The 115,343-nt window shown below is 45.3% G+C and carries 100 protein-coding genes, 2 tRNA genes and 1 riboswitch (1 of these 103 running past the window's edge); of the genes, 33 read left to right on the forward strand and 69 right to left on the reverse strand.

Features of this window, described 5'->3' with window-relative positions:
- The first annotated feature begins 76 nt into the window (after positions 1–76).
- Entirely contained in the window at positions 77–1,201 is a 1,125-nt protein-coding gene (gene ald, locus AACQ42_RS09765) for an alanine dehydrogenase (RefSeq protein ID WP_017041996.1), read from the forward strand.
- Positions 1,202–1,260: 59 nt separating this feature from the next.
- Here the strand turns inward: ald and AACQ42_RS09770 are convergent, their stop codons facing one another.
- Complete coding sequence (locus AACQ42_RS09770) at positions 1,261–2,457, reverse strand: methyltransferase (RefSeq protein WP_094165701.1); 1,197 nt, start codon at positions 2,455–2,457, stop codon at positions 1,261–1,263.
- A 79-nt stretch (positions 2,458–2,536) separates the two neighbouring features.
- On the reverse strand, positions 2,537–3,511 hold the full coding sequence (cysB, locus tag AACQ42_RS09775) for an HTH-type transcriptional regulator CysB (protein WP_010317444.1): 975 nt from the start codon (positions 3,509–3,511) through the stop codon (positions 2,537–2,539).
- A 299-nt stretch (positions 3,512–3,810) separates the two neighbouring features.
- Between cysB and AACQ42_RS09780 the strand changes: the two genes are divergently transcribed.
- Positions 3,811–4,575 carry a hypothetical protein gene (locus AACQ42_RS09780; RefSeq protein ID WP_013857174.1) on the forward strand — a complete coding sequence of 255 codons (765 nt, stop codon included), beginning with the start codon at positions 3,811–3,813 and terminating at the stop codon, positions 4,573–4,575.
- Between the two features lie 80 nt (positions 4,576–4,655).
- Here the strand turns inward: AACQ42_RS09780 and pyrF are convergent, their stop codons facing one another.
- The 13 genes from pyrF to tig form a co-directional block, all read right to left on the reverse strand.
- Positions 4,656–5,351: an orotidine-5'-phosphate decarboxylase gene (pyrF, locus tag AACQ42_RS09785; RefSeq protein WP_094165702.1), complete on the reverse strand. Its 696-nt coding sequence runs from the start codon at positions 5,349–5,351 to the stop codon at positions 4,656–4,658.
- Between the two features lie 87 nt (positions 5,352–5,438).
- Positions 5,439–6,608 (reverse strand): lipopolysaccharide assembly protein LapB, encoded by a 1,170-nt coding sequence (gene lapB / locus AACQ42_RS09790; RefSeq protein WP_026028046.1) that lies wholly within the window; start codon positions 6,606–6,608, stop codon positions 5,439–5,441.
- A gap of 19 nt (positions 6,609–6,627) precedes the next feature.
- Complete coding sequence (locus tag AACQ42_RS09795) at positions 6,628–6,903, reverse strand: LapA family protein (RefSeq protein WP_017044598.1); 276 nt, start codon at positions 6,901–6,903, stop codon at positions 6,628–6,630.
- Between the two features lie 141 nt (positions 6,904–7,044).
- The gene (gene ihfB, locus AACQ42_RS09800) at positions 7,045–7,329 is read right to left on the reverse strand and encodes an integration host factor subunit beta (protein WP_010317449.1); all 285 of its coding nucleotides are present in this window, start codon (positions 7,327–7,329) and stop codon (positions 7,045–7,047) included.
- Between the two features lie 76 nt (positions 7,330–7,405).
- The gene (rpsA, locus tag AACQ42_RS09805) at positions 7,406–9,076 is read right to left on the reverse strand and encodes a 30S ribosomal protein S1 (RefSeq protein ID WP_013857179.1); all 1,671 of its coding nucleotides are present in this window, start codon (positions 9,074–9,076) and stop codon (positions 7,406–7,408) included.
- Between the two features lie 103 nt (positions 9,077–9,179).
- Positions 9,180–9,860, reverse strand: coding sequence for a (d)CMP kinase (cmk, locus tag AACQ42_RS09810; protein ID WP_013857180.1), 681 nt, complete (start codon positions 9,858–9,860; stop codon positions 9,180–9,182).
- A 163-nt stretch (positions 9,861–10,023) separates the two neighbouring features.
- Positions 10,024–10,323 carry a ComEA family DNA-binding protein gene (locus AACQ42_RS09815; RefSeq protein ID WP_017044597.1) on the reverse strand — a complete coding sequence of 100 codons (300 nt, stop codon included), beginning with the start codon at positions 10,321–10,323 and terminating at the stop codon, positions 10,024–10,026.
- A 136-nt stretch (positions 10,324–10,459) separates the two neighbouring features.
- Positions 10,460–12,319, reverse strand: coding sequence for a peptidylprolyl isomerase (ppiD, locus tag AACQ42_RS09820; RefSeq protein WP_094165703.1), 1,860 nt, complete (start codon positions 12,317–12,319; stop codon positions 10,460–10,462).
- Between the two features lie 158 nt (positions 12,320–12,477).
- Positions 12,478–12,750 carry an HU family DNA-binding protein gene (locus tag AACQ42_RS09825; RefSeq protein WP_026027116.1) on the reverse strand — a complete coding sequence of 91 codons (273 nt, stop codon included), beginning with the start codon at positions 12,748–12,750 and terminating at the stop codon, positions 12,478–12,480.
- A gap of 195 nt (positions 12,751–12,945) precedes the next feature.
- Positions 12,946–15,297 (reverse strand): endopeptidase La, encoded by a 2,352-nt coding sequence (gene lon / locus AACQ42_RS09830; protein WP_013857184.1) that lies wholly within the window; start codon positions 15,295–15,297, stop codon positions 12,946–12,948.
- Between the two features lie 120 nt (positions 15,298–15,417).
- A complete protein-coding gene (clpX, locus tag AACQ42_RS09835) occupies positions 15,418–16,698 on the reverse strand; it encodes an ATP-dependent protease ATP-binding subunit ClpX (protein WP_013857185.1) in 1,281 nt (426 codons plus the stop codon).
- Positions 16,699–16,781: 83 nt separating this feature from the next.
- Entirely contained in the window at positions 16,782–17,408 is a 627-nt protein-coding gene (clpP, locus tag AACQ42_RS09840) for an ATP-dependent Clp endopeptidase proteolytic subunit ClpP (RefSeq protein ID WP_010317461.1), read from the reverse strand.
- Positions 17,409–17,513: 105 nt separating this feature from the next.
- Positions 17,514–18,815, reverse strand: a complete 1,302-nt coding sequence (gene tig, locus AACQ42_RS09845; protein WP_013857186.1) for a trigger factor — start codon at positions 18,813–18,815, stop codon at positions 17,514–17,516.
- Positions 18,816–19,396: 581 nt separating this feature from the next.
- Between tig and AACQ42_RS09850 the strand changes: the two genes are divergently transcribed.
- Both AACQ42_RS09850 and AACQ42_RS09855 read left to right on the forward strand, forming a co-directional pair.
- Positions 19,397–21,184: a sensor histidine kinase gene (locus AACQ42_RS09850; protein WP_094165704.1), complete on the forward strand. Its 1,788-nt coding sequence runs from the start codon at positions 19,397–19,399 to the stop codon at positions 21,182–21,184.
- Positions 21,185–21,233: 49 nt separating this feature from the next.
- Positions 21,234–22,574, forward strand: a complete 1,341-nt coding sequence (locus AACQ42_RS09855; protein WP_094165705.1) for a sigma-54-dependent transcriptional regulator — start codon at positions 21,234–21,236, stop codon at positions 22,572–22,574.
- Positions 22,575–22,623: 49 nt separating this feature from the next.
- On the opposite strand, the gene AACQ42_RS09860 is transcribed toward AACQ42_RS09855, so the two are convergent.
- The 7 genes from AACQ42_RS09860 to AACQ42_RS09890 form a co-directional block, all read right to left on the reverse strand.
- Positions 22,624–23,985: a TRAP transporter large permease gene (locus tag AACQ42_RS09860; RefSeq protein WP_013857190.1), complete on the reverse strand. Its 1,362-nt coding sequence runs from the start codon at positions 23,983–23,985 to the stop codon at positions 22,624–22,626.
- 3 nt (positions 23,986–23,988) lie between these two features.
- The gene (locus tag AACQ42_RS09865) at positions 23,989–24,675 is read right to left on the reverse strand and encodes a TRAP transporter small permease (RefSeq protein WP_094165740.1); all 687 of its coding nucleotides are present in this window, start codon (positions 24,673–24,675) and stop codon (positions 23,989–23,991) included.
- A 133-nt stretch (positions 24,676–24,808) separates the two neighbouring features.
- On the reverse strand, positions 24,809–25,804 hold the full coding sequence (locus AACQ42_RS09870) for a TRAP transporter substrate-binding protein (protein WP_017044592.1): 996 nt from the start codon (positions 25,802–25,804) through the stop codon (positions 24,809–24,811).
- Between the two features lie 458 nt (positions 25,805–26,262).
- Positions 26,263–27,516: an ABC transporter substrate-binding protein gene (locus AACQ42_RS09875; protein WP_026027514.1), complete on the reverse strand. Its 1,254-nt coding sequence runs from the start codon at positions 27,514–27,516 to the stop codon at positions 26,263–26,265.
- 147 nt (positions 27,517–27,663) lie between these two features.
- Complete coding sequence (locus AACQ42_RS09880; RefSeq protein WP_017044591.1) at positions 27,664–29,118, reverse strand: ATP-binding protein; 1,455 nt, start codon at positions 29,116–29,118, stop codon at positions 27,664–27,666.
- Between the two features lie 2 nt (positions 29,119–29,120).
- The gene (locus AACQ42_RS09885) at positions 29,121–29,849 is read right to left on the reverse strand and encodes a response regulator (protein ID WP_026028047.1); all 729 of its coding nucleotides are present in this window, start codon (positions 29,847–29,849) and stop codon (positions 29,121–29,123) included.
- Between the two features lie 117 nt (positions 29,850–29,966).
- The gene (locus AACQ42_RS09890; RefSeq protein WP_094165706.1) at positions 29,967–31,436 is read right to left on the reverse strand and encodes a protein adenylyltransferase SelO; all 1,470 of its coding nucleotides are present in this window, start codon (positions 31,434–31,436) and stop codon (positions 29,967–29,969) included.
- Positions 31,437–31,559: 123 nt separating this feature from the next.
- Here AACQ42_RS09890 and AACQ42_RS09895 point away from each other — a divergent pair, with 123 nt between their 5' ends.
- Positions 31,560–32,927 (forward strand): L-serine ammonia-lyase, encoded by a 1,368-nt coding sequence (locus tag AACQ42_RS09895; RefSeq protein ID WP_094133680.1) that lies wholly within the window; start codon positions 31,560–31,562, stop codon positions 32,925–32,927.
- A gap of 47 nt (positions 32,928–32,974) precedes the next feature.
- Here the strand turns inward: AACQ42_RS09895 and AACQ42_RS09900 are convergent, their stop codons facing one another.
- On the reverse strand, positions 32,975–33,748 hold the full coding sequence (locus tag AACQ42_RS09900) for a hypothetical protein (protein WP_094165707.1): 774 nt from the start codon (positions 33,746–33,748) through the stop codon (positions 32,975–32,977).
- A gap of 324 nt (positions 33,749–34,072) precedes the next feature.
- Between AACQ42_RS09900 and AACQ42_RS09905 the strand changes: the two genes are divergently transcribed.
- Together AACQ42_RS09905 and AACQ42_RS09910 are read left to right on the forward strand one after the other, a co-directional pair.
- Positions 34,073–35,311 (forward strand): DEAD/DEAH box helicase, encoded by a 1,239-nt coding sequence (locus AACQ42_RS09905; protein ID WP_026028635.1) that lies wholly within the window; start codon positions 34,073–34,075, stop codon positions 35,309–35,311.
- 197 nt (positions 35,312–35,508) lie between these two features.
- Positions 35,509–37,290: an alpha-amylase family protein gene (locus AACQ42_RS09910; protein ID WP_094165708.1), complete on the forward strand. Its 1,782-nt coding sequence runs from the start codon at positions 35,509–35,511 to the stop codon at positions 37,288–37,290.
- A 97-nt stretch (positions 37,291–37,387) separates the two neighbouring features.
- Here the strand turns inward: AACQ42_RS09910 and AACQ42_RS09915 are convergent, their stop codons facing one another.
- The 3 genes from AACQ42_RS09915 to AACQ42_RS09925 form a co-directional block, all read right to left on the reverse strand.
- A complete protein-coding gene (locus AACQ42_RS09915; protein WP_094165709.1) occupies positions 37,388–38,920 on the reverse strand; it encodes a BCCT family transporter in 1,533 nt (510 codons plus the stop codon).
- Positions 38,907–39,806, reverse strand: coding sequence for a homocysteine S-methyltransferase family protein (locus tag AACQ42_RS09920; RefSeq protein WP_017047789.1), 900 nt, complete (start codon positions 39,804–39,806; stop codon positions 38,907–38,909). Before AACQ42_RS09920 ends, AACQ42_RS09915 begins: the two co-directional genes overlap by 14 nt.
- Before the next feature lie 214 nt (positions 39,807–40,020).
- On the reverse strand, positions 40,021–41,352 hold the full coding sequence (locus tag AACQ42_RS09925) for a ferredoxin reductase family protein (protein WP_176429675.1): 1,332 nt from the start codon (positions 41,350–41,352) through the stop codon (positions 40,021–40,023).
- Between the two features lie 331 nt (positions 41,353–41,683).
- Here AACQ42_RS09925 and AACQ42_RS09930 point away from each other — a divergent pair, with 331 nt between their 5' ends.
- Entirely contained in the window at positions 41,684–42,097 is a 414-nt protein-coding gene (locus tag AACQ42_RS09930; RefSeq protein ID WP_013857204.1) for a VF530 family protein, read from the forward strand.
- Positions 42,098–42,213: 116 nt separating this feature from the next.
- On the opposite strand, the gene AACQ42_RS09935 is transcribed toward AACQ42_RS09930, so the two are convergent.
- The gene (locus AACQ42_RS09935) at positions 42,214–43,320 is read right to left on the reverse strand and encodes a M23 family metallopeptidase (protein WP_094165711.1); all 1,107 of its coding nucleotides are present in this window, start codon (positions 43,318–43,320) and stop codon (positions 42,214–42,216) included.
- Between the two features lie 233 nt (positions 43,321–43,553).
- Positions 43,554–43,630 (reverse strand) — tRNA-Arg (locus AACQ42_RS09940).
- A gap of 201 nt (positions 43,631–43,831) precedes the next feature.
- On the opposite strand from AACQ42_RS09940, the gene folD reads away from it, so the two are divergent.
- Positions 43,832–44,692 carry a bifunctional methylenetetrahydrofolate dehydrogenase/methenyltetrahydrofolate cyclohydrolase FolD gene (gene folD, locus AACQ42_RS09945; protein WP_010317168.1) on the forward strand — a complete coding sequence of 287 codons (861 nt, stop codon included), beginning with the start codon at positions 43,832–43,834 and terminating at the stop codon, positions 44,690–44,692.
- 103 nt (positions 44,693–44,795) lie between these two features.
- On the opposite strand, the gene AACQ42_RS09950 is transcribed toward folD, so the two are convergent.
- The 5 genes from AACQ42_RS09950 to AACQ42_RS09970 form a co-directional block, all read right to left on the reverse strand.
- Positions 44,796–47,336 carry an Ig-like domain-containing protein gene (locus AACQ42_RS09950; RefSeq protein WP_094165712.1) on the reverse strand — a complete coding sequence of 847 codons (2,541 nt, stop codon included), beginning with the start codon at positions 47,334–47,336 and terminating at the stop codon, positions 44,796–44,798.
- 378 nt (positions 47,337–47,714) lie between these two features.
- A complete protein-coding gene (locus AACQ42_RS09955) occupies positions 47,715–48,920 on the reverse strand; it encodes a NupC/NupG family nucleoside CNT transporter (RefSeq protein WP_013857209.1) in 1,206 nt (401 codons plus the stop codon).
- A 218-nt stretch (positions 48,921–49,138) separates the two neighbouring features.
- Positions 49,139–50,086, reverse strand: a complete 948-nt coding sequence (locus AACQ42_RS09960) for a LysR family transcriptional regulator (protein WP_094124456.1) — start codon at positions 50,084–50,086, stop codon at positions 49,139–49,141.
- Between the two features lie 61 nt (positions 50,087–50,147).
- The gene (locus AACQ42_RS09965) at positions 50,148–51,116 is read right to left on the reverse strand and encodes a lytic murein transglycosylase (protein WP_013857211.1); all 969 of its coding nucleotides are present in this window, start codon (positions 51,114–51,116) and stop codon (positions 50,148–50,150) included.
- Positions 51,117–51,139: 23 nt separating this feature from the next.
- Complete coding sequence (locus AACQ42_RS09970) at positions 51,140–51,421, reverse strand: YcgL domain-containing protein (RefSeq protein ID WP_094129503.1); 282 nt, start codon at positions 51,419–51,421, stop codon at positions 51,140–51,142.
- A 199-nt stretch (positions 51,422–51,620) separates the two neighbouring features.
- On the opposite strand from AACQ42_RS09970, the gene minC reads away from it, so the two are divergent.
- Genes minC through minE form a run of 3 tightly spaced genes read left to right on the forward strand, consistent with a single transcriptional unit; the run spans position 51,621 to position 53,386 of the window.
- The gene (gene minC, locus AACQ42_RS09975; protein WP_013857213.1) at positions 51,621–52,283 is read left to right on the forward strand and encodes a septum site-determining protein MinC; all 663 of its coding nucleotides are present in this window, start codon (positions 51,621–51,623) and stop codon (positions 52,281–52,283) included.
- A 19-nt stretch (positions 52,284–52,302) separates the two neighbouring features.
- Positions 52,303–53,115 carry a septum site-determining protein MinD gene (gene minD, locus AACQ42_RS09980; protein WP_094165713.1) on the forward strand — a complete coding sequence of 271 codons (813 nt, stop codon included), beginning with the start codon at positions 52,303–52,305 and terminating at the stop codon, positions 53,113–53,115.
- A 4-nt stretch (positions 53,116–53,119) separates the two neighbouring features.
- Entirely contained in the window at positions 53,120–53,386 is a 267-nt protein-coding gene (minE, locus tag AACQ42_RS09985) for a cell division topological specificity factor MinE (protein ID WP_010317176.1), read from the forward strand.
- Between the two features lie 56 nt (positions 53,387–53,442).
- Here minE and rnd read toward each other — a convergent pair whose 3' ends face one another.
- From rnd to AACQ42_RS10025, 8 genes are all read right to left on the reverse strand, one after another.
- Complete coding sequence (gene rnd, locus AACQ42_RS09990; protein ID WP_017044578.1) at positions 53,443–54,561, reverse strand: ribonuclease D; 1,119 nt, start codon at positions 54,559–54,561, stop codon at positions 53,443–53,445.
- Positions 54,562–54,658: 97 nt separating this feature from the next.
- Positions 54,659–56,353, reverse strand: a complete 1,695-nt coding sequence (fadD, locus tag AACQ42_RS09995) for a long-chain-fatty-acid--CoA ligase FadD (protein WP_026028639.1) — start codon at positions 56,351–56,353, stop codon at positions 54,659–54,661.
- A 102-nt stretch (positions 56,354–56,455) separates the two neighbouring features.
- Positions 56,456–57,310, reverse strand: a complete 855-nt coding sequence (locus AACQ42_RS10000; RefSeq protein WP_017044576.1) for an alpha/beta fold hydrolase — start codon at positions 57,308–57,310, stop codon at positions 56,456–56,458.
- A 2-nt stretch (positions 57,311–57,312) separates the two neighbouring features.
- Positions 57,313–57,876 (reverse strand): Slp family lipoprotein, encoded by a 564-nt coding sequence (locus tag AACQ42_RS10005; RefSeq protein ID WP_017047796.1) that lies wholly within the window; start codon positions 57,874–57,876, stop codon positions 57,313–57,315.
- Between the two features lie 15 nt (positions 57,877–57,891).
- Positions 57,892–58,197 (reverse strand): hypothetical protein, encoded by a 306-nt coding sequence (locus AACQ42_RS10010; protein ID WP_026028052.1) that lies wholly within the window; start codon positions 58,195–58,197, stop codon positions 57,892–57,894.
- Positions 58,198–58,250: 53 nt separating this feature from the next.
- The gene (tsaB, locus tag AACQ42_RS10015; RefSeq protein ID WP_017047797.1) at positions 58,251–58,952 is read right to left on the reverse strand and encodes a tRNA (adenosine(37)-N6)-threonylcarbamoyltransferase complex dimerization subunit type 1 TsaB; all 702 of its coding nucleotides are present in this window, start codon (positions 58,950–58,952) and stop codon (positions 58,251–58,253) included.
- 8 nt (positions 58,953–58,960) lie between these two features.
- Complete coding sequence (locus AACQ42_RS10020; RefSeq protein WP_038148369.1) at positions 58,961–60,904, reverse strand: ATP-dependent DNA helicase; 1,944 nt, start codon at positions 60,902–60,904, stop codon at positions 58,961–58,963.
- 94 nt (positions 60,905–60,998) lie between these two features.
- A complete protein-coding gene (locus AACQ42_RS10025; RefSeq protein ID WP_013857222.1) occupies positions 60,999–61,199 on the reverse strand; it encodes a hypothetical protein in 201 nt (66 codons plus the stop codon).
- Positions 61,200–61,386: 187 nt separating this feature from the next.
- Here AACQ42_RS10025 and purU point away from each other — a divergent pair, with 187 nt between their 5' ends.
- Entirely contained in the window at positions 61,387–62,220 is an 834-nt protein-coding gene (gene purU, locus AACQ42_RS10030) for a formyltetrahydrofolate deformylase (RefSeq protein WP_010317194.1), read from the forward strand.
- Between the two features lie 125 nt (positions 62,221–62,345).
- On the opposite strand, the gene AACQ42_RS10035 is transcribed toward purU, so the two are convergent.
- Complete coding sequence (locus AACQ42_RS10035; protein ID WP_094165714.1) at positions 62,346–64,349, reverse strand: NADPH-dependent 2,4-dienoyl-CoA reductase; 2,004 nt, start codon at positions 64,347–64,349, stop codon at positions 62,346–62,348.
- A 212-nt stretch (positions 64,350–64,561) separates the two neighbouring features.
- On the opposite strand from AACQ42_RS10035, the gene sppA reads away from it, so the two are divergent.
- Together sppA and ansA are read left to right on the forward strand one after the other, a co-directional pair.
- Complete coding sequence (gene sppA / locus AACQ42_RS10040; protein WP_094165715.1) at positions 64,562–66,412, forward strand: signal peptide peptidase SppA; 1,851 nt, start codon at positions 64,562–64,564, stop codon at positions 66,410–66,412.
- Positions 66,413–66,532: 120 nt separating this feature from the next.
- Complete coding sequence (gene ansA, locus AACQ42_RS10045) at positions 66,533–67,546, forward strand: asparaginase (protein WP_017044568.1); 1,014 nt, start codon at positions 66,533–66,535, stop codon at positions 67,544–67,546.
- 92 nt (positions 67,547–67,638) lie between these two features.
- Here ansA and AACQ42_RS10050 read toward each other — a convergent pair whose 3' ends face one another.
- The gene (locus AACQ42_RS10050; protein WP_013857226.1) at positions 67,639–67,923 is read right to left on the reverse strand and encodes a YeaC family protein; all 285 of its coding nucleotides are present in this window, start codon (positions 67,921–67,923) and stop codon (positions 67,639–67,641) included.
- Between the two features lie 101 nt (positions 67,924–68,024).
- Here AACQ42_RS10050 and AACQ42_RS10055 point away from each other — a divergent pair, with 101 nt between their 5' ends.
- A complete protein-coding gene (locus AACQ42_RS10055) occupies positions 68,025–68,849 on the forward strand; it encodes a DUF2989 domain-containing protein (RefSeq protein ID WP_013857227.1) in 825 nt (274 codons plus the stop codon).
- Positions 68,850–68,896: 47 nt separating this feature from the next.
- Here AACQ42_RS10055 and msrB read toward each other — a convergent pair whose 3' ends face one another.
- Positions 68,897–69,301, reverse strand: coding sequence for a peptide-methionine (R)-S-oxide reductase MsrB (gene msrB / locus AACQ42_RS10060; protein WP_094163341.1), 405 nt, complete (start codon positions 69,299–69,301; stop codon positions 68,897–68,899).
- 337 nt (positions 69,302–69,638) lie between these two features.
- On the opposite strand from msrB, the gene gap reads away from it, so the two are divergent.
- The 5 genes from gap (at position 69,639) to AACQ42_RS10085 (ending at position 74,110) form a co-directional block, all read left to right on the forward strand.
- Positions 69,639–70,634, forward strand: coding sequence for a type I glyceraldehyde-3-phosphate dehydrogenase (gap, locus tag AACQ42_RS10065; protein WP_010317219.1), 996 nt, complete (start codon positions 69,639–69,641; stop codon positions 70,632–70,634).
- Positions 70,635–70,789: 155 nt separating this feature from the next.
- Entirely contained in the window at positions 70,790–71,674 is an 885-nt protein-coding gene (locus tag AACQ42_RS10070) for a D-hexose-6-phosphate mutarotase (protein ID WP_094125885.1), read from the forward strand.
- A 119-nt stretch (positions 71,675–71,793) separates the two neighbouring features.
- Complete coding sequence (gene rlmA, locus AACQ42_RS10075; RefSeq protein ID WP_094165716.1) at positions 71,794–72,615, forward strand: 23S rRNA (guanine(745)-N(1))-methyltransferase; 822 nt, start codon at positions 71,794–71,796, stop codon at positions 72,613–72,615.
- A gap of 70 nt (positions 72,616–72,685) precedes the next feature.
- Complete coding sequence (locus AACQ42_RS10080; RefSeq protein ID WP_217898842.1) at positions 72,686–73,609, forward strand: ChaN family lipoprotein; 924 nt, start codon at positions 72,686–72,688, stop codon at positions 73,607–73,609.
- A 150-nt stretch (positions 73,610–73,759) separates the two neighbouring features.
- Positions 73,760–74,110, forward strand: coding sequence for a hypothetical protein (locus AACQ42_RS10085; RefSeq protein ID WP_017044563.1), 351 nt, complete (start codon positions 73,760–73,762; stop codon positions 74,108–74,110).
- A 22-nt stretch (positions 74,111–74,132) separates the two neighbouring features.
- On the opposite strand, the gene AACQ42_RS10090 is transcribed toward AACQ42_RS10085, so the two are convergent.
- Positions 74,133–74,573 carry a YcgN family cysteine cluster protein gene (locus AACQ42_RS10090; RefSeq protein WP_017047805.1) on the reverse strand — a complete coding sequence of 147 codons (441 nt, stop codon included), beginning with the start codon at positions 74,571–74,573 and terminating at the stop codon, positions 74,133–74,135.
- 158 nt (positions 74,574–74,731) lie between these two features.
- Between AACQ42_RS10090 and AACQ42_RS10095 the strand changes: the two genes are divergently transcribed.
- The gene (locus AACQ42_RS10095) at positions 74,732–74,980 is read left to right on the forward strand and encodes a YkgJ family cysteine cluster protein (protein ID WP_013857235.1); all 249 of its coding nucleotides are present in this window, start codon (positions 74,732–74,734) and stop codon (positions 74,978–74,980) included.
- 78 nt (positions 74,981–75,058) lie between these two features.
- On the opposite strand, the gene recR is transcribed toward AACQ42_RS10095, so the two are convergent.
- The 6 genes from recR to AACQ42_RS10125 all read right to left on the reverse strand — a co-directional run bounded on the left by recR (position 75,059) and on the right by AACQ42_RS10125 (position 80,790).
- The gene (recR, locus tag AACQ42_RS10100; protein ID WP_013857236.1) at positions 75,059–75,658 is read right to left on the reverse strand and encodes a recombination mediator RecR; all 600 of its coding nucleotides are present in this window, start codon (positions 75,656–75,658) and stop codon (positions 75,059–75,061) included.
- A 35-nt stretch (positions 75,659–75,693) separates the two neighbouring features.
- A complete protein-coding gene (locus tag AACQ42_RS10105; protein ID WP_013857237.1) occupies positions 75,694–76,023 on the reverse strand; it encodes a YbaB/EbfC family nucleoid-associated protein in 330 nt (109 codons plus the stop codon).
- Between the two features lie 82 nt (positions 76,024–76,105).
- Positions 76,106–78,250 (reverse strand): DNA polymerase III subunit gamma/tau, encoded by a 2,145-nt coding sequence (gene dnaX, locus AACQ42_RS10110; RefSeq protein WP_094165717.1) that lies wholly within the window; start codon positions 78,248–78,250, stop codon positions 76,106–76,108.
- Positions 78,251–78,271: 21 nt separating this feature from the next.
- Positions 78,272–78,817 (reverse strand): adenine phosphoribosyltransferase, encoded by a 546-nt coding sequence (apt, locus tag AACQ42_RS10115; protein ID WP_013857239.1) that lies wholly within the window; start codon positions 78,815–78,817, stop codon positions 78,272–78,274.
- 157 nt (positions 78,818–78,974) lie between these two features.
- Complete coding sequence (locus AACQ42_RS10120; protein WP_017044101.1) at positions 78,975–79,340, reverse strand: YbaN family protein; 366 nt, start codon at positions 79,338–79,340, stop codon at positions 78,975–78,977.
- A 331-nt stretch (positions 79,341–79,671) separates the two neighbouring features.
- Positions 79,672–80,790, reverse strand: a complete 1,119-nt coding sequence (locus AACQ42_RS10125; protein WP_017044561.1) for a response regulator — start codon at positions 80,788–80,790, stop codon at positions 79,672–79,674.
- A 256-nt stretch (positions 80,791–81,046) separates the two neighbouring features.
- On the opposite strand from AACQ42_RS10125, the gene AACQ42_RS10130 reads away from it, so the two are divergent.
- The gene (locus AACQ42_RS10130; RefSeq protein WP_026027659.1) at positions 81,047–81,922 is read left to right on the forward strand and encodes a LysR family transcriptional regulator; all 876 of its coding nucleotides are present in this window, start codon (positions 81,047–81,049) and stop codon (positions 81,920–81,922) included.
- 61 nt (positions 81,923–81,983) lie between these two features.
- Here AACQ42_RS10130 and AACQ42_RS10135 read toward each other — a convergent pair whose 3' ends face one another.
- The 3 genes from AACQ42_RS10135 to fadI all read right to left on the reverse strand — a co-directional run bounded on the left by AACQ42_RS10135 (position 81,984) and on the right by fadI (position 86,114).
- Positions 81,984–82,532 (reverse strand): NAD(P)H nitroreductase, encoded by a 549-nt coding sequence (locus tag AACQ42_RS10135; RefSeq protein WP_013857243.1) that lies wholly within the window; start codon positions 82,530–82,532, stop codon positions 81,984–81,986.
- Between the two features lie 151 nt (positions 82,533–82,683).
- Entirely contained in the window at positions 82,684–84,807 is a 2,124-nt protein-coding gene (gene fadJ, locus AACQ42_RS10140; RefSeq protein WP_094165718.1) for a fatty acid oxidation complex subunit alpha FadJ, read from the reverse strand.
- Positions 84,807–86,114, reverse strand: a complete 1,308-nt coding sequence (fadI, locus tag AACQ42_RS10145; protein ID WP_017044558.1) for an acetyl-CoA C-acyltransferase FadI — start codon at positions 86,112–86,114, stop codon at positions 84,807–84,809. The genes fadJ and fadI overlap by 1 nt, the downstream gene beginning before the upstream one ends.
- Positions 86,115–86,803: 689 nt before the next feature.
- On the opposite strand from fadI, the gene AACQ42_RS10150 reads away from it, so the two are divergent.
- The 5 genes from AACQ42_RS10150 (at position 86,804) to cobO (ending at position 91,910) form a co-directional block, all read left to right on the forward strand.
- Positions 86,804–87,352, forward strand: coding sequence for a sigma-70 family RNA polymerase sigma factor (locus AACQ42_RS10150; protein ID WP_088717986.1), 549 nt, complete (start codon positions 86,804–86,806; stop codon positions 87,350–87,352).
- Positions 87,345–88,070, forward strand: coding sequence for a DUF3379 domain-containing protein (locus tag AACQ42_RS10155; protein ID WP_094165720.1), 726 nt, complete (start codon positions 87,345–87,347; stop codon positions 88,068–88,070). The genes AACQ42_RS10150 and AACQ42_RS10155 overlap by 8 nt, the downstream gene beginning before the upstream one ends.
- A gap of 245 nt (positions 88,071–88,315) precedes the next feature.
- On the forward strand, positions 88,316–89,599 hold the full coding sequence (locus AACQ42_RS10160; protein WP_026027727.1) for an outer membrane protein transport protein: 1,284 nt from the start codon (positions 88,316–88,318) through the stop codon (positions 89,597–89,599).
- A gap of 301 nt (positions 89,600–89,900) precedes the next feature.
- Positions 89,901–91,175 carry an outer membrane protein transport protein gene (locus AACQ42_RS10165; RefSeq protein ID WP_094165721.1) on the forward strand — a complete coding sequence of 425 codons (1,275 nt, stop codon included), beginning with the start codon at positions 89,901–89,903 and terminating at the stop codon, positions 91,173–91,175.
- 129 nt (positions 91,176–91,304) lie between these two features.
- Positions 91,305–91,910 (forward strand): cob(I)yrinic acid a,c-diamide adenosyltransferase, encoded by a 606-nt coding sequence (cobO, locus tag AACQ42_RS10170; RefSeq protein WP_088728742.1) that lies wholly within the window; start codon positions 91,305–91,307, stop codon positions 91,908–91,910.
- A 61-nt stretch (positions 91,911–91,971) separates the two neighbouring features.
- On the opposite strand, the gene AACQ42_RS10175 is transcribed toward cobO, so the two are convergent.
- The 3 genes from AACQ42_RS10175 to apbC all read right to left on the reverse strand — a co-directional run bounded on the left by AACQ42_RS10175 (position 91,972) and on the right by apbC (position 96,090).
- Positions 91,972–94,098, reverse strand: a complete 2,127-nt coding sequence (locus AACQ42_RS10175) for an AsmA family protein (RefSeq protein WP_094165722.1) — start codon at positions 94,096–94,098, stop codon at positions 91,972–91,974.
- A gap of 81 nt (positions 94,099–94,179) precedes the next feature.
- On the reverse strand, positions 94,180–94,821 hold the full coding sequence (gene udk, locus AACQ42_RS10180; RefSeq protein WP_010320672.1) for a uridine kinase: 642 nt from the start codon (positions 94,819–94,821) through the stop codon (positions 94,180–94,182).
- Between the two features lie 192 nt (positions 94,822–95,013).
- Positions 95,014–96,090, reverse strand: a complete 1,077-nt coding sequence (gene apbC / locus AACQ42_RS10185; RefSeq protein WP_094165723.1) for an iron-sulfur cluster carrier protein ApbC — start codon at positions 96,088–96,090, stop codon at positions 95,014–95,016.
- Between the two features lie 155 nt (positions 96,091–96,245).
- Here apbC and metG point away from each other — a divergent pair, with 155 nt between their 5' ends.
- Together metG and AACQ42_RS10195 are read left to right on the forward strand one after the other, a co-directional pair.
- Positions 96,246–98,312, forward strand: a complete 2,067-nt coding sequence (gene metG, locus AACQ42_RS10190) for a methionine--tRNA ligase (RefSeq protein WP_013857253.1) — start codon at positions 96,246–96,248, stop codon at positions 98,310–98,312.
- A gap of 216 nt (positions 98,313–98,528) precedes the next feature.
- The gene (locus AACQ42_RS10195) at positions 98,529–99,341 is read left to right on the forward strand and encodes a hypothetical protein (RefSeq protein WP_017044551.1); all 813 of its coding nucleotides are present in this window, start codon (positions 98,529–98,531) and stop codon (positions 99,339–99,341) included.
- 127 nt (positions 99,342–99,468) lie between these two features.
- On the opposite strand, the gene udp is transcribed toward AACQ42_RS10195, so the two are convergent.
- The 3 genes from udp to AACQ42_RS10210 form a co-directional block, all read right to left on the reverse strand.
- On the reverse strand, positions 99,469–100,227 hold the full coding sequence (gene udp, locus AACQ42_RS10200; protein WP_010320675.1) for a uridine phosphorylase: 759 nt from the start codon (positions 100,225–100,227) through the stop codon (positions 99,469–99,471).
- Between the two features lie 334 nt (positions 100,228–100,561).
- Positions 100,562–102,856 (reverse strand): zinc/cadmium/mercury/lead-transporting ATPase, encoded by a 2,295-nt coding sequence (locus AACQ42_RS10205; RefSeq protein ID WP_141195654.1) that lies wholly within the window; start codon positions 102,854–102,856, stop codon positions 100,562–100,564.
- 286 nt (positions 102,857–103,142) lie between these two features.
- Positions 103,143–103,559, reverse strand: a complete 417-nt coding sequence (locus AACQ42_RS10210; protein ID WP_013857256.1) for a CBS domain-containing protein — start codon at positions 103,557–103,559, stop codon at positions 103,143–103,145.
- A 274-nt stretch (positions 103,560–103,833) separates the two neighbouring features.
- Here AACQ42_RS10210 and AACQ42_RS10215 point away from each other — a divergent pair, with 274 nt between their 5' ends.
- Positions 103,834–104,799: a sensor domain-containing diguanylate cyclase gene (locus AACQ42_RS10215; protein WP_013857257.1), complete on the forward strand. Its 966-nt coding sequence runs from the start codon at positions 103,834–103,836 to the stop codon at positions 104,797–104,799.
- Here AACQ42_RS10215 and moaE read toward each other — a convergent pair.
- From moaE to moaA, 5 genes are all read right to left on the reverse strand, one after another.
- The gene (moaE, locus tag AACQ42_RS10220) at positions 104,796–105,266 is read right to left on the reverse strand and encodes a molybdopterin synthase catalytic subunit MoaE (RefSeq protein ID WP_176429676.1); all 471 of its coding nucleotides are present in this window, start codon (positions 105,264–105,266) and stop codon (positions 104,796–104,798) included. The two genes, AACQ42_RS10215 and moaE, sit on opposite strands and share 4 nt — an antisense overlap.
- Positions 105,267–105,268: 2 nt before the next feature.
- A complete protein-coding gene (moaD, locus tag AACQ42_RS10225) occupies positions 105,269–105,514 on the reverse strand; it encodes a molybdopterin synthase sulfur carrier subunit (RefSeq protein WP_010320680.1) in 246 nt (81 codons plus the stop codon).
- Positions 105,507–106,007 (reverse strand): cyclic pyranopterin monophosphate synthase MoaC, encoded by a 501-nt coding sequence (gene moaC, locus AACQ42_RS10230; RefSeq protein ID WP_010320681.1) that lies wholly within the window; start codon positions 106,005–106,007, stop codon positions 105,507–105,509. The genes moaD and moaC overlap by 8 nt, the downstream gene beginning before the upstream one ends.
- A gap of 10 nt (positions 106,008–106,017) precedes the next feature.
- Positions 106,018–106,530: a molybdenum cofactor biosynthesis protein B gene (gene moaB, locus AACQ42_RS10235; RefSeq protein WP_010320682.1), complete on the reverse strand. Its 513-nt coding sequence runs from the start codon at positions 106,528–106,530 to the stop codon at positions 106,018–106,020.
- Between the two features lie 67 nt (positions 106,531–106,597).
- Positions 106,598–107,587, reverse strand: a complete 990-nt coding sequence (gene moaA, locus AACQ42_RS10240) for a GTP 3',8-cyclase MoaA (protein WP_026028246.1) — start codon at positions 107,585–107,587, stop codon at positions 106,598–106,600.
- Positions 107,576–107,719, reverse strand: a riboswitch (molybdenum cofactor riboswitch). (Overlaps the previous gene by 12 nt.)
- 179 nt (positions 107,720–107,898) lie before the next feature.
- On the opposite strand from moaA, the gene AACQ42_RS10245 reads away from it, so the two are divergent.
- A complete protein-coding gene (locus tag AACQ42_RS10245) occupies positions 107,899–108,789 on the forward strand; it encodes a YvcK family protein (RefSeq protein ID WP_094165726.1) in 891 nt (296 codons plus the stop codon).
- Here the strand turns inward: AACQ42_RS10245 and luxU are convergent.
- The 3 genes from luxU to uvrB form a co-directional block, all read right to left on the reverse strand.
- Positions 108,786–109,124, reverse strand: a complete 339-nt coding sequence (gene luxU / locus AACQ42_RS10250) for a quorum-sensing phosphorelay protein LuxU (protein ID WP_017048414.1) — start codon at positions 109,122–109,124, stop codon at positions 108,786–108,788. The two genes, AACQ42_RS10245 and luxU, sit on opposite strands and share 4 nt — an antisense overlap.
- 4 nt (positions 109,125–109,128) lie before the next feature.
- Positions 109,129–110,535 (reverse strand): quorum-sensing sigma-54 dependent transcriptional regulator LuxO, encoded by a 1,407-nt coding sequence (luxO, locus tag AACQ42_RS10255; RefSeq protein WP_026028245.1) that lies wholly within the window; start codon positions 110,533–110,535, stop codon positions 109,129–109,131.
- Positions 110,536–110,777: 242 nt separating this feature from the next.
- Positions 110,778–112,808, reverse strand: a complete 2,031-nt coding sequence (gene uvrB, locus AACQ42_RS10260; protein WP_094165741.1) for an excinuclease ABC subunit UvrB — start codon at positions 112,806–112,808, stop codon at positions 110,778–110,780.
- Positions 112,809–113,355: 547 nt separating this feature from the next.
- Between uvrB and AACQ42_RS10265 the strand changes: the two genes are divergently transcribed.
- Positions 113,356–113,431 (forward strand) — tRNA-Asn (locus AACQ42_RS10265).
- Between the two features lie 99 nt (positions 113,432–113,530).
- Here AACQ42_RS10265 and AACQ42_RS10270 read toward each other — a convergent pair.
- A protein-coding gene (locus AACQ42_RS10270; RefSeq protein ID WP_094165727.1) for a glycoside hydrolase family 9 protein crosses the window boundary here: on the reverse strand, positions 113,531–115,343 show its 3' portion. It continues 473 nt past the right edge of the window; 1,813 of the gene's 2,286 nt are visible here — the last part of the coding sequence; the start codon falls outside the window, past its right edge; the stop codon is at positions 113,531–113,533.

A 115,343-nucleotide genomic window follows, 5' to 3' on the forward strand; every position in this document is an offset into this window, starting at 1 on the left:
CATCTATACTAGTCACAAATTCGAAACAACAACCCTACATATAGTTATAACAACCAAAAAAACCTAAGGAGTCAGGATGATCATTGGAGTTCCTAAAGAAATCAAAAACCACGAATATCGTGTGGGCATGATTCCCGCAAGCGTGCGCGAACTTGTCTCACACGGTCACCAAGTTTATGTTGAAACAAATGCCGGTTCCGGCATCGGCTTTTCAGACGATGATTACATCGCTGTAGGCGCATCCATTCTTCCTACTGCTTCTAACATTTTTGCGAAAGCAGAAATGATTGTTAAGGTCAAAGAACCTCAGGCTGCTGAACGAGCAATGCTCCGCGAAGGCCAAATTTTATTTACCTATTTACATCTAGCTCCAGATTTTCCACAAACTGAGGAGCTAATCAAGAGCAAAGCTGTCTGTATAGCCTACGAGACTGTAACAGATAATATGGGTCGCTTGCCACTATTAGCACCAATGTCTGAAGTCGCTGGTCGAATGTCTATTCAATCAGGTGCGCAGTGTTTAGAAAAATCACACGCGGGCTGTGGTTTGTTACTGGGTGGTGTACCCGGAGTCGCACCAGCAAAAGTGGTGGTGATTGGTGGCGGTGTAGTCGGTGCCAACGCAGCCAGAATTGCTGTCGGAATGCGTGCTGATGTGACGATTCTCGACCGAAGTGTTGATATGCTGCGTAAACTCGATGAAGAATTCCAAGGTCACGCTAAAGTCGTGTATTCAACAAAGGATGCGATTGAAAAATACGTCCTCGAAGCCGATTTAGTAATAGGCGCAGTACTGATCCCCGGAGCAGCAGCTCCTAAACTCGTAACTAAAGATCTGATTTCTAGAATGAAACCTGGCTCTGCGGTCGTTGATGTGGCAATTGACCAAGGCGGCTGCTTTGAAACCTCACATGCTACCACTCATGATGACCCGACCTATATCGTTGATGACGTCGTTCATTACTGCGTCGCAAACATGCCAGGCGCTGTGGCTCGCACATCAACTTTCGCCTTGAATAACGCTACGTTGCCTTACATTGTTAAACTGGCCAATAAAGGTTATCAACGTGCATTATTAGAGGATAAAGGATTCCTAGAAGGTTTAAACGTGATACACGGTAAAGTCACCTGTAAAGAGGTCGCCGAGAGTTTCAACCTTGAATATCTTGACCCATCTGAAGCTATCGCTCTGTTTAACTAACGATAACAATTTGCGGTAAAGCTCTCAATTCTTAGCCAAGTGCGTCATGCGCTTGGCTTTCATTTTTTAAAAGCGTGAACCAATATATTGCGTGGCGTTACTTTCCTAGCGCAAAACTGCTCAATCTGCACCTCATAGCCTTGCTCTTGAAGATAAAGTGCCTTATCCAATACCAACCAAAGCTCAATCATGCGGCGAAATGCCTGTTGTACTAAGCCTATCCTTTCCATCTGCCAAAAACGCTGCTCGCCTTTACGTTCATAAGCAGGCCAATCCACTTCTGGTAATGCGATGCCTTTTTGTGCCGCCGCCCAATAACAAAAAGCTAAAAATCCTTCGGCTAGTTGTGATTTTTTGAGGCTCGGAATTGGGCAATATTGATGATGCCCAAGCTCAGATCTTAGCAACAAATCAAAACCCAAACGAAACGTCATTTCTTGCAAACGATGACGGCGAACCCGCTCTCCCCCCGTAACGGTTTCTTGTAGCGGAATACGCAGCTCTTCTTTGGACAAGGCAAGAGAAGAAGTACGACCGTAGCTGGACATGGGTTGGTAGCTATCGGCTTTGATTAAATGGTAGCAACATGGTGAAAACGTAATCGCAGGCAAGCGATGAGCAACGGAATATTCGAGTAGGCGAACATGGAGATCACCACAGGCATGTAAAGCGACGGCATGCTGATTGGTATTGAAAACGCCAAACGCTTGCGGCTCAAAAGCGTCCCCTTGAATAAATTGCATCGGAAGATCATGTTCATCGGCGCATGCTTGTCCTGCATGGCAGAGCTGCGACTGATATTCAAAACTAGTGACTTTTTGTTTTGACTGCGCTGCGATAATTCGACCTAAAAAGCCTTTACCCGCGCACCACTCTAGCCATTCCGTTCCTGAATGCCTAGAGAGGAGTGATTCGCTCATTAAACGAATTTGTTCTAGCTTTCTGCCAGGGATCCCCTGCTCTAAGTAAGGGCTGAGTGCTTGCTGAGTATTACGAGGGGCATCTTGAAGCCTAATCATGATATCCGCTTCTTTTAACCCCTCGATATACGGATGAAGTTGCTCAATGAGCACTTGCGGCGATGACTTTAAGCTATCGATACTGTCCAAAGATAGCGTTTGCAACCACTGATCCAGCCTATGGTCTGAATGTTTCCAAGGTGAACTGTCTAAGCCACTATGATGAAAGGGCTCAAATCGCCAAAAACGTTGATTTTCAATTAAAAAAGCATCGATATGTTTGAAAAGCGCGCGCATACATCCCCCCTAGAAAGGCCAATTCTAGGAGGTGATGGTTTAATTAGGAAGTGTTTCGTTTTAAATGATCAAAATTTGCTTAACGAACTGGCAATTCAATGTCTTTAAACATCTCTTCTATTTCGATATTCGATTTTAACGAGGTAGCCCGTTCGACGACAGGGCGAGTAAGATGAGGCGCGAAACGTTCCATAAAGTCAAACATATAAGAGCGCAGGAATGTGCCTCGGCGAAACCCAATGCTAGTCGTGCTAGCACCAAAAAGATGGCTGGCATCAATCGCGATAAGATCGGTGTCGCGTGATTTATCTATCGCCATACTTGCGATAACACCCACCCCAATTCCCATTCGGACATAAGTTTTTATCACATCCGCATCGGTGGCGGTGAAGACAACTCGCGGCGTTAACCCTACGCGATTAAATGCAGTGTCTAACTCTGAACGACCAGTAAAACCAAACACGTAAGTGACCAATGGATACGCGGCTAAATCCTCAATCGTTACCCGTTCTTTTTTTGCAAGAGCATGATCTTTAGGCACAACAATAGAACGGTTCCAATGATAACAAGGTAGCATGATGGCATCTTGGTACAGATGAAGCGCTTCTGTTGCTATCGCAAAATTAGCGGTGCCTTTTGCAACCGCTTCCGACATCTGACTTGGAGTACCTTGGTGCATGTGTAACGACACTTTCGGATAACGCGCAGTGAATCCTTTGATTACATCAGGTAACGCGTAGCGAGCTTGTGTATGAGTCGTTGAAATATTCAGCGTACCCATCTCAGGGTGCGTATGCTCCCCAGCCACGGCCTTAATGCTTTCCACACGTGAAAGGATCTCTTGTGAGATACGAATAATATCTTCACCTGCACCCGTGACTTGTGTCAGGTGCTTACCGCTACGCTCAAAAATTTGAATACCCAATTCATCTTCGAGTAAACGAACCTGTTTACTAATGCCTGGCTGAGAGGTATAAAGGCTTTCCGCAGTTGCTGAGACATTCAGGTTGTGATTAACCACTTCAACAATATATTTTAACTGCTGTAACTTCATTATTGGCCCCGTAATCCATTATCAAAGATCCAGATCTTTCAATCATAGTTTATAATTATTAGTTATAACGCTTAACACTCTCAATTCAAAGCTTGATGATTCGAGAGCGAAGAAAAAAGTAAGTATTTTGCGTAGCTGACTAAATTTTTGCCAACTATCGCCCAATCTAAGCAATAAAAGGCAGTTTTTAGGGGTCAAAACAGGAATAATAAAAATAGTCAATTTGAAGGTGTAGTGATAACTAAGGATCGTGTATTCTTAATTGCTAGCCACTGAATTCTAATAAAGATACGGATTATATGAATATAGGTTTAATCATTGCTCTTGTAGCAGTTTTGCTGGTGTTAGTCCTTGGCTATAACATCATGCTTCAATACAAAGTAAAGGTCGAGTCAGCTAAAAAGCAGGAGTCGACTCGATATATCGCCATTATTGATGCGACAGAAGACCTTATCGGCAACGCACACCACATGCCGTTTAGTAAAGAACTCTTAGTGTGTTTAAATACCCGTATCCTTGATGCCCTACTTAGTATGTATGAGCTTGACCCGAAAAATAAGCAGTTGGCACAACGCATTGAGCATATGAAAGGGCAAATTAAGCATTTACAAGAAAACCACCCAGGTGGTGACAGTACAACGTTTAAAGTACCCACCAGCGATAAACAAGCTTTGATTATGCTTAAACTAGTGAAACGTTTAAGAGACACGATTCGTAGTGAGCACAATAAAGGACGTTTTGAAACACAATCTTACGTCGCTGAAAATGCGCGTCTAGAAACAATACAAATTCGAATCAACATTGAAAATGTTGTTAAGCGGGCAAATGATTCGATCGTTCGTGGGCAACCCGGAACTGCGATTCAGCTATTGCGTAAAGGGATCGATGTTCTGAGCTCAAAAAATGATGCTTATTCCAATCAAGCTCGTGAAAAACTTCAGTCAATGTATGATGACTTAGAAAAACGACGCCAAACAAAAAGTGCAACGGATCTTCAACAAATTGAAGATAACGAGAGAAATAGTGATATGGAAGCACTGTTTGGTGAAAAGAAAAAATGGTAGCCCATTATTTTTGATTAGGAAGTATTTTTAAGGTCGCATAAGCGACCTTTTTCATACAACAACGTAAAGAAAACATTAATTTAAATTAACGTATCATTTATCGCTTTTAGGACTTCATCCGGTCTTGTTGCCTGAGTAATTGGGCGACCGATGACTAGATAATCTGAACCAGCTTTTATGGCCTCACTCGGAGTCATAATACGTCTTTGGTCTCCTGTTGCAGAACCAACAGGACGAATCCCTGGCGTAACTAATTTAAACTCTTGACCAAGATGGCTCTTAAGCATGTGCGCTTCTTGAGCTGAGCATACCACTCCATCTAACCCTGCATTTTGAGTTAGGCTAGCCAGACGCATTACATGCTCTTTAGGCGCAACATCGATGCCAATACCACGAAGATCCGATTGTTCCATACTGGTTAGTACTGTGACAGCAATAAGTAGTGGTCTATCGTTACCATAAGGTTCAAGAATCTGGCGAGACGCCGACATCATTCTCTCCCCACCACTGGCATGAACATTCACCATCCATACTCCAAGCTCAGCCGCCGCACGTACGGCTTTAGAGCACGTGTTGGGAATATCATGAAACTTTAGGTCTAAGAATACCGAAAAACCTCTTTTGTGTAGCTCACGCACAAAATCGGGACCAAACAGGGTAAACATCTCCTTGCCCACTTTTAATCGACAGCTGTTGGGGTCAATTTTATCAACAAAAGCTAACGCTTCCGCTTGTTGCTCATAATCCAACGCGATAATTACTCTCTGGTCTTTCATTTTCACTCCTAAAATAATTAAGCTAAAAAAATGCAGCTTTCATAAGCTGCAGTTTTCGAGTCGATCAGTAACTCCAGTACATGAACTCTATTCACCATCCAAACCACGGATAGGTTTAATTGAACCCCAATTCTTACATGATGGGCAGTGCCAGTAGAGAGAATGGGTTGAGAAACCACACTTTCTGCATCGGTAGTGAGGTTTTACTTTTAGTTGCTCACCTACCAATTTTTGCAAGGTCGACAAGCTCTCTTTCGCTCGACCTTCCTCTGCTTCGATGAGATGGTAGTCAATTAAACGGTAGAAGCCCTTCATGGTCGGATTTTTAACCAATTGCCGTGTCAAAAGTTCCTGTGCTGCTCCAGCACCATCATGTTGTGCCACCAACTGTGCGAGCATCAGTTCAGCTGACACTCCAGCTTCATTGATAATGCACTCGCGTAAAAACTCAACAAGTTCACCCTCTTTCCCAATATGGTGATAGCACTCAGCAAGCGTAGGCAATACCTCGCCGATAAAATCAATGTCCTGCTCCAAGACCATTTGCATATACTGGATTGTATGACGGTAGTCATCATTTTCAAGATACAGCTTACCTAAAGAGATCGTTGCGCGTACACACTTCGGATCTTCAGACAGCGCTTTTTTAAGATATTGAATCGCTTTGCTATCGCGTCCTTCAGCCTTCTCTTGCATTGCAAGTTCACACCAAAAATGGGCTATAACACTGTGCATCCTTTTTCTGCCTAATTTGACCAACGCATAAGCGTAATCGATAGCTTTATGCCACTCTCGAGTCTGTTGGTAAATAGAAACCAATTGTTGCAACGCCGCTTCTTTGTGTTCAGGCTCTTCAATCAGTTGTTCAAATATTTTTTCAGCGCGGTCGAGAAAGCCTGCCACCATATAATCTTTTGCCAATTGTTGTAAGGCGAGATTTTTTTGGTCAATAGTAAGACTTGAACGAGATATGAGATTTTGATGGATACGGATAGCACGATCAACCTCTCCTCTTGAACGGAATAAGTTGCCCAGCGCTAAGTGGGTATCAATCGTTTCATTGTCTACTTGGAGTAGCTCGATAAAATGGTCAACGGCCTTATCTGATTGATCAGAAAGCAGTAAGTTAAGACCCGTCACATACTGACGAGAAATTTGGTGAGAGTGTTTCTGCTTGTCTTGCTGAGCACTACGATTTCCCATATACCAGCCGTAGGCGGCGGCAATCGGTAATAGCAAGAAGAGAATTTCTAACATCAAGTCAGCCTTTATTTCACTACGCTTTACTTGTTACAGAGCTGTTCTCTGCTGTTTGCTTTTTCAGTTGCTTATTCAACTTTCTAACTTGCAACTGAGACTTGAAGTAGAAGCTACTGCCAAGCAAACAAGCAAGTAAAAAACCAGAGACAAAGACAGTGCCAAGTAAAGTAGACAGGTGAAATTCGCCTTGAGCGATCAAATAGTTAAACGTCACAACTGCTTGATTTTGAGCCCCTAATGCTAAAGCAATCAAAAAAAGTGCAAGAATTAGAACGATTTTTATAATTTTCATATGCCACTACCTATCCAGTATTGATCTGGTCTGATTATGCAGGAAAATGGCCTTACAAACCATGTCTATTATGGATTCCTTTCTTAAAAAAACGGCATACTTAAACTGTATGCCGTTTTTTAGAATACTCTCTAAATCGCTTTAGATATTCTCATTAACTCGCTCACGTAACTCTTTACCTGGCTTGAAATGAGGGACGAATTTGCCATCCAACACCACTTTATCACCGGTTTTAGGATTACGACCTACTCTAGGCTCACGATAGTGCAAAGAGAAACTACCAAATCCGCGAATTTCGATTCGCTCTCCGCTTTCTAAAGTTGATGCCATATGTTCAAGAATATCTTTCACAGCGTCTTCAATTTCTTTAGCAGATAGGTGCGTTTTCTCAGCACAGAGTCTTTCTATCAATTCAGACTTAGTCATAGTTTCCCTCATTACTTATCAAAGTAGGCACTAACTGAAAAAAAAGGAGCCTTACGGCCCCTTTTAGCGAGTTAGATTATTCGCCTTTAGCAGCCTTGAATGCATCAGCCATAGCATTACCAAACGCACCTTCATCAGCTTTGTTCAGAGTAGCCATTGCTTCTTGCTCATCAGCTTCATCTTTAGCTTTGATAGATAGGTTGATTACGCGGTTTTTACGGTCTACACCAGTAAATTTCGCTTCAACGCTGTCACCAACGCTTAGGACTAGAGACGCATCTTCAATACGGTCACGAGATGCTTCAGAAGCACGGATGTAACCTTCAACGCCGTCTACAAGTTCAATTGTAGCACCTTTCGCGTCAACTGCAGTAACAGTACCGTTAACTAGAGTACCTTTTTTGTTATCAGCAACATATGCGTTGAACGGGTCGTTTTCCATTTGCTTAACGCCAAGAGAAATACGCTCACGCTCTGCATCTACTGCTAGAACAACTGCAGAGATTTCATCGCCTTTCTTGTAATCACGTACCGCTTCTTCTCCAGGAACGTTCCAAGAGATGTCAGATAGGTGAACTAGACCGTCGATGCCGCCGTCTAGACCGATGAAGATACCGAAGTCAGTGATAGACTTGATCTTACCAGTAACTTTGTCGCCTTTAGCTTGCGCTTCAGCGAATGACTGCCATGGGTTAGCTTTACACTGTTTAAGACCTAGAGAGATACGACGACGCTCTTCGTCGATATCAAGAACCATAACCTCAACTTCGTCGCCAACATTAACAACTTTAGATGGGTGGATGTTCTTGTTAGTCCAATCCATTTCAGAAACGTGTACTAGACCTTCAACGCCTTCTTCGATTTCAACGAAGCAGCCGTAGTCAGTTAGATTTGTTACACGGCCAGATAGTTTATGACCTTCTGGGTAACGCTTAGCGATAGCTACCCATGGATCTTCGCCAAGTTGCTTAAGACCTAGTGATACGCGAGTACGATCACGATCAAACTTAAGAACTTTAACTAGGATTTCGTCACCAACGTTAACGATTTCTGATGGGTGTTTAACGCGTTTCCAAGCCATATCTGTGATATGTAGAAGACCATCAACACCACCAAGGTCAACGAATGCGCCGTAGTCAGTAAGGTTCTTAACGATACCTTTAACTTCAGTGCCTTCTTGTAGAGTTTCAAGAAGTTCGTCACGTTCAACGCTGCTTTCTGATTCGATAACAGCACGACGAGAAACAACAACGTTGTTACGTTTCTGGTCTAGTTTGATAACTTTGAACTCTAGCTCTTTGTTTTCTAGGTGAGTAGTGTCACGGATAGGACGCACGTCAACAAGAGAGCCTGGAAGGAAAGCACGGATACCGTTTAGTTCAACAGTGAAGCCACCTTTAACTTTACCATTGATAATACCAATAACAGTTTCAGCTTCTTCGTAAGCTTTCTCAAGAACGATCCAAGCTTCATGACGCTTAGCTTTCTCACGAGAAAGTTGAGTTTCACCGAAACCATCTTCAACAGCGTCTAGAGCAACGTCTACTTCAGAACCAACTTCAACTTCAAGTTCGCCAGCAGCGTTCTTGAACTGTTCAGCAGGGATAGCAGACTCAGACTTAAGACCAGCGTCAACAAGAACGAAACCATTCTCGATAGCGACTACAGTACCTTTAACGATTGTACCTTGTTGAAATTGTGTTTCGTTTAAAAACTCTTCAAAGAGTTGAGCAAAAGATTCAGTCATTTATTTAATCTTCAATAATTAAACTTCCATGGGTATCCTACCGCATGGGGTTATTAAATTCGCCAGTCATCATCCTTGCGACCGACGCTCTTACCTAGCAGAACTACTCTGCCAGCTTAGATTCTACGTATTGTAATGCTTCTTCTACAACTTCGTCGATAGACATTGAGGTTGAGTCAAGCAATAGCGCATCCTCTGCAGGGCGTAATGGGGCCACTGGGCGGTTACGATCTCGGTCGTCACGCTCTTGGATCTCGCTTAAAAGGGCGTCAAATTTAACATCTAGCCCTTTGAGTTGCAACTGCTTAAAGCGACGTTGGGCTCGCTCTTGCGCACTGGCATCGAGGAATATTTTCACTTCTGCTTGAGGAAACACAACTGTGCCCATATCACGTCCATCAGCAACCAGCCCCTGCCCTTTCGCAAAGGCTCGTTGGCGACGTAATAATGCCTCACGAACTCTAGGCAATGCCGCTACTTTTGATGCCGCCATTCCTGTCTCTTCTTTGCGCAATTCTTTCGATACGTCCTCACCTTCAAGAATCACTCTAACCAAGTCGCCTTCTGCGATAAATTGGACATCTAAATGTGTCGCCAGAGGAACAAGCGCTTCTTCCGACTCCGTATCCACACCGTGGTGAATCGCCGCCAATGCAAGAACGCGGTAAATAGCTCCAGAATCGAGCAAATGAAAGCCTAATTTCTTAGCCAACAACATACAAAGAGTGCCTTTACCTGCACCACTTGGTCCATCTACGGTAATTACCGGAGTGTGAGAGGACATGATTTACTCCACTTAGTTTTTATGCGGCTTGCTTGCTCGCTTTTGTCGGCGACAAATTATAGTGCTTATCCGTTACAGGCGCTAGGAAGGAATGGTGATATGACTGAAATTTCACAGTGATACAAGCGTCGCTTTTAGGGGGCGACGCTTTTGATAGAGACTCTTATAAAATAATACGCTCAGCGTTTTGCCTGACAGTAGCGGCACCAATACCTTTCACCAAGCTCAGATCTTCTTTGGTTTTAAAATCGCCATTTTGTTGACGATATTCAACAATCGCTTGTGCTTTTTTAAGTCCAATACCTTTCAACAAAGTAGCAATTTCCTCAGCGGAAGCCTGATTTATATTAACCGTAATTTCAATGCCTTGGTGCGTTTCTACCACCTTTTCTTCTGCTAATGTCGGTGAAAGAGGCAATACGATACTTAGAAGTAATAACCCGAGTTTTGTTTTCAATTTCATATGAACATTTCCTTGTTTATTAGTGGGTACCAATATTAATTGAGCTTGGAAATGAGAGGGAATCAAAAAGGTAGAAATTGAAATGGGCTGCATAAGCAGCCCATTTTGAGTTTCATATCAATTACATTACTAGCCTTTATTGGCTCACAACATAATATTCAATGTCTGTATTTTTACGCAAAGTTGTAAGTATCGCAGCCAAATCACGTTGGCTACCGATGCGCTCTAACTGAGCCGTAATTTGATCGTTGTACTGAGGTGTGACTTTAGCCTCAACCTTATGTAGTTCAACAAGAACAATATCACCGTTCATTGCTTTCGCTTGACCGTAAACCACACTATCTGTAGCGGGTTTAGGGAGAGAAAACACCGTACTCGACAATGGAGAGCTACGATCAATCATTTCCAACTCAGCAAATTTTAACCCACGCTGTTCCAATAAGGATTGGTCACCTTGCTTTAGGGTATCAATCAATTTTGTGGCTAACTCAATCGCTTGTTGTTCGCCTTTGACTTTAGAAAGCTGAGCAACCACTTGCTCTTTCACTTCAGCCAAAGGAAGAACTATTTGTTCCCGAGCATCATCAACACGAACAACGATAACGTGTTCTGGGGCAACTTCTAATACCTCAGAATTGAGCCTATCTTCTTTTACCTCTGGGCTTAGAATAGCTTGAAGAACAGCTGGATTTTTAAGAATTTCAGGCGCATCTTGCTGAGAAATAAAATCGGTTTTCTGAATCTTAGCTGAGATAGCGTTTGCTGCTTCATCCAGAGAGTCAGGTGATTCAAATGCCACTTTTTCTAGCTTAGTCTGCAACTCATAAAACTGATCTGCGGCCTTTTGGTCTACCATTTCAGCTTTGATTTCAGAGGCAACCTGTGCGTAGGGCTGTGCGATAGGGGCTTTAACATCATCAAGACGGATAATGTGATAGCCAAATTCAGATTTGACCAACCCTGTGATATCCCCTATCTGTTCGATAGCAAAGGCTGCTTGTTCAAAAGCTGGGTCCATCACATCATGTTCAATCCAACCTAGCGAACCACCCTCTTCTGCGCTTCCTACGTCTTCTGATTTTTCTTTCGCTAAAGTCGTGAAATCAGCGCCAGCATTCAGTTCATCGAGAATCGCCTGCGCTTTAGTTTTATCATCACCTTGAACCAAAATATGGCTTACTTTACGCTGTGCTTGAGTGGAGTATTTGTCTAAATGCTCTTGGTAGTACTGCTCGGCCTGTTCATCAGACACTACAATTTGGTCTTTCAATTGTTGGGCAGAAAGCTCGATATAAGCCACTTTAACCTGCTCTGGACGGGTATAGCGCTCTGCATTTTGTTGATAATATTGAGTAATTTCTTCATCACTCAACTCAACATTTTTAGCAAAGTCGCTGAGTGACAATGTGAGCGCACGGATATCACGGGTTTGAGAGATCAGTTCACTTTGCTGATTAACCTCACCCTGCAACGTAAATTCACTACCTTGGATAGCACTAAGTAACTGGTTACGGATAAGATCACGACGTAGATATTCTGCAAAGCTTTCAGCAGAGAAACCTGCACGGCGAAGAGCCGCTTGATAGATTTCTTGGTCAAACTTACCGCCAGTCTGGAATTGGGGCATGTCTAAAATCATTTTACGAACCTGATCATCGCTCACTCGTAAACCTAGTGATTGTGCATGCTGCTCCAACAATAAATCGTTAACCATACGATCAAGCACTGACTTACGAAATGACTCGACATACTGAGGATCAGCGAGCAAGTTAGCAAAATAATCCCCTAATTGGGATTGCATGCGATTGCGCTCGTTCTGGTACGCTTGTTCAAATTCACCACGGCCAATCTCACTATTGCCAACTTTAGCCGCAGCATTACTGCCACCGCTGACCAAGTAGCTACCGACACCTGCGAATACGAATGATAAGATAATCATTCCTAGAATAATTTTCACCGCGATGCTGTTCACGCCTTCGCGTAATCGATCCATCATAATCTAACTGCTCTCCGGATAAGAAGCTTCACACTTCAGCCTAAAAATTGAATAGCGCGATAATATCAGAAAAAGAAATGCGCATCAGTAGGATGCGCATAATTTCAAAAGGTTCGAATTAATTTTGCGCTTAAGCCGCAAAAAAATAACGATTTTGATTAGTTGCAAGCGTCTTTAAGCGCTTTGCCTGCTTTGAAAGCAGGTACTTTTGCTTCTGCGATTTGGATCTCTTCACCCGTTTTAGGGTTACGACCCGTGCGCGCTGCACGAGTGCGAACGCTAAATGTACCAAAGCCAACAAGCGCTACTTGATCGCCAGATTGAAGAGTGCCACTAACGGCTTCGATGAATGCATCAAGAGCACGGCCTGCCGATGCTTTAGAGATGTCAGCGTTTTCTGCGATTTTTTCTACTAATTGTGTTTTATTCACTGTGATTCCCCTTTGCGTCACCCATTATTATTTTTTAACGGTGACTTTTCGTTCCATTAAGTTCCCAAACTAGCTTGAAGCCTTATTACATCTGGGCTGCAAGCTATAGGGGCTTACGTTAGCGCCCAAAAAAAACGCTGACAAGCCTTTTTAAGCCTATCAGCGTGATCTTTTACTTATTTTTGCTGCACATCACTATTTTTTAGCTTCAAATTCAACCCCAGAAGGGTCTCGTTCAAGTGCGATCTTCAAAACTTCATCAATCCATTGAACGGGAATGACTTTTAGATCAGCAATCACATTTGCAGGGATCTCTTCCAAATCACGCTCATTCTCTTTTGGGATCAATACGGTGGTGATACCACCACGATGTGCTGCGAGCAGTTTTTCTTTCAAACCGCCGATAGGTAATACTTCACCACGCAACGTTATCTCACCCGTCATCGCGACTTCCGCTTTCACAGGATTACCCGTCAAGCTAGAGACAAGCGCCGTACACATAGCAATACCCGCGCTTGGGCCATCTTTTGGTGTTGCGCCTTCTGGCACGTGAACGTGAATGTCACGCTTTTCATAGAAATCAGCGTTAATCCCTAATTTCTCGGCGCGTGCGCGAACCACAGTCATCGCAGCTTGAATGGATTCTTGCATCACCTCGCCCAGAGAACCAGTTTGTGTCAACTTGCCTTTGCCAGGCATTGATTCGGTTTCAATAGTCAGCAAATCACCGCCTACTTCTGTCCATGCTAAACCTGTGACTTGGCCAATTTGGTTACTGTCGTCGGCTTTGCCAAAATCACAACGTTGCACACCTAGAAACTCTTTTAAATTCTCTTGGTTGGCTACCACGGTTTTTATGTCTTTATTCAACAAGATTTTCTTCACCGCTTTACGGCAAATTTTTGAAATCTCTCGCTCTAAGCTTCGTACGCCCGCCTCACGTGTGTAATAACGGATAATACCAATGATGGCTGAATCTTCGATAACAATTTCATGAGGCTTCAAACCATTCCGCTCAACTTGCTTAGTCACTAGATGGCGTTTAGCAATATTCAGCTTTTCGTCTTCTGTATATCCGGAAAGGCGGATAACTTCCATACGGTCAAGCAGCGGACCTGGGATGTTCATTGAGTTTGATGTCGCAACAAACATGACATCAGACAAGTCATAGTCCACTTCTAAGTAGTGGTCGTTAAAGGTGCTATTTTGTTCAGGGTCAAGCACCTCCAACAATGCGGAAGATGGGTCACCACGCATATCTGAAGACATTTTGTCGATTTCATCAAGCAGGAAAAGTGGGTTTTTCACGCCAACCTTTGCCATTTTTTGAATCAATTTACCCGGCAGAGAACCAATGTAAGTACGGCGGTGACCACGAATTTCTGCTTCATCACGCACTCCACCTAACGCCATACGGGTATATTGTCGACCTGTTGCCGCCGCTATCGAGCGGCCAAGAGACGTTTTACCAACGCCCGGGGGACCAACAAGACACAAAATTGGCCCTTTCAGCTTGTTGATACGACTTTGTACCGCGAGATATTCTAAAATACGCTCTTTGACACGATCTAAACCGTAGTGATCGGCATTTAAAATCTCTTCAGCTTTTGCCAAATCTTTCTTAACTTTTGAACGTTTTGCCCAAGGAACATTGACCATCCAATCAATATAGCTACGCACAACGGTTGCTTCTGCAGACATTGGAGACATCATCTTCAATTTCTGCAGCTCTTGTTCCGTTTTTTGGCGCGCTTCCTGCGGCATTTTGGAATCGTCAATCTTCTTCTTCAGCATTTCAAATTCATCAGGTGCGTCATCCATCTCACCTAATTCTTTCTGAATCGCTTTCATCTGCTCGTTGAGGTAATACTCACGCTGAGATTTTTCCATCTGCTTTTTAACACGACCACGAATTCGTTTTTCAACCTGTAATAGGTCGATCTCCGCTTCCATTTGTCCCATTAAAAATTCCAAACGTTCACTGACATCAACAATTTCGAGAACTTTTTGTTTTTCAATCAATTTCAATGGCATGTGAGCGGCGATGGTATCAGCCAAACGCGCTGCTTCATCAATCCCATTTAACGACGTTAATACTTCAGGCGGGATTTTCTTATTGAGTTTGATAAAACCATCAAATTGGTTGATTGCGCTGCGAACGACGACTTCCTGCTCTTTATCATCCAACTCAGGAGTGACAAGATACTGCGCTTCTGCGGAGAAAAATTCACGCTCGATGAAGCGATCAATTTTCGCTCGCTGTTGGCCTTCAACCAACACTTTCACGGTACCGTCAGGTAATTTCAGAAGTTGTAAAATCGTTGCAACTGTCCCGACTTCAAAAAGATCTTCAATTTTCGGTTCGTCGGTTTCCGCTTGCTTTTGTGCCACAAGTAACACTTGCTTGTTGTTATCCATCGCCGCTTCAAGGCATTGGATGGATTTTTCTCTGCCAACAAACAAAGGAATGACCATGTGAGGATAAACCACCACGTCACGTAGAGGTAGTACGGGGATCTCGATACGCTCGGAACGTTCCAAGTTCATATTATTCTCTCTTCCGCTTCAACTGATTACCGAGTATATGGGGGCTAACTCACTGGATTCAATAACAGAATAAAAAAAAGGAGGTATTTGCTACCTCCTTTAAATATTTCTGATTGAGATTTACTCTGCGCCAGCCGCTTGGCTCTCATTTCCGCTGTAAATTAGTAGCGGTTGTGATTCACCATTAATGACTGATTCATCGATAACCACTTTGCTGACATCGTTTACCGATGGCAGTTCATACATGGTTTCGAGTAGTACACCTTCCAATATTGAGCGTAAACCACGTGCGCCCGTTTTGCGGTTCATTGCTTTTTTTGCAATGGCGCGCAATGCGTCTTCACGAAACTCTAGGTCAACGTTCTCTAACTCAAACAAGGCTGCGTACTGTTTCGTCAGCGCGTTTTTCGGCTCACACAGGATTTGAATCAGTGCTTCTTCATCCAGCTCTGTCAAGGTAGCCGTTACGGGAAGACGACCGATAAATTCAGGGATCAACCCATATTTTACCAAATCTTCAGGCTCTACTTGATTGAACAACTCACCGATAGTTTTGGTTTCATCTTTAGAGCGAACTTCCGCACCAAAGCCAATACCTGAACCTGTCGCAACACGTTGTTCAATCACTTTATCTAGGCCCGCAAATGCACCACCACAGATAAAGAGGATTTTGGATGTGTCTACCTGTAAAAACTCTTGTTGTGGATGCTTACGGCCACCTTGCGGCGGAACCGAAGCGATAGTGCCTTCCACCAATTTCAACAGCGCTTGCTGAACCCCTTCACCTGAGACATCTCGGGTAATTGAAGGATTTTCTGCTTTACGAGAAATCTTATCAATTTCATCGATGTAGACGATACCACGTTCCGCTTTTGCAACGTCATAATCACATTTTTGCAGCAGCTTTTGGATGATGTTTTCAACATCTTCGCCAACATAGCCTGCTTCAGTTAATGTGGTGGCATCTGCCATTGTGAAAGGTACGTCTAGGAAACGAGCTAATGTTTCTGCAAGCAGTGTTTTACCACTACCTGTTGGGCCAATAAGAAGAATATTACTCTTACCTAACTCAACCCCATCGCTCGTTTTATCACCGTTTCGTAAACGCTTGTAGTGATTATATACGGCCACTGCGAGCACTTTTTTTGCATGTTCCTGGCCAATCACATAGTCATCAAGATGTTCACGGATCTTATGCGGCGTAGGTAACGCCTCAGATTCCTTTTTTGGCAGAACATCCTTAATCTCTTCACGAATGATGTCGTTACATAAATCAACGCATTCATCACAGATGTAAACAGAAGGACCGGCGATCAGCTTGCGAACTTCGTGCTGGCTTTTGCCACAGAAAGAGCAATACAACAGTTTACTACTACCGCTCTCTTTGCTTTTGTCTGTCATTCGCTAACCTCTTAGCCTTTACTTTTAATCGTCTGAGTGTAACTCAAATTACGCCAAAATGCGTTAAACAATTCTGAGAACTGTTATTCGCCGCGGTGACGCAAGACTGCATCGACTAAACCGTATTCCACAGCTTGGTCAGCAGACATAAAGTTATCACGGTCGGTATCACGCTCGATAACTTCAAGCGGTTGGCCTGTATGCTCAGCAAGCAATTTGTTGAGTTTTTGCTTGATGGTAAGGATCTCTTGAGCATGGATCTGGATATCCGAAGCTTGGCCTTGGAAACCACCTAACGGCTGATGAATCATCACGCGTGAGTTAGGCAACACATAACGTTTACCCGGAGCACCACCAGCTAATAGGAATGCTCCCATTGAACAAGCTTGGCCCATACAAACAGTGCTAACATTCGGCTTGATGAACTGCATGGTGTCATAAATTGACATACCAGCAGTCACACTACCTCCTGGCGAGTTGATGTAGAGGAAAATATCTTTATCAGGGTTTTCCGATTCTAAAAACAACAGCTGCGCTACAACAAGGTTAGCCATGTGATCTTCAACTTGACCTGTTAAGAAAATCACTCGTTCTTTGAGTAGGCGAGAATAAATATCGTATGAGCGCTCACCGCGGGAAGTCTGCTCAACCACCATGGGTACTAGCGCGTCAAAAATTGGCGACATTGCGTTTTTTTCTTGGTAGCTCATATTGTTATGTCCCTAAAATAAATGGCCCGAATGATGGGTATCACACGGACCATTGTTAGCAGAATAGTTAACCTGTAGTCAACCACCTACGCTACATATTGCTTATTAAGCAGGTTGCTGGTTCATTAGCTCATTGAAGCTAACAGCCTTTTCAGAAACCTGTGCTTTAGCAATGATCGCGTCGATTGCTTGCTCTTCTAGAGCAAGGTTACGCATGTTGTTCATCATTTGCTGATTTTGAGAATAGTATGCCATTACTTCAGCTGGATCTTCGTACGCTGTTGCCATCTCTTCGATCAATGCTTTCACTTTATCTTCGTCAGCTTTTAGCTCTTCAGACTTGATCACTTCACCAAGAAGTAGGCCAACCACTACGCGACGTTTTGCTTGTTCTTCGAACAATTCACGTGGTAGTTGAGCGGCCGCTTCTGGGTTACCGCCAAAGCGTTGCGCAGCTTGTTGACGCAGTACGTCGATCTCTTGATCGATCAGTGCAGAAGGAACATTGATATCGTTCTCTTTTACTAGACCTTCAATCGCTTGCTCTTTAATGCGGTTTTTTACTGCTTGCTTAAGTTCACGTTCCATATTCTTGCGAACTTCAGCTTTCAGCGCTTCAACGCCACCTTCAGCGACACCGAATTTGGCAACGAACTCGTCGTTTAACTCTGGTAATTCACGCACTTCAACTTTGTTGATTTTAATTGCGAATTTCGCCGCTTTACCTTTTAGATTTTCCGCGTGGTAATCTTCAGGGAAGTTAACGTCGATTTCAAATTCCATACCTTTGGTTTTGCCAACGATACCGTCTTCAAAACCAGGGATCATGCGACCTGCACCCATTTCTAGAGGGAAGTTTTCAGCTTTACCGCCTTCAAACTCAACGCCATCAATAGAACCAACGAAATCGATCGTCGCGCGCGAACCCGCTTCCGCAGCTGCGTCTACTTCTTTCCACGTTGCTTGTTGCTTGCGTAACGTTTCTAGCATCTCGGCAACGTCTTCTTCCTTCACTTCAACCGCTGGTTTTTCAACAGTGATGTTTTCTAGACCTTTTAACTCAACTTCTGGATATACTTCAAAAGTTGCATTGAAAACAAGGTCTTGGCCTTCTTCGATAGAAACTGGTGCAAATGTTGGTGCGCCTGCTGGGTTGATTTTCTCTTTTACGATAGCTTCAATGAAGTGGCGTTGCATCACTTCACCCATGACGTCTTGACGTACCGCTTTACCGTACATTTGCGCAACCATTTTCAAAGGCACTTTGCCTTTGCGGAAACCATCGAAACGACGATTCTTAGCGATATTGCGTAGCTCTTTTGTAACTGCATCTTCGATGTTAGCAGCAGGAACAGTAATATTCAGACGGCGCTCTAGGCCTTCTAGCGTTTCAACAGTAACTTGCATTATTTATAAACCTCAAAACTGGCCCAGTATTTCTGAGCAATATGAGCCGCAACTTAGGCGATGCCTTGTGCTTGGCTGCATCCTTGTGTTGTGCTCTATCCGAACACTTATATTAAAACCAGCATCAACATTGGCCAAAAGACCCAATATTGGACTAATAAGCGATATCTTTAGAGACTCTAATGCATCACAAAAGGTATCTCTGATTAGTCTCAGGACAGAAAATTTAGACGCGACATTCTACCGACCAGAATCAGTGCTGTCGAGCCAATCACCGCAGAGAGATGATTCCGTACCCTAAATTGCTTTCTAAGTGCTAAAAATTCCACCAACGTGAAAAAGCACAGTTTTGAAATGGGGACAATAAAGGCTTTTTCAAGGGAATCGAGGCTTTTTTTACCCCAAAAGCGTAAAAAGAGATCTTGCTCCTGTTTTGCACCCCACAATTGCGCTCTTTTTAAACATCACCCAAAGGAAAACCAGTAGAATTATGAGTCAATGCTGGGAGCATTATCACTTGCAAAAATGGATATCTCTCGCAAAAGAACTGCCCTTGTCGCGCCGCTGAACATGGAGAAAGGATGCTACATATTCGCCGAGTAAACCTTATTTTTGTAACGTTATTCCTTTTGTCTACCGCGGCTGGGGCGCATTTTGTTTGGCGGCACAACTACCAAAGTTTATTGATTGAACATCAAGCTCAGCTAGAGCGATTCTCTAGCCACATCACCACAAAACTTGATAAATATGCACATATCCCAAGATTGCTAGCCAAAGATAAAGAACTCATTGACGCTTTACACAGCCCCAGCAATAGCGCCCAAATTGAAATCACTAATCGCTATTTAGAACAGGTCAATGAAGTGATTCAAGCCGCTGACACCTACCTCATCGACCAATATGGCAACACGATCGCAGCAAGTAACTGGCACCTCACTCATTCATTTATTGGCCGAAACTTCGCTTGGCGGCCTTACTTTAAAACGGCCATAACTGGGCAAGAGAGCCAATATTTTGCGTTAGGATCAACATCGGGGCAACGAGGATATTACTACTCCTACCCTATTGTTTATGCCGCGGATGTCATTGGCGTAGTGGTAGTGAAGATGGACCTTTCCGCGATTGAGGAAAACTGGCAGAGCAAACAAAGCTATTTTGTCGCCACCGACAACAACAACATTATTTTCATGTCCAGCCAACCGGAGTGGCTGTTTAAAAGTGTTGCCATGCTGAGCGAAAGCGATCGAATTGCGGTTCAAAATAGCCGCCAATATCTTGATACCTCCATTCGCTCACTCGGATTGATCGGCGATTTCAGCGCATCCGTTGCCGGATGGGAAAATCCTTATCAAACTTGGATTAAAGGCGATTTCATCGTTTCAACCAAACCGCTGCCCAGTATCGGGCTCAACATTCGGGTTTTATCGCCCAAAATAAACATTTTCTGGGATAGCTTTGGATTTACTCTGATCAACAGCATGCTGTTTGCCATCGTTTACTTAGGGCTATTACTGGTTCATCACCGCCAACTCAAACAGCGCCAAATCGAACAGTTACAGTCTGAAGCAAAACAAAAATTAGAGTTTCTGGTGATGGAGCGAACCTCTGCACTGCACGCGGAAATTGCGGAGCGAAGTAAAACAGAGAGCATGTTACGCCAAACTCAAGATGAATTGATTCAAGCAGCGAAACTGGCTGTGCTTGGGCAAATGTCCGCCAGTATTAGTCACGAGCTGAATAATCCACTGGCCGCTATCCGCAGTTTTGCCGACAATGGGCGGCGTTTTTTAGCCAATGGTAAGCCGGAACGGACCGATGACAACTTGACTCGTATTTCAGCGCTCACCGAACGCATGGCTAAAATCAGTGAACAGCTCAAATCGTTTGCGCGAAAAAGTAACACCGATGAGAAAGTGAACGCGCAATTATTACCGATCATTTTGTCGACAAAAGAGTTGATGCAACCGCAATTTAAATCGAATTTGATTCAGTTTGAAATGGAATTACCCGCGATGGATCTTTGGGTGCGTGTCAATCCAATCCAACTAGAACAAGTCTTGATTAACTTGCTAACCAACGCGATGCAGGCCCTTGAGGAACAACATCAAAAATGCGTTCGTTTGAGCACTGAGTGCAAGGCCTCTCAAGTGTTGATCCATATTGATGATAACGGCCCGGGAATTACACAAGAAAAAATAGCCCATCTTTTCGAACCGTTTTTCACCACGAAAAAAAATGGCTTAGGCTTAGGCTTGTCGATTTCACAGCAGATAATACAAAGCATGGACGGTGAGTTAACGATGGCCAGTTCACCGCAGTGTGGGGCGCGATTTTCAGTCTCTCTACCGATCGTTACGCCAAGCGCGTGATTTACAGACAAAGTATGGTTTAAAGATAAAAAGCAGTTAAGGACAACCAATGTGTGATGTATTTTTTATCGATGATGAGGCGGATATCCGTATCGCCATTGCGCAAAGTTTCGAGCTCGCCGACCTCACAGCGCGGTTATTTTCCAGTGCGGAAGAAGCCTTACTGGCGGCCAAAGCCGACGGGCTGCCTCTTGTGGTGGTGAGTGATATTTGCTTACCTGGCCTCAGTGGCCAGAGCTTACTCAACTCGATTCATCATCAAGATGCTGAGGTCCCTGTTATTTTGATCACAGGACATGGCGATATTTCGATGGCCGTACAAGCGATGCACGATGGCGCATACGATTTTATCGAAAAACCTTTTGCTACTGAACGCTTGATAGAAACCATCCACCGCGCGATAGAAAAACGCCACTTAACGTTAGAAAATCAGCAGCTAAAACGCAGCTTAAAAGCGAGCCAAACTCTTGGACCACGCATTATCGGTAATACTGGCAACATCCAAGCGTTAAGGGACACCATCACTCATGTCGCCGACACTCAGGCTGATATTCTACTGTTTGGCGAAACTGGCACAGGAAAAGAGCTAGTTGCTCGCTCGTTACATGAGCAGAGTTCTCGCCGCGAGCTCAATTTCGTCGCACTGAACTGCGGCGCAGTGCCTGAAAATTTGATAGAAAGTGAACTTTACGGCCATGAAAAAGGCGCCTTTACTGGCGCTGAAACCAAACGCATTGGCAAATTTGAACATGCACAAGGCGGCACCTTATTTCTGGACGAGATTGAATCAATGCCGATGCAGGCGCAAATTCGTTTATTACGCGTATTGCAAGAAAGAGTCATTGAACGAGTTGGGTCCAATACCTTGATTCCTCTGGATATTCGAGTCATCGCCGCAACAAAAGTTGATTTAAAGCAAGCAGCTCAAGCAGGCACCTTTCGTCAAGATCTCTACTATCGCTTAAACATTGTCACATTAGATATTCCACCACTTCGCCAACGTAAAGAGGATATTCCTGCGCTTTTCCATCATTTTTTGTTAGTGGCCGCGGCTCGTTACGGTAAAGCGGCAACCGCACTCTCTCAACCTGAAATGCAGCGCTTAATCAGCCATGACTGGCCGGGAAACGTGCGCGAACTACGCAACGCCGCAGAGCGCTATGTGCTATTGGGGAAACTGGCTCAGTTAGGCGACAGCGAGCCATCACAAAAATTACCCACCCATTTAGTCGACCAAGTGGCCGAATTTGAAAAATCAGTGATTGAACAAGCATTGATTGAGTGTGGTGGGCGTATCAATGAAACAATGGAAAGACTCAACGTACCGCGTAAAACGTTGTACGACAAAATGCAGCGTTACGGATTAGACAAAGAGCTCTATAAAATATAGAGCTCTAATAACATGCCGCAGCCATAGAAATTTCAGGTCAGCATTTTGGTTACTTAGTGATGATTTCCGGCCCCATTAAGGTGGTTGGTAACCAAGTGGAAATCCAAGGCACGTAGGTCACAATCATCAAAAATAGGAACATAATCGCCACCCACGGTAGCGCCGCTTTCACCACATTCATCATCGACATTTTGGCTACCCCTGCGGTGACAAACAAGTTTAACCCGACGGGCGGTGTGATCATCCCTATTTCCATGTTCACCACCATCATGATCCCAAGGTGAATGGGGTCAATACCGAGTGCGATGGCGATGGGGAAGACCAATGGAGCAACAATGATCAGCAGCCCTGATGGCTCCATAAACTGACCACCAAGTAGCAGTAATATGTTGACTACAATCAAAAATGTTATAGGCCCGAGACCGGCGGAAAGCATCGATTCAGCAATAATTTGCGGAATGCGCTCTTCGGTCAGAACATGTTTCAATATCAATGCATTGGCGATAATAAATAGCAGCATGATGGTCAGTTTGCCTGCATCAAACAAAGTCGCTTGCGTATCTTTATGGAAAAAGGCTTGCACGATTTTGACCAAGGCAGGTTTGGTATTTTCTTTGTCGGCGAACGGCCCCATATCTTTGTAAACAAAATTGGCAATCAAGAAAGCGTATACCGCTGCCACCGCAGCCGCTTCGGTTGGCGTAAAGATACCACCGTAAATCCCGCCGAGAATGATCACCACCAGCAACAAACCCCAGCTGGCATCTTTGGCGGCGAAGATCGCTTCTTTCCAACCCACAAAAGGTTGTTTCGGCAGGTTTTTAATTCGTGCAAAAATGTAGATAGCAACAATCAGCATCAAACCCGCTAATAAACCGGGGATCACACCGCCTAAAAACATGCGCCCTACCGATACATCAGTGGCAGCGGCGTACACGACCATTACAATCGAAGGTGGGATCAAGATGCCCAATGTACCAGCATTACAAATAACCCCCGCAGCAAACTCTTTGCTGTAGCCATTTTTGACCATTCCAGCAATAACAATACTGCCGATCGCCACCACTGTCGCCGGTGAAGAACCTGACAGCGCTGCAAACATCATACAGGCCACTACCGAAGCAATCGCCAGCCCTCCCCGAAACCAACCCACCATAGCGATAGCGAAACGGATAATGCGTTTTGCCACACCTCCGGTTGACATAAAGCTGGAAGCCAAAATAAAAAATGGAATCGCAAGCAAAGTGTAATGGCCTTCAAAAGCGTTAAACAAGGTTTGAGCCACTGACGCTAAAGAAGTATCGGAGTGCCAAAGTAGGAACAGAACGCTGGATAATCCGAGCGAGATAGCAATGGGTACACCGACTAACATAAAGCCGATGACCATAACAAACAGCAGTAAAATATCCATGAATTAACGCTCCTTGCGAGAATCAATAGGCGGGGTCGCTTCGCGGTTCGGCTCTAATATGGTCTCGCTCACTTGTGCCATTTCCGCTTTCAGCGCTTCAAGATCTTCCTCGGCTTCATGGCCAGAAATCATTCTGTCTAACTTACCGCTGAGAATTTGATAGGCGATTTGTAAAAAGCGAAAAGTGAGTAATCCCATCCCGATAGGCAATGCCATGTATGGAATAAAGCGCGGCATTTTTTCATAGCGCTCCCCTTCATTGAGCCAATCGGAGAGAAATTGCAGCATTTCCGGCATAGGAATATCGTCGGTTTCATACCAAGCACGCTCAGTCGCAAACGGATACCAGTAATTCCACGAACCGATGAGCAGTAAAATAGAAAAGGTTAAACAACAAGCCACCGCGACCAGTGCAGACACTTTTCGCATGGTTGCTGGCACCATGTTAATGACCACATCAACTCCGATGTGAAAGTGTTTCTTTACCCCATAGGACGCACCAACCAGTACCATCCATGCAAACATGAACACGGTTAATTCCAATGCCCATAAAATGTTGCCGTTAAAAACATAGCGATAAACAACGTTAACGAACGTTAATAAGGTCATCGAGCCCAAGAAGAATGCAATCAGCATTTCTTCAATCGCATCGGTAAATCGGCCGACTTTAGAGAAAAAAGAGTGTTCCATGTGATACATCGCTCTCATAGTAATTATCGGAATTGACTCAAGGTCACCGCACGGCTTCAGGTTAGTTATCAATGAGACGAGCAATAAACGCGTTGAGTCCAACCCCACCACGCAAGGTGGGGTTGGAGGCTGATTATTTGTTTGAAGCCAGCGCTGCCTCAATCAAATCTGAACCGATGTCTTTTTCAAATTTCTGCCACACAGGCTTCAGCGTTGTAACCCATTGCTGGCGCTGTTCAGGTGTGAGAGTGCGGATCACGCCTCCGGCTTCCAACACGTATTGTCTATTTTGGAGCTCGACTTTATTTGATTCCGCATTACGCGCTTCAGTGACTTCTTTTAAAATGGTCGCGAACTGGTCACGCACGTCGGCTGGCAGGCTGTCCCACCACTTGCTCGATGTCACCACTAGGTAGTCCAAAATGCCGTGATCGGTTTCGGTAATGCCATCTTGCACTTCAAAGAATTTCTTACCGTAAATGTTGGACCATGTATTTTCTTGACCATCAATAACTTTAGTTTGCAAACCGCCATACACTTCTGCAAAAGACATTTTTTGCGGGTTTGCACCAAGCTGCTCAAACTGAGCCACCAGTACATCAGATGCTTGCACGCGGAACTTTAATCCTTTTGCATCCGCCGGAACGAGTAGAGGTTTATTGGCTGACATCTGTTTCATACCGTTATGCCAAAATTCCAACCCTTTCACCCCACGACGTGTCATTGAATTCTTTAGTTTTTCACCGTCAGCTGAGTTTTGGAAACGGTCAACTGCGTCCACATCCTCAAATAGGAATGGCAGGTCAAAAATACGGAATTTTTTGGTGAATTTTTCAAATTTTGATAATGAAGGCGCCGCTAGCTGCACATCGCCGTTTAGCATGGCCTCCAATACTTTGTCGTCATCGTATAAGGTTGAATTAGGGAAAACTTGTAGGCAAGCCTTACCATTCATCTCCTTATTAACACGCTCTTCAAGCAGCGAAGCCGCAATGCCTTTAGGGTGCTTATCTGTATTCGTGACGTGGCTAAATTTAATGACGATTTCGCCGGGGTCGCAATTTGCGGCCGCATTAAAACTAGTTACAGCAAGAATGGAAGCGGTCAGCAAAGTCAGTGGCTTTAACATTATTATTCTCCTTGATTGAACATATCAGCCCCATCAATGGGTGCTGGTTGTTTTCTATAAGGCAATTAACAAGCCAACATGACACATTCCATTAACAAGCCAGTAACCATAAGGTGTCACCAGCTATTCAGTTAACAACAACCCATAGAATCTTATGATATAAAGAAAAAATGGGTAGAAAATGACCCAAGGAATATGAATTTTGGGTGGGAAATGACACCCAGCTAAATCCATCAAAGGGCGGCGATGAGAATGACAAAAAAATGTGAAACAGGAAGGAAGCGCACCCTCCGCCCAAACAGCAAGCCTAGTTTGGGCACTCCCCCCGAGCTCTTTATCGGAGAGCGCGCTAATTGGTTAGAACCGACAGATTATGTTAGTAGCACACAGAAAGTGGTGTGCTACAAGAAGAGGGTGAGCAGGCAGGCTAAAAAACCTACCCACTCTGGGGGTTAGGGCTACATCGCAGCTTTCACCGCTTTCGCTAGTTTTTGTGCTGCTTGTTTTGGATCCGCTTTCGGATCATTGAAGAAGTTCGTTACGACATCAAAAATCGCGCCTTGGGCATAGCTGGTTGTCGACATACCATGGGCAATACTGGGCACAAGGTTGTTGGACTTAGCCGTCGCTTTAAAGGCCGCCATTGAGTCCAACGCGCACTGGTCAAATTTTGACATATTCATATCTGTGCGTACCGGGATCGAGCCTTTGTTGAGGTTAAATACCTCTTGGAATTTAGGATCTAGGATCGTGGCGGCTAGTGCTTTTTGCGCCTGCTTATTGTCTGCATCAGTTAGCTCAAAAAAGACAAAACTATCGACATTATGGATAAATTGATCGGCCGTACCTGGCGCGGCCACGCACAGGTAATCTTTACCCGCAACTTTGCCCGCTGCGGTAAACTCCCCTTTTGCCCAGTCGCCCATGATCTGCATCGCCGCTTCACCATTTATCACCATTGAAGTCGCAACGTTCCAATCACGGCCTGGAGAGTTAACATCAATGTAGTCATGAACTTTTTTAAACTGGCTGAACACGTCAACCATTTTGTCGCCCGCGAGCACAGCCATATCAAGCTCAACAAATGCTTTCACGTAATCTTGTGAGCCAAGAACGCTCAACGCCACCGTTTCAAAAACCGTCGCGTCTTGCCAAGGTTGACCACCGTGCGCCAGTGGCACATAACCCGCGGCTTTGATCTTATCGCCCGCAACAAAAAACTCGTCTAACGTAGTTGGCACTTTAGCACCCACTTTAGCCAGTACCGCAGGGTTAACCCACAACCAGTTGACGCGATGCACGTTAACTGGCACGGCCACATACTGGCCATTCCACTTCATGACATTGGTGATCATCGGTGGTACGACTTCATCCCAACCACCCTGTTTGGCTACATCATTAAGATTCGTGAGAAAACCAAGCCCCGCCCATTCTTGAATATCGTGTCCTTTAATTTGAGCCGCCGACGGTGGGTTACCCGACACCGCGCGCGTTTTCAATACCGTCATGGCACTTTCACCACCACCACCTGCGACAGCGAAATCTTTCCAACTATGGCCTTGCTGCTCCAACATTTCGGTGAGCACAGCTATCGACTTGGCTTCACCACCGGAAGTCCACCAATGGAGTACTTCCACTTCACCAGCATGAGTCGAAGGGATGAAAGAAACAGAGAGGAAAGATAAAGCAAGCAGAGTGTTATGGAATTTCATCATCATCTTCCTTGGTTTTGATTCGGCAAACCTGATTCGCAAACTTTTATTAACCATTAAAGTGCTGATCGTTTACCTACTAGTCTAATCAAAGAAAATTTTTTTCGTTGAAACAAACCGTAATTTTAACGTAACGAAAGCGTTACACTACACCGCTAACGTAGGTGGGATAAAGACTTGTGCTTCCAGACCACCATGAGCTGGATTGCGTAAAATGAGATCTCCGCCGTGTCCATGTAAAATACTTCGGCATATTCCAAGACCAAGACCGTGGCCTTGGTCATCATCGGCAAGGCGAAAATAGGGCTCAAAGACCGCTTCTAATTTATCTATCGGGATCCCCGGGCCTTGGTCTTGAATGGTGATAACCACCCACTCTGGATTTTCTTCCAACTTCACCCACACTTGCTGACCATACTTCACGCCATTGCCAATCAAGTTTGTCAATACTCGTTGAATAGCTAGAGGCTTAGCGATTATCGGTTCAAGCTGTGTAGGCGTAAAATGGACCACTTGGCGAGTTAAGTTGTACCCTTCAGCAATCGTCTGAATCATCTCATTGAGATCAATACTGCTGTTATTTTCGTGTAAATCGGTATCTCGCACGCACTGCAATGCCCCTTTAACCATCATCTCTAGCTCATCGAGATCGCGGTTAAATTTTTCGCGCTTAACATCGCTTTCGAGCAATTCAGCCCTTAGGCGTAAGCGGGTGATGGGTGTTTTTAAATCATGAGAGATGGCCGAAAACAGATGCTCTCTATCGGCCACGTAACGTCGAATTCGTTGCTGCATACGATTGAATGCGCGGGTCGCCGTAATCAATTCTGTCGCCCCCTCTTCACGCAAGGGACGCTGGGCAATATCCATACTCATCTCATTCGCCGCTTTGGCTAAATTTCTCAGTGGCCGAACTTGGCGGCGCATAAGCAAGTAGGTCAACGCTAACAAAATGGTGGTGGAAAAAAAGAGAAATAAGATCTGCTCTTTTCTTAGTAGAGTGTCATCCAATTTCACGTATGGAGCGGGAAGTAGCGCCGCCACGTAAACCCATTCATGGCTTGAGAGTTCGATTTGCACCACCAGCACTGGCGGGTTTAGCGGTTCAAGTGTGAGTGTATGGTAGGCCCACGACTTGGGTAAGTCGCTGAGAAAAATATCGTTTTTTAGTAATCGCAAATGTTCTGGTTTGGTAAATTCAACTTGAATACTCTCAACGTTATTGAGCTTTTGTTGCAACACTTCCCTCACCGCATCGACTGAAGCTCGCTTGAGCGGCGTATCGATAATCGGCTCCACAGTCAATGGCTCTTTATTGAATGAGACAAAAAAACGGGTTCCCCCCATATTGCGAATTTGATCCAGCACGATATGCCGATATTTGACGGGTAGTGATTGAAAAAAGGTCACGGTGGAAGCAAACATACCTGCCATGCTAGAAGAAACGGAACTGATCCCTTCCAACTCTTTTTGTTTAGATTGGCTGTACCAAATCGCCGTTGCGATGCCCTGCGCTATCACCACCGCCAACAAAGTCAGCAGCAGTGTTCGTGAGACAAGAGAGTTGGGTTTTAATCGTGAAAAGAGACGTCTTAGCGTCATTTTTAATGGCCGTAACTGACCGGAACGGCCAGAATATAGCCGTTGCCACGCATAGTTTTAATGTAGTGAGGGTATTTTGCACTATCACCCAATCGCTGACGTAAACGGCTAAGTTGCACGTCGATACCTCGCTCAAAAGGGAGCGCTTCACGTCCACGAGTAGCAAATGAGATGGTATCGCGATCAAGCACTTCCTTAGGCCGGGTTAAAAACAGCATCAGTAGTGCAAAATCACTGCCCGACAAGTCATGCTCATCGGCACGCTCTAGATGTGTAATTCGGTGTGACAAGGTATCGAGTTGCCAATCACCAAACGTAATCTGTTTGGGCAGCGCATCGGTTGTTTTTTCATCATTGACTTGTACCCGGCGCAGCAAAGCCTTGATGCGCGCCATTAACTGACGCGGGTTAAAAGGTTTCGCCACATAATCATCCGCGCCAATTTCTAAACCAATGATTTGGTCAGTTTCATCAGAAACCGCGGTCAACATAATGATAGGAACGTTCGAATGACGACGGATTTTTTGGCATAAAGTAAAACCATCGTCTCCGGGCATCATCACATCCAACAAAATAAGATCGGGATAACTGTTGCGTTCCAAATAGGCTAATAGCTCGATGCCATCCGCGGTGGTGACGATATCAAAACCAGACTTCGTCAAGTACTCATCTAATAATTGCCGAATCTCTTCGTCATCATCCACGACTAGAATGCGCGTTCTTGCCTGCATGTCCACTATCCATATTTTCAACTGATCGGCCTAGTGTAGCTATAGGTCATTTTTTTGATTATTGATATTTATGTAAAGTTTGAATTCTGTCTAGATAGAGATCACAAAATGCGTTACTTATGAGGAACAACTGATTTCCATTTTTTTCCCCCATTCAGGAGGAAGCTGGGCAAAATGACTCTTTTCCGGCTGCTCGGCATAAGGGTTGGCTAACAATTGTGCTAATTGGTGCACTTGTTGGTAATCACCTTGTTCTGCCTTATCGATCGCTTGTTGAGCCAAATAATTACGCAAAATATATTTCGGATTCACTTTTCTCATCTCTGCGCAGCGCTGCTCAATCGAAATCGCGTTCCCCGAACTGTCGATTTCTCGCTCACAACGAGCCAGATACTGTTCAAGCCAAACTTGTGCCGCGCCGCGGTCAATGAAGAGATCCAATACAGGTTGCTCCCCTTCGTGATCCAAATTGGATAATTGCCGGAAAAAACGAGTGTAGTCAGTGTGATTTTTGGTTAATAACTCAAACAGTTGCTCAAACAACACCGAATCACCGGGCAGAGAGGTCAATAACCCCAATTTACGACGCATTTGCTGGCTAAAATAACGGCCGAGCTGTGCTTCAAACTGGGCGAGTGCCGCTTCCAAATCGCTTCTTTCAACTAACGGTGACAATGCATGTGCTAAAGCGGACAGGTTCCACAACGCCACGCGCGGCTGCTGATCAAACGCGTAGCGGCCTTGATAATCGGAGTGATTGCCAATATAAGTCGGTTCATAATCGTCGAGAAAAGCAAAAGGACCGTAGTCAAAGGTTTGACCGAGGATAGACATGTTGTCGGTATTCATCACACCATGGGCAAATCCAACCGCTTGCCAATCGGCAATCATCTTAGCAGTACGCTCAACAATGTGACTAAACATGGCCGCATAAGGTTTTTCTTGTGTAAGGCAATCAGGGTAATGCCACTCAATCACTTTATCAGCCAGTTGCTTTTGCTCTGCTAATTGGTTGGTATAGAAAAAATGTTCAAAATGACCAAAGCGAATATGGCTCTGCGCTACACGTACCAGCAGCGCACCTCGCTCTTGTTTTTCTCGATAAACAGGCGTGTCACTGCTCATCATCGCTAATGCTCTTGTGGTCGCAATCCCAAGACCCGCCATCGCCTCACTACACAAGTATTCGCGAATAGTGGAGCGCAGTACGGCGCGGCCATCCCCCATACGCGAATAAGGCGTAAGCCCTGCACCTTTCAAATGCAGATCATACACTTCCCCCGTTTTACTCTCGATTTCGGCCAACAGTAACCCACGGCCATCACCCAAATCAGGGTTATAAATACCAAATTGATGGCCCGCGTATTTCATCGCTAATGGCTTAAATTGCGCGAGAATAACTTGGCCAGACAGGCTGTGCAGTAGCTCATCATTAGGTTGTACTGGTAAAGACAAATCGCCAGCCAGTGAGGCATTCCAAGCAACCCAACGCACATTGTCTAAAGGCGTTGGGTTCACTTGAGAATAAAAAGCCGAGGGTAATTCACCATAGCGAGTGTGCAGTGTTACTTGATCCCAAATCGACATGCGAAGTCCTCATAATATGGTTTTTGGTTAGACTTTTGCACGTTAGCAAATACTTGAGCTCTAGACTAGGGTATTATTAGGCAAAGTTGTCACCTATTACAGGTCACATTCAAGGTGAAGTCGATGTTATCCATTTTTGATATTTTTAAAATTGGTGTGGGCCCTTCTAGCTCACACACCAATGGGCCAATGATTGCAGGCTATCAATTTAGCCAAATCATTGCTGATTTAACGCAAGTGGCAAGAGTGCAGATTGACCTTTACGGTTCATTATCACTTACAGGACGTGGCCACCACACGGATCGCGCCGTGATATTAGGCCTGCTGGGCAATAAGCCTGACACCATCAAAATCACCAGCGCCAATCAAGCGCTAGCGCATGCTATTGAACACGGCGAGCTTAATTTAGCGGGAAAACAGCTCATTCCATTCCAGCTAAAAACAGACCTCCTCTTCCAAAATACTAATCTTCCCTTACATGAAAATGGTATGACGATTACCGCTTTTGGATCGCAAGGAGAAACGTTAGCCTTTGAAACTTACTACTCGGTGGGAGGCGGTTTTGTTGCTACCGCCAAAGAGTTGGAACACGGTAGTGCAAATGCACACGTGGAGGTCGAATTTCCTTTTACTTCAGCTGATGAATTACTCTTTAAAGCCGAAAAACATGGCTTAAGTTTAGGCAGTCTCGTTTTGCGCAATGAAATAGCGTTTCATGATCTTGAAACGATTAACCACAAAGCCGATCAAATTTGGAAAGTGATGTCACTCTGCATGCAGCGCGGCTTTGAAACGGAAGGCATTCTCGAAGGTGGGTTGCATGTCACGCGCCGCGCGCCAGCACTGCTCAAAAAGCTCGAAGCTAACGCGGCGATTGAAAGTGACCCAATGGAGATTATGGACTGGATTAACCTGTTTGCTTTCGCGGTCAGTGAAGAAAATGCAGCGGGAGGGCAAGTGGTCACCTCGCCAACCAATGGCGCGGCAGGAGTGATACCCGCCGTATTAATGTATTACCACCGCTTTATCCGAGAGCTTGACACTAAGCAGTTGAAAGATTTTCTCGCCGTGGCTGGCGCTATTGGTATTTTGTACAAAACCAATGCTTCTATTTCGGGGGCCGAAGTAGGCTGTCAAGGGGAGATTGGAGTCTCTTCCTCAATGGCAGCGGCAGGGTTGACCGCGCTAAGAGGTGGCAGCAACGAACAAATTTGCATGGCGGCTGAAATTGCCATGGAGCATTCATTGGGTATGACATGCGACCCAATGGGTGGCTTAGTTCAAGTCCCTTGCATCGAACGCAATGCAATGGGAGCCGTGAAAGCGATTAACGCTTCACGCATGGCCCTAAAACGGACCAGCAAATGCTTAATTTCTCTAGATAAAGTGATTGAGACCATGTACCAGACGGGGAAAGATATGAATCGGAAATATCGAGAAACCTCGTTAGGCGGCTTAGCGTTAATCCACCTATCACCACCTTGTGAATAGTAATACCGTTCAATCCTCATCAAGCCCTGTGTGAATACAGGGCTTATTTAAGCGGTAAATTCAGGAATGCGTAACTCTTGGTTCTGGGTAATCGCTTCTCGCTGCACAATCCACTGAAAGCTGAGCGACAACACACAAATCTCAACCGCACAAACCACTAACCAGACGAGTGACAATAGTAATGTCAATGGCAGAAAATGCAGATTAAACAAGGGCTGTAGTAGTGCGTTGATAAGCATGGGGATCACACCTATCAGCACAAATAGTGCTTTGGCGTGGGGCTTTGACATTTGCCACGCGGCACTCAAACCTCTAGGTTGATGATCTAGTGCTGTTGCTGGCAAAACTAATGACCAGCGGGAGATAAACCAGCCAATAGGCAGCATTGCGGCATAGGTACAAAGCTGGATTAACCACATTGGCATAGTCACTATATTTGCCAGCGAGCCAATGATAAACATGGGTATGATTAGAATGGCAAACAGCATAGCGCCTAAAGCAGCCCACCATCCAATAAAGCGCAATTCACGCGAACTTAAATAAAAAATCGTGCTCAAACGGCAAGATTTTTCACCCAGCAGAACCAAACGATGCAAGCGCACTGTCGCCATCGCCGCCGTTACCGTATAAAGCACATAAACAATCACATTCGTTAATGTAAACAACTGTTGTGGATCATCAAAGTCAACAACACCAATCGTGAAATAGAGATTCACTACCAAAAAAGGTGAAGATTGCAGCATGAGAGTCAGCCAATTTTTTTGGACTAATTTTAACGCACTCACCACAGTATACTGAATCGGTAGCTGCTGATATTCCATGAATCTATTCCCTGCCAAATAAGTAAGGTTAATATATCGAAAATAGATCCCACTTGTTCTAAAAGCTCTGTGATGCCAATCCAACTCCCTGCACTCATTGATAACAATCTTATTGGTATCTCATATTAGTGACTCGGCAACGAGGCGCTATTCTGAATAAGGAGACAATCGCTGACACTGAGGTATCTCACCGCATTTGAAAAGTTCATGCTAGAATGCGCCGAATTTGCGATGAGTTGCACTCAAAGTATTAGGGCGTAGCGCCTTACGATGAGAAAGCCATCGCTTGCTAACTGTTTTGACTTTTTAACTCTGAGAGCCCGCATGCCATTTTCCAACCTAGGATTGAGCGATCCAATCTTAAAAGCCGTTCACGAACTCGGCTATTCTGCCCCAACACCGATTCAAGAACAGGCAATCCCAGCCATTTTGACGGGTAAAAATGTCATTGCGGCAGCGCAAACCGGCACGGGTAAAACCGCTAGCTTTGTACTGCCCATTTTGCAGATGCTTAGTCAAGGAACAACTCAGCGCGCCAAACGTGTTCGCGCATTAATTTTAGCGCCCACTCGCGAATTGGCTCTGCAAGTGGAAGAGAACGTCACTCAATACGCCAAGTATCTGCCCTTAACCTGCCTTGCGATGTACGGCGGTGTCGATTCGCAAAAACAAAAACAACGCTTGATTGAAGGGGTGGATATTTTGATCGCCACGCCGGGGCGCTTGCTTGATATGTATGGCCAACGCGCCGTTCATTTTGATGAGCTTGAAGTGTTGGTGATGGATGAAGCTGACCGCATGCTCGACATGGGTTTCATTGAAGACATCAATAAAATTGTTGATCGCCTGCCACTAAACCGTCAGAACTTACTGTTTTCGGCGACCCTTTCTCGTCCAGTGCGTGAGTTGGCCAAATCAGCCATTAATGATCCGATTGAAATTGATGTCGCTGGTTACAACCGCACGCCAAATCAAATCGAGCAGTGGATTATCACTGTCGATAAAGATCAAAAATCTGCACTACTGAGCCATTTGATTACTGAAAACCAATGGCAACAAGCGATGATTTTCATCGAAACCAAACACGGTGCGGCAAAGCTGGCGAGCCAACTGGAAAAGCGTGGCATTGCGGCAGAGGCGTTTCACAGTGGCCGTAGCCAAGAAGTTCGTGAAAAATTATTAGCCGATTTCAAAGCAGGTAAACTGCAATTTTTGATTGCAACGGGCGTTGCCGCGCGCGGTATTGATATTGATAACTTAGAAAGAGTGGTGAATTACGACTTGCCTTATCCTGCGGAGAACTACATTCACCGTATTGGACGAACCGGTCGTGCTGGTGCAACCGGCGAAGCAATTTCTCTCGTATCACGCGATGATTTTAAAAACTTGTGCATGATTGAAAGCCGCTTAGGACATTTGCTTGTGCGTAAAGAAATTGAAGGTTTCACACCGAAAAAAGACGTGCCTATTTCCATTTTAAATTACCACTTGAAAAAACGTGATAACGAGCACTCAAGTGCACCGCGTCGTAGCCCTCGCCCTAAACAAGAAAAACGCTCATAAGCATAATGCTTCTTTACAAATCCCACCGCCCGGTGGGATTTTGTTGACTAAACCATTCCCGCATCACACTTTTACGCCTTCTTTCTCTCTACGCCCCAAAATCACTACCCAAGGATGATTCTGTCTTCATCAACTTCTATTAGCCTGCAACTCATCTCCTATTTCTCGCATCCCATCATCGCTTAGGTTGACACGTTATGGCTTACAACAAATACACTATCTATCAAGTTTTCACGCGCTTATTCGGTAATACAAACTGTTGCTACACACCTTGGGCAACGAAAGAACAAAATGGCGTCGGTAAATTAAGTGACTTCACTGACGATGCACTCAATGCAATTCATCAACTTGGGATCACTCATATTTGGTATACCGGTGTTTTACATCACGCACTGGTGGGTGATTACCGTGCATGGGGAATAGAGAATGATCACCCAAGTGTTGTCAAAGGTAGAGCGGGCTCGCCTTACGCCATTAAAGACTACTATTCGATAAACCCTGATTTAGCCGACGACCCAGCTCAGCGTAATGACGAATTTGAAGCCTTGATTAAGCGTACACACCAAGCGGGCATGAAAGTCATCATCGACATTGTCCCTAACCACGTGGCGCGCCAATATCAAGGGCTCAATAACCCTGTCGGAGTCAATGATTTTGGTGAAAATGATGATACCAGTGTGCAATACGCCAGGGACAATAACTTCTATTACCTACCCGACACCTCCTTTAAACTGCCAGATATTCCCACCTCATTGCTACCGTTGGGCGGTGAATGCCACCCAGATTTAGCCACCCCGTTTTACGAACACCCCGCAAAATGGACAGGCAATGGATCTCGTTTGGCCAAGCCGAACATCGATGATTGGTATGAAACCGTCAAAATAAACTACGGCATCAAACCGGATGGAAGCAAAGATTTTACCGAACTTCCGCAGCAATACCGTTTTCTATCTCACCTTGAACACGCCGTTTTCTGGCAAGACAAAAGTGTCCCGGATTCATGGCGTAAATTTCGAGATATCGCTCTTTATTGGATCGATAAAGGCGTGGATGGCTTTCGTTATGATATGGCCGAAATGGTACCGATTGAATTTTGGAGCTATCTCAACTCGGCAATTAAACTACACAACCCCGATGCTTTTTTAATGGCAGAGGTGTATCAGCCAAATTTATACCGCGATTACATCCAGATCGGGAAAATGGACTATCTGTACGACAAAGTCGACCTTTACGATAGTCTCAAAGCCATCATGCAAGGACACGGCTCTACCAAAGAGATTGGTCGTATTGAATATCAACTGCGCGACATTGAGCATCACATGCTGCATTTCTTAGAAAACCATGACGAGCAGAGAATTGCCTCACCTGAATTTGCAGGGGAAGCACATAAAGCACGCCCAGCCATGTTGATTTCAGCCTGTTTATCCAGCTCACCAACCTTGCTTTATTTTGGGCAAGAAGTGGGCGAACCTGGAGCGGAACATGCCGGCTTTGGCCAGCCTTCTCGCACCTCTATTTTTGACTATATCGGTGTTCCACAACACCAAAAATGGATGAATAACGGCGCATTTGATGGTGGCCAATTAAACGAGAGCGAGAAGCAGCTGCGCCATTTCTACTCAACATTACTGAATTTAGTCAAACAGAGCCCCGCACTGACCGGTGAATATCATGATCTGTACGCCGCCAATGTTGAACACTTCTCCGACCAACAAGATGGCTTATTTGCCTTTGCTCGCTCTAACCCGTCACAAAAGCTGATCATCGCAGCGAACTTCAGTGCCACAAGTGGCAAAACCGTAAAACTGCATTTACCTAAAGCATTGACCACTTATTGGCAGTTAACCTGTGGTGAGCACACTCTATTCGACCCGCTAAATCAACAAACGCTGACGCTCTTCGTCAACGAACAAGAGAGCTATGTGATGATCGACTTCACCCCACTTTCGACCCATTTCATGGTTCTCAATAATATTTAAACCTCAAAGAGAGTCATTGGTCTTCTTTCAATACAGCAAGCCAGCATCTTCATCGTGCTGGCTTGTTTTGCTAAAGGCTATAAGGTTAAGGCTTGCTTTAAGTGACTTTCATTAACACGGGCTCTTGATCAGATTCCCGCTCATGCTGATTGGGCAAAATGCCTAAAGTATGTAAAAAGGTTTTGAGCATGATGGCGTAAATGAACATCATAGGAAGGCCTGCGACCACACAAAGCGACTTAATGGTTTCAATCCCTCCCCCAGCCAAAAATACACTTAAACTGATCAGCCCAATCGCACAGGCCCAAAGCAATTTTACTCGGTTATCGGGATCACCATTCAAAGCCAATTCATTGGTGGTGAGCATCGCCGTCGCAACACTCGCACTGGACATAGTGGTCAGCATCAATAAAAACTGAATGAGCAGAAATAGCCCAAGCACCCCATTTCCCCCAGGCAAGGTTTTTATCAATGAAACCACTGCGTAGGTTAAGCCACCTTCTGCCATCCAGCCCTGAACGGGTAAACCGCCCAGCATTTGAGCCCACACCGCATAGCCACCAAAAATGGAGATAAAAAATGCGCAGCCCAAAGCGCCCATCGAGATGGTGTACAAAACCACTTCACGAATCGTTCGTCCACGAGAAATTCGCGTGATGAATAGGCCCATCATAATCAAGTACGCGTAATACCAAAACCAATAGTACTGAGTCCAGCCTTGTGCAAAACCACTTTGCTGAACAGGGTCTGTCCACAATGACATTCTAAAGAAATTATCCAACATCACGCCCAGCGAGTCAGTGAAACTATTAAGAATGAAAGAAGGTTGAGTCGCCAATAATACAAACAGGGCAAACAACACCGCCATGCTGACTGTCCAGTTAGAAATCATGTTGATGCCCTGATTAAAACCAACCCCCATCACAACCACTAACGCAGCCACAAAAAGCACAATAATTGTGCCTTGTAAGCCAAGGCTATTCTCAATCTGTAACAGCTCTGCCACACCGGCGCTGACCAAGGTCACAGTTAAGGCTAGCGAGCTAGCAAACGCGGCCAACGTACCAAAAATCGACAATAGATCGATACTTTTTGCCACCAAAGGATGGTCACCCACTACCGAAGAACACAAACTGGAAACTTTTAACGTGCGTTTTTTTTGTACATAAAATGCATAAGCAAACGGAATCGCTGGAAAGCAGTAAATCGCCCAACCTGTAATGCCCCAATGAAAAATAGAGTAAGTAACGGCCCATGCCGCAGCAGGATAACTATTAGGCTCAGCAAATAACGGCGGATTGTAGTAATACATCGGTTCACCTATCGCCCAGTAAATGAGTGACGCCCCGACGCCAGCGGTAAAAATCATCCCGCCGTAAGAAAAATTACTGTATTCGGTTTTTTCTTCACCTAAACGAATGCGGCCGTATTTCGAACACGCCAGCCACAGTAAAAAAACCACTAACGCCAAACTTGCCATCTGTACTAACCAGCCAAACCAGTGGCTCACCCAGCCCATAGCTTGCGCCGCCATCGCTTGAGAGGTGGCTGGATAAAGCGCAGAAACCGTCAACAAAACAAGTACTAACGCAATCGCAGGAAAAGCCAATCCATAATTAAGATTTTTCAAAACTGCGCCTCCATTCATAAAGTGCTTGAATATGGCGAGGGGTGATGCCGCAACATCCGCCGATCACGGTTGCACCGAGGGCATACCACTGCTTGGCAAATGCGAGATAATCTTCTGCACTAAACTCACGCATGGCTTGTACGGTTTCGTTAGCGGCGTGATCCGATTTAATCGGCGTAAAACTGTTTGCATAAACGCCGATTTCAATCTTTTGCGCTCGGCCTTCCAACACCATTTTCGCCTGTTGAATGGCATCAGCCATCACCTCGGGTATTGAGCAGTTAAAGAAAATACCCGCCCCACCCGCAGAATAGATTTGTTCTGTGGCTTCAGACACTGACTGCCCAGAACGCAATTGTGCGATATTAGAGTCATCTTTCAGAGTCAGTGCGTAATAGCAAGGCTTGGTTGATGAGGCAAACACCGATTGGATCATGCTCAACTCTTCTAAACTGGCAATCGTCTCCGCTAACCAGACGTCCACATAAGGATCTTGTGCTTGATACAAAGTGAGTGAAATCGCTCGCGCGACTTCGGCTTGAAAGAGATCAGGCCGATAGCTTCCCATCGCCGGTGGCATAGAACCCGCCACTAAAATCGGACGTTCTGACTGTTGTGCTACTTCCGCAGCAATCTGCGCGGCTAAGCTCGCTAACCTTGCACCATCGGTTTGATATAGTGACTCGCCCAAGTGAAAAGGGACACACGCATAGCTATTCACCGTGATGATGTCGGCACCGCTATCAATAAATCCTTGGTGAGCTAAACGAACATGTTGTGGAGATTCAATCAGCGCTTGCGCGCTCCAAAGTGGCTGAGAAAAAGGGGCGCCAATTCTTTTTAATTCACGCCCCATACCACCATCAAGAAGGGTTAATTTGCTCATAATATCGTATCCATAATGCTTTATTGGTCAGTGCCATTGAAGCATACTGTGAGCAAGATCATAGTGAATAACATTGAAGTGCAATATGAATTTTATTCAAGTAAGTGACTTGATTTATCTATTCTTTTTCGCAAGGTCACTATCTGTTGTTCATGCTGTCATTCGTGCTGTAATTCTTAGAAAACATGGGGCTTGGTCATTTCACAACAAATACTCAACGCATCATAAACAACTCTTCATGGAACTGAGTTTCAACGTCTACATGGTAAGGCTTCAACGCCTGTTTTAAAGTCCGTGAAAACGCAACAGGGCCACAAAAGAAAAACTCAAAACCACTTAAATCACCACACTGGCGAGCAATAGTCTCGGCAGACAAATGCGGCGCAATGCTTGAATCAATCACTGTGAGGGAGACACCTGCACGCAATGCTTTCTGCTTAAGCTCATCACACAGGGCTTGCTCTGCATGGTGGCAGCAGAAAAACAGATAAGTAGCCGGATGCGCTTTTACCGTGTGTAAATAATCTAACCCAGCCATAAATGGAGCGATGCCGACACCGCCACCAATCCAGACTTGTGGCCTATCACTATAAAACTCAAATCGTCCATATGGACCTTCGACCTCAATCGGCTCACCCACGGTAATTCTCTTATAAAGGCCTGTGGTAAAATCGCCGAGCTCTTTGATCAAAAATCGCAGCTCATTAGCCTCATTGTACGAAGCAATAGTAAACGGATGCGGCTCTTCGCCAACAAAACTCAAATAGGCAAACTGCCCTGCTTTATGCCCGGGCCAAGGTTTCTCCATCTTAATTCTTAAATCTAACGTTTGGCTCGCTGCGCAGTAGTGGCATGCGCTAATCTTCGCTGAATAACGTGCATTTCGGCCCACAAATCCAAGCAAACTGTAGACTGCTGCCGCGGAGCCAAGCGCAATAAACATCAACACTAACCAATAAATCGGCCAGCCCCAATACGCCTTTTTCAACAATAATACCGAATGCCCAGCCAGCAAAGGGTACACCACCGCCATCAAACGGTGCGATAAGCGAAACGGTTTGTATTTAATGGTTAGCCACAGTGATACACCCACCAGCAGCAATAATGAATAGAACCCCCATTCGCCAATGGCTAACCCAATCGGGCGCATCTCTTTTACCCAAAGCGCAAAACCCGACAAGTTCCCCTGTGGACCAGAGCCATTGAGCCGATTAGGTTTAGTCAGGAGCTCAAGTGCAATCATCCATTTCGGTATCTGGTAACAAAGCCAGTGAAATAAACCAAGCAACGTGGCCGAAATACCCAGCCATTTGTGTATCCGATAGCCTTTATCGATTCCTTGTGTCCACTGTTCAACAAGGGGCAAACGAAGCGCCAGCACCATAGCCAATGACATCGCCACAATGGACAAAATGCCTGACCACTGAATAAAAGCCGATCGCCACTTGAAGAGGTTTTCAGACACCAAAAGCGTTGGCTCGGCTTGCATCCATAATACCGAGACAACCACCATCACAATCAATACCGTTTTGCTTACTCTGCTCATCACAATAACCACTCAAATAAAAAGGTTATCTAAGAGTAACAATCACAACGTAAAGTAGATGAAGTAACAAGTAAATCTGTGTAAAGAGGGCAATCCAAACTCTTTAAGCGCTATGTCCTTTTATTGAACGCAGAAAAATCTGACCAATCAAACAACGCTGATCTTCCGCACGATAATCTTAGGGAGGGTCACTGAATTCTGTTAGAATGCGGCCCCTTCAACTAGCGTGTTAAGAGATGATCATTCGTGATGCCACGTTGTTTGAATAAAAAACCAACGAAAACCATACACCCCTGCTGGCCTCGGTTAGTGAACTACTTAGGAACTCGTTATGATGACTGAAGAAGAAAGAATTGAATTACAAAGAAATAACCCATTACACGGTCTTAAGTTAGAAACATTACTGCAAGAACTAGTGGATTTTTACGGTTGGGATATTCTCGATACGGCAATGCGTTTTAACTGCTTCCATACCAACCCATCGGTTGCCAGCAGCGTGAAATATCTCAATAAAACCGATTGGGCGAGAGAGAAAGTAGAAAACTTCTACCTATATCGCTTTAAACGTATGCCACGCGCTTCAGCTGAAGAATATGATCTGCCACCGCGCGCGCGCACTTTCCCACATGGCCTCAAACCTAAAGAGCCAATGGAGCTGACGGTTGATTCCATTTTAAACTCACAGGCTAAAGCGGCTTCTGCCCATAAAGAGCGTTCCGCACGTAACCGTTCGTTTCGTCGTTAAAGAACGATAAGTCAGTGATCGGCTCACGACACAACAAATCGGTTGAGCACAAAATGAATGTTGGTGTAAGAGAACCTTGCACCAACATTTTCCATCACAACATTTCAGCGTGAACCTTAATTATAAATAGGTTGCCATAAGCAGACTTTCTGTTGCTTACGTTGGTCATACAGCCATGTATATTGGCAATGATTATCGTAACTATATCGCCCAGTCTGAACCTTATATGGCCCAAAACTCACACCTTGTAAAGATTGAAAACGCCCTTGATAAAGCAATGAGAAGTGCAAGTGAGGGCCGGTGGACGATCCACCTTCACACAAAGCAATGGAACGCTGATTAGCATAAACACCCAACTTACTGTCTTTCGTCACCCACTGATTATTCGCGACTTGGATTCCGTCCATATGGTAATAGTTCGTCGCCCAACCGTTTGGATGCGTCACGCGCAGTTGGCACCGAGACATCACCGACACGTAGCCATCATGCGCGGCCGTTACACTGTAAGTTGGCGCGCCCCAAGCTGGCCAATCGTAAGAAACGTCGATTGAAGAAAGCGGAAAACCTGAGCCACTGTGCGCATGCGTACCGTTAGGTATCCACTGATACCCTTTGCGCCATGGCCACTGCATAAACCCCTCACTAGGCGAAGCAATGAGGTTTCCCATACGCATAGGAGCTGGTGTGTTTTGTGGTTCGCTGAAAGCACCAAACCAAAGCTCATATTGCGATTTCCATAATGCCCAATCATCCACCCGATTCAATTGCTGCATGACCGCTAACGTCGCAGCATTGTATTGAAGAGCCGATGAACTTTCTTGATAGTGATAAAAACGCTGAGACAGTTGATTCGCAATATCTTTGATCTGCCGCTGTCTATCGTCCAAGCTTTGATCCAAAGCACTCTCTTGTTCTAATAACGCTAAAGTGGTCAATAACACTCGAGGATCAACCCCCGTTGCCCCAGCCCAATGGCTAACTGACTCGACAAGCTCAAGCCAATTTGGCTGATGGGTACCAATAAAATCTTCAATATTGAAAGGACGTTGATGAGGTCGAAAAACAAACTCATCATCGCTAATCAGAGAAAATGGCAGTTGGCTCTCTGCAAGCTGCGCTTCGTTAAGCCGTGGAGTATCGACATCAGGATACAACTGATGGCTTACCACCATTGGGCTAAAACAGATAAACCATGTCACTAAAGAAGATTTGGTTAGATTCATTACACACCCTCCATATGAATTAAATTTCACATAGAGTGTGGCACAAAATATTCGTGGGATAGCTAAGAAGGTGCGTTTTGCGAGGCCAGTAGGAGCAAGATGTAATAAGATGAAAGCGATGAAATTATCAACACTCTGCACAAAAGTACCATCGGAGTAAAAAACCGAACGGATGAACATGAAAAACAAAAGCCCCGACAACTTTTTGAGTTATCGGGGCTTTCTTGAATAAATGGCGCGCCCTGTAGGATTCGAACCTACGACCACATCCTTAGAAGGGACGTGCTCTATCCAGCTGAGCTAAGGGCGCGCTACAGGGACAGGATTATACGAGTTGAACTCCGTAAATCAATCGCTTTCTCTAACATTCTGTTTCAAATGCCTAAAAAACTGCCATTTGCTAACCATGTGACGAAAAACAGAACAAAGCAAACGTTTGCTTATAGATGTTACTTTAAATATCTGCGACAATGCGCCCAAAAATATTTGCGACCAATGTGTAAGGAAAGCCATGACTGCTCAAAATATTGATGGGACACTCATCTCCCAGACGGTTCGCTCTGAAGTAGCGGCGCGGGTAAAAGCTCGCACTCAAGTGGGCCTTCGAGCTCCGGGGCTAGCGGTGGTGCTGGTGGGAGAAGATCCTGCGTCACAAGTGTATGTCGGCAGCAAACGTCGTGCTTGTGAAGAAGTAGGTTTTGTTTCTAAATCCTATGATCTTCCAGCAACTGCAGGTGAAGAGGAGCTACTGGCGTTAATCGATAAGCTCAATGCCGACCCTGAAATTGACGGCATTTTAGTGCAACTGCCCTTACCTGCTGGGATTGACACAACCCATGTGCTTGAACGCATTGTTCCTGAAAAAGATGTCGATGGTTTTCACCCTTACAATGTGGGCCGTTTAGCCCAACGCATTCCTAAACTGCGCTCTTGCACGCCCAAAGGGATCATCACTTTGCTTGAGCGCTATAACGTTCAACTGCGTGGTAAGCATGCGGTGATTGTGGGCGCATCCAATATTGTCGGCCGACCAATGACGTTAGAGCTGCTACTGGCTGGTTGCACCACAACCACATGCCATCGCTTCACTAAAGATTTAGAGCACCATGTTCGCCAAGCTGATTTGTTGGTGGTGGCCGTTGGTAAACCCAATTTTATTCCCGGTGCATGGATTAAAGAAGGTGCCGTGGTGATTGATGTGGGCATCAACCGCTTGGAGTCAGGCAAACTGATTGGCGATGTCGAGTACGATGTAGCGCGCACCAAAGCAAGCTTGATCACCCCTGTTCCGGGTGGTGTCGGGCCAATGACGGTTGCTAGTTTGATTGAAAACACCCTGTTGGCGTGCGAGCAATTTCACCCCAATAACTGATCTTGTTATTGATTATTGCTAGTGGTTATTGATAGCTATGATCAGCGAGCCAAAGAACCCCAGCACTGCGCTGGGGTTCTTGCGTTACAAACCAACTTAGCCTTTATTGGGCATTATTCATTTGCGTCAGTTTATTGCCTATTGGCGTAGAGAAATTGTAGCCGTCGTGTTCGTCCCAGTTAATAGACCATGTCATCACACCACCGTAGTTAGGGTAGTTGAAACTCGGTTTCACCGTCGCGCAAGAGGTTCCCTTGGTTAAGCAGTCCAACGCATCAAGAATGTTTTGCGTGGGCGCTTGCCCAGAGTTGGCAGAGCTCGAGCCAGAAGGCAAACCGATTGCAACTTGATCGTCACGCAGTGGTTCAAAGCGTGAACCATCGGCCAAATCAAACCCTTCTAACAGCATTTTTGATTGAGCGACCATCATATCCACCGAACCTTCAGGAGCTGCACCCGGTAGATAAGGGTTTGGTAACCCACCGTTGTTATAAAGCTGAACATGAAGTAGATCGAGTGTGTCACGAACCTCATTGATGATAGGAATATACGCACCCCAAATGCCGCTATAAGCCACCATTCCTCCTTGAACATAAGGGTGTTCTGGTGCCATGGTCAGGTACATATCACCGCCGATGTTGGCTTCAATTTGCTTTAATGCCCGGCCCAAGCGCGCTTGAATTTGCGAGCCATGCATTAAGTTAGAACCACTTTCTAAATCAACATCCAAGCCATCAAAACCCCACTCTTTGATCAACGCCGTCAAACTATCAACAAAGTGCGCTTCATCACTGTCAGTATTGAGCGTAATGTTGCCTTCAGCGCCACCAAGTGACAAAACAAAAACTTTGCCTTTGGCTTGCAAGGCCGCCATATCTTGCTTGAACTGGGTAGCATCTAAGGCGGGACAGCTACTATGCGCATCGCCTGCGAAAAGATTGAAATGCACGGTTCCATTACTGTTGCGGTCATTATCGGCAAATGCAATATCGATCACATCCCACGCATCAGACATATCAGCGAGACGCATTGGGCAGCCAGCAGCATTGACAAAATTATGCCAGTAACCGATCAATTTGTGCTTTTTCTGTGTCTGTTCAACCACCTTCACGGCAGCTGCGTCTGACAATACACTACTGCCTGCATCATAAGCTTGCGCAGCCACTGTGTATTCGCCGATAGCCGTAGGTGTCCAAGTGTAGGCATAAGGCGCACTGGTATCAGTTGCGACCACCGCTCCATTCACTAAGAAATCGACTTTAGAAACAGCACCAGTGAGTGACGTCGCATTGGCAGCAATATTGACTGGTTTACCCAAACCGACGGTTTGCCCTGACGTTGGCGATGTTAACGACACCACTAACGCTTGATCGCTCACTGAAACGTTAATCTGACTTTCAGCGCTATTATTGTCATTATCGGTTGCGATGGCTTTGAGTGTGGTACTTCCGACCTTGCTCGCAACCCACTCAACCGAATAAGGCGCTTGGTTTACTACGCCAAGGCTCGTGCCATCAGCAAGAAATTCCACTTGTACTACACTGCCATCGGCATCATTAGCTTGTGCACTGAGCAGGATGGTAGAACCAGCCAGAATCACTTCATTATCAGCAGGGCTTGTCAATGAAACGGTAGGTGGCGTGGCGCACGCGCCCATTCCTGTCCACGCTTCTTGCCAATAACTTCCTTTGCCCGGCTCATAGGCCCACGCTGAGCTGGAAGAGCACCAACCTGCGATATCACAACGGAACTTTTGATTATTGTTTTGCACCAGTTCTCCCGCAGCGTAACTGCTACCCGCCACATAGGTTGCTAAACCTGCACAACCACCACTTGAGCCTCCAGATACAACTAAGGCGACCTCTTGGCTATGAGTCGTTTGGTTATCATTATCCGTCGCTTTGGCTTTAAAGGTGTGAGAACCTGAGACAGCAGTCCAATCGTGGACATAAGGTTCTGAAGTATCTGAAGCGACGAGTTGTCCATCCACATAAAAATCAACTTGCGTGACGGTTCCATCCGAATCGGTAGCATTAGCACTTAGCGTCAATGAGTCACCAGCCGCTAGCTGCTCAGCACCTGTTGGGCTGGTTAAGGAGATGGAAGGAGGTACTAAACCACCAACAGGCGTAACCGAGATGGTTGACGCTGTTGACGTAGTCGCACCCTGATTATCAGTGGCAATTGCAGTCACTTGGGTTGCGCCTAAAGCGGCAGTCCAATCGGTTTGGAAAGGCGCTTGTGTGATGACGGCGATCGACACGCCATCAATCAAAAATTCAACCTGTGCCACGCTACCATCGCTATCAGACGCCGTGGCTTGCAGCGTGATTAAGCTGCCTTGTGGGATTTGTGCATTATTGGCAGGAGAAACGAGATTTAGCGTGGGTGGAACATTGCCACCACCGCTGTCACACTGCCCGAGTGATAGCCAAAATGCCCAAGGGCCGTTATTGCTTGCAGGATCATTTCCCTGCGTCCAATAGTTAGCTTGATAGGCTGCGTTAGATTGCGTCACTTTATCGCCGGACGTATAAATGGCGGCCGTATCCCAAGAGCCCAAGCCATCACAGTTATAGGCTTGAGCTTGGTAGCTTATCCCTAACGTTGTAATAATGGCGGCTCTGAGTAGATAAGAACTCATTGTTCTCTCCTTTGCTTATGAATAATTAACCCGTTCCCAAGTAACTTGACGTGGTGGCCTGCAATACGCGAGATAAAGACAAGGCAACATCAAGTAGGCAGGGTATATAACTAATAAGCTAGAGGACGAGAATTGCACTCTAAATAACTGATAATTTTAATTATCTCAGCTCAAAATCACGGCATGATTTCAACATCAACACCGCTTGCAAATCTTTTTCGGCGGACTTCACGAACTCACCTAATCACATGTCGTTGAGAAATTGATATGGTCAATATTATTTTGGTGAGATGGATGGATAAAAATGCCGGCTCTGTTAGCCGGCATCGAAAATACAAAATGTATGGTGGGTTTTCGTAACCAATAGAAACGCTACGTTTATAGCGACAAAATAACCCCAGCAAGCGCAGCACTCATCAAGTTAGCCAGCACGCCAGCGCTGATCGCTCGAAAACCATATTGAGAGATGAAGCTGCGACGCTCTGGCACCAAACTGCCCAAACCACCGATCAATACTGCCATGGTCGAAATATTGGCAAAGCCGCACAGAGCAAAAGTTACAATCGCTTGAGAATGTTCACTGAGCGAATCTTTTACGTCCATCAATTGGATAAAAGCGACAAACTCGTTCACGACAATTTTATTACCAATCAGTGAGCCTGCCGTCATCGCTTCGCTCCATGGAATACCCACCAGCCACGCAACTGGAGCAAATAGGTAGCCTAAAATCAACTCAAAACTAAGAGTTAAGCCAAACAAACCGCCCACCCAGCCCAATAGGCCGTTGAGTAGCGCTATCACACTGATAAAGGCCAGTAACGTTGCCCCAACCGCAACCGCGATACGAAGCCCAGACATTGCACCATCAGCTACGGCTTCAACCACATTGGTTGCTTTTGGTATCTCAACCTCTTCATTGGCAACCTGCTGACTTTGCGCTTCGGTTTCCGGCACCAAAATTTTCGCCATCAACAAACCGGCTGGAGCTGACATAAATGCCGCCGCAATAAGATAGTTAAGGTTAACGCCCAGTGAGGCATAGCCCACTAACGTTCCGCCCGCAACCGAGGCTAAGCCACACGTCATCACCGCAAAAAATTGCGAATCACTCATGTGCTTTAAATAAGGCTTAACGACTAACGGCGCTTCAATCATGCCGACAAAAATGTTCGCCGTGGCTGACAGTGACTCTGCACGCCCCGTACCCAATAATTTTTGCAAACCACCGCCAATCAAATTAATCACTTTAGGCATCAAACCAATGTGGTACAAACCGGAGATCAAAGCGGAGAAGAAAATGATGATGCCAAGCACATTAATCGCAAACACAAAACCGACGCTACCATTGGCTAAACCGCCAAAGAGAAAGCCAATTCCCTCTTGCCCATAATTGATCAAATTCGACACCGCACCCGTGACACTGTTGAGCACTTCTTTCCCCATAGGGACATACAGAACCAATAGTGCAAAGCCTACTTGCAATAAAAAAGCGAGCGACACGGTTCTAAGTTGGATGTTTTTTCTATTGGTAGAAAGTAGCCAAGCCGTAAATAAGATGGCGACGACGCCAAGTAATGAGTTCATTTGCTGTCAATCCAGATAACGGGGATAGGAAAGGCGCGCATTCTATCGTGCGAAAACGAATGCGCAAGTCGCAAATGTTACAGAGGTGTGCTTAAAAATAGCAGCCTTAAGCCTCTTGTTTCAAGCTGTTGATTTGTAACAAGCTAAACGATTGCCTAGGCTTATCTTTTTCATATAGAAAAGATGTTTCTGAGTTTGGAAATAATAATTCGTACTCATTACACTTTTGTCAAACGGATGTAAGGCTCTAACTGAGTATCCCAGTAGCAAGGTGTACCGATTAAAGCCTTGATAAATTCAATCACGGCTGAGGTTTTCTTCGGCATATGTTGTCGGCTCGGGTAAACCGCATAAAAAGGCATGCTTTGATTTGCGTGCCAATCTGGCAACAACTGGATCAGTTTACCAGTTCGAAATTCATCTCGAATTAAATAAGTCGCCAAGTAAGCAACACCCCACCCTGCCACGGCGGCGTCACGGACGGCTTCGGCTAAATCCACCGAATAGTTACCCGACACATTGATGTTGATCTTTTGCTCTGGATTAGCAAACGACCAACTGGTGTAATCTCGCTCCCAACTACGGTAGATAAGACAGTTGTGACCTAACAGATCACCGGGTGTCTGAGGGGGTGAATGGTTTAATAAGTATTCCGGTGACGCCGCCAGCACAAATTGGCAATCGGCGAGACGTTGCGCCACGTACCCTTCCGGCAAATGTTCGTTGTTGGTCACCCACAAATCAAGCCCTTCTTCGAGCATATCGACTCGATAATCGAACAAATGCACTTCCACTTGCAGTTTTGGATAACGCTGACGAAGCGCCTCCAGTGCTGGCAAAATGTGCAAAGAACCAAACGACTGTGAAAGACCAAGCTTAATCAGCCCAGACACCTCATCACGCTGGCTTTCCATTTCAGACTGCGCAGCATCCATCAACCCAACGACCGCAATACAATGGCGATAAAAAGCCTCTCCAGCCTCGGTTGTGGTGAAGCTGCGGGTGGTTCGCTGAACGAGCTTCACCCCGAGCGAGGCTTCCAGTAAGGCCAACTGCTTACTAACATGCGATACTGATACGCCTAAGCTTTTGGCCGCAGCGGTAAAGCCTTGATGTTTGATTAACGCAGCAAATATCACCATTTGCCCTGCACGTTCAACTAGCACACGCTCTCCAGAAATAGCAAAGGGCTCATGATGAGCCCTTTGCGTTCAATTAAGGTTCAAATCAATAGGTAATTCTATCCGCCAAATGGCTCACCGCGAGGGCGAAATAATATGAACGGTTCCACTTCATCAACACATTATAGTTGTTGTATACCAAGTAAACGCGGCCATTTTCATCATCTGGCATGATAAGCCAAGCTTGAACGTTGTCTAAATTAGGCAGTGGTTTACCTTCGTAACGGGTAATACCGAGCTTGTTCCACTCTCTCAATGATTTCCCTTTTTCGGGCTGTCGCCCTTCTAAAGTGCGGTCAAAGCCATGCGGAACTTTAACTTGACGGCCCCAAGTGTATTTATCATCCCATCCCGATTGGCTGAGATAATTGGCCGTCGACGCGAATACATCTTCCTTTGAGCGCCAAATGTCTTTTTTGCCATCGCCATTACCATCGGAAGCGAACGCCAAAAACGAACTCGGCATAAACTGGCATTGTCCCATCGCGCCAGCCCATGAGCCTTTCATCTCATCAGCTTGGATATGACCTTGCTGTAGAATTTGCAACGCGGCCATCGTCTCCTTGCGGAAAAATTCTTCTCGACGACCGTCATAAGCCATAGTCGTCAGCGCATCAATAACACTAAAACCACCGGTCAACGCACCAAAATTACTTTCTACGCCCCACAAAGCCACGATAAAGCGCGGTTGCACGCCATATTGTTCGCCAATGCGGCTAAGCTCTGCATAGTGCTTTTCATACAGCGCCTTTGCTTGGTTCACTTTCCATTCTGGAACCGCGCGTGGGATATATTCATCCAGCGTTAGTTTCTTTTCTGGTTGATTGCGATCGGCCGTCACAGCACGTGGCTTGTACTCCACATTTTTAAACGCATCGATTAAAATTTGCTCTGAAATGCCTTCATTTCGTGCTTGCTGCTTCAAGCCTTCAACATAGTGTTCAAAACTAACCTCATTCGCCATCAATGGCGTGGAGAGGCTTAATCCCAATACGACTGACAATAACTTTCTCAAATCGTCCTCCTTGAGCTGAAAACTTAGCTATCTTTTTGCTGAGCCTTTTGCTGCTTATATTGTTCTAATAAATTTTGTGGCGGTGGCGGTAACTGTAGGAAAAAACCCTCATTTTCTAGAGACTCTTTTACTTTTTCAATGTTCACTTGGGCAAGTGTACGCCCTTCCAGTTTCACTACCATGACTAAAGTAGGTTTACCGAACATCGCCATTAATGTGTCAGGAACCTGTGAAAAGTCATCCTTTTTAGTAACGTAGAGATAGGCACCTTCTTTTTTAGAGCTTTTGTAGATAGAGCAAAGCATGACAAACCTTTTATTGTAATAAACTGGCTTTTCGAGCCAATTAAGTTAGAAACGTTAAACTTTTACCAAATTTGAGATTAAAACAAACATTTGACCGCAAGATAACTTGCTGAGCTAAGTCAGGGAATATAACATGACAACCCTAGTTTCAGGCAACGCCCTTTCTAGTGAAGCCATTAGTTATTGAGGTCAATATAAGATGTCGAATACTCCTGACCTAAAAGGTAGCAGTTTTACTTTGTCAGTGTTACACCTTTGCGACAGTGAAGTTGCCAATACCGTTGAGTTTCTCAAGGAAAAAGTCGCCCAAGCTCCTGCTTTTTTTGCCTCTGCACCTGTGGTGATCAATATTGCTAAAGTGATTGGCGATATTGATTTTGCGATACTCAAACAAGGCATCACTGAAGCGGGAATGATCCCGGTCGGTGTGACAGGTTGCCGTGATAAACGCAGCCAAAACTTAGCCTCAGAAGCTGGCTTTGCCGTGATGGCGGCAAGCAAGTCGCCTTCTCAAGCACCCGCTCAAATAGCGCCAACCAAGGTGATTCGCACGCCCATTCGCTCTGGCCAGCAAGTGTATGCCAAAGATAGCGATTTAGTGATCCTCAATCACGTCAGCGCGGGGGCCGAAGTGATCGCCGATGGTTCAATTCACATTCATGGATCACTGCGCGGAAGAGCCATTGCCGGTGCCAGCGGCCAAACGGAAGCAAAAATTATTTGTCACGATTTACAAGCAGAGCTGGTCTCCATTGCTGGAAATTATTGGCTTAGCGATCAAATTGAAAGTGAGTTTTGGCAGAAGAAAGTGATGCTCAGCATGGTTGATGATTCACTGCATTTTGAAACGCTCACGATTTAAAATTAACAAGGAAAACATAATGGCACGCATTATTGTTGTAACGTCAGGAAAAGGCGGCGTTGGTAAAACAACCTCAAGCGCAGCAATTGCTTCTGGCTTGGCTTTAAAAGGTAAAAAGACAGCGGTCATCGATTTTGATATCGGTCTGCGTAACCTTGACTTAATCATGGGTTGTGAGCGCCGCGTGGTGTACGACTTTGTCAACGTCATCAACGGTGAGGCGACACTTAACCAAGCGATGATCAAAGATAAACGCACCGAAAACTTGTTTATTCTGCCTGCCTCACAAACCCGTGATAAAGATGCGCTCACCAAAGAGGGCGTAAAGCGCGTTTTGGATGAACTCGATACGATGGGCTTTGATTTCGTCATTTGCGACTCACCAGCAGGTATTGAGCAAGGCGCGTTGATGGCTTTGTACTTTGCTGATGAAGCGATTGTAACGACGAACCCTGAAGTCTCTTCCGTGCGCGACTCGGACCGCATTTTAGGGATTTTGGATTCCAAATCAATGCGCTCAGAGCAAGGCTTAGAGCCCGTTAAACAGCACCTTTTATTGACCCGTTATAACCCTACTCGCGTGACACACGGTGAAATGTTGAGCGTGGAAGATGTTGAAGAGATTTTACATATCTCTTTACTTGGCGTGATCCCAGAAAGCCAAGCGGTGCTTAATGCCTCCAACAAAGGTGTTCCGGTTATTTTTGACGATCAATCAGACGCAGGCCAAGCTTATGCTGACGCTGTCGAGCGCTTATTAGGGCAAGAAGTCGAGTTTCGTTTTCTAACGGAGCAGAAAAAGGGCATCTTTAAACGACTTTTCGGGGGTTAATATTATGTCTCTACTTGAGTTTTTCCGACCACAAAAGAAAACGACCTCAGCAAGCCTTGCCAAAGAGCGTTTGCAAATTATCGTCGCCGAACGTCGTAGTGAAAATGACCCTGCACCGACCTATTTGCCTCAATTGAAAGAAGACATTCTCAAGGTGATCGCCAAATACGTCGCGGTTGACCCTTCGATGGTTGAAGTCTCTTTTGAGCACAAAGATGATGATATCTCTGTGCTGGAATTGAACGTGAAACTGCCAGACGAAGAAAAGTAATCCTTATGATAAAAGAGCCTGCAAAATTGCAGGCTCTTTCTCTTTACTAACCAATTTTACTCAACCAATTTGTTGAGCCGTTCACCGAGAATAGGTAAGCGCCAGCTCTGCATCACATCCGGCAATTGCGCGGGATCTCTCTCTTTCTTCCACACCCAACTCAATAGCTGGTTGAGCTGTTTTTTAGAGGCTAAAAATTCAGTCGCTAAACCCGTGGTTTGAGACACTGATTTGACTTCATCTTTCAACCGTTTAAACAACTGTTTATAGCCGGGATAGTCCATCAAAGGGTCGATTTTAGGTGGGTATTGATCAGCCGGAGTCTGCTGGCCCGCTTTCACCAATGCAATGATTTTGGCACTGTGACGTTGAATCGATCTCGGATCGGCCCCTTCATCAATCATGCGGCTGGCACTCGTCAATCCCAAACGAGCGATAGTCAGCAAATCTGTCTCTTTGACCACAAAATTAAGCGCCAAATCACGGCGTACCGCCTCTTCGTAGCGCCAAGTAGCTAATGGTTTGAGAATCGCTAATTCTTGCGGTGTTAGTTGCCATGCCCCTTTGATATCCAAATAGGCCAAATCGGGATTAGTCTGTTTAATGCGTTTGACGCTCAATAGTTCAGATTCTTGCTGCGCCGCTTGCCACCAGCCCGCCTGCGTCACTTTATCGAGTAATTTCTCGTAAATCGGCAGCAAATAAAACACATCGGCGGCAGCGTAATCCAACTGCTTTTGCGATAAAGGCCTTGCTAACCAATCAGTACGCGATTCACTTTTATCAATTTCAATCCCTAAGAATTCATTGACCAATGCGGCAAATCCGGTAGACAGTCCATGGCCGAGAAAGGCCGCCATTACTTGTGTATCGACCATTGGAAAAGGTGTGCAGCCAAATGCATTATGAAACACTTCGAGATCTTCACCACACGCATGCAGCACTTTGAGCACGGAGGTGTCTTGCAGTAGCTCGACAAAAGGGGCCATGTCATCAAAGGCAAGTGGGTCGATTAAAGAGAGGTTTTCACCATCATAAAGCTGGATCAATCCGAGCTGTGGGTAAAAGGTACGCACTCGGACAAACTCGGTATCGAGCATCACCACATCGGCATCTCGCGCGGCAAGGCATACACGTTGTAGGTCGTTAGGCTGGGTAATTATTTGGTAGTTCACTAATGGCTCACTTTGGGCAACCCTACTAGAGGGGACATAAAAATGCCGACGGTTTGAGTCGGCATTCTAGCACTATTTTTTCATACTGACTTGATGCTTAGGCACGTTTTGTTTGTTCAATTGCCGCATCATTTTCTTCACGAAGTACGCGGCGTAAAATTTTACCCACATTACTCTTTGGTAAATCTTCCCTAAACTCAATCAACTTAGGCACTTTATAGCCAGTCAAATGTTTACGGCAATGGGCAATGATTTCATCTTTGGTTAAGCTCGGATCACGCTTAACCACATAAATCTTGACGATTTCACCAGACACTTCATGAGGCTGGCCGATAGCGGCCACTTCTAATACTTTGCCATGCAGTGCAACCACATCTTCAATCTCATTAGGATAGACGTTGAATCCAGAGACTAAAATCATGTCTTTTTTGCGATCGACAATATAGACCATTCCTTGCTCATCAAACTTGACGATATCGCCTGTAGAGAGCCAACCATCGGCATCAATCACTTCTTTCGTCGCTTCCGGTCTTTGCCAATAACCTTGCATCACTTGTGGGCCACGCACTTGCAACTCACCGACTTGATCATAAGCCAACACTTTGCCTTCATCATCAACGATACGCACTTCGGTTGAAGGAACGGGTAAACCAATTGCTCCCGAATAATCACTTAAATCATAAGGATTACCTGTCACCAATGGCGCACATTCAGTCAAACCGTAACCTTCAAGCAGGTGGATACCCGTCACTTTTTTCCACTGATCGGCCACCGCGCGCTGTACCGCCATGCCACCACCAACAGAAAGCTTAAGATTTTTGAAATCAAGTTCATGGAAATCTTCGTTGTTGACCAACGCATTAAACAGCGTATTCACCCCCGTAATGGCAGTAAATGGGTACTTTTGCAACTCTTTAACAAAGCCTGGAATATCGCGTGGATTAGTAATCAATAGGTTACGCCCACCCATTTCGACGAACAGTAAACAGTTTACGGTCAGTGCAAATACGTGATAAAGCGGTAATGCCGTCACAACCAGTTCGCGGCCTTCGGCCAATACTGGGCCATATGCTCCTTTTGCTTGGAGCACATTCGCAATCATGTTGCGGTGGGTCAGAATTGCCCCTTTTGCCACACCGGTTGTACCACCGGTATATTGTAAAAATGCAATGTCGTCGCCAGACATAAAAGGCTTCACATACTGTAAACGGCGACCTTTGTGCAACGCCTTACGCATGGAAATGGCACCTGGTAAGTCATATTTTGGCACCATCCCTTTCACATATTTCACAACAAAATCAACCAACGTCCCTTTTGCTCTAGGTAACATCTGTCCAAGGCTGGTCAATACCACATGTTTTACCGAGGTATTTTCAACAATTTGCTCTAAGGTATTGGCAAAATTCGAGACGATGACGATCGCCTTTGCATCGGCGTCATTCAGTTGATGTTCAAGCTCTCGCGGGGTGTACAACGGGTTAACATTCACCGCAATCAACCCGGCTCGTAATACGCCAAATAACGCGACCGGATACTGCAATAGGTTAGGCATCATTAAGGCGACACGATCACCTTTTTTCAGCTTCAGCTCATTTTGCAAATAGGCGGCAAATGCTCGGCTGCGCTCTTCCAGTTTACGAAAAGTCATGACCGAACCCATATTCATAAAGGCTGGTTGATCGGCATATTTATGAACCGATTGCTCAAACATTTCGACCAAAGAGAGGTACTGATCAGGGTTGATGAATTCAGGTACATCAGTTGGATAGCGTGAAAGCCAAGGTTTCTCCACGGTAATACTCCTCGTTATTGGCGGCTGCTCTACGGCGATATTTTTATGTGCGCTATTACAGCACAGCCAAAGCGCTTGAGCACGAAACACTCAAACACTTGTTTAAATTTTGTTAACTAAGCCAAAAATTAGTTCGGCGACTTGCGAAGGTTGCTCAAGATGGCAATGATGACCACCAGAAATAGTGAACATCTCTTGCCGATCATCGGCGAAATAGCCTCGAGCGGCTCGTAACTCAGAAAAACCGTGTGTACCGAGAATCACACGTTGTGGGCATTGGATGTGCGCCATTATGTGCTGAGCATGCTCATACGACATGCGATACAAGGAATCGCTGTTTAACTGTGGGTCATGACGCCAATACCACTCGTCATTGCGCCGCTCAACCCCTCGAATAACGATGGGTTGGATCAAGGCTGCTTCTAACTGGTTGACTTCGGCTCGGCGAGCAACAGCGTATTCTAAGTTAGGTAACCTACGACGAGGCTTACGCCGAATCCGCTGGCGGCTGAGTACGCCATTGCGCAGCCTGGCCACACTCTCTAGTGGCGATTCAGCCAATGGAGCCATTCCTTCGATTTGAACTAATCCTGCGACTTGCTCAGGAAAGGCGGCACTATAGCAACTTGCGATTAAAGCACCAAGGGAATGCCCTACGATCACTAACCTGTTTGGCGATAAGTTGAGCAAAAATGAGTAAATATCATCAATATAGTCATGAAATGGGTAAAAATGACCGTCGGCTTTATGGCTTGAAAGGCCATGTCCCGGTAAATCGATTGCGCAAAGGTGTAACTGTGGATTAAGGTGACTTAACGCTTTGATAACGGTAAGAAAACTGGATGAATTGTCTAACCAACCATGCAAAAAAACGACCGATAAGTCGGCCGTTTGTGCGTTTCCCAACTCTTGAGTCGCAATCATTCCTTGCGCAAGAGAGTACTGTTTTTGTTGCATCGCTATTTCACTTCTTGTACCACGCGCCCTTCACGAGCACCAATGTACATTTGACGACAATATAAGCTGTGGCAAGGGTACATATAAGTACCGAGATCATTCACGACCACTCTTTCTTCAACTCGCCACAAATGTAGCCCTTTTACGGCCATGGTTGGGAAAGTGTATTCAAACTCACCCACTTTGGCTTTTTCTGGAGCAAGGCTGGTTCCCACTAGCGTCACCAAACGATCTTTCGCATAAGCCACTGGGTCAACAAACCCGTCAACATAGCCAACAAAACGCCCTTGCGGTTCGCGGTCGATATCCGGTCGGCCTGATGAGCTAATTGGCAAATTGACTATTTCAATCCGTGTTTTATCCGCCAAATTAGTCACACTGGCGATGACGCCGCCCAGCCGGACTTCATCTTGCTCATTGGTTGGCGTATTGACCCAAGTGGCGTAATCGGTGATCACGGCATCACTACTGGCACGAAGATCATCCGGTAAGCTTGAGCATGCACCAAGCAACAATGTGGACGATAACAGCAGTAGCGTTTTAGAAGTGGAAAAAGATCGCATCATAATGACCTTGTTGGATTAGATGTAGATATCGACTCCAAGCAGTTGAGCAAGTTCCTCTTTTTTTGCTTGGTTCATCACGTCCATGTACTCTTCCATCGCCTTTCTTGATCGGCCTTCAGGAAGATCGTATTCCAGATTAGCCCGATGAATCTCTGATGGATCGACATGACGAATTGAATGAGAAACAGCATTCGCCACCTTAGTAGGTTGGCCTACTCCGGTTTTGGCATCGCCTTTCTTTACCCCATTGTTCTTATTTGCGCGATTAGCCCTATTGCTACCGGGCACTATCGCAGGAGGTAAACCATTAATTGAAACCATACTGTTCCTATTCAATTAGAGCAAGACGAATGCAACGCCTTGCCTTTCACTGATTATTCTCGGCCCGGTAACTTCTTCCAAGCCACGTTATCACGCAGGTAAACAGGGCTCGACTCTTCCACTGTTAGCGTGTTTCCTTTGGCAAACTCATACTGAGCAAGAAACACCATATCCTGTGCATCTGGGTACAATACTTCCCCCATTTGACACGAGATAGGCAACGTATCTAACTCTTCTTTATAAGCCGCCCAACCCGTTCCAGCGCAGCCCCAAGTGATGCTGTCAGCTTTGATTTGCTCAGCAAGAGTATTAGGAGCAATGACGCACTCTGCATCTATCTCTTGCCAAGAGCCATCTTCTTGACGTGTATAACGACCCCAGTAAATCTCACTCATTCTGGCGTCAATTGCACACGCCACCTGCTGGTAACCCTGTAAACGATAGCTGCCTTGCGCCATCGCTGCCAGGGTCGAAATACCTATCATAGGTAAATCAGCGCCGAATGCTAAACCTTGTGCAATTCCAATGCCAATCCGTACTCCGGTAAAACTGCCCGGACCACGGCCAAAGGCTAGTGCGTCTAGTTCCTGTAAGGTGATGCCCGCTTCTTTGAGGACGGAATCCACCATGGGTAGAATTTTCTTGGTGTGATCGCGAGGGGCAACTTCACTGCGAACGTACAGTTTGCCGTTCATCATTAAAGCAACAGAACAGTTCTCTGTTGCTGTGTCTAAGGCAAGGATCTTTGCGCTCATTACTGTCTCTAATTGTTGTTAATAGTTACGGGTGTCGTGACTGAAATTTGACTTAAGAAATCTTTTACTTTGTCCAAATCCCGCGTACGTGGAATGGGCGGTAAACTGGCAAGAAATAGCCCACCGTAGTCACGGGTGACTAAACGGTTATCACAAATGATCAGTACACCTTTGTCATGTTTATCGCGGATCAAACGCCCGACCCCTTGTTTCAAGGTGATGACGGCATCGGGTAGTTGTACTTGCGCAAATGGATCTCCACCGCGCATTCGGCAATCTTCAATTCGCGCTTTCAACAACGGATCATCCGGTGCGGTAAATGGAAGTTTGTCGATAATAACACAGCTTAATGCGTCACCTCTAACATCTATCCCTTCCCAAAACGCCCCTGTCGCGACCAATAAGGCATTACCTAATTCCATAAATTCGGCCAACGTTTTTTGTTTACTCGTCTCCCCTTGCATCAGCACTGGCACGGTTAACACTTCTCGAAAACGTTCACCTAACTCGCGCATCATGCTGTGGGAAGTACACAAAAAGAAACAGCGGCCTTGGTTTTGCTCAATCACTGGCGACAAAATACGCACCAATTTATCGGCAAGGCCTGGGCTATTGGGTTCAGGTAAATAGCGTGGTACACACAGCCGCGCCTGCTGCTGATAGTCAAACGGGCTTGGCAATGAAAACTGAGCTTGGGGCTTTAGTCCTAAACGCTGAGTGAAATGGCTAAAATCGTCGTTTACGGCCAAAGTAGCGGAGGTGAAAATCCATGCGCCCTGCTTTTGTTGCACCTGTTCGTGAAATTTATCGGCCACCGAAAGTGGGGTGATGTGTAAACTAAAATGACGCGGCGTGGTGTCATACCAATAGGAATAACCAGTAATAGAGACATCACACACTCGATCAATTCGTCCTTTGATTAAGTTGGCGCGCTCAAATGCGGTATCCAATAACTGGCTGCGACCTAACGCGAGTTTTAACACATCGATAGCAAAATCTAAGCTGTCTCGCAAACGCGCTAATTCTCGCGAAATCGATGGTGAAGCTAACGCCTCACGCCAGTTGCCTCGAAAACTGGGTTCACCCAATACAATGCGTAAATCCATCGCTGACTGCACCAGTTTATCGCCCACTTTCTGCAATTGGCGCATATCTTTTGCTTCAGTGCGATAGCCGATTTCAATATCTTTCGCCAGCTCTTGGACTTGGCGACTGGAGACCGATTGACCAAAATATTGGCTGGCGATATCCGGTAACTGATGCGCTTCGTCGAAGATAAAGACCTCTGCTTCGGGGATCAACTCACCAAACCCGGTTTCTTTGATCGCCAGATCGGCTAGAAAAAGGTGATGGTTGACCACCACCACATCAGCGTCCATCGCCTTTTTGCGCGCTTTCGAGACAAAACAATCGACGTAACTTGGGCACTCTTTGCCAAGGCAATTGTCGTTGGTTGAGGTGATGGTTGGAATGACCGCACTGTCTTCAGGCAACTCTTCACATTCACCTAAATCACCGCTTTTGGTTTCCGATGACCAACGACGCACTTTCACTAATTGAGTCAGCAGCTGTGGATCAGATTGGTTGGTGTGGCTTTCCACCATTTGGCGGCTCAGCCTATCAAGGCACAGATAGTTTGCTCGGCCTTTTAATAGCGCGACATTGCCATAGAAACCGAGCGCATCAATCATCAAGGGTAAATCACGATGAAAAAGCTGCTCTTGTAGGTTTTTAGAACCCGTACTGATAATGACTTTTTTGCCACTGAGCAGCGCAGGCACCAGATACGCAAAGGTTTTGCCTGTACCAGTCCCTGCTTCAACCACTAATTGCGATTGTTGGGCAATCGCCTTAGCGACCGCCTCAGCCATGTCAATTTGCGCTTGTCGAGCTTGAAAACCGGCAATGGCCTTGCCTAATGCGCCTTGTGAAGAGAAGGTTTTTGCAATCATCAAAAAGTGGAGGTAAGTGTTCGTTGCGGGGCATTATGTCAGGTTTGATGAGCTGGCGCGAATCCAAGTGCAACCCGCGCCAGTTAGGTGTGTTCTATTTGCGATTGAGGTAACGAGATAACCAAGCTGGTCCTTCGTACCCATTCTCCGTTTGGGTCATTGCTTTTGCCGCCTCGGCGGGTGACGCTCGGTTCTCCCACATGTCTTCCAAAATGATTTCGTCAATTTGATGGTCTCCCATCAATGCACTCACTCTTTCCATATACAGCTTTCGTGCGAGGAGTTCTCTATCCATAAATACCGCCTTAAGACACTCTGTGAGGAAGAAATTTAGTAAAAGCCTAACGGTGAACCCGTTTATATATTGAAACCAACTTAATAATAGATTAATTATAGCCCTTATATTGCGGGGCGCCTCACCGTTCACACGCTCACGAATTAGTTTTTAGAACGAAAAAAATCATGCACGGAAGTAATTAATAATGGAAAGAAAAACACTGCTCACTCATTGTAGTGATGCGCCCGGACTTATCTCTAAAATCACGAACATTTGTTATAAACATCAACTCAATATTATTCATAATAATGAGTATGTTGATAACATCAGTGGTCACTTTTTTATGCGTACTGAATTGGAAGGCTACTTTAACGACACCACCCTTTTAGCCGACCTTGACCAAGCCTTGCCTGCACACGCAAAACGTAAACTGATTGATTCTTCGCGCAAACGCATCGTTATTTTGGTGACTAAAGAAGCACATTGCTTGGGCGATATTTTGATTAAGAATTATGATGGCAGCTTGGATGTCGATATTGCTGCAGTGATTGGCAATTACGATACGCTGCAAAATCTGACCGAAAAGTTTGATATCCCGTATCACCATGTTTCTCATGAAGGGCTAAACCGCGAGGAACATGAGCAGAAATTGTTAGAAGTGCTGGACCAATATCACGCCGACTATTTGGTCCTCGCCAAATACATGCGGGTACTCACTCCTGGTTTTGTCGATAAGTACCATCACAAAATTATTAATATTCACCACAGCTTTTTACCGGCATTCATTGGTGCAAAACCTTACCAGCAAGCATACGAGCGCGGTGTAAAAATCATTGGTGCGACGGCGCACTTTGTCACTAATGATTTAGATGAAGGCCCGATTATTAAGCAAGATGTAATCCCGGTTGATCACACATTCAGCGCGCAAAACATGGCGCAAGCTGGACGGGATGTTGAGAAAAATGTGCTGAGTAAAGCCTTGAACAAAGTCATCAACGATCACGTTTTTGTTTATGGCAACAAAACGGTCATTTTATAGCAAAGCGAAGAGTGTTCTTCACGAACATAGGAAAGACAAAAGGCGCGATTTGCGCCTTTTGTTGTTTTACGATTGCTGGCTGATCACTCCAAGTGATAGCACCACCGGCTAGCTTGGACCATAGATTATAACTTAATCGCCAGCTCTACCCCCTGACGAATCGCACGCACAGCATCAAGCTCACCAGCATAATCGGCACCACCAATCACATGCATCTTCTCACCCAATGATGCCCATTTATCTTCAAAAGGACGTACCGATTCTTGCCCGGCACAAATCACAATTTTGTCGGCGTCTAACAGCAAAGGATTACCGTCAAGCGTGATATGTAAACCGTCAGCGGCAATTTTTTCATAACCGACACCACCCAGTAGATTCACTCCACGCTTTTCTAAGGTGCGTTTATGGATCCAACCTGTGGTCTTACCGGGGCCTTTACCTACCCGTCCTTTGCGACGCTGCAATAGCCATACCGTTTTCTCACTCATACAATCGGGAAATGGGTACAAACCTCCGGGATAAGCAATCTCTTTATCGATGCCCCAATCATGCAGCCAATCATCAAGCGTATGCTCTGTCGGCTCAGTCAACATAGTGGCGACGTCGACACCAATTCCGCCAGCACCAACAATCGCGACCTTTTCGCCAACGGGTGTTTTTTCACGGATCAGCGTTTGGTAATCCACCACCTTTTCTAGGTTATCAATACCATCAATTTTTACTTTTCTCGGCTCGACACCCGACGCCATCACTACTTCATCGTACGGTTCGAGCATCTCAAAATTGACGTCAGTATCTAAATGCAGATGCACACCGGTTTGATCAATACGATTTGCAAAGTAGCGAATGGTTTCTCGAAACTCTTCTTTGCCGGGAATTTGCATCGCCAAACGGAACTGGCCACCAATGCGATCATTTTTTTCAAACAGATCAACATGATGCCCACGCTCAGCCAAGGTAGTCGCGCAAGCAAGCCCCGCCGGACCTGCGCCAATCACCGCCATTTTTTTCGGCTGAGCCGCAGGGCGAATAACTATTTCCGTTTCATAGCAGGCCCGCGGGTTAACGAGGCAACTGGCCCGTTTGCCTTTAAATACGTTATCTAAACAGGCTTGGTTACAGCCGATACACGTATTGATCAGCGCGGCTTTTCCTTGCTCGGCTTTGGCAACAAATTCTGGATCGGCAAGAAACGGACGCGCCATCGACACCATATCCGCTTGACCCGTTGCTAATATTTTTTCTGCTTCTTCTGGAGTGTTGATGCGATTACAGGTCACGACGGGCACAGAGAGATGTGGGCGGATTTTTTCCGTTACCCAAGTAAAAGCAGCACGTGGTACTTGAGTCGCTATCGTTGGAACGCGCGCTTCATGCCAACCGATGCCCGTATTGATAATGGTCACGCCAGCTTGTTCAAGTGCCTTCGCGAGCATTAAAACCTCTTCAAAAGTGCTGCCCTCTTCGACTAAATCCAGCATTGAAAGACGGAAAATGATGATGAACTCTTTACCAACCACTGCACGAATCGCTTTCACTATCTCAATGGGTAAACGGATACGATTTTCGTAACTACCGCCCCAATCGTCGTAACGCATGTTGGTACGTTTACAGATAAATTGGTTGATCAAATACCCTTCCGAGCCCATCACTTCCACACCATCGTATCCTGCAAGGTGAGCTAATTCAGCACTACTGGCAAAGGCATCAATGGTTTTTTTTATCTGACGGGCACTCATTTCACTCGGTGCAAAACGCGCAATAGGTGCTTTAATCGCCGAAGCACTTTGGGCAAAAGGGTGCATTGCGTATCGGCCTGCGTGCAGCAATTGCAAGGCGATCTTTCCACCTTGGCGATGCACTGCCTCAGTTACAACTTGGTGTGCACGCGCATGTTTTGCCTTGCTAAATTCAGCACTGAAAGGGTGAAGTCGACCGCGCAAATTAGGCGAAAACCCGCCCGTCACAATCAGCCCAACCCCACCTTTTGCACGCTCTTCATAAAAAGCGGCCAGCTTATGGAGCCCTTCCTTGTGCTCTTCTAATCCCGTGTGCATTGATCCCATCAATACACGGTTGCGTAACTGAGTAAATCCTAAATCCAAAGGCTCTAACAGATGTGGGTACATGGCGACTTCACTTTTATAATTATGCGTTATGGTCTGACCAGAATATTATTGCCCACAAAAAAAATCAAACAAGTGTTTACATTTTTGTAACACCGATCAATCTTGCGGTTGTTTGGGTATACTAGATCACGTAGGATGTAAGCCATTAATATCTCAAGGTTAATCCCTTGATTCATTTAAACACGCTTGCGAATAGCCGCAGTGGAGAAACAATGAAATCACTATTTCGATTTATCGGTTTGATATTTAAAGGTTTTTGGAAAATCATTACCTTTATTCGTTTAGCCTTAACCAACCTGTTCTTTTTGCTCAGTATTGCACTGATTTATTTCTTGTATGTGCATGCCGATTCTCCCCTGCCTACCATAGAAAAAGAGTCCGCATTAGTAATGAACTTATCGGGACCGATTGTTGAACAGAGTTCTTACATCAATCCGATGGATTCAATGACTGGTTCATTTTTTGGCAAAGACTTACCCAAAGAAAATGTATTATTTGATGTGGTAGAGACCATTCGCCATGCGAAAGACGATGCGAAAATCACAGGCCTTGTGCTCGCTCTTGGAGAAATGCCTGAAACCAACCTCACTAAGCTACGTTACATTGCTAAAGCGCTGAACGAATTTAAAGCCACGGGCAAACCCATCTACGCGGTGGGAGATTTCTATAATCAAAGCCAATATTATTTGGCAAGCTACGCCGATAAAGTCTATTTGGCACCGGACGGCGCCGTGATGCTGAAAGGCTACAGTGCCTATTCGATGTACTACAAAACTTTGCTGGAAAAGCTGGATGTCAATACGCACGTTTTCCGTGTCGGTACTTATAAATCAGCCATTGAGCCATTTATTCGTGACGATATGTCCGACGCGGCGAAAGAGTCCGCCTCTCGCTGGTTAACACAGTTGTGGGGAGCGTACGTTGATGACGTAGCGACCAACCGTAAGATTGACGGGAAAACGTTAAACCCATCAATGGATGAATTTCTGACGCAATTAAAAGCGACCGAGGGTGATCTCGCTGCTTTATCATTAAAATTAGGGTTAGTGGATGAATTGGCCACTCGCCAACAAATGCGCCTATCGCTCGCCGAAACATTTGGCAGCAATGGAGAAGATAGCTACAACGCCGTAGGCTACTACGAATATCAAGCCACCATTAGGCCACAGTTTAACGCTGATATGGACGATGTAGCCGTGATCGTGGCTAGTGGTACCATCATGGATGGAGATCACCCACGAGGCACAGTCGGTGGTGATACCACCGCCGCATTACTTCGCCAAGCGCGTAACGATGATAAAGTCAAAGCCGTCGTATTGCGTGTGGACAGCCCAGGAGGCAGCGCCTTTGCCTCCGAAGTTATTCGTAATGAAATTCAAGCGTTAAAAGACGCAGGCAAACCGGTTATCGTCTCAATGTCGAGCCTTGCAGCGTCTGGCGGTTATTGGATTTCAATGAGTGCGGATAAAATTGTCGCGCAGCCAACCACGTTAACCGGTTCAATTGGTATTTTTAGTGTCATCACCACATTCGAAAAAGGACTCAATAAATTGGGGGTTTATACCGATGGCGTAGGAACCTCACCTTTTTCTGGTGTCGGTGTCACCACAGGGCTAACAAAAGGCGTGGCCGACGCACTGCAACTGGGCATTAACCATGGTTACCAGCGTTTCATCAGTTTGGTGGGAGAGAACCGTGGCCTTTCATTGGCACAAGTCGATCAGGTCGCGCAAGGCCGCGTATGGACAGGACAAGATGCGATGGATCATGGTTTAGTCGATCAAATGGGTGACTTTGATGATGCCATTAAGCTCGCAGCACAACTGGCAAAATTAGAGACCTACAATATTTATTGGGTAGAAGAACCCCTTTCACCCGCTGAGCAGTTCTTGCAAGACATCATGAATCAAGTGCAAGTTCGCTTCGGTTTTGATGTATCAACACTAGTGCCAGCGTCGCTGCAACCTGTAGCAAAACAATGGGTGCAAGATGCCAGCTTACTCAACCATTTTAATGATCCGAAAGGGCAATATGCATTCTGCCTAAACTGCCAAGTTCAGTAGCAATATCAATCTGTAATGACTAAAAACCATTGGGGCGCTTTGTGTTGAGCGCCCCTTTTTATATTAAGTGAATACGCTATAATCCCCCGCTCTGTTCCCCTACACGAGTGATTTCTAGCTATGGCAAGAAAACATATCTATATCGCCTACACTGGCGGTACTATCGGCATGCTAAAATCCGACCATGGTTATGTCCCTATTGCGGGCTTCATGGAAAAACAACTCGCAAGTATGCCTGAATTTCAGCGCCCTGAAATGCCTGAGTTCACCATTCATGAATATGACCCTCTGATTGACTCCTCGGACATGACACCTGAAGATTGGCAACAAATCGCCAACGATATTCGAGATAATTATGACAAATACGATGGCTTTGTGATTTTACATGGTACGGATACCATGGCTTACACGGCATCGGCACTCTCTTTCATGCTGGAAAACTTGGGTAAACCCGTCATTGTGACAGGCTCACAAATTCCGTTGGCCGAATTGCGCTCTGACGGACAAGCGAATTTACTTAATGCGTTGCACATCGCCGCTAATTACCCCATCAATGAAGTGACGTTATTCTTCAATAATCAGTTGATGCGGGGTAACCGCAGTGTCAAATCACACGCCGATGGTTTTAATGCGTTTACCTCGCCGAACCTTCCTCCGCTGTTAGAAGCTGGGATCAATATTCAAATCAGCAGTAACGTTAAAGTTGGCGAACAGCCGCAAGGAGCCTTCCGAGTCCATAACATTACACCACAACCGATCGGTGTGATTACCATGTACCCTGGCATCTCTCACGAAGTGATCCGCAATACCTTATTACAGCCAGTCAACGCGATGATTTTGCTGACTTTTGGTGTGGGCAATGCACCTCAAAATGCGCAACTATTAGCGCATTTAAAAGAAGCCTCAGAACGTGGCGTGATCGTCATGAACTTAACTCAGTGCTTAGCAGGTAAAGTCAACATGGGCGGTTACGCAACTGGCTGTGCACTTGCAGAAGCAGGCGTGATCAGCGGCTACGACATGACACCCGAAGCCGCTTTAGCCAAGCTTCACTATTTACTGAGCCAGAATCTTTCTTATGAAGAAGTGAAGCAGAAAATGCAGGAAGTATTACGTGGTGAAATGAGCTTATAGCTTTAAACAACCACAATATATTTTCCCCTCATTAACAAAATCCCCAACTCAATGAATTGGGGATTTTTGTATTCTGTACAAGTCAAATAGACTCATTCGTGGTTTGGATTGACTCGAACAATATCGTCTTGTCCGTTTTGAAAGCGCTTTTTAAGCTCATTTTTTGACTTAAAACTGATTTCTCCACCAGCGGCAACTGTCATATGGTCCGCTTCTACATTATGCTTAGATTGATACAACATCACAGCTTGCATGCATGAATCTCGCTGTGTTTGTGAAAGTGGTGTACCTTCAGGCCACTTACCCGTTTCAACAGCGTGCATTAATCGCTTGTAAGCTTCGGGGGTGATGGCGTTAATGAGTTGATCGGCATCCATGGTCTATCCTTAATTAACGAATTCGTCACAAACATAACTTGCCATGATATTGAGTCAAGACAAGCCCAATAAATAAGTGTATTTGATCACAAGCTAATATTATGAATTTGATAAAAGTGCCCATGATTCTCAGCCTATCACTTCTTATAAGTGGCTGCTTTGAGAATAACAGAGATACCGACAAGCTATGTGCCGATAATCCTAATTTGCGCTGTGAAAGGCTCAATATAAATGATGGGCAATGTAGAGTTCCACGCACGGACCTCATCTGGCATCGATTTGAAGTACTTAAAAATCCAAGCGATAGCAACAAGATTAAAGAATACGGATTAGTTCAAGCTTATCGAAAATGTCTCGAGCTCGCTTCACAAATTCAAGCTATTGATCAAACGGAACTCAAACAACGTCGATTTTCAGCACTCGTCAATACAGGGAAAGATTTAGAGCAGATTGAAAAAGAGCTTCAGTCATCCAGCTCCGCGGAAACCTTATACTTTCTCTGGAGTCAGATTGGTGATAAAAGTGCACAAAGAAAATTCTTACAACGTGAAGGTAAACCCGAGCTAGATACAGCAGAAATGCAATACGCTCTCGCTACTTTTTATGTTCAACGGGATCGAGAAAAAGCAATCTATTTGCTCCATCGAACCTTAGAACTCAGCCCAAAAGGCAGTATCAACCTTGATGCTATCAAATCTCTTGCCAGTACCAACCAAATTCTCAAACAGAAAGAAAAAGCTTACATTTGGGCGATGGTAGGGAAAACATTCAATGTGCCGGTTGCTTCAGAGACAGAACTCAAATTGCTGTACGGGTTTGATCAAGAAAAATTTGATGCACTCGACGATATCGCCGAAAAAATCGTTGACGCGATCAAAAATGGACAGTTTAAACCAGAGCTCATTCCTCTCGACTTTGCCAACTAACAAAATGTAATCATAAAACAAAGAGCGGTGATAAGTTCACCGCTTTTTCACTTTTTGTTGAAAATTAACGACACTGAATTGACACAAAATCGTTCACCTGTTGTTTGAGGTCCATCAGGAAAAACATGCCCTAGATGGCTATCACACACCGCACAACGGATCTCAGTTCGAATCATTCCATGCGTTAAATCTTCAAGATAGCGGATTGCAGTATCATTGATCGGTGCATCAAAACTTGGCCAACCACACCCCGAATCATACTTATTGTTGGAGACAAATAACGGGCTGCTGCAACAGGTACACGCGTACACACCTGTGTCACGATTATGTAATAACTTGCCACTAAACGGGGCTTCTGTACCGCGTTGACGGCAAACATAAAATTCATCATCTGTTAGTCTTTCACGCCAGTATTCATCAGGCTTAACATTATTATCAATCTTCGATTTCACTTACAAAACTTCCCTTCTTCTCAATATTGCACTGGTACTTTTTATGTCAAAAACTTGCATACTCCACTCTTTGTAGCACATACTTTCTCACCATGAAATGGTAGGTATGTAATTTCTAACTGCCTTAGAAGGCTAAAGTATTTTACGCCAACTGAAAGTAAACAGAAGCGGTATAAAGTTTAAAATTTAATCACTTACGATTAATTGTGAAAAAAAGCGTCGCTTTTTTTTGACTTTAAACAAGTTAAGTCCGATTATCTGTTGCAGACATTTACTGGATTCTGTAATTTTACTACCAGTTATCTTTAATCAGAAATTAAGTTGTGGAGCAACTATAATGACTATCAAAGTAGGTATTAACGGTTTTGGCCGTATCGGTCGTTTCGTATTCCGTGCAGCGCAAGAGCGCAACGACATCGAAGTTGTAGGTATTAACGACCTTATCGACGTAGATTATATGGCATACATGTTAAAGTATGACTCAACTCATGGCCGTTTCAACGGTACTGTTGAAGTTGAAGCTGGCAACCTAGTTGTAAACGGCAAAACTGTACGTGTAACAGCTGAGCGTAACCCAGAAGATCTAAAATGGGATGCAATCGGTGTTGACGTGGTTGCTGAAGCAACAGGTCTATTCCTAGACGATGCAACCGCTCGTAAGCACATCACTGCTGGCGCGAAAAAAGTTGTTCTAACTGGTCCTTCAAAAGACGCGACTCCAATGTTCGTAATGGGTGTTAACCACGCTTCTTACGCTGGCCAAGACATCGTTTCTAACGCTTCTTGTACTACAAACTGCCTAGCACCTATCGCTAAAGTTCTTAACGACAAGTGGGGCATCGAGTCTGGTCTTATGACTACTGTTCACGCAACTACAGCGACTCAAAAAACTGTAGATGGTCCTTCTGCGAAAGACTGGCGTGGTGGTCGTGGTGCTTCTCAAAACATCATCCCATCTTCAACTGGCGCAGCTAAAGCGGTTGGCGTTGTAATCCCAGAACTAAACGGCAAACTGACTGGTATGGCTTTCCGCGTACCTACAGCGAACGTTTCTGTAGTTGACCTAACTGTTAACCTACAAAACCCAGCATCTTACGCAGAAATTTGTGCTGAAATGAAGCGCGCTTCTGAAAACGAATTCGCTGGCGTTCTAGGCTACACTGAAGATGCAGTTGTTTCTCAAGACTTCATCGGCGAAATCAACACATCTGTATTCGATGCTAAAGCTGGTATCGCACTGACTGACAAATTCGTTAAAGTTGTATCTTGGTACGACAACGAAATCGGTTACTCAAACAAAGTTCTAGACCTAATCGCTCACGTTTCTAAATAATCGTAGTGTTTAGCGAAGAAATTCGTTGAGAACAAAAAGGCGGCCATTGTGTCGCCTTTTTAGTATCTGTCCCTTTCATTAATGGGACTGCGTTAGACAATCCGAGCCGTTCCTTACTTATTTATCCGGTAGGAATGGTATGAGGTATCGAATTTATGGATCTGCAATCTCTCCCTACCCTGACTTATCTTTCTGACAACGTCACCATCGTTGAGAAAGAGGGCGTTAAAATTGTTCGCGTTATTCATGACAAAGCGACCGCCGGAATTACACTGCATGGCGGCCATGTCATCTCATTCACTCCTAAAGGACAAGATGAGCTCATTTGGATGAGTGACACGGCCATTTTTGACGGTAAAGCCGCTCTAAGAGGCGGGATCCCTGTTTGTTGGCCATGGTTTGGCCGTATTGCTGCACCAGCCCATGGTTTCGCACGCACCAGTGAATGGGCATTGATTGAACATAGAGAAAACGAGCAGGGCGTCATTATCGTGCTAGGGCTCGACCATTCGCCCCAAACACTGGCTATTTGGCCATTTCAATTCCAAACTCGTCTTTATGTTGAAATTGGTGACAAGTTAAAAGTCACTTTAGAAACGACCAATACGGATGAGAAAGCATGGACGTTTTCTGCAGCGCTGCACAGCTACCTCAAGGTTGGTAATATTACCCAGACCACTACTACAGGTATGGGCGTTGAATATATAGACAGCTTACAAGATGCAAAAATGTGTCAAGGTGGTTCAACACTGGTCCTCACCGATACGATTGATCGCGTCTATACCGCGCCTGAAGCACAAATTCAGGTCCAAGATCCTGTTTTGAATCGTACGTTAGTGGTTGAAAACACTGGACACAACTCTGCCGTCTTGTGGAACCCATGGGCTCAAGGCGCTCAATCAATGGCAGATATGCCTGACGATGGTTATCAAACGATGCTGTGTGTTGAATCTACACTGCATGCCCCTTGCTTGTCCGCAGGAAAAACCTTGCAACCAGGTGAAAGCCATCAGCTCGTCACGACGGTTTTTTCCAACTAAGTTTTTTTGGCGAATTTTCCGTCATCATACTCATGCTGAGGACAGTGAAATCACGCTGTCCTTTTTATTTCTAGCCGCAGACGCTAAACTGGCGCCTTTGTTTTTCAAGCGAGATCTTCATGGCGTATCTGTGCCCCCTTTGCCAGCAACCTCTGTTGCAACAGCAGCAAATATTGAAATGTGAAAATAATCATCAATTTGATATAGCCAAAGAGGGCTACGTCAATTTGATGCCTGCACATCATAAACGCTCAAAAGATCCGGGTGATAATAAAGAGATGATGCAAGCTCGTCGCCGTTTTCTTGAAGGTGGACATTACGATCTGATGCGTCAGACGGTCGCTCAGTTGTGCAGTAAGTATCTGCAAGATTCTTCTTATCAGTTTTTAGACATCGGCTGCGGCGAAGGTTACTACACCCAATTTGTCGCTCAAACGCTTGCACAACACTCGACACAATCGGTCACCTATGGGTTAGATATCTCTAAAATCGCCGTCCGTTATGCAGCAAAGCGCTACCCTATGGTCAACTTTGTCGTTGCCTCCAGCCACCGCTTGCCCTTTGACGATGTTTCCCTAGCCGGTATATTACGAATTTATGCGCCCTGTAAAGCACAAGAGCTTTACCGCTGCATTCAAAAGCAAGGAGTGGTGATTACCGTTACACCCGCGGCAAGGCACCTCTATCAGTTAAAAGAAGGGATCTATCCTAATGTTCAACTGCATGATGAAACCGCAGAAGAGATAGCTGGGTTTACATTAGTAGAGCAACAAAAACTGCACTACACCATGGCATTAAGCGGTAACGATGCTTTTGATTTATTACAGATGACGCCGTTTGCATGGCGGGCCAGTGATGAGCTAAGAGCGCAATTAAAGCAAGCTGAGCAATTTAATTGTGAGGCCGATTTTATGATCAGCGTTTATCGCAAAGTTAGTTGATAATAATTCTCATTATATTGCAAATCCACAGTGTCTCCATTATTATGCCAAATTCAAAATGGAGACACTCATGCGCTTAGTTACTTCTCTGGCTCTACTATTACCACTTTTTGGCTGTGCTTCGCACCAGCCGAAGCCCATTGCTCACTTTTATGACTACCAATTATCTACCCCTAGCGGCAAACCATTGAATCTCAATTCGCTGCCGAATGAGATAAAAAATGCCGATATCATTTTAGTCGGTGAGTGGCATACACACCCAGCCATTCATCGCTTCCAAACCGAGCTATTGGCACAACTCAGCCGCGAAAACACCCATGTAGCCTTGTCTATGGAACAATTTTCACGCGATGAACAAGAGATACTGAACCGCTATCTAGCAGGAGAAATCGGCGAACAATACCTTATTTCTCAGACCAGAGCGTGGCCAAACTACCAAAGTGACTACCGCCCACTGGTTGAATTTGCAAAATCACAGCAGTTGGATGTCATTGCCGCTAATGCGCCTAAACCTTTCGTACGTTGTATCGGCAAAGTAGGGATCAAATACCTTGATAAATTAACGCCAGTAGAGCGGGCTCAGGTTGCACACCAAATTGACACCTCAACCTCTCCCTACAAAGCGAAGTTCATGGAATCAATGCACCACGGTTCAAAAGAGCAAACTGAAAAACAGTACGCAGCTCAGGTCGCTTGGGATGAAACAATGGCAGAAAGCATGGTGGATTATTTACAAAACCACCCGACAGCTCAGGTGATGCACATCGCAGGTAAGTTCCACACCGAGCAGGGTTTAGGCACGGCGCATTCTATCCTTCGTCGAAATCCTGATTTAAAGGTTGCCATCATCACGCCCGTAGAGGATACCCAGGCATCGTATCCTGATTTCCAACTCACTGTACTGCCAATTCCCACCGCCTATGTTCAAGCAGAGCATCGCATGCAAGCCTATCAACAGATAAAGAATCGCAACACAGATCTCACTTGCGACTAATTAGCGGCGAATAACGGGCCTGCTTATTCTTTTCATATAAAGTAGGCGCGTTTTTTGCTTGTACATACTTCATACAAATTGCGAATTTTTTGCACAAGTTTTTCATAAATCTGTCGATACATTAACTGATGGCATTTATAGGAGAGAAGTATGACACCGGTAGGGACAAGCTCAGCGCAACTGCATTCACTCCAGCAAGTTAAAGCTCAAGCAAATTCTACAGCGGCATCCCCCCCCTCTGCCCCGCTCAAAGTGGAGCAGAATACCGTCACTTTGTCTGATGAAGGCAAAGCCTTGCTCGCAGCGCTGCAACAACTCGACAAAGAGAGTAAGTTAGAAAACAAAGAGAAAACCGTGACAGGCAAAGTGGAGTCATTTGCTCATGGTGCTTTGGGGTTAGATCATCCAGATAAAAAACCAGAAGAAGACGATAGCTCCTATTCCGCAGGGAAATATTTTTCCGCCGCAGCAACAGTAGGAGGTTTGTTACTGCTTCTCTAGTCTTTTAGATTTCTATTGGATATTAATTGCGGTTTGGATGGTTGATGATGTGGTCCTCCCAGTCGATAACATCAATCTCATAAACGACTTTGTTGCGAACACTTTCTTGCGCGGCGTGCATCGCCTCTTTGGAGCCGGTAATCAAAGGATGCCATTGCGGCAATGTTTTGCCTTCTGACAGTACACGATAGGCGCACGTATCCGGCAACCAATTAAATTCATCAATTTTATCACGCGTCAGTTTTAAGCACTCCTCACCAGAATTGAAGCGGTTTGGATAATCCTTGCATGAGCAGGTATCGCTGTTTAACCAACTGCAAGCGACATTGGTGTAATAGACCTCATCACTATCTTCATCCATTAACTTGTGTAAGCAACACTTACCGCATCCATCACAAAGCGACTCCCACTCCGATTCCGTCATTTGTTCTAATTTCTTATTTTGCCAGAATGGTGTGTTCATGAGTCTCTATCTTACTTAACGAATGGGGTGCGTGTTATACCTCCACACCAACCAAAGTTCAAGGATAAAAACGGCTTGTTAATTTAGGAAGCTATTGCTGTACACTTCGGTCACATCTGCTAGGATCGTCACCCTTTTCTTTTTACTGGTACTCAATTATGGAATGCAGACTTGGTTGTGGTGCGTGTTGTATCGCCCCTAGTATTTCTTCCTCCATCCCGGGTATGGAGCAAGGAAAGCCAGCAGGTGTACGTTGCATTCAACTTAATGACGCTAATTTGTGCAAGTTATTTGGTAAGCCTGAACGTCCAAAAGTATGCCACGAATTTAAGCCTTGCCCGATGGTCTGTGGCAACACGAACCAAGAAGCTTTGAGCAACATTACCGAACTCGAAAAAATCACTTGATGGCACTGCTTTGTTTGCCATTAATTAATGGCGTCACTCAAAATTGCCCCAGCAGCTAGGGCAATGATTCGAAAGGTGCTACAGCTTTTGTCTGCCAAGCAAAGAATGTGATAGCGTCGTGCCATCAACAAGCTCAAGCTCACCGCCAACAGGCACACCATGAGCAATACGGCTCGCAGAGACTTGATGGGCGCGACATAATTCCGCAATGTAGTGCGCGGTCGCTTCCCCTTCAACGGTTGGGTTAGTGGCAAGAATGACTTCGGCAATGCCACCACGTTGCAAACGGTAATCCAGCGTATCTAAACCAATATCACTCGGGCCGATACCATCTAAAGGTGATAAGTGCCCCATCAGAACAAAATAACGTCCAGAATATTGGCCTGTAGCTTCAATGGCCGCAATATCAGCAGGGCTTTCGACTACACAGAGTTGGCCGTTATCCTGCCGCTTAGGGTTGCTACAAATATGACAAGTTTCTTCTTCAGTGAAAGTTCGACATTCACTGCAATGTCCAATTTCTGTCATGGCTTGGCTTAAAGCATCGGCGAGCTGTAAGCCGCCTTTTCTATCGCGCTGTAACAAATGAAAGGCCATACGCTGTGCTGACTTGGGACCCACCCCAGGCAGACAACGTAAGGCCTCCATCAAATGCTCCAGCATATGACTGGTACGCATTAGTAACCTATTCTGTTTGTTAAAAAGGTCGTTCGTTAAAACGGCATCTTCATACCTGGTGGTAATTGCATACCGCCAGTGACAGAAGCCATTTTTTCTTTTTGAGTCTCTTCCACGCGGCGCGCAGCATCATTGAAAGCGGCGGCAATCAGATCTTCTAGCATCTCTTTGTCGTCTTCCATCAAGCTTTCATCAATCTCTACACGGCGTACGCTGTGGCTACCAGTAATGGTCACTTTTACCAGACCAGCACCAGACTCACCAACCACTTCCATATTCGCAATTTCTTCTTGTAGCTTTTGCATGCGCTCTTGCATTTGTTGGGCTTGCTTCATTAGGTTGCCCATACCGCCTTTACCAAACATGTTTATCTCTCTGGTTGAATTGAGTGTTTCACATAAGGTGGGGTCATAACATATAGATTCAACCCCACACTCGCTTAATTGATTAAATCGGCCGCACACTGTCGCGATCAAGTTCCGCATCAAAACGTCGCTTGAAGAACATTACGTGAGGGTCGGCCTCCAAGCTGTTCAATGCTTGCTCTAATTTGAGTTGGTAAAGACGCTCTCTAAGCTCCAATGGAGTCTCACCTTGCTCACCAATTGTCACGCTAAGGTGGCACTCTTCAGCTAATGTCTCATTGAGCGCTTCTAACAACTCGCTTTGTGCTTTATCGGTATTAAGATGGGCCTGACTTGGCCGCAGCACTAGCTCAATTGATGAGCCCGATTTGTGGTAGACAGAATTAAGTGCTAATTGTTCCACTAACTTGGCAATATCGAGCTGGTGGATCAGAGCTGCCCATTCATCTTGTTCTATCGATTCTGCAAGTAACTTTTCTGCCATCTCTGGCGTTTTAATATGTTCTAGCGCTTGCTTAATTTGTGTCGGTGTCAGCTCTGTTTTTTGTTGTTCAACCACCACAGGTTGCAGCGTTGGACGCCACTGATAAGGCTCGTTGTCCAAAGTTGGGACAGCTTCAGGAGCGGATGTTGACAAAGGCGACACTCGAGCTGATTTTCCATGCGAGGCAACACGCTCAAGCACAGATTCAGATTTAGTCGATGCCGCATTAGGCTTTTTTGTCCCGTTGCTCTTTGTTTCATTCACTCCTTTTGCTGGCTGAGCAACCCCTTGGCGCTGTGAACGCAACTGGTGTCGCAGCCCTGCAATCGGTGAGGGACGTGGAGCTGAAGAAGGTGCTGGTGGTTGAGGAACTGGTGCAGGCTCATACGATTCTGGGGCATATTCCATTGCACTGGACATGTCATCATTCATATCCGCATAGCGGTTATCGTAATCTTGAACGATGCCATAATCAGGCTGAGTATCCTCATGCCTTTGTGGCTCATTAACCTGACTATCCGATACGGGAGCCACCGACGTTTGCGTAGGTTCAGTTAGAGGCGTTACCACTGATACAGGTTTTTGTGAAGGAGTGCCGTGGCTTGGCACTGCGACATCTGAACTCACTTCAGTACTGAACGTATTCACCAACGATACCGAAGCAGGACGAAACGCCATCATACGTAGCACAATCATTTCCAGCCCCGTTCGAGCGGTTGGCGAAAGTGCTAAATCTTCACGTCCTTTTAAAGCAATTTGATAATAGAGCTGCACATCTTGTGGGCTCAGTGCTTTGCTAAGCAGTTGCACTTTCTCTGAGTCAGGTTGGGTTTTGTCCAGTGTTGCTGGCAACGCTTGATACATCGCAATACGGTGTAACTGCGCCGAGAGTTGTTGTAGTAATCCATCCCAATCCACACCATTTTGTGCTAAATGTGCAACGCTATCCATCGCCGTTTGAGGCTGTTTACTGCTAATGGCTTGCAGTAAATGGAGTGCTTGATCTGTGTCTAGCGTGCCAAGCATTGGGGCGACTACATCGGCCATCACCTGGTTATTACCTAGTGCAATCGCTTGATCAGTTAAGCTAAGTGCATCACGCATACTGCCATCGGCAGCATGAGCGATCATTCTTAATGCTCTCGCTTCACAAGGGATCTGCTCTGCCGCTAAAACATGCTCAAGCTGATCGTGGATATTTTCAACACTGATCGGCTTAAGATGAAACTGTAAGCAGCGCGATAAAATCGTAACCGGCAGCTTTTGCGGATCTGTCGTAGCGAGCAAGAATTTCACATACTCAGGCGGCTCTTCCAACGTTTTAAGCAAAGCGTTAAAACTGTGGCGCGACAGCATGTGAACTTCATCGATTAAGTACACCTTGAATCGACCGCGAGCAGGCTTGTATTGCACGTTATCAAGTAATTCGCGCGTATCTTCGACTTTGGTTCGTGATGCCGCATCTATTTCTAAAAGATCAACAAAACGGCCTTGGTCAATCTCTCGACAAGTATCACATTGGCCACAAGGTGTGGCCGTAATACCTGTTTCACAGTTTAACCCCTTGGCAAACAAGCGACCAATCGTCGTCTTGCCTACACCACGTGTACCGCTGAATAAATACGCATGGTGCAATCTATTTTGGGCCAACGCATTTTCTAGTGCAGTTAAGACATGTGCTTGTCCCACCACCTCATTAAATTTTGTTGGTCGCCATTTTCGCGCTAAGGCAAGATAACTCATGAGTACGTCCAGTTGATTAGCTTAGTGACCTTCAAATTCACAAATACTATAAACGTTCAGGCCCAAACCTTGTAAACGTTTGTCTCCGCCAATTTCAGGCAGGTTGATGACAAAAGCCGCGTGCTCAACTTCACCACCAAGCTGGCGGATCAATTTAGTCGTCGCTTCAATCGTACCACCCGTTGCCAGTAGATCATCCACCACCAGCACTTTATCACCTTGTTTGATCGCATCAACGTGAATTTCTAATGTGTCAGTACCGTATTCCAATTCGTAAGATTGAGCTAACGTTTCGCGTGGTAACTTACCCGGCTTACGTACAGGTACAAACCCCAAACCAAGCTCTAAAGCCAATGGCGCGCCAAATAGGAAACCACGCGCTTCTGTACCCACAACTTTGGTAAAGCCCATGTCTTTATATTTTTCGACTAATAAAGCAATGGTTGCTTGATAGGCTTTTGCATCCTCTAGCAGGCTAGTTACATCACGAAACAAAATGCCAGGTTTTGGGTAGTTAGGGATGCTTTGAATGCTCGATTTGATCAAAGAGATAGTTTCGGTTGTCATAACTTACATTTACTTAGATTGGCTCTTCATTTCTCACGATACATTTACGTATCAGAATGATAGAGCGTGAGCTCTCAGCAACATAGATAAGCCACAATATCTTAGCCGCTGAAAAAACAAACGCCCATTCGAAGAATGGGCACACTTCCCCATAATGCTAGTGATTTTCTTGTTGGTTAGCAACCTGCTCATGAGTGGGAAGTCGAATAAACCAAGTGATCAGGACCACAAGCATAGTAAACAACATAATTTTGAGCCAAAAGTGTGGGACAACCCAGATGGAAAAAATAAAGCTTAGAATAATCCACAAACATCCCCGTTGTTTCACTTGCCGCGAAACAGCGCCATGTTGCTGCCAATTATCCAGTATTGGGCCTAGCGTCTGATGTTGATGCAACCAAGCATGAAAACGAGGGCTACTTCGTAAGAAGCAAGCGCTAGCAAGGAGTATGAAAGGGGTTGTGGGGAGTAGCGGTAAGAATATGCCTATCACGCCTAACAGAAGGCAGAGCCCACCAGCCACCGTAAGAAGAAAATGACGAATATTGATGGTGAACTCCCAACGTACTATCCAACTCAGAAAGTTGAATAACCATTAAACACACGGATCCAAGTCAGTATTGCTGGCAATGTAGGGATCGAAAGTACGGCAATAAAGCCTAAAAAATAAAAAATGTTGTAAGGTTCTTTAAAATTCTGCTCTTCCATCATAACTTCTCTAGTGTTGGATGACTCCGTTCGTTTTGGCACCATAAACAAAGTTAATGTAACGTAAACGAATTGGGTGATTGTTGTTCTAGACGCGAACTATACCTCAAACAAATCACCGCAAACACCGACTAAAGATAAGGTTATTAACTGCTGCCACCTTGGTAAATATTGAGTTTGAAACTACTCGAACCTAAGCGATTAGTTGATAGCTGACAAGTTGAGTTGATCGGTAAATCTTTAGTGATAAAGTTTTTTAAACAGTTCTGCCCAAGGCTAACACCCGCAGCAATATGTTGAGTTAAGTAGCCATTTGACCATTGACTGTCGAGCCCAGCTGGCAGGATAGAGAGTGTACCTTCGCTTAAATCCGCAATACCGAATACTGCGTTGATTGGATTAGCACACTCTGAGCATTCAATACCTTTTTCCAGTATGTCGGCAAGGTCTTTCAGATCGGCACTGAAGCTTTTTAAGTTGCGAAGATAATCGTGAAACAGAGCACGAACGAGCAATGTTGAAGCCACACTATTTTCATAATGAGCATCTGAATCGACCAAGTAAAAGGCAAACTGCCCGTTCATCAACCACGCATAGTCAAATACCAGCGGCATCACATCCGCCGATTGTAAAAGACGGTAACTACACTTCCAACTGCCTTGTGAAGTATCCTTTTCTGGTAATAACGCGTGCAGCAAATCTTTCGCGGTACTGGGGTTTTCTCGTAAATACTCCAGATGCCAATGCAACTCTTGTTCTTCTGGAATATCACCACCATCATCGACCCGGAACCATTGCGTCGAAAAATCGCGCTGATCAGATAAACGACTGAACGTATCTTCGAGCGTACTTTCTATTGCACTGCTTAAATACTGGTGGTTACCAATCGGTTTAGGAAGAAAATCCTTAACACCAAATCGCAGCACTTTTGCAACATCAGCCATTTCATCAGTTGCAGAGACCACTATCAGTGGCAGCGAGGGATACTCAAGGCTCACCTCTTCAACAAACTCAATGCCGTTCAGTACTGGCATTGCTAAGTCACACACAACAAGGTCAGGCTCCGCATCTTTTAACTTGCGCAACCCCTCTAAGCCATTTTCAGCTTCAAGCACTTTATAGCCTTGAGCCGACAAATAACCACTGGTTATTCGCCTAAAAATTGGGTCATCATCAACGAGCATGATCAGTTTTTGCTCGACGTGCTGATTGTCTGAAGGTTTTTTCGCCAAGAACTCACTAGCCTGAATGTGAGATTTATACATAATCCTGCCTCACAATGCTTTTAAAAAGCAGTCATTTTATTGTTATAGGATAAATTGATAGGTTACTTTATAAAGTAGTCGCAAAATAAGATTTATACAAATGTTCCACTTTGTAACTCGGTTGCATACTATATATATGGGCTATGTATGGATTGTACGGAATGTTACTTTCGTCAAACAAGTTGATATGACTCAAGATTTGACAAATGATATACGTATAAATTACTCAAATTCGAAAAATAATGTGTCAGGAACAATGAAATTAGATGACCTAAACCTCTTTCGACTGGTTGTCGAAAATGGAAGCTATACCGCAACTTCTCGTAAAACAATGATCCCCGTTGCGACCATTACCCGACGCATTCAAGCATTGGAAGATTCTCTGAATCTTAGATTGTTGAATCGCCATGCTCGAAAACTTTCGCTGACTGAAGCGGGTGAACGTTTTTTTCAAGAGTGCTCACCGTTGCTGCATCGCTTAGCTGCAACAGCAGAAGAGCTCACCGATGAATGTCGTGGCGCTTCAGGCAAACTAAGAATATCGTCACCATCTAATGTCACGAAACGCATGATGATGCCTATCTTCAATGCCTTCATGATGCAGTACCCAGATATCAACATAGAATTGACCACCAGCAATCAGGCCGATCAACTCGACCCAACCGAATGGGATGTCATTTTTAGAGTTGGACCTCAACGAGACTCCAGTTTGATTGCGCGAAAAATTAATGAAGTGAAAGATGTGTTAGTCGCAAGCCCAGGGTATTTAGCGAAACACCCTGCACCAACTCATGCCGAAGAGCTCAGTAATCATTCATTATTGAAGGGATATCCTCTAGTAAAATGGCAGTTGACCAACAATAAAGGGGAATGCGTGGTCAATTGTGATACTGGTCGTTTTCAGGCCAACGCTTTAAACGTAGTGCGCAGCGCTTGCTCTGAGGGGCTGGGTATCACCTTAATGCCAGATGTAATGATTAAAGAATTTATCGAAGAAGGCAGCTTAGTCAGAGTACTGGAAGACTGGGTTTCCAACCCTCGTGATATTTATATGCTGTATAACCACAAGGATCATCTACCTGAAAAAGTCAGGCTATTTATTGATTTTGTGATTGCCTATCACATCCACTAGATTTTAGGCCCAGCATTGCTGGGCCATGAGTTATCGCAGCGGCAGATAGTCAATAAACTCGCTATAGAAACTCAATAAATTTACTCAAATCACGTTCAGGCACTTTCATTGGCGTGCACCCTGCGGTTCCTAGGTATAAGAAACCAACGATTTGATCATCGCCCTTAGCACCTAATGCTTGCCGAACGTGAGAGTGGAACATCCAGCTTCCCGAACGCCAGAAACCTTGAAAACCTTGGGCTACCGCAGCCATTTGCATCGCTTGTACTGCGCATCCCGCAGAGAGATGCTGTTCAATCGCTGGCACCTTTTCATGCTCCGTTACTTTCGCGATCACTGTGATTACCATGGGTGCTCGAAACGGTGCATTTTTCGCTTTTTCTATCTCTGCATCACTGCCGTTATCCGCTCGCACAGCAGACGCCAAAATACCCGACAACTTTTGCAAACCCGCTCCCTGAGCAATCACGAAACGCCAAGGGGTTAAACCGCCATGATCGGGCGCTCGCAAGCCTGCTCTAATAATATTTTCCAAGACCAGACCTTCAGGTGCAGGCGATGTGAGATTGGCGATTGAACGACGGTTAAGCAGCAACTCTAGTGCATCCATTTCGATTCCTTATTGATGATTTTCCATAATCTTATACCAAACTGAGAATAACTCGCATAAAGAGATGACCTCATTGGCTATAAATGAAAAAAAGCGAGGATATTCCCTCGCCTAATTTAAGCAAACATATGAATGAAAACAGCCGAGATGACTACGGATAAAAACGTGCTTCAACCCCAGCGCGAGTCAGTAGCCCATCACAAGGAGCGAACTTATCGCCATGCTTCTCAGCATGTTGATTCATCATTTCCACTAATTTCTTGATACCAATTTGGTCTATGTAACGGAATGGGCCGCCCAAAAACGGCGGGAAACCGATACCGAAAATCGCACCAATATCGCCATCTCGCGCACAACGAATTACGCCCTCATCCAAACAACGTACGGCTTCATTCAGCATAAGTAGCACGCAACGCAGCGCGATCTCCTTATCACTCTGTTTGGCATCTGGCGTTATTTTCAGCAATTTATAGATAGATTTGTCGATTTCTTTTTTCTTACCTTTATAGGTATAGAATCCCTTACCACTTTTACGCCCTTTGCGATTGTCATTGAGCAGCAAATCAAATACGTCTGGTCCTTGAAAACGTGGGCCGAGTTCTTGCACTAGAATTGGCATGATTTTCGAGCCAACATCAATGCCCACTTCGTCCAATAACGTGATAGGGCCGACTGGGAAACCGAAATCGAGCAAAGCCGTATCTATCTTTTCAATCGACTCACCCGCCATCAGGATCTGCGCCGCTTCATTCATGTAAGGTGCAAGGATACGGTTAACATAAAAACCAGCGCAATCTTTGACCACAATCGGCGTTTTGCCCTGTTTTTTCGCCAAGGCCACCACTGTGGCTATCGTCTCTTGCGATGTGGTTTGATGAGGGATCACTTCCACCAGAGGCATTTTTTCAACAGGACTGAAATAGTGCAATCCAATCACATTCTCTGGACGCGCCGCCTTCGCTGCAATTTTCTGGATTGGAAGCGAGGAAGTATTCGTCGCAAAAATGGTGCTGGTTTTGGCATTCGCTTCAACATCAGCCACCATTTGCTGCTTAAGCGTGAGATCTTCAAATACCGCTTCAATGACAACGTCGATATGCTGATAACTGGTAAAATCAATCCCGCCAGACAATTGCGCCATTTTTGTCTGCATCTGCGCTTTGGATAAAATGCGACGCTTGCGCTGTTTATCGAATAATTTGTAGTTGTAATTGAGCGCGTTTAATACCCCATCATTCGAAACATCTTTGATTCGTACGGGAACCCTGGCTTTTGCAACGCTAACATGGCTGATCCCTGCCCCCATTAAACCACCGCCCAATACGCCGATACGTTTCACGGTTTGAGGTTTTGCGTCGCTGCCCGTCTCTTTTTTCATTTCGGTGGTGGCAAAGAAAATCGAGCGCAGTGCTTTGGATTCCGAGCTCATCACCAAATCACCGAATCGCTTCGCTTCAAGCTCTAACCCGGCTTTCAAACCACGATCTAAACCGTGACGGATCACCTCTAAAATCGCGTCTGCGGCTGGGTAATTACCTCGTGTTTTTTGCTTAGTCTTTTTAGCAGCCTGATCAAAAATTAATTTGCGACCAAGCTGCGTATGAGAAATTAATTTCTCTTTGGCCGACGTATTGGCCTGATGACGTTTTTTCCCAGAATTATCGAGCACATACTTCTTGGCCACATCCAGCAAGATAGTCTCTGCTACGCAAGCATCAATAACACCCAGTTGTTTTGCTTTTTTTGCGCGCAGCTCTTTACCCGTCAAAATCAAATCAAGAGAAGGTAACAAACCAATCAAACGCGGCAACCGCTGCGTTCCACCGGAGCCTGGTAACAAGCCTAATTGCACTTCGGGCAACCCCAAACGCGTGATATCCGCGTCGCTGCACACCCGGTAGTGACAAGCCAGCGCCAGCTCTAAACCACCACCTAAGCATGGGCCATGAATCGCGGCAACCACTGGGAATGGCAAATCCGATAAGGTTTGAAACATCTCCTGACCTTGCTTGGCCAATGCTTGTGCTTCGCTGGCCGATTGGCAAGCGTTCAGCATACGGACATCCGCTCCAGCAATGAAATTATCTGGCTTAAGCGAGTGAATCACCATCCCCTTTAGGCTGGTTTTTTGAGCCTCCAAGGTCGCAAAAACCTCTTGCATCTCTTGGGCAAACGCCGCTTGTAGCGTATTCATTTTTTCGCCGGGAACATCAATCGCCAGCCACGCAATATTTTGTTCATCAATTGTTAAATGAAAAGCTCTCTCTGTGCTCATTATTCAACCTCCAAAATCATTGCCGCGCCCAAACCACCCGCTGCACAAGCGGTATTCAGCCCTAAACCACCACCACGTCGTTTTAGTTCACGCAGTGTTTGTGTGATCATGCGCGCACCCGTCGCCGCAAAGGGGTGACCATACGCAATAGAACCACCTAGCACATTAAATTTATCCATATCAATTTCGCCAATCGCTTTTGCTCGACCAAGATGTTCCTGTGCAAACTTATCACTGGCGAACATTTTCATATTAGAGAGGGTTTGCGCGGCAAAGGCTTCATGCATGTCAATCAATGTGAGATCGGAAAGCTCAATACCTGCACGTTGTAAGGCTAACGGTGTCGCATAAGACGGCCCCATTAACATATCGTGTTCAACACCAATCGCTGAAAAAGCGTAAGAACGGATATAACCCATAATCTCCAAACCAAGCTCTTTAGCACGGCCTTCACGCATTAATAGAATAGCGGCAGCGCCATCGGTTAGTGGTGTGCTGTTGGCGGCCGTCACGCTACCATATTGCCTATCAAACGCTGGACGTAACTTGGCATAACCTTCCAGAGTCGAGTCATGACGAATATTGTTATCTTCAGCGATCCACTTTTTATAGGGCTCTGGGAATGCCGTCATGACTTCGCCTTGGATTTTGCCCTCTTTCCAAGCTTGTGAAGCTAAAGAGTGAGAACGATGTGCCAAAGCATCTTGATCCAGTCGGCTTATGTGATGAGATTTTGCCATCTGCTCAGCCGTTTGCCCCATCGAAAGGCCCGTTGAATATTCAGCGACCGCGGGGGGGACTGGCATTAAATCTTTAAAAGATAATGATTTTAAGATGCTGAGTTTCTGAGCAACGGTTTTGGTTTTACTTAAAGCGAGTAAGCTAGCGGCTAATTTTTTAGACACTCCAATCGGCAAAACGGAAGACGAATCGGCACCACCAGCCATACCAATATCAATCGTGCCAGCCATGATGCTTTCAGCCACATTCACCGCCGCCTGAAAACTGGTAGCGCACGCTCGTGTGACGCTGTACGCATCGGTATGGATGCTCATTCCTGTCCCTAAAACGATCTCACGCGCGATGTTTGGTGCCTCAGGCATTTGCACGACTTGTCCAAAGACGAGTTGTTCGATCAATTTAGGATCGAGTTCCGTTCGCGCAAGCAGTTCACTCACCACCATCTTGCCTAAATCGACTGCAGGAACTTGACTAAATTCGGTACTTTGACGCGCAAAAGGGGTACGCAACCCCGCGACGATAGCCACACGCTCACCAGAGCGCGTTTTGACTTCCTGTTTGCCCATTGTTTCTCCTTAGAATAGAGGTCTGACCTGGCACATTGTAACGAGGTTGTTAAAACAATCAAACAAGTGTTTAAATAAACGTGATATTCGCATCGAATCGAAGAAAGTAATGTAGGGAGAGGAGATGGATAATCACTTAATCTTTAAATGAGTAATGGAGTTATACCCAAACAACTTGGAGTTGCAGGTAGGCGGCAAGTGAGTGAGTCCCAATAAGCATAGGCAAACTATGTGATTGGGGTGAACGAACGTAGCCAACAACGCTGCGGCTTCAAGTAGGAAGGGTATATAAGCAAAAAAAAAACCACACAATAATGTGTGGTCGGAATATATAAAGCAATTAACTTACGCCAATTGAAATAATCAGTTTCCTGATTAGGAGAAAGTAAAGTCAGCCTTCAAAAGGAAGTGTCATCTTGCTCAACATGTTAGTCGCAATGACTAACGAGATGACAAGGTGTACTATAGCCACTTCGTGCTATGAGATTTTGAAGTAGATCAATTTTATATTGATTTATTCCATACTATGAAATTAAAAAGCCGTCGACGCTTGAATTGATATTACCGAACAACTTGAACGGATCGAAAGCGAACGAATACGCGAAGCGTTCATCGCAAGACGACCATAAAATGGCCTAAACAAAGAAGAAATCACAGAGCAAACGGAGACTCATGTGTCGATAATAACCATGTTTGGAAAGAAAAAGTCCAGCAGCCCGGTCAATAGTAATATTGACAGACAGAGAAAATATGAAACGCTTGTGCGTGCTTATCACCGAGATCTTTTTCGTTATGCCTATTGGCTATGTAAAGATAAAAGCATTGCTGAAGATTTAGTCCAAGAAACCTGCTTGAGGGCTTGGAAATCTCTCGATAGTTTGCTCGACGAGAAAGCGGCCAAATCGTGGCTTATAACTATTCTTCGTCGTGAGAACGCGCGCCGCTTTGAGCGCAAGCAGTTTGAGTTGGTCGATATTGATGACTACAGCGGTGACGTAAAAGTCAACGATGATCCTCATCATCAACAAGAGTGGTTGCAGGCACAGATAATGAAGCTGGATATTGAATACCGCGAACCTCTTTTCCTACAAGTCATTGGTGGCTTTAGTGGTGATGAAATTGGCGAGATCCTCGAACTCAATAAGAACACGGTCATGACTCGTCTGTTTCGAGCTCGTAACCAATTAAAAGAACAATTGGATTCATCAGAAGCGTATAAGGGGCAGCAAAATGGATGAATTAGAATTTCGCCGCCGAGTTATGTCCGATCCAAAACAGCATGACCAAGAGATTATCCAAGCGGCATCCACTAGTGATACTCATCGTCAGTTCCTAGAGGACATATTGAGCTTAGATGCAACGATTGCTACTGCAATGAATGTAGACGTGCCTGACGATCTCGCAGACCGTATTCTATTTAGTCAAACCACAATGGCAAGCAATGTCATCCGCCCTACTTTTGCCAAGCAAGCGATGACATTGGCTGCATCGATTACTTTTGTGTTTGGTTTATTGGTTGGCCAAATCAATTGGCGAAATGTGCTCATTCCACCAGCGCAGGCAAGCCTAATGGACACCGCCATCAAACACGTCATTGATGAAGAAGGCTTTGTCAACCAACTGGATGAACAAGTGAATTCAACGCAGATCAACGCCAAAATGCTGCCATTCGCTTATCAGTTAAGCAGTAACTTCCCTTACCACGTTTATTACCTAAACCACTGTGGTTTTGGTAAGGCAAACGCTCTGCACATGGTTTTTCAAGGTGAAAGCGGGAAAGTGACGCTCTTTTTCACAGGCGTTGCCAGTGAACAAGCCGTGAACTTTAATGAGCAAGGCATGGCAGGAATCATCGAACCCGTCGGTGATGCTAGCCTGATCCTTGTCGGTGAAAATGGCGAAGATGTCACGAACATCGCTAAAAAACTAATGCCTATGCTAAAACCTTCCCATTAAAACCATTCCTGGCCTGTATATAATGCAGGCCAGGTTCCCTAGACAAAAGTAGAGCTTAAACTCTATAAATAAGCATTTTCCGCCTTTTTCCTGCCAAATAGACATCATTTCTGCAATTTTATCATTCAATTAGACAATGGTCGGATTTCTATCTTCTATACTTGCCTCTAGTATCAGCCACCAATTGAGCATTTGCTCAAAAACAACGTCCATTAGAGGCGATGAAATCAAAAAGGAAAAGCACCATGAACAAGACGCGTCTGTTTAAAAAATCGTTACTTGCCGTAACGGTAGCTCTCGCTTCACAACAAGCACTGGCAGCGGGCTTTCAGCTCAATGCACAATCTGCGACTGGCCTAGGTCGTGCATTTGCTGGTGATGCTGTTATTGCCGATAACGCATCGGTGATGGCTCGTAACCCTGCCGCAATGGCGTTGTTTGATGAAACCTCACTCTCTTTGGGCTTTGAATCCATCACAACGATGATTGATGTAAAAAACACTCAATATACAGGCGTTTTCAAAAACGCTATCGATATCGAAGACACTGATGACGTTGGCGGAACATCCATTGCACCAAACATCCATCTAGTTGTTCCTGTGGACGATAAATTTGCTTGGGGTGTAAACGCTTATACTAACTTTGGTACCAAAACAGAATTTTCTGATAACTACCCTGCGGCAGAGTATGGAGGCTTAACCGATGTTAAAAGTTTTAATTTCGGTTTGGCTGGTTCATACCGTATAAACTCATCATGGAGTATAGGGGCCGGGTTAGATTTAATTTATGGTCAAGGCACCATGAAGCGTACAACAGGCGAGGGATTTCCTGCTAATACAATGATAATTGGAAGTAAGGTTATTCCAGCTAAGGGAACCTCCTTAATAAATGTCGACAAAGCTGATGGCTGGGCGGTCGGATTTAATTTGGGTACGGTGTATGAATTAGATGAAAATAATCGATTTGGCTTCGGATACCACTACAGTCCTGAATTCACAGCTAAGGACGATTATGGACAAGAAATTACCCTACCATTGCCTGATATTGCTGAATTCTCTGGTTTTCATAAAATCAAAGAGACACAGTTTGCAGTGCATTATAGTGTCCAATGGATTGGTTGGAGTTCATTCGACAAAATTGATTTTAGAAATTTAGATTCTTCTCGTTCAACAGTAGGTGCTCTAACTAATGGTAGCTATGATAAAGAGTATAAATGGCAAGACGGTTGGCACTATGCGATAGGTGGAACTTACTACCTAAACAGCGATTGGACTTTACGTGCTGGTTATATGTATGACACCAGCGCACAAGATTCTTTAACTTCAGTCTCAGTGCCAGACTCAGATCGCCAATGGCTCTCTGCTGGTTTTACTTACGAAGTTGATGAGCGATCTAATGTAGACTTTGGTTTCACTTACCTACTTGGTAAGGATGTGCAAGTGACTGAGAATTCGGCTGGTACTGTTTTGACGGCAACGACTCACGCAGATGCAATCCTAGTCGGCTTACAATATAGCCGCAGCTTCTAAGCGCAACGTTTATTAGCATAGCGTCAATAAAGGGCTGGTTTTCCAGCCCTTTTTAATGCTTGTAATATCATCTCCTCGCCTAATTCAGCTAACAACTGTACCTTTTGGGTCTTAAACCACACTACAAGTGTTCGCCAAAAATCAGAAACACTTTCATAACAAGCAGAGTATTACGCTTATAATTAAGCCTTTAATGGATTTTAATTTCAAAAACAACAAATTCACTGCTTTATATTTTTAAAGCATTAGCTCTAACCTTAAAATCCCCACACCGAATTCAAATATTTCAGCGAACATTATAATGAAATCAAATAAAACTCTTCTTTCACTTGCAGTGGCATGTGGACTATTCAGCGTATCAAACGCATCTCAAGCCGCCGGTTTCCAATTGGCAGAATACTCTGCAACGGGCCTTGGGCGTGCTTACGCCGGTGAAGCGGCTATGGCTGATAACGCCAGTGCACAATGGCGTAACCCTGCCATGCTGACTTATTTGAAAGGTACGCAAATTTCTGTTGGTGCAATTTACGTTAATCCGAATGTTGATGTGAATGGAAAAATCAACGGCGCATTAGAAGCAAGCTCAAATGACTTCGCAAATGATGCCGTCATCCCCAATTTTTACCTCTCACATCAAGTGAACGATAAAATGGTACTAGGTTTAGCACTCGGTACTAACTATGGCATGGAGACCGAACTTGACCGTAATTTCAGCGCGAGCCACTTTGGTAATCAAGCGATGGTTAAAACAATGGAAGTCAATGCCAACATCGGCTACCAACTCACTGATGCGGTTACCGTTGGCGGTGGCATTCGTTATGTGATTGGAGAAGGCCATTTCGGTGCGACCTCTCCGGCTCAAACTAAGCCTCTTCCACAAGGTACAACACTAAAGTACATGGAAGGTGAAGATAAAGCTTGGGGTTGGCAAGTGGGTACGGCATGGCAGATCAATGATAGCAATCGCATTGGCTTTACTTATAAATCCGAAGTTGACCTAAAGCTTACTGGCACAGCGAATATATTTTCGAAAGAATCGGGCAAGGTGGTGAATGATACAGGTTCAATGATGCTCACTATGCCTGCCACCGCTGAACTGGCTAGCTACCACCAACTAAATGAACAGCTGGCACTACATGCCAGTATTAACTGGACCGATTGGAGCAGTTTCGAAAAGCTTGAAGCGGATTTAAACACTCTTGGCTCGGTGATGGTTAAAGAAGAAAACTGGGAAGACAATTACCGTTTTGCTCTGGGTGCGACTTACCAAGTCGATGCAAAATTAGCACTGCGTACAGGCATTGCTTACGATATGGCGGCAGTTAACGATAAAAACCGTACCATTACCATCCCTGAAACTGATCGAACTTGGTTAAGCGTTGGTGCGGAGTATGCCTTCACGGAGCAATTCACCGTAGACACTGGCTTTACTTACATTTTTGCTAAAGATGCCAACATTGTGGAATCTCGTGGTTATGCTTCAGATGATGCAGCGCAAGCCGTTGGAGGCCAATTTTCTGGTACAACGACGGGTAATGTTTGGCTTATCGGCGCACAAGCCAATTATCGCTTCTAAACTCATTAGAGATACTCCCAGAGGCCAGAGCACTGCTCTGGCTTTTTTATTCCTTGTAATTTCGATGGTTTTTGCTGCCGAGTAGTTGAGCTATGATAGCGGCAACGCTATTAATGAACAGGACTGAGCATGTCGACTGAAGAAATTAAAAATGAACGCCATAAGGCGAGGCAACAGAAAGTAAAAGAGCAAGTCGATGCACGAATTGCCGCGGCCCAGCAAGAGAAAGGGTTGTTATTGATCATTACCGGCAATGGCAAAGGGAAATCTACCTCAGGTTTTGGCACCATTGCGCGCGCTGTTGGCCACGGTTTGAAATGTTCGGTAGCTCAGTTCATTAAAGGAACCTGGGAAAATGGTGAACGTAATCTGCTTGAAAAACTGGGCGTCGAATTTCAAGTCATGGCGACGGGCTTTACTTGGGAAACACAAAATAAAGAAGCCGATACCGCAGCGGCGCAAGGGGTTTGGCAAGAGTGCAAACGCATGCTTAAAGATGAGTCGATTGATGTGGTGTTGTTTGATGAGCTGACCTACATGGTGAGCTATGGCTATATCGAATTAGACGAAGTGATTGAAGCCTTAGCAACACGGCCAGCAATGCAGTCGGTGGTGATCACGGGCCGAGGAGCACACCGCAGCTTGATTGAAATCGCCGATACGGTGTCGGAAGTCAAAAATGTGAAACACGCCTTTGAGTCGGGCATCAAAGCACGAAAAGGCATCGACTGGTGATAAAAAAGCCTCCTCTAAATTGAGGAGGCTTGATCAACCATAATGAAATCAACCCAGTAAATTACTTAAAAAGACTTTTTAATAAGCCATCAACCGCTTTCTTGGTTTTCTCGTCTTTTATCTCAACGCCGAGCTTTTCCAAGCCACGGTCAATCTCTTTTTCCGCTTTTTGTCTTAACACATCATCAAAAACCAATTTGAATTTAGGATCGCTCCATTGCCCTGAGATGTTGATAGGAATCGTGACGTCTCGCAACTCATCAATGTCTTTGCCACCTTGCCCCTCTAGCGTTCCCACCACAGAAGTGCTCACCAAAAAATCAACCGTTTGTTGCAGATAATTCGCTTTACCCTCACCACGAATACGCAACAGTGGTGATTGCATGGCGAGGTTATTGGTGGTGACTTCCCCTTTGTTCAATTTCAGCGTAGCGGTCATGGCGCTAAAATCGGTTTTCTTCACTGGGTCATCATCAACTTTCTTACCTTTAATTTTGGCGTAATTGCTACGGATAAGGTGAGCGACGTTAATACCATTGACTGCACCATCGGCAAAGTTGATGTTCACGGTTCCGACAAGGTTTTGTTGAATGCCCGTTGGCGTCAAACTGCGACCTTTTACATCCACATCGATGTTACCCGTGCCTTGTAACATCTCATTATTGAGTACATCTTTTAATAGCGGCAGCACCTGTACTCCCTTAACGCTTTTTTTAGCGCTATAAGTGGCAGGTACTTTGGTTGCATCCAGTTGAGCGGTCGCCTGAATCGTACCTTGGTAAAGGTTGGCACTGAATGAGGTTAAATTCACGATGCCACGATCGACGCTAAAGCTGGTTTGCACATTCTGTAATCGAGCATTATTGGCTTTGAACTTGTCTATGGTGACCTTGCCTTGCAAATCCAACGTTTTTAATGCACTGAGATCCGGTTCCACTTCAGCGCTCACCGTAGCAGGCGCTGCTGACGTTGAGCCTGACGATGCCTTACTTTCACTCACGGCACTGCTTGCCGTTGCTGGATTCGCAAGCCCTAAAAATTCATCCAAATCGATATTTGGGCTATGCATATTGAAGCGGATTTTAGGGATCTCAGCCAACGTCACTTTGACATCACCATCAAATTCTAATGCATTTGCGGTTAATTTACTGAGTAAGACATCCAGTTGGTTTTTAGAGAGATCAAAACGAATGTTCGAAGTTAAACCGATCTGCATTGGGCTTTGTGGCAAACTGGTTCCTTCTAGATTAGTATCCAGCACCAGCGTATCAATCTTCACCAAGCTCATGGCTTTATCGAGAGTCAGTTGCGCACTCCCCTTCGCATCAAGTTTTAAATCCGCTACCTTTCCTTTCACGCTGAATGACAGCGCATTCTTCTTATCAAACTCGAACGTGGCTAATTCAATCTTCGCAGAATCAATCTGGTTTGATGGGTCACTAAAGCTCGCATCAAGCACAACGTTCTTCACCGCATAATCCTTGAAACCAGCGGCTAATTTGAATTCAGCTCGCCCTTCTGCGGCAAAGTTTTGTTGGTTATTTTTACCTTTGGCGGCAAAAGTTGCTGACGTCCATTTATCCACCGCAAACTCTGAAAGATTTACCGCCACGTCATACAGTTTGGTATGTGTACCGGCTTTGCGGTCTTGTATTTCCAGTAATGCGTTTTCGACGCTGACGCCCGCTAAGTTAATCGTCCACTCTTGAACAGGGTTGCTCGCATTGACGCTGCTTGTCTCTTCTTGTGCTGGTTTTGTTTCGTTTACGGCGGAAGAGGCGGCTGGTTGAGGCGCGGCTTGAGTTAAGCTATCTAAGTTTGAACGGCCATCTTTAAGGTTTTCAAGATGGAACTCAGCACCATTTAGGCGGATGTTGCCAATTTCCAGTTGCTTATCCAGCAATGGCATCACCGAAATTTCAATACCAACTTGATCGACTTTAAACAGGTTTGGAGCGCTGAAACCTTGTGGATTTCTGAGTTCAGTTTTGCCCAGCTCAAAGCCAAGCGAAGGGAAGAAACTCCAACTGATATCTCCTTCAATGACTAAGTCCAACCCCGTTTTCTGTTTGGCTTGTTCTACAATCAAGGGCTTAAATTGGTTAGGATTGACCAACAGGACAAGTGCGAGCGCGGCAGCGATTAACGCACCGATAATAATGGCAATGAAAAGAAACAGTTTTTTCATCAGCTTTTTCCTTGCTTAATTAGAAAAAGAAAGTGGCACCTAAAGTGCCACTTGTCTGCTTAAAAATAAAGACCACAAAAGTTAAGATTTCAACAATTTCGCGATGTGGGCTTTTAATACATCAATGGCGATACGGTTTTTACCGCCACGAGGAACGATAATGTCCGCGTACTGTTTTGACGGTTCGATAAACTGCATAAACATAGGGCGAACCGTTTTTTGGTATTGCTTCAATACCGAATCCATGGTGCGGCCACGCTCTTCTACATCACGCTTCACTCGGCGTAATAAACAGATATCCAGCGGAGTGTCCATAAATACGGTCGCATGCATTAAGTCACGTAAACGTGGGTCTGTCAGCAGTAAAATACCTTCTAAAATAATCACTTTCTTGGGTGTTAATAGCGTTGTATTCGCGGTGCGAGTATGCTCAGTGTAGCTGTACTCTGGCACTTCAACCGCTTCGCCACGGGTTAATTGTTCTAAATGTTGGCAAAGTAGATCATGGTCAAGTGCATTCGGGTGGTCGTAGTTTGTCTTAACGCGCTCTTCCATACTGAGATGGCTTTGGTCGTTGTAATAGCAATCTTCCGTAATCACACCAATTTGGTGGTCGCCTACTTTGGCACGAAGTTCGTTATAAATCGTGCTCGCAATCAGGCTTTTTCCAGAAGCTGAAGCGCCAGCAATACCTACGATGACGCATTGATTATTCTCAGACATTATTTTTGCACCCGGTGATGGTTTGGTGATGAAAATAGATAAACTGCCCGATTATAGGGACTTCAACCACCTGATACCAGTCTCGATTTAGACTTTGGAAGAGGTTTGAATAACAAACTACCAAGCAAACGTTTTCGTCGTATTTCAGAAGAGATCACCACAGTGCTACTTTCACAGCACTGTGGACCAACACTAGTCTACCAATGTAAAACTGATTGCATCTGGCTTAGGCTTTCCTTGCCAATATAGGCTTGAACAGACTCGTTCCGCCAGTTGAAGATAACGCTGTGTATGCTCACTTTCTGGTTGAGCAACCACGGTAGGACGACCTTGGTCGATGTCTTCACGCAGGGCAATGTGCAGAGGAATTTGTGCAAGCAGCGCCAACCCATATTCACTGGCCAGTTTCTGCGCGCCACCGACACCAAAGATATGCTCTTTCTCTCCACAATGACTGCAGATGTGATAGCTCATATTTTCAATAAGCCCGATAACCGGAACGTCGACTTTTTCGAACATGGCCGCCCCTTTGCGCGCATCCGCTAGTGCCAGATCTTGCGGAGTGGTGACGATCACCGCGCCCGTTACCGGAATTTGTTGTGACAAGGTGAGTTGAATATCACCTGTCCCCGGTGGCATGTCGATGACCAGATAATCCACATCTGGCCACTCGGTTTCATTGAGCAATTGCGCCAGTGCTTTCGATGCCATCGGCCCGCGCCAAATCGCCGCTTCAGATTTATCAACCAGATAGCCAATCGAATGACTGAAAATGCCAAATGCCTCAACGGGCTGCATCCACTTATTATCACGCACATCTGGCTTTGCTTCTTGCTTGCCAAGCATCATTGGTACTGAAGGGCCATAAATATCCGCATCCAACAAGCCAACTTTCGCCCCAGATTGAGCAATGGCTAGAGCAAGATTGACGGCTGTGGTTGATTTGCCGACGCCCCCTTTGGCTGAAGTCACCGCAATAATATTTTTAACACCATTAACACTATGAGCGACCGTCGTCGCTAGCGCTTTCGGCGCAATGATTATCTCAACACTGAATGGAGCAAGCGCATCGGTTTGCTGCTTGGAGACGACCCATTCGGAAAGCTCATCCAGCAGATTTTTAGCGGCAAATGGAATATGAACCGTCAAACGCCCCGCTGTTGTAACCGAAACCCAATGCGGTTGGTTTGCCCACCCCGCAATAAGATGAGGGTGTTCAAATTGGTTTAACCAATCGCAAAAATCTTGTTTAGATGTGAACGGCTGCATAGCTTCTCCTTTTTGCTCATGCTATCACTCTCTATTGTCAGACTGAACCCCAAAAAAGTTGCGGGATTCCTTAGGCTCACGCCTTGGAGTCGCTCGCTGCATAAGGTAGTATTGGTCTCTATTTTTCATACCTATCAAAAAAGCGAATATTAAGTATGGCGACTGACCCAAGAAACGTTTCTTCAAGGAAACTGCTGGTAACTTGTGCCCTTCCGTACGCTAACGGTTCGATCCACCTTGGTCATATGCTTGAGCATATCCAAGCTGACATTTGGGTTCGTTACCAACGCCTACGCGGCAACACTGTAAACTTCATCTGTGCAGACGATGCTCACGGCACGCCAATTATGCTTAAAGCACAACAGATGGGTATTACACCTGAAGAGATGATCGCCGCAGTAAGTGAAGAGCACCAAAAAGATTTTGCAGGTTTTGATATCAGCTTTGACAATTATCACAGCACTCACAGCGAAGAGAACCGCGAGCTGGCTTCTCACATTTATCTTGAGCTGAAAAAAAATGGCTTCATTTCAAGCCGCACCATTTCTCAGCTGTTTGACCCAGAAAAAGAGATGTTCTTGCCTGATCGCTTCGTGAAAGGCACTTGCCCAAAATGTAAGTCAGAAGATCAATACGGTGATAACTGTGATGCGTGTGGCGAAACCTATAGCCCAACAGAGCTTATCAACCCGAAATCGGCCGTTTCTGGCGCGACACCAGTAATGAAGGATTCCGAGCATTTCTTCTTTGACCTTCCTCAATTTGAAAGCATGCTCAAAGAGTGGACTCGCTCTGGCTCGCTACAAACAGAAACCGCCAATAAAATGCAAGAGTGGTTCGAAGGCGGCCTGCAACAGTGGGATATTTCACGTGATGCGCCATACTTTGGCTTTGAAATCCCCGGCGAAAAGAACAAATTCTTCTACGTGTGGTTAGACGCGCCTATCGGCTACATGGGTTCATTTAAAAACCTATGTAACAAACGCGATGACTTAGACTTTGACGAATACTGGAATAAAGACAGTAAAACCGAACTGTACCATTTCATCGGTAAAGATATTGTTTACTTCCACAGCCTATTCTGGCCAGCGATGCTTGATGGCAGTGGTTTCCGTAAGCCTAATAACGTATTCGTGCACGGTTATGTCACAGTCAATGGCGCGAAGATGTCGAAGTCTAAAGGAACGTTTGTCAAAGCAAGCACTTACTTAAACCACCTAGACCCAGAATGCTTACGCTACTACTACGCCGCAAAACTCAATAGCCGTATCGACGATCTTGATTTAAACCTTGAGGATTTCACCCAACGTGTGAACGCCGATGTGGTCAATAAAATCGTCAACCTTGCATCGCGTAATGCAGGCTTCATCACCAAACGTTTTGAAAATCAGCTATCTGCAACCTTTGCCGAACCAGAGCTGTACGCAGAATTTGCCGCAGCAGCGGATCGCATTGCTGATCTTTACGAAAGCCGTGAATTTAACCGTGCTATTCGTGAAATCACCGCATTGGCGGACAAAGCGAACCAATACGTGGATGAAAAAGCGCCTTGGGTTGTGGCTAAACAAGAGGGTCAAGAGCAAGAGCTACAAGACATTTGCTCAGTGGGTATCAACCTATTCCGCGTGTTAATGACTTACTTAAAACCTGTGATGCCAGCACTAGCGGCGCGCACCGAAGCATTCTTAAACCAAGAACTCACTTGGGAAGGTGTACAAACACCATTAACAAGCCATACGCTCACGCCATTCAAAGCGCTGTTTAATCGCATTGATCCGAAACACGTTGAAGCGATGATTGAAGCGTCTAAAGAAGAAGCGGCAGCAGAAAAAGCTGCGATTGAGAGCGCGCAACCAACCACAGTTGAAACTGAGCTAAGTAAAGACCCTATTGCAGCTGAAATCGAATTTGATGATTTTGCTAAAGTGGACTTACGCGTTGCTAAGATCATCGCTTGCGAAGCGGTGCCAAAAGCGGACAAATTGCTTAAATTCCAATTAGATATTGGTGGCGAAACTCGCCAAGTGTTTTCAGGTATTAAAGCCGCTTATTCACCCGAAGAGTTAGTAGGCAAGTACACTGTCATGGTAGCGAACCTCAAACCGCGTAAAATGAAGTTTGGTATGTCAGAAGGCATGATCTTAGCCGCAGGCCCTGGTGGCAGCGAGCTATGGATTCTTGAGCCACATGAAGGTGCTCAAGCTGGCATGCGCATCCTGTAATACATCAATCTTCACGATAGCATCCCCAGCACACTCTGTGTTGGGGATTTTTTATCACCATACTGCTCAAAATCGATCCAGCTCACACTTTTAGTTCAAAATGCACCAATAAGATGCATCACTTCAACGCAAAAATACATAAGTAATTGAATTTAAACAAATAAAAAACTGGCATTAACCCTGCTAACTCTAGATTGGTATAACATTAACAAGGAGTTGGTTATGTTTGTTTTTATCTCAATGCTTATCTCTATCGGTATATTGTGGCTGATGTTTTATCTGGCAAAACAGCGTGAATCCACATTACAACGTAAATATCAACTGCTGATCGACCTTCGCCAGCTACTGTTTTTATGCCGTCAGCACCGTAACATTACCCATCAGACACTAGCCTCTGGTCAAAGACGCGACACTGAGTTGAATGAATTGCAAGATACGCTATACGAAAAAAGTAATCACTTAATTGCTATCGCACACTTTGACAACAAACCAATGTACCGTGTGCTGCAAATTAAGCTTAAAGCACTCATGAAGGAGTGGCCAGAGCGCTCTGTGGCTCGTAACCAAATGATGCATGGTAAAATAATTCGTCACTGTATGTTCTTAATGGATGAGGTGATACTGGCTTGGTTGGTGGAATCCAACCGCGAAGATCTCAGCGATGAATACCATGTTAATTGGCAACAGGTCATTGATGCGATGGACGCGCTAACTCAGTTACGCATCAGCATTGATGAAATGGATACTCAAGATGGCCGCATACGCTTGCAGCATTATAGTGAGGTTGTCAGGCGTAGGATGAATCAACTCGCCTTAATCAGCCCTTTAACGGTAGCTTCGCCAAGCTGCTCAGCCGCGCTGCATAGCCTGAGCGAACTGCATGATCATCCTGCCTTTCAAATAGAAGCTGGCGCGATGTACCAAATCACTTCGGATATTTCACTCAGCATCTCTCACGTTTACGACCAGATGCTCAGCGACTTAACCGAGAGCTTGTACATTCCGTTGCCTAAATTGGCGATTGCTTAGTGAGTAACTGTTTAGCTGGTGACTGTTTGACTGGTGATTATTTAGAAAGTAAAAAGGCCACTTTATTCAAAAGTGGCCTAATCACTCACCGTGTACATAGATACATCAGTGTAAATTCAGAACTCAATTACAGCATTTTACGCGCCGCTTCGACAACCACTTTGATTGAACGAGCTTCGGTCTCTTTGAGTGTCGCGTGATCTGGGATCTCTTTTTGAGTACGGTTGATGATCACACCAGCCACACAACCTGCTTTCAAACCTGAGCTCGCACACATGGTTAGTAAAGTGGCGGATTCCATCTCAAAGTTCAATACGCCCATGTCTTGCCACTCTTTCATCGAGCCTTGGAAACGACGCACAACACGACCCGTGAAGGTGTCATAACGCTCTTGGCCTGGGTAAAAAGTATCACTTGATGCGGTGACGCCCATGTGCACGGTTGCACCACTTTCAACTACAGCCGCTTTCATTGCAGTGGCGACATCGAAATCAGCCACAGCAGGGAATTCCATTGGCGCAAAGTGCAAACTTGCACCGTCAAGGCGAACCGAACCTGTGCTGACAATCATATCACCCACATTGACATGAGGTTGGATTGCACCAGTAGTACCTACGCGTAGGAAAGTACGCACGCCAAGTTGAGCAAGCTCTTCAACCGCAATAGACGTAGAAGGACCACCGATACCAGTAGAACAAACAACGACTGGCTTACCGTCTAACTCTGCGCGGTACACAGTGTATTCACGGTGGCTAGCAAGAAAGACTGGATTTTCCATCTCTTCAGCGATTTTTTGTACGCGGGCTGGATCCCCAGGGATAATGGCCAAAGTAGCACCATTCAGATCGGCTTCGGTAACACCTAGATGGAAAACGGCTTGAGACATAAGTGACTCCTTATTGCGGCTTGTTCAGCTCATAGATATACATCGGGTATGCAGCTACTCTAGCGGACCACGCACCAACAAAGAGTGATCAAATTCACAATGAATGACGCAATGTAACGAACACATTCTCATAAAAACGGTTTGCATCACAAAAAACAGCAAGATTGATGAAATAACACCCAACCCTAAAAGATGATTTCCAACACTGCATAACAAAATACAAGCGCAATATCGACGCATTTCACACTATTACCACAATAGGGTGCAAACCCAACAGGCATGAGAGATAACGACCCGCCATGCCTTGCTGAGCTTTTTGGTTTTTAGTCTCGGACTATTTTTTAAATTTCAATAGACGCAACGCATTGAGCGTCACTAACGCGGTAGCTCCACTATCAGCCAGCACCGCTACCCATAAGCCCGTAATACCGAGTAAACTCGTGACTAAAAAGATACTTTTTAAGCCTAGCGCTAGCGTGACATTCTGGCGAATATTGGCGAGGGTTGCTTGTGATAGCTCGATCATGGTGGCGAGCTCGACCAATCGATTATGAGTAATTGCCGCATCGGCCGTTTCCAACGCAACATCGGTACCACCACCCATCGCAATACCAATGCTGGCCGCTTTCATTGCAGGCGCATCATTAATGCCATCCCCGACCATCGCCACCTGTTTTCTCTGCGCCAACTGTTGAATGTATTCCACTTTATCTTGCGGTAATAAACTGGCTTTGAAATCTATCCCTAATTGAGCGCTCATCGTCGCAGCGCTTCTAGGGTTATCGCCAGTGAGCATGATAGCGTCGATCCCCAAACGGCGCAGTGCTTCAATGGCGGCTTTGGCATCGTCACGCAAGGTATCTTGCCATGCGATTAAACCGACAATGTTCTCTTGCTCAAAAACCACCACCACTGTTTTGCCTTGCATCTCTAGCGCTTCCACTTGCGCGCTAAATGCATCAGAAAACGGAACATTCGCTTTGCTTGGCGCTAATACGCGCAGTGATTTCCCTTCCACAACCCCCGAAACCCCACTGCCAACTAACGCTCGCTTGTCTATCGCTTCTGGAATGGGCAAAGCCATCGCTTGCACTTTTTTCACTAAAGAGGTTGCCAGAGGATGGCTCGAGCCCATTTCAACCGCTGCGACATAGCGCAACAATTGCTCTTCATCCCAGCCATTGAGCGCAACCACATCCGTAACTTCCGGTTTACCTTTGGTCAAAGTACCCGTTTTATCAAAAGCAATACTCTCTATTTTTCCAAGCTGTTCGAGCGCCGCGCCCCCTTTGATCAGTGCACCACGACGCGCCGCTGCGGCAAGGCCAGAAGTAATGGCCGCCGGAGTTGAGATAACCAACGCACATGGACAAGCAATCAGCAGTAAGGCTAAGCCACGGTAAACCCATGTTTCCCATGGCTGCGCAAACAGTGTCGGCGGTATCACAACCACGGCTAATGAAACCAACATCATTAATGGGGTATACCAGCGACTAAATTTATCAAGAAAACGTTCTAACGGCGCTTTGCGAGATTCCGCTTCTTCAATCAGATGCAAAATGCGGTCAATCGCGTTTTCACCCTGTTTGGACGTGATGGTGAAACGCACCACCTGATCCGCGACCACTGCACCCGCCATGATACTGTCACCTTGATAGCGTTCGACAGGCAGTGATTCGCCCGTTAACGCGCTCTCATCAAAGCTGGCCGACACTTCGTGCAATTGACCATCCGCAGGTAGCCGAGAGCCGGGAGAAACTTCCACTACATCCCCCGGTTTTAGCTCATGCGCTGCCACTGTGATGCGTTCTCCTGCCACAATTTTTGTTGCCGTTTCAGGCACCAGTGCCATTAGAGCTTGCACGCCGCTACGCGCTTTAGAAGCGGCAAAAGCTTCTAGCCGCTCTCCGATGAGGAAGAGTAATAGCACCATCGCCGCTTCAACCGTTTCACCAAGATAGAGCGCTCCGAGCGCCGCAACGCTCATTAAGGTTTCAATCGCAAAGGGTGTGCCTGAGCGTGCCAGTTGAATCGCTTTTTTACCGATAGGATACAAACCGGCAAGGCAGGTCAAAATGAACATCCCATCGCTGATTTGAGCGAAATAAGGCTGCACAATAGCGGCGAGTACCATGGCGCCAGCAATGGAGAGGATCTGAGCGTTCTGTTTTATGACCGACTTCCAGTCACTATGAATGGGGGCAGAAACTGGATTAGTTGCATCAATGCGGTGAGCCGTAAAACCTGCGTTACGAACCGCTTGCTCTATTTCAAGCGCTGCCTCTTCGGTATTAAACTTGACCACCAATTTTTCAGTGGCAAACAGCACTTTGGCGTCGATCACATTACCCACTTTTTTAAGCGCCGTTTCAACCTTACGTGCGCAAGATGGGCAATCCATCCCTTCAATTTTCCAGCTTTGGTTAAACTGTGTTTCAACTGGCGTGAGCTGCGCGGGTTCATCATCAGGATCATTGCTGGCACACTCTCGTGACCCGCAACACCCCTCTTCATTTGAATCAACGCCCGCAGCCCTAATCGCGGTAATTTTCAGGCTAGAGCATGACACCGCCTGCGGGTTTGCCATGCTATTTTTTGTAGTACTGCAAGCTTCATGTTTTGTGCACATAGGATTCTCCTTCTCTGATGCACAAAGTTTAAACCTTAGAGTCAACTCCAAGGTCAAGCGCATTTTTATCAAACCTGCACTTAACGCACATTCACCTTGATTAGATGGAAAAGAGGTGCACTGCACCTCTAGAATTTTATTTATTACTGCTGATATACCCAAACAACTTGGAGTTGCAGGTAGGCGGCAAGTGAGTGAGTCCCCATGAGCATAGGCAAACTATGTGATTGGGGTGAACGAACGTAGCCAACACCGCTGCAGCTTCAAGTAGGAAGGGGATAGTTTGCTATGTTGGTTTTTTAAAACAATGCGTTAAGTTTTTCCCTAATGCTCTCAGTACATCTCTGCGCGTAATAATGCCAACCAATTTACCTTGATCGATCACGGGATAAACTTTCGGTTTTCCTACTTTCATCATGTCAGCAAGCTCAATAATAGAAGTGTCTGATGAAACGGACAGCACTTCAGGGTGCATGCAGTCACGGACTAAATGGGTGTCTTCACAGAAATAACTCACCTTCACCAATTTATCGAGCAAATCCTGCTCTGATAGAAAGCCAATCACTTGTTCTTGGTCGTTAATAACAGGACCACCAAGATGCTCCGAACGCATCACTTTTTCTAAAGCCGCAGTCATTGGCATGTCCGGTTTGAAGGTGATGGCTTGTAATGTCATATAGTCTTTAACTATTAGCGATTGCATATCTGTCTCCTTGGTTGCAACGGTATGCTGCCTTAAGTTAAGTGTTGACTAATTTCACCGTTTTGCTAAATGGAAAAAATCGATTTTGCTCATCGGCACAAACTATCGATATTACAAATAGTTAATTTTTATCAAGGGTAAATGGCAAAATCTTTTATCAAAACGTCTCATTTTTGAATCAAACAACACGTTAAGAACACGATGTCTCGCAAGATTTTACAGTTAATATCATTTATATCTTAAACATTGACCGTTGTATTAATAAGGACTGGGCATGGTGAATTCGCCACTGTTTTCCGAGATTATAGAAAACCCAGCACTGATGCGCAGCTTGTTGGAGTCATTACCCGAACCCACTTTTCTGATTAACCGCGATGGCGTATATGTGGAGGCCTTAGGAGGCACGGATCGCAGCCGACACCACGACCCAAGGGTTCTCATTGGTCTCAATCTATACCAGGTATTACCCGAAAAAAAAGCCGCTTGGTTTCATCAAATTATCCAAGAAGTCATTGATAACGGACAAATGCGAGAGTTTGAATACGATCTCGACCTAAGGGTAATTGCTCAATTTAAAGGCAGCTCTGGCCCTATCGATATTCAGTTTTTTAACGCATTGGTCATCCCGCTGAAAAATACTGAGTACGTGCTATGGATTGTGAGAAATATTACCGCTTATAAGCGCACGTTAGAGCGGCTTTCTATACACCAACTTGAGTTAGAAAAACTGACCAATGTGGATCATTTAACTCAGGTCTATAACCGTTATGCGATGGACTCATTGCTGCCCAAAGCGTTAGATAAGATCAAACGTGAGCAAAGTAGTGCTGCAATTTTCATGATCGACTTAGATTGCTTCAAAGAATATAACGACCACTATGGCCATGTGAATGGCGATACTGTGCTGCGCAAGATAGCGAGCACTCTGCAGCATTGGAAACGTAAAGATGACCTCTGCTTTCGCTATGGAGGAGATGAATTTCTACTATTTATTGCGGATATTGATATTAAACAGTGCGAGCAAAAAGCATTACAACTACTTAGTGAAGTGAGAGAGCTGCAAATCCCTCACCGCTATTCTCGTGTCTCATTGTATGTATCGATTACTATCGGCATCCAATATTGCGAACACATACCGACTGGCATGACGCCAGAACAGTTTGTATCAACGGCCGATAAAGCGCTGTTTCACGCGAAGAATCAACAGCGCGGAACTATTCATATACTACACAAGGCTTAGTCGATGGTGTGATGATTAGCCCAACGCTGCGCGGCTTGGGCATCTGAATCTCGAGACTCCACCCAGCGTGTTTGTTCGGTGGTGCGCTCTTTCTTCCAAAACGGTGCTTTGGCTTTAAGGTAATCCATAACGAATTCGCACGCCTCAAAAGCCGCACCACGATGTGAGCTCGACACGCCTACAAACACGATTTGATCGCCAATATCTAAATCACCGATTCGGTGGATCACACGGATTTTTTGCACCGGCCAACGTGCCTGAGCCTGCTCACAAATATCACTCAAGGCTTTTTCTGTCATTCCCGGATAGTGCTCAAGCGTTAAGCCAATAACATTATCACCTAAATTCATATCACGAACTTTGCCAATAAAGGTAACCACAGCGCCAGCGGAAGTACCTTGCGACAAATCACGGTATTCTGCGTCTACCGAGAAATCTGATATTTGAACGGAAATACGGCTATCCATCACTAGCCTCCAGTTACTGGAGGAAAAAAAGCCACTTCATCACCATCACTTAACGGGTAATCAAAGGCAACGATAGTTTGATTGACTGCCACCAGCAGTTTTCCCGGTTGCAAGGCTAAATCCCATTTCCCAGGCTGCGAGGCTAAGTGGCTACGCAGCGCTTCAACCGTAGCAAACTGTGCCTTGAGTTGAATGCTGTCTTGGCCGATCAACTCACGAGTTTGAGCAAAAAAGAGGACATTAATCATGCGTGACCTTTTGTTGTGGCTGAGCGCTAAAGTAACCAGATTTTCCGCCGCTTTTTTCAAGTAAGCGCACTTGTTCAATCACGATATCTTTTTGTACTGCTTTACACATGTCGTAAATGGTTAACGCCGCCACCGATGCCGCGGTTAAGGCTTCCATTTCAACCCCTGTTTTACCGGTTAATTTACACAATGATTCAATTCGAACTTTGCTTTGTGCTTCGATGGCTTCAAGCTGCACTTCTACTTTAGTAAGCAGCAATGGGTGGCACAGTGGGATTAAATCCCACGTTTTCTTCGCCGCTTGAATGCCCGCAATTCTTGCGGTGGCAAACACATCACCTTTGTGGTGTTGCCCAGAAAGGATCAGTTGCAGCGTTTGTGGTGACATCTTCACAAAGGCTTCCGCACGTGCTTCACGTACGGTTTCAGCCTTGGCAGAGACATCGACCATATTGGCTTCGCCTGAGGCATTAATATGAGTAAATTCGCTCATTGAAACCTCGTTAAACCGAAAGATGTGGCATAAAGTTGCATGGGCGATGGCTGGCATCTAACTGCTGTTTGATGATTTTTGTCCAACCGGTTTTGCACGCTCCTGTTGAACCTGGCATGGCAAAAATAACCGTATGGTTGGCAAAACCTGCAATGGCGCGAGACTGAATAGTTGAAGTGCCAATTTCATCGTAAGAGACCAATCGGAACAGCTCGCCAAAACCTTCAACTTCTTTATCAAACAAGGGCTTTAATGCCTCTGGTGTGCTGTCGCGTGAGGTAAAACCCGTTCCACCCGTGATCAGCACGGCTTGCACGTTTTCATCCGCGATCCACTGAGACACAATCGCGCGAATTTTATACTGATCATCAATAACAATCTGCTTATCGGCCAGAATGTGTCCCGCTTGTTGAAGTTGCTCAGCTAAGTAACCGCCTGAAGTATCGTTTTCTTCAGTACGAGTATCGGAAACCGTCAGTACGGCAATATGTGCTGGTTGAAATGCGCTTTCTGCGTGACCCATGTGTTCACCTACTGTTCAAATGTGTATCAACATCACCCGCTAAACAATAGCCAGTGACAAAAAGAATTTAGCCGCCAATGGAGGCGAGATTAGGCGTCATACCCGTATTGCCATCTTGTAAAAAATGGCTGACCGACTTGGTCTGTAATTGCGCTTGAATTCGCTCAATTAAGGCTTGCTGTTGATTATCTTGAGCGAGCAGATCGCGCAATTCAACGCCTTGCTCACCAAAAAGGCACAGGTGTAACTTACCCTTTGCCGAAACACGTAAGCGGTTGCAGCTATGGCAAAAGTTTTTCTCATACGGCATGATAAGGCCGATTTCACCTTGGTAATCGGCATGAACAAATACTTGCGCTGGCCCATCATTGTGAGCTCGGGTTTTCAGCACCCAACCATTGGCAATCAGTTGATTACGAATGGCAACACCTGAAATATGGTGACGCTCAAACAGCGAGTCCATTTCACCAGTTTGCATTAGTTCAATAAAACGAAGTTGAATAGGGCGATGTTTAATCCAATCTAAAAAAGCAGGTAACTGCTGATGATTAAGGTCTTTTAGCAGCACAACGTTGACTTTAACTTGCTGGTAACCGACTTCAAAAGCGCGATCAATCCCCGCCATCACTTGCGTAAATTTGTTTTCACCCGTGATTTGGTGGAACATTCTTGGATCAAGACTATCGACACTGACATTGATATGCGTTAACCCGGCCGATTGCCAACCTTCTACTTGTTTGGCCATACGGTAACCGTTGGTGGTGGTCGCCACTTTCTCTATACCAGCGGTATTCGCCACACAAGCAATAATGTCGTTAAAGTCTTTACGCAAAGTCGGCTCCCCCCCTGTGATGCGTACTTTCGACGTACCACAGTCGGCAAAGGCTCGCACGACGCGTTGTATTTCAGGAAGGGTTAAAAAAGACGAGTTTTTCTGCCCCGAAGGTTGATAACCATCAGGCAGGCAATATGTGCATTTAAAGTTACAGACATCTGTAACAGATAAACGTAAATAATAAAATTTACGTTGGAATCTATCTTCGAACTGTTGCGCCACGGAACACCTTTCCAAATACGGGAGGCATAATCATTTCCAATTATGCCCTTGTGGTATTAGACCACTGGCTTAACCACCCTATCTCACAAAAATGAGACTTAGCCAGTTAAGCTCGGAGCTATGGCAGCCGTTGAGGTAGTATAATTAACTATCTCTACAGCAGCTGATAAGTAAAATACTTAATATTAGTAAGTGATTCTACCCTTATCGTAAAAAAAAAGAGTCCATTACCCAATTTACCTCCTAATGAGTATGGGTTGTGAACAAGCTGATTTAAATTGTAGTTAATTATTAAAAAATAAGAAGAACAGATGACTCTATACACTTCAAAGAAAGTCGTCGCCATTGGCGGAGGACATGGGCTTGGACGCATGCTAGCGGCGTTAAAAGATTTTGGCTCCAATGCGACAGGGATTGTAACCACCACAGATAACGGCGGTTCCACTGGGCGCATTCGCCACTGCCAAGGTGGCATTGCATGGGGCGATACACGTAACTGTATCAACCAGTTGATCACTGAGCCTTCCATCAGTTCGATGATGTTTGAATATCGCTTTAAAGGTGCGGGAGAACTCAATGGCCATAATCTCGGTAATTTGATGCTGACTGCATTAGATAACCTATCTGTGCGCCCTTTAGACGCGATCAACTTGATCCGCAACATGCTCAAAGTCGATGTTAATATTTTACCTATGTCAGAGCATCCTTCTGATCTTAGTGCACTTTCTATGGATGGTCACTGGGTCACGGGTGAAACGAACGTGGACGAGATGACGGAAGATTTAAGGCGCTTAGATTTATCACCTGAAGTGCCAGCAACCAAAGAAGCCATACTCGCCATCAGTGCAGCAGACTGCATCATCCTTGGCCCGGGAAGCTTTCTCACCAGTGTGATGCCACCACTACTGCTGCCCGAAATTGGCAATGCCATTGAGCAAAACGTAAAAGCAAAGCTGATTTTTGTTGAGAACTTGTCTCCCGAGCAAGGACCTGCTGGTCGCATGTCGCTACGGCATAAATTGGAATGGTGTGAGCGCGCCTGCCACGCGCGAAAAATCGATGTGGTGATCGGCGATACACCACATCCGGAGCTGGCTGAACACTGGCATTGTGTCACTACAGAGCTAGCATCATCCAATCGTGACTGGCGGCACGACCGAGTTAAACTTCAAAAAGCCATTGAGAATCAACTCACAAGCTAATCCATCAAGTGGCAGTAGCAACGATGCGTCTCTTCGATAAGAGCGCGCATCGCCGCCACTTCTTCAGCCTCATCAAAAATGCAGTTTGCCTTTCCTTTGCTATCGATATCCACCGCTTTAGCGCACAATCTATCCGCACCAAAGCTGGCGGCACTGCTTTTTAGAGCATGGCTGATATCTTTTAAATATTCGATTTTATCCGGCAGATTTTGATCAGCTAGCTTCTGTGTATAGGCGCTCAGCTCGCTGAGAAAAATATCGAGCAATATTGGCACATTCTCTTCTCCAATTTCTTGGGCCAAATGCGCAATTTTGTTTTTATTGATCAGTTCCATATCTCTATGAGTTCTCTCTACTGTTCCACGCTTGAAGCTTGCGGTAGATAGTTGAAGGGCTAACGTCTAAATAACTGGCTGCTTTAGGAATATTACCATCACACGCTTCTATCGCTTGTTCGATGGCTTGTTTTTCCGTCATCCATAAAGGAAAAATATCGTGCACGGTTATATTTTCCTTGCGCGTATCCGTCGTTAGGTTTGCTAATCGGATCTTGTTATCCACGACTTGATTTAGCGGTGGCGGTAACATGCTCAGTTCGATCTCGTTGCCGTGGTTCAATACCACCACATTCCGCAACACGTTTTGCAGTTGACGCACATTACCCGGCCATTCATAGCGCGTAAAACGCTCCACAACCTCGGGCGCTAAGCGGACAAAACCTTTGCCTTCTTCTTTAGACATAAAGCCGAGTAAAGAGTAAGCAATTTCAATAACGTCATCGCCTCGCTCGCGTAGCGGTGGTAAATGCAATGGGATCACATAAAGACGATAGTACAAATCTTCACGAAAACGACCCTCTTGTACCTCTTTCCATGGATCGCGGTTGGTAGCGCAGACAAAACGAACATCGACACTTTTCATCTTCGATGAGCCCACTTTCTGGAATGTGCCCGTTTGGATAAAGCGCAACAGCTTGGTCTGCAAATCCAAATCCATTTCACACAGTTCATCCAAAAACAGTGTGCCGCCATCAGCCAACTCGGCTGCGCCTTGGCGATCGGTCGCTGCGCCAGTAAATGCGCCTTTCACGTGGCCAAAGAGTTCACTCTCTATTAAGTCCTTAGGAATTGCGGCGCAGTTAATCGCAATGAAGGGTTTATCGCCACGTTTACTGGCCGCATGAATCGCTTCTGCGCACACCTCTTTACCCGTGCCACTTTCGCCAGTAATAAAAATACTGGCTTTACTGGAGGCCGCTGAGTCAATGGTTCGATAGACTGATTGCATGGTTTGACTGCTGCCGATAAAACCTTGGTAGTTCTGGTTACCCGGGTTACCAGCCTCATTTTTTAGTTTGCTAGCTTTACGTATGGCGTTGTTAACCGTGACACGCAAGCGGTCTGCTTCACAAGGTTTGATCAAGAAATCTTGGGCACCGTGACGCATCGCTTCCACTGCGGTATCGATCGAACCATGAGCGGTCATGAATATCACTGGCACATTGGGGTAGTGACTTTTCACAGCATGTAAAACGTCCATGCCCGTCATATCGGGTAATCGAAGATCCAGCAATATGAGGTCCGGCTCTCGGTGAGCTAAACTCTCTATCGCATCACGACCTGTACCAACAATATTGATATCGATTTCAAGGGGAGTGAGGTATGAACGATACAGCGCCGCAACGGAAGCCGTATCTTCCACCATCAAAAGATATTTAGCCTTTTGTAGAGAAAAGTCAGGTTGCATATTCTAGCCATTATTATTTTGCACTTTGCCTTAACTATTGCATTAAGGTTCGCATTTTGCAAAATAAAATAACAAAAAGGCACTAATTCGTTAGTTAATAGCCCTTTTTGCATAAAATTAATTGGCACGATATGTGCTTTATTCAATATGACCCTTAGGGGTCACCTAGCCAACTGACGTTGTTAGTGAATAAAGTGTTCACAAATAACAGCCAATAGACCTTTTTCTATTGGCTATTTTTTTTAACTGTTGGTAATGAACTGCTGACGCAGTTTTTCAATTTGGTCACGCTTTTCGGCAGCCAATTCAAATTCTAGGTTTTGTGCGTGTTTGTACATTAACCCTTCTAGTTTGGCGATCTCTTTTTCCAGTTGTAGCGGCGTGAGTATTTCATAAGTTTGCGAGCTTTCTGCCACCTTAGACAAAGGTACTTGTTTGCTCATCCTCTGCTGCTTGGACTTAGTAATATCACCTAACTCCATAATATCTTTGACATTACGTTTCAGCGCCTGAGGTGTTATCCCTTGTTCTTCATTATGTGCTTGCTGCTTTTCACGGCGACGATCGGTCTCATCCATCGCTTTCTTCATTGAGCTAGTAATGCGGTCAGCATAGAGAATCGCTTTGCCTTCAATGTTACGTGCCGCACGGCCAATGGTCTGAATTAATGAACGTTCTGAACGTAGAAAACCTTCTTTATCCGCATCAAGAATTGCGACAAGAGAGACTTCAGGCATATCCAAACCTTCACGCAGTAAGTTAATACCCACTAACACATCAAATTCGCCTAGGCGAAGGTCGCGAATAATCTCAACCCGCTCAACAGTATCAATATCTGAGTGCAGATATCTGACCTTAACCCCATGTTCATGAAGATACTCAGTTAAGTCTTCAGCCATGCGTTTAGTCAATGTCGTGATCAGCACACGTTCATCTTTCGCTGAGCGAATGCGGATCTCTGACAACACATCATCCACTTGTGTTGCAACTGGTCGTACTTCCAGCACGGGGTCCAGTAATCCGGTTGGGCGCACCACTTGATCCACAATTTGTCCGGCTGATTTTTCTAGCTCATAGTTGCCCGGGGTAGCAGAAACAAAAATCGTCTGCGGCGCAAGTGATTCGAACTCTTCAAACTTTAATGGACGGTTATCTAAAGCGGAAGGCAACCGGAAACCAAACTCTACTAACGTTTCTTTGCGTGAACGATCGCCTTTGAACATCGCGCCAATTTGCGGCACGGTTACGTGTGATTCGTCGATAATCAATAAACCGTCATGCGGTAGATAGTCAAACAGGGTCGGAGGCGGCTCTCCCTCTTTTCGCCCACTAAGATAACGTGAATAGTTTTCAATACCTGAACAAAAACCGAGCTCATTCATCATTTCAATATCAAATTGAGTACGCTGCGATATGCGCTGCTCTTCGAGTAGTTTATTGTTTTCCAACAGGTAGGCTTGGCGAGTTCGCAGCTCCTCTTTGATGTGCTCTATCGCATCTACAATGCGCTCTCTTGGCGTAACGTAGTGCGTTTTAGGATAGATGGTATAGCGAGGAAGATCTCGCTGAATCATTGCGCCCGTCAATGGGTCAAACAAACTGATGCAATCTACCTCATCATCAAACATTTCAACACGCACGGCCGCATAATCCGATTCCGCGGGAAAGATATCGATCACCTCTCCACGAACTCTAAATTGACCACGTTCAAACGCCATATCGTTACGTGTGTATTGGAGCTCGGCTAAACGGCGGATAATGTCGCGCTGATCCATCACATCACCACGGCGAACATGCAGCATCATTTTCAGATAAGAATCAGGATCACCCAAACCGTAAATCGCCGATACAGAAGCTACAATAATCGCATCTTTACGCTCAAGCAGCGCTTTAGTCGCGGAGAGTCGCATTTGTTCTATGTGTGAGTTAATCGAGGAATCTTTTTCTATAAATGTGTCCGTGGTCGGCACATACGCCTCTGGCTGATAGTAGTCGTAATAAGAGACGAAATACTCAACCGCATTATTGGGGAAAAATGACTTCATCTCACCATACAGCTGGGCTGCGAGCGTTTTATTCGGTGCCAACAAGATAACCGGACGCTGCGCCTTGGCGATCACATTAGCCAAGGTGAATGTTTTCCCTGAACCCGTCACACCCAATAAGGTTTGATGAGCAAGACCTGCATCTAGCCCATCAAACAATTGCTTGATCGCCGTAGGTTGATCGCCTGACGGTTGATAACCCGATACCAATTCAAACGTTTTGCTCATAATGCCGTTGTCCTCTATAACTGAATAGGCATTCTCGCTGTTAGCCATGTTTTGTTGCAAGTAATTGTTCAAAATAGTTGCGTCGTAAATCACCCCTGTTTTGAAAAAATGCTAGTTTCTTCTCCATACGTTTGCTACCATCTTCGGCCTGATTCGTAAAAAACCACTCCTAACTTTCAAAAATAATCCACTTGTTTTCCCCAAAATTTCAAAATGACTCCCTTTTTCTCATCGCCATTCATTTTCATTTCTTATTGATAATTTCAGTTGATAAATCAAAAAATAAAATAAAAAACATAGTGTTATATAAAAAATAAACTCAACAAAAGAGTAGAGTAATAACTCAACATTCATTGATGAAACGAATTGCTCAGGATTCGTCAACACACTTATCCACAATTTTGGTGGATAACTAAACCTAGCCTAATGCCGATAAGGGGTACAGAAAAGTAAAGTATTTTCAGGGAAATATTTTTACTTTTTCTTCGGCTGGAAAGGTTGACACTGCCCCCCCCCACTCGCTACCATTCGCACCGCTCAAAGCAATTCCCCCTTAGTTCAGTCGGTAGAACGGCGGACTGTTAATCCGTATGTCGCAAGTTCAAGTCTTGCAGGGGGAGCCAAATTCCAGAAAAAAGACGTCCTAGGACGTCTTTTTTTGTATCTAAATCTAGCTATTTCAAGGAATTGTATTCTCTTAACGTCTTTTCCTGACTCGTTAATCAATATAATTGCCCTTCATCCAAAGCAGAAGAAACCCAAACGAGAGGAGCATTCCAATTAATCGTGATCTCATTAAACGACCATGCATTAATGTTATCTCTATAACAGGTTTGGCCAACACACTGCCCCTTCAATGTCGCAGCGACTGGATCACTGTAACTCACGGAGTTGGGTCCACCCACTAGTGCGCCAGGTGCTGGAGCTGGTGACTTTTCATCCGCAGCATGTGCCCAAAAACGGTGATGTGGACTTTTAGCCGCATTGGTGCCGTAACCTGTAATATAAGACAGGCTCATTGGGTTCGCGCCTAGTAAGTAATCCATCGCATTTGCAGCCGCTTTTACATACTTAATATCGCCGGTGAAATCATTCGCATAGATTAAGAAGATAGCTCTGTTTACAAAACTCGAGTTCGATCCCCACGGATACTCTTCTACCGTGTAAGGAATATGATAACCCTCGTTATTAATCTGGCCCACAAAGTTATCAGAGGTTGCGATTAAGTTTTTCCTTGCAACTTTAATTTGATCCTCACCCAATCCATTAGGCACAACAGCCAAGCTTATTGTTGCTAAAGGCGCTGTGTACCCCCAGAACATTTCGCCATCTGCTTCAATGTTACCTTTTGGTGTCTCTAGATAATGAGGAGAAGCTTTCAGTGCTTTAAGGTACTTGCTGTCACCAGTGGTGATATAAAGTTCACTTGCAGCCCAGTAGAACTCGTCTGAAAGCTCTTTATCATCATATGGGCCCGACCCTGTGAAGTTATCATAGGCAAGAATATGAGGATTTTTGCTCGCGGCTTCCCAAGCCTCTTGCGCCGCATTCAAACAGTTTTTTGAGAACTTAGGATCAATCTCTTTCCAAATTCGCGCACATTGAGCACCAATTGCTGACAAGTTCAACGTAGCCGCAGTGGTTGGATAACCCACATATCGCTTCTGGGTGTCCATATGAGGTGGCAGTGGCATACCTGTCCAAGCTTCATCAGCAACTTTATGGAAAGCCATCCCTTTTGCGTCAATCTTAGTCAGTTTAAGTGTTTTGTCTTCAGACTGGTCACCAACAGGAACCGCTACAGGTTGGTCACTATAGATCTGCATTGCCAATATAAATTCGATATTCCAACGAGCCTCAGACAACAAAGGATTAACGCCATTTCCAGCTTCTGGAATTTTCACTTTCCCTTCTGCAAAAGGAATTGGTGCGTTATCTAGCCATTTACCTCTTTCAAACAGGTTCAAAAGAGTCCAAGTCGAGATACCGCTGTTAACCGTATACTTACCATGGTCGCCAGCGTCATACCAACCGCCGGTTACATCGACAGAAAAATCACAACCTGGCCACTTATTACCCCAGCTGTCCATCTTATTAAAACAGGTAACCACATCGCTCATATGACCGCCGGGACGCGCTAGATCGTCACGCTGTACCAGAGCCTTATCAATCTCAATACCACTACGGTTTTGGTAGAAGTAAGACAATGCATCGTACTTCAACTGATTGTAGATATCTTTGCTGATGCTAAATGGCAAGCTCTCGTCTTCACCGACTTTTACTTTCAAGCCTCTCATATCTGATCTGTAATTCGATAGGTCAATACGGTGAATAAACTCGCCTGATGCCTTATTAAGACCAAAGATTTCCGTTTTACCTAAATCGACATTGATATTGCTGTTGTTTGTTAGCACCCACTTTAAGGGCTCTTTAGATTCATTCGCGACAAATACAAACTTATCTGCTTGAGGAAGGTAACCGACTTGGTTAGCACGAACAGAATTTATCTTCAGCTCTTCAATGTATTTCTCACCG

Source organism: Vibrio sp. V12_P9A6T4, from assembly GCF_963874835.1.
Taxonomy (GTDB): domain Bacteria; phylum Pseudomonadota; class Gammaproteobacteria; order Enterobacterales; family Vibrionaceae; genus Vibrio; species Vibrio anguillarum.

What these genes read in the sequence shown, in the direction of transcription:
- ald (WP_017041996.1), top strand. Translation starts at nt 77, where the DNA reads ATGATCATTGGAGTTCCTAAAGAAATCAAAAACCACGAATATCGTGTG.
- AACQ42_RS09770 (WP_094165701.1), bottom strand. Translation starts at nt 2,457, where the DNA reads ATGCGCGCGCTTTTCAAACATATCGATGCTTTTTTAATTGAAAATCAA.
- cysB (WP_010317444.1), bottom strand. Translation starts at nt 3,511, where the DNA reads ATGAAGTTACAGCAGTTAAAATATATTGTTGAAGTGGTTAATCACAAC.
- AACQ42_RS09780 (WP_013857174.1), top strand. Translation starts at nt 3,811, where the DNA reads ATGAATATAGGTTTAATCATTGCTCTTGTAGCAGTTTTGCTGGTGTTA.
- pyrF (WP_094165702.1), bottom strand. Translation starts at nt 5,351, where the DNA reads ATGAAAGACCAGAGAGTAATTATCGCGTTGGATTATGAGCAACAAGCG.
- lapB (WP_026028046.1), bottom strand. Translation starts at nt 6,608, where the DNA reads ATGTTAGAAATTCTCTTCTTGCTATTACCGATTGCCGCCGCCTACGGC.
- AACQ42_RS09795 (WP_017044598.1), bottom strand. Translation starts at nt 6,903, where the DNA reads ATGAAAATTATAAAAATCGTTCTAATTCTTGCACTTTTTTTGATTGCT.
- ihfB (WP_010317449.1), bottom strand. Translation starts at nt 7,329, where the DNA reads ATGACTAAGTCTGAATTGATAGAAAGACTCTGTGCTGAGAAAACGCAC.
- rpsA (WP_013857179.1), bottom strand. Translation starts at nt 9,076, where the DNA reads ATGACTGAATCTTTTGCTCAACTCTTTGAAGAGTTTTTAAACGAAACA.
- cmk (WP_013857180.1), bottom strand. Translation starts at nt 9,860, where the DNA reads ATGTCCTCTCACACTCCGGTAATTACCGTAGATGGACCAAGTGGTGCA.
- AACQ42_RS09815 (WP_017044597.1), bottom strand. Translation starts at nt 10,323, where the DNA reads ATGAAATTGAAAACAAAACTCGGGTTATTACTTCTAAGTATCGTATTG.
- ppiD (WP_094165703.1), bottom strand. Translation starts at nt 12,319, where the DNA reads ATGATGGATCGATTACGCGAAGGCGTGAACAGCATCGCGGTGAAAATT.
- lon (WP_013857184.1), bottom strand. Translation starts at nt 15,297, where the DNA reads ATGAACTTGGAACGTTCCGAGCGTATCGAGATCCCCGTACTACCTCTA.
- clpX (WP_013857185.1), bottom strand. Translation starts at nt 16,698, where the DNA reads ATGACAGACAAAAGCAAAGAGAGCGGTAGTAGTAAACTGTTGTATTGC.
- clpP (WP_010317461.1), bottom strand. Translation starts at nt 17,408, where the DNA reads ATGAGCTACCAAGAAAAAAACGCAATGTCGCCAATTTTTGACGCGCTA.
- tig (WP_013857186.1), bottom strand. Translation starts at nt 18,815, where the DNA reads ATGCAAGTTACTGTTGAAACGCTAGAAGGCCTAGAGCGCCGTCTGAAT.
- AACQ42_RS09850 (WP_094165704.1), top strand. Translation starts at nt 19,397, where the DNA reads ATGCTACATATTCGCCGAGTAAACCTTATTTTTGTAACGTTATTCCTT.
- AACQ42_RS09855 (WP_094165705.1), top strand. Translation starts at nt 21,234, where the DNA reads ATGTGTGATGTATTTTTTATCGATGATGAGGCGGATATCCGTATCGCC.
- AACQ42_RS09860 (WP_013857190.1), bottom strand. Translation starts at nt 23,985, where the DNA reads ATGGATATTTTACTGCTGTTTGTTATGGTCATCGGCTTTATGTTAGTC.
- AACQ42_RS09865 (WP_094165740.1), bottom strand. Translation starts at nt 24,675, where the DNA reads ATGGAACACTCTTTTTTCTCTAAAGTCGGCCGATTTACCGATGCGATT.
- AACQ42_RS09870 (WP_017044592.1), bottom strand. Translation starts at nt 25,804, where the DNA reads ATGTTAAAGCCACTGACTTTGCTGACCGCTTCCATTCTTGCTGTAACT.
- AACQ42_RS09875 (WP_026027514.1), bottom strand. Translation starts at nt 27,516, where the DNA reads ATGAAATTCCATAACACTCTGCTTGCTTTATCTTTCCTCTCTGTTTCT.
- AACQ42_RS09880 (WP_017044591.1), bottom strand. Translation starts at nt 29,118, where the DNA reads ATGACGCTAAGACGTCTCTTTTCACGATTAAAACCCAACTCTCTTGTC.
- AACQ42_RS09885 (WP_026028047.1), bottom strand. Translation starts at nt 29,849, where the DNA reads ATGCAGGCAAGAACGCGCATTCTAGTCGTGGATGATGACGAAGAGATT.
- AACQ42_RS09890 (WP_094165706.1), bottom strand. Translation starts at nt 31,436, where the DNA reads ATGTCGATTTGGGATCAAGTAACACTGCACACTCGCTATGGTGAATTA.
- AACQ42_RS09895 (WP_094133680.1), top strand. Translation starts at nt 31,560, where the DNA reads ATGTTATCCATTTTTGATATTTTTAAAATTGGTGTGGGCCCTTCTAGC.
- AACQ42_RS09900 (WP_094165707.1), bottom strand. Translation starts at nt 33,748, where the DNA reads ATGGAATATCAGCAGCTACCGATTCAGTATACTGTGGTGAGTGCGTTA.
- AACQ42_RS09905 (WP_026028635.1), top strand. Translation starts at nt 34,073, where the DNA reads ATGCCATTTTCCAACCTAGGATTGAGCGATCCAATCTTAAAAGCCGTT.
- AACQ42_RS09910 (WP_094165708.1), top strand. Translation starts at nt 35,509, where the DNA reads ATGGCTTACAACAAATACACTATCTATCAAGTTTTCACGCGCTTATTC.
- AACQ42_RS09920 (WP_017047789.1), bottom strand. Translation starts at nt 39,806, where the DNA reads ATGAGCAAATTAACCCTTCTTGATGGTGGTATGGGGCGTGAATTAAAA.
- AACQ42_RS09925 (WP_176429675.1), bottom strand. Translation starts at nt 41,352, where the DNA reads ATGAGCAGAGTAAGCAAAACGGTATTGATTGTGATGGTGGTTGTCTCG.
- AACQ42_RS09930 (WP_013857204.1), top strand. Translation starts at nt 41,684, where the DNA reads ATGATGACTGAAGAAGAAAGAATTGAATTACAAAGAAATAACCCATTA.
- AACQ42_RS09935 (WP_094165711.1), bottom strand. Translation starts at nt 43,320, where the DNA reads ATGAATCTAACCAAATCTTCTTTAGTGACATGGTTTATCTGTTTTAGC.
- folD (WP_010317168.1), top strand. Translation starts at nt 43,832, where the DNA reads ATGACTGCTCAAAATATTGATGGGACACTCATCTCCCAGACGGTTCGC.
- AACQ42_RS09950 (WP_094165712.1), bottom strand. Translation starts at nt 47,336, where the DNA reads ATGAGTTCTTATCTACTCAGAGCCGCCATTATTACAACGTTAGGGATA.
- AACQ42_RS09955 (WP_013857209.1), bottom strand. Translation starts at nt 48,920, where the DNA reads ATGAACTCATTACTTGGCGTCGTCGCCATCTTATTTACGGCTTGGCTA.
- AACQ42_RS09970 (WP_094129503.1), bottom strand. Translation starts at nt 51,421, where the DNA reads ATGCTTTGCTCTATCTACAAAAGCTCTAAAAAAGAAGGTGCCTATCTC.
- minC (WP_013857213.1), top strand. Translation starts at nt 51,621, where the DNA reads ATGTCGAATACTCCTGACCTAAAAGGTAGCAGTTTTACTTTGTCAGTG.
- minD (WP_094165713.1), top strand. Translation starts at nt 52,303, where the DNA reads ATGGCACGCATTATTGTTGTAACGTCAGGAAAAGGCGGCGTTGGTAAA.
- minE (WP_010317176.1), top strand. Translation starts at nt 53,120, where the DNA reads ATGTCTCTACTTGAGTTTTTCCGACCACAAAAGAAAACGACCTCAGCA.
- AACQ42_RS10000 (WP_017044576.1), bottom strand. Translation starts at nt 57,310, where the DNA reads ATGCAACAAAAACAGTACTCTCTTGCGCAAGGAATGATTGCGACTCAA.
- AACQ42_RS10005 (WP_017047796.1), bottom strand. Translation starts at nt 57,876, where the DNA reads ATGATGCGATCTTTTTCCACTTCTAAAACGCTACTGCTGTTATCGTCC.
- AACQ42_RS10010 (WP_026028052.1), bottom strand. Translation starts at nt 58,197, where the DNA reads ATGGTTTCAATTAATGGTTTACCTCCTGCGATAGTGCCCGGTAGCAAT.
- tsaB (WP_017047797.1), bottom strand. Translation starts at nt 58,952, where the DNA reads ATGAGCGCAAAGATCCTTGCCTTAGACACAGCAACAGAGAACTGTTCT.
- AACQ42_RS10020 (WP_038148369.1), bottom strand. Translation starts at nt 60,904, where the DNA reads ATGATTGCAAAAACCTTCTCTTCACAAGGCGCATTAGGCAAGGCCATT.
- AACQ42_RS10025 (WP_013857222.1), bottom strand. Translation starts at nt 61,199, where the DNA reads ATGGATAGAGAACTCCTCGCACGAAAGCTGTATATGGAAAGAGTGAGT.
- purU (WP_010317194.1), top strand. Translation starts at nt 61,387, where the DNA reads ATGGAAAGAAAAACACTGCTCACTCATTGTAGTGATGCGCCCGGACTT.
- AACQ42_RS10035 (WP_094165714.1), bottom strand. Translation starts at nt 64,349, where the DNA reads ATGTACCCACATCTGTTAGAGCCTTTGGATTTAGGATTTACTCAGTTA.
- sppA (WP_094165715.1), top strand. Translation starts at nt 64,562, where the DNA reads ATGAAATCACTATTTCGATTTATCGGTTTGATATTTAAAGGTTTTTGG.
- ansA (WP_017044568.1), top strand. Translation starts at nt 66,533, where the DNA reads ATGGCAAGAAAACATATCTATATCGCCTACACTGGCGGTACTATCGGC.
- AACQ42_RS10050 (WP_013857226.1), bottom strand. Translation starts at nt 67,923, where the DNA reads ATGGATGCCGATCAACTCATTAACGCCATCACCCCCGAAGCTTACAAG.
- AACQ42_RS10055 (WP_013857227.1), top strand. Translation starts at nt 68,025, where the DNA reads ATGAATTTGATAAAAGTGCCCATGATTCTCAGCCTATCACTTCTTATA.
- gap (WP_010317219.1), top strand. Translation starts at nt 69,639, where the DNA reads ATGACTATCAAAGTAGGTATTAACGGTTTTGGCCGTATCGGTCGTTTC.
- AACQ42_RS10070 (WP_094125885.1), top strand. Translation starts at nt 70,790, where the DNA reads ATGGATCTGCAATCTCTCCCTACCCTGACTTATCTTTCTGACAACGTC.
- rlmA (WP_094165716.1), top strand. Translation starts at nt 71,794, where the DNA reads ATGGCGTATCTGTGCCCCCTTTGCCAGCAACCTCTGTTGCAACAGCAG.
- AACQ42_RS10080 (WP_217898842.1), top strand. Translation starts at nt 72,686, where the DNA reads ATGCGCTTAGTTACTTCTCTGGCTCTACTATTACCACTTTTTGGCTGT.
- AACQ42_RS10085 (WP_017044563.1), top strand. Translation starts at nt 73,760, where the DNA reads ATGACACCGGTAGGGACAAGCTCAGCGCAACTGCATTCACTCCAGCAA.
- AACQ42_RS10090 (WP_017047805.1), bottom strand. Translation starts at nt 74,573, where the DNA reads ATGAACACACCATTCTGGCAAAATAAGAAATTAGAACAAATGACGGAA.
- AACQ42_RS10095 (WP_013857235.1), top strand. Translation starts at nt 74,732, where the DNA reads ATGGAATGCAGACTTGGTTGTGGTGCGTGTTGTATCGCCCCTAGTATT.
- recR (WP_013857236.1), bottom strand. Translation starts at nt 75,658, where the DNA reads ATGCGTACCAGTCATATGCTGGAGCATTTGATGGAGGCCTTACGTTGT.
- AACQ42_RS10105 (WP_013857237.1), bottom strand. Translation starts at nt 76,023, where the DNA reads ATGTTTGGTAAAGGCGGTATGGGCAACCTAATGAAGCAAGCCCAACAA.
- dnaX (WP_094165717.1), bottom strand. Translation starts at nt 78,250, where the DNA reads ATGAGTTATCTTGCCTTAGCGCGAAAATGGCGACCAACAAAATTTAAT.
- apt (WP_013857239.1), bottom strand. Translation starts at nt 78,817, where the DNA reads ATGACAACCGAAACTATCTCTTTGATCAAATCGAGCATTCAAAGCATC.
- AACQ42_RS10125 (WP_017044561.1), bottom strand. Translation starts at nt 80,790, where the DNA reads ATGTATAAATCTCACATTCAGGCTAGTGAGTTCTTGGCGAAAAAACCT.
- AACQ42_RS10130 (WP_026027659.1), top strand. Translation starts at nt 81,047, where the DNA reads ATGAAATTAGATGACCTAAACCTCTTTCGACTGGTTGTCGAAAATGGA.
- AACQ42_RS10135 (WP_013857243.1), bottom strand. Translation starts at nt 82,532, where the DNA reads ATGGATGCACTAGAGTTGCTGCTTAACCGTCGTTCAATCGCCAATCTC.
- fadJ (WP_094165718.1), bottom strand. Translation starts at nt 84,807, where the DNA reads ATGAGCACAGAGAGAGCTTTTCATTTAACAATTGATGAACAAAATATT.
- fadI (WP_017044558.1), bottom strand. Translation starts at nt 86,114, where the DNA reads ATGGGCAAACAGGAAGTCAAAACGCGCTCTGGTGAGCGTGTGGCTATC.
- AACQ42_RS10150 (WP_088717986.1), top strand. Translation starts at nt 86,804, where the DNA reads ATGTTTGGAAAGAAAAAGTCCAGCAGCCCGGTCAATAGTAATATTGAC.
- AACQ42_RS10155 (WP_094165720.1), top strand. Translation starts at nt 87,345, where the DNA reads ATGGATGAATTAGAATTTCGCCGCCGAGTTATGTCCGATCCAAAACAG.
- AACQ42_RS10160 (WP_026027727.1), top strand. Translation starts at nt 88,316, where the DNA reads ATGAACAAGACGCGTCTGTTTAAAAAATCGTTACTTGCCGTAACGGTA.
- AACQ42_RS10165 (WP_094165721.1), top strand. Translation starts at nt 89,901, where the DNA reads ATGAAATCAAATAAAACTCTTCTTTCACTTGCAGTGGCATGTGGACTA.
- cobO (WP_088728742.1), top strand. Translation starts at nt 91,305, where the DNA reads ATGTCGACTGAAGAAATTAAAAATGAACGCCATAAGGCGAGGCAACAG.
- AACQ42_RS10175 (WP_094165722.1), bottom strand. Translation starts at nt 94,098, where the DNA reads ATGAAAAAACTGTTTCTTTTCATTGCCATTATTATCGGTGCGTTAATC.
- udk (WP_010320672.1), bottom strand. Translation starts at nt 94,821, where the DNA reads ATGTCTGAGAATAATCAATGCGTCATCGTAGGTATTGCTGGCGCTTCA.
- apbC (WP_094165723.1), bottom strand. Translation starts at nt 96,090, where the DNA reads ATGCAGCCGTTCACATCTAAACAAGATTTTTGCGATTGGTTAAACCAA.
- metG (WP_013857253.1), top strand. Translation starts at nt 96,246, where the DNA reads ATGGCGACTGACCCAAGAAACGTTTCTTCAAGGAAACTGCTGGTAACT.
- udp (WP_010320675.1), bottom strand. Translation starts at nt 100,227, where the DNA reads ATGTCTCAAGCCGTTTTCCATCTAGGTGTTACCGAAGCCGATCTGAAT.
- AACQ42_RS10205 (WP_141195654.1), bottom strand. Translation starts at nt 102,856, where the DNA reads ATGTGCACAAAACATGAAGCTTGCAGTACTACAAAAAATAGCATGGCA.
- AACQ42_RS10210 (WP_013857256.1), bottom strand. Translation starts at nt 103,559, where the DNA reads ATGCAATCGCTAATAGTTAAAGACTATATGACATTACAAGCCATCACC.
- AACQ42_RS10215 (WP_013857257.1), top strand. Translation starts at nt 103,834, where the DNA reads ATGGTGAATTCGCCACTGTTTTCCGAGATTATAGAAAACCCAGCACTG.
- moaE (WP_176429676.1), bottom strand. Translation starts at nt 105,266, where the DNA reads ATGGATAGCCGTATTTCCGTTCAAATATCAGATTTCTCGGTAGACGCA.
- moaD (WP_010320680.1), bottom strand. Translation starts at nt 105,514, where the DNA reads ATGATTAATGTCCTCTTTTTTGCTCAAACTCGTGAGTTGATCGGCCAA.
- moaC (WP_010320681.1), bottom strand. Translation starts at nt 106,007, where the DNA reads ATGAGCGAATTTACTCATATTAATGCCTCAGGCGAAGCCAATATGGTC.
- moaB (WP_010320682.1), bottom strand. Translation starts at nt 106,530, where the DNA reads ATGGGTCACGCAGAAAGCGCATTTCAACCAGCACATATTGCCGTACTG.
- AACQ42_RS10245 (WP_094165726.1), top strand. Translation starts at nt 107,899, where the DNA reads ATGACTCTATACACTTCAAAGAAAGTCGTCGCCATTGGCGGAGGACAT.
- luxU (WP_017048414.1), bottom strand. Translation starts at nt 109,124, where the DNA reads ATGGAACTGATCAATAAAAACAAAATTGCGCATTTGGCCCAAGAAATT.
- luxO (WP_026028245.1), bottom strand. Translation starts at nt 110,535, where the DNA reads ATGCAACCTGACTTTTCTCTACAAAAGGCTAAATATCTTTTGATGGTG.
- uvrB (WP_094165741.1), bottom strand. Translation starts at nt 112,808, where the DNA reads ATGAGCAAAACGTTTGAATTGGTATCGGGTTATCAACCGTCAGGCGAT.